The following is a 113,426-nucleotide window of genomic DNA, read 5'->3' as shown; positions in this document are numbered from 1 at the left end:
AGCGGATGAATAGACCCTAACAAAAGCAATGACCCCGCAAGCGAGGCCAAGGCGAACACAATCGCGCTGATGGTTTCGGACACCACCTGCGTCATTGCATTTGAGGTTTGCATCTGTTTTTGGGCAATCCGCCCGGCGAAATCATCGTCGAAATAGGTCACCGATTGACCCAGCGTCCACCGGTTCAGCTTGGCCAATACCAGCGGCGTGATGTTGGGCATGACGATGTAGTTGTTCGCGATTGATGACAGCCCAAACAGCGCGGGACGCAGCAGCATGAAGAATGCGACAGCGCCCAAAATGATCGCAAGATTGCCGCCGGTCAGAAACGCGTCGGGCCCGCTGGCGGAAATCAGATCGATAACGCGCCCCAGGACCCACGCAGTGCCCGCTTCCATCGCGCCCGCGATTGCCGAGAACGCAGCGGCGACGAATAGCATCGGCCAGGCGCCGGACAGGCTCCAGCGAATGAACGCCCCCAGTGTTTGCGGCGGGGGCGTTTCGAAGTCTTTGAACGGTTGGATGAGGTCGGCAATCTTCATTCAGCGGCCTCCGGGTTCAGGAAGCCCCCAGATTGCCGCGCCCAGAACTGGGCGTAAAGCCCTCCTTGCGCTAGCAGGTCGGAATGACCGCCCTGTTCGACGATGCGGCCGCCATCCATCACCAGAATGCGATCCATCTGAGCAATCGTGCTGAGCCGGTGCGCGATGGCGATCACGGTCTTGCCTTGCATCATGCCGTAGAGTGTTTCCTGTATCGAGGCTTCGACTTCGGAATCTAGGGCAGATGTCGCCTCGTCCAATAGCAAAATCGGCGCGTCTTTCAGGATCACCCGCGCCAGCGTTACACGCTGCCGCTGACCGCCCGACAGTTTCACGCCCCGCTCGCCCACATGCGCATCATAGCCAGTGCGGCCCTCCGGGTCTTGCAGATCGAGGATGAACTCATGCGCTTCGGCCTGTTTGGCAGCGGCCACCATCTGCTCTTCGGTTGCATCAGGTCGGCCATACAGGATGTTGGCACGAACAGAGCGGTGCAACAGAGCGCTGTCTTGCTGGACCATCCCGATATGGCTGCGCAGGCTGTCCTGCGTAACCTTCGAGATGTCTTGACCATCGATCAGGATCGCGCCTTTCTCGACGTCGTAAAACCGCAGAAGTAGCTTTACTAGAGTCGATTTTCCGGCCCCCGACCGCCCGATCAGGCCAATCTTTTCGCCTGGCCGGATGGTCAGATTGACGTGATCTAAACCACCAGTTTCGCGCCCATAATGATGCGACAGGTCGCGGATTTCGATCTGGCCATTGCCCAGCCGCAAGGATTTCGCATCAGGCTCATCCAACAAGTCGATGGGCTGTGCAATGGTCTGCATCCCTTCGGCAACGATGCCCAGTTCCCGGAAGAAGCTGGTCAACGCCCACATGATCCATCCGGTCATGGCATTCAGCCGCAGCGTCAACGCAGTGGCGGCGGCCACCACACCAACCGTAGCGCTACCTTGCGCCCAAAGCAGGATCGCCCAACCGACGACTCCCACGATCAGCACACCGTTCAACGCAACCAGTGCGGCATCCATGATGGTGAAAATCCGCATCTCGATCTGGAATGTGCGGCGGGTTTCTGCAATCGCCTCGCGCGCATAATCCTGTTCCTGCATGTCATGGGCAAACATCTTGATGGAGTGAATGTTGGTATAGCTGTCCACCACGCGCCCTGTTACGGTCGAACGCGCATCGGACGCGGCTTGCGACGCGGGTCCGACCCGCTTGACGGTCCACCGCACCAAGGCCCCATAGAACACCAGCCAAATCAGCAGCGGAAGCAACAGGCGCGGATCAGCCGCCATCAGCAGAATGGCCGCGCCGATCATGTAGGCAATCGAGAAAGAGATCGCGTCAAAGACCTGAAACACAACCTCGCCCGCAGCGGGCGGGGTCTGAACAACCCGGTTGGCGATGCGGCCGGCAAAGTCATTCTCGAACCAACCCACCGATTGTCGCAGAACATGTTTGTGCGCCCGCCAACGGATCAGCGTGCCAAAGTTCGGCAGGATCGTGTTGTTGAGCAACAAGACGTCAACCAGCTGCAGAATGGGACGAATGAATAGAATCAGCGCGGCGACCACGATCAGCTCTGTCCCATGCGCCTGCCAAAATTCAGCGGGTGAACTTCCCAGCAGATCCACAACGCGGCCCATATAAAAGATCAGTCCGACCTCGACCGCAGCAACCATCACGGACATCAGTGCGGCCAGCACGAAAACGCGTTTGAAAGGCTGCGAATAGCCCAACATGAAAGGCCACAGCCGCGTAGGTGGGGTATCTACCTGTTCATAGGCGACAAAAGGGTCAATGAGGTTTTCGAAGTAGCGAAACATAGAGAGTGCTCCGATTGAGCAAAAAATAGGTCATGCGAAGAAAGATGGCGCCAGAACACCACCCCTACGGGTCAAAGTGTTCCGGGCTTTAGCCGAACCAGATCCCGTAATACATTCGCATTCCTCCCTCCATATGAGTCAGGCGCAACCTGCCAAATCAAATCGGGTTTGTCATCCCCTTTTGAGACTTCATTTTATTCCGCCAGCAATTCTTCGCGGCTGAGCGTAAAATCCGACGCGATCCACCGCGCCTCAAGCTCGGCCAGTTTTTTGCCCAGCGCGGGACCCGAGAAGGCTGGGATCAAATCCGACGCCTTAATCGGGAAACTGGCTGCGGCCCCATGTTGCAATGCTTGGCTCAGGTCTTCTGACCAAGGTTGTTCAAGAAATGCGTGGCGTAAAAGCGTTTCGTGCAAACCGCCTTCCGAGCCATAGCGATAACCCAGTTCCGCCACGCTGGTCGTCGCCATCGCTTCGTCGCGAATCCGGGTCAGGCGCTGCAATTGCGTCCGGCTGAGGCGCAGGGTTTTGGCCACTTCAGGCGGCGCGATCGCGGCCAACCGACGAATCGCTTCGGGCGCGGCTAACGCGTCTTGTTCCAGCTGGATCAGAATTGCCAGCGCCCGGTCGTCCGCGCCGGGCAAAAGCTGCGTCAGAACACCGGTGCTGCGCATGGCGGCAACCGACGGCGCGGGATCGGGCGCAGCGAGAAGTTTCAGCATCTCGGCCCCGACCCTTTCACGCGAAAGTGTCTCTAACCCGCCAAGATTCGTGGAAATCGCATCCAGCGCATCGGGGTCGAAGCCCTGGTCTGCATCACCATACCAAGCGTGAAAGCGGAAGTATCTGAGCGATCGCAGGTAGTCTTCGCGGATGCGATCACTGGCCTCCCCGATGAACCGCACGCGACGCGCCTGTAGATCCGGCAAACCGTTCAGCGGATCAAGGATCGTGCCGTCGGGTTTGGCGTAAAGCGCGTTCATGGTGAAATCACGACGCGCGGCGTCTTCTTCGACCTTGTCGGAAAAGGCCACAACCGCACGTCGGCCATCCGTTTCGACATCACGGCGGAACGTCGTGACCTCATGCGGAATTCCCTTGCTGACGACGGTTACCGTTCCGTGTTCGATCCCCGTCGGGATCGGCTTCAACCCAGCTTTCTGCGCCAGTTCCACAACCCGTTCCGGCCTTGCATCTGTGGCAACGTCAATATCCGAGACCGGAGCCTGCAGCAGAGCATTGCGCACACAACCACCGACGAAAAGCGCCTGAACCCCGCCGTTAGTCAGTGCGGCGCACACATCTTGCGTAGCTTGTTCGGTTAACCAGTCTTCCGTGATCCGCTTCATTCACTCATCCGCGCTGCCAGTCCCCGCAGCATCCTCGCCGTCGCACCCCAGATGTAATAGGGGCCATAGGGCACGGCATAGTAATAACGTCTTTGACCACGCCAACGGCGCGACTCGACGACATAATTCTCCGGGTTCAGGACATGCGCAAGCGGAACCGAGAAGACCTCATCAACTTCACCGGGTTCGGCGACGGTCTTGAAGCAGGTTTCAAGGATCGCAACAACGGGCGTGACCGAAAAGGACGTCACGGTTTCATGGGTCGGCAGATGGCCCAAAATGCGCGGCAATTCGGGTGGAAGGCCGATTTCTTCCCGCGCTTCACGTAGGGCGGTGGCGGTGACATCCGCGTCACCTTCATCCTGCTTTCCACCCGGAAAGGCAATCTGGCCCGGGTGGTGTTTCAAGGCCGAAGAACGCTTGGTCAGGATCAACTGCGGTGCATCGCCGAATATGGAAACAGGCACTAACACACCCGCAGGGCGCAATTTGCGCCCCGCAGGCAGCACGGTTTCCGGGTTCAGATCAAAGTCACTGGAGCCCGCGCCATCGCGGCCAAGCGCCGCCGTCAGGCCTGTGATCAGATCACGCGCCATCCGGGCCTTCGGCTTCGAACCCGACGGTCGTTGGGTCCAGCACGTAATGCGCACCGCAGAATTGACAATCTGCTGTGACGGTGCCTTCGTCCGTGGTCATTGTCGCAATATCCTGCGCCGAATAGATGGACAGGCTTTGGCGCACGCGATCTTCGGAACAGGTGCAGCCGAATTTTACCTGCTGCGCATCATAGACGCGAGGCTGTTCCTCGTGAAACAGACGCACCAGAAGGTCGGTTGGCGCAACTGAAGGCCCGATCATCTCCAGATCATCCACGGTGTCGAGCAGGATGTTAACGCGATCCCAATTCTCGCCCTCTTCACCATCCACCAGATCCGAGGCGGTCAGAATCTCTCCGCTGCCTTCCCCGGATGCGGCAAAGGGCGAGGCCTTGGGCATGTGCTGCAACATGATCCCGCCCGCGCGCCAGTGTTCGCCGACGCCGGGCTCGGTCGATTTGCCGAAGCTCAGCGAAAACCGGGTCGGCAGCTGTTCGGACTGGGCAAAGTAAGCCTCGGCACAGGCGCTGAGCGATCCTCCGGCCAATGGCGTGATGCCTTGGTAAGGCTGCGTGCCTTCGCCCTGATCGATCATGATGGCGAAATAGCCCTCACCCACCTGATCGAACGGCGCGGCGTCAGTCAGCCGGTCGCGGTCAAAGCTGGCATAGGCACGGATTTGCGCGGGCTCACCTTCGACCTGCGGCGCGTAGTAATCGGTCGCGATCATCCGCACGGCGCCCTTGGACTGCACCTGCAAGGACAACTTCCAGCGCAGCGATACCGTCTGCCCGATCAATGCGGTCAGCAGGGCCATCTCGGCCACCAGCGCCTCGACCACTTCGGGGTAGGCGTGCTGTTTCAGGATGCCGCCCAGGACGCCGTCCAGCCGGGCCACGCGGCCGCGCATGTCGGGTATATCGAGTTGAAAGGGCAGGACCGTGTCGTCCCACGCGATTTTGGTTCCAATAGACATGGGGTTTCCTTAAGCGCCACAGGTTGGCATACCGCCACCATATAGGTTGAACAGTTTTGGTTGAAAGGGGCCTTACATGATCAGACGGTTCGGTGAAAGCCCCGAGGCAGGTCGTAAATACACCCGGCGCGTCGGCGTTTATGCTCTGCTGCCTCAGGGCAACCGCTTGTTGCTGACTTGTCAGCTGGAACCCGGCCCCGATCTTCAGCTGCCGGGCGGCGGCATCGATCCGGGGGAATCACCCATTACGGCGCTTCACCGTGAGGTTTACGAAGAAACCGGTTGGCTGATCGCCGCGCCACGGCGTGTGGGTGCGTTTCGTCGATACACCTACATGCCGGAATACGACCTGTGGGCCGAGAAGGTCTGTCTGATCTACCGCGCCCAGCCAGTCCGACGCCTGGGCCCTCCGACCGAAGACATTCACGAGGCCATTTGGATGGAGACCGCAGATGCCGTGCATCTGTTGGGCAACGAGGGCGACGCCCATTTCGCCCAACGCCACCAGCATGGGCTTTAAGGTCCGTAATACTCAAAAAACACGGCAGAGACGTCATCGGTCACGCCGCTGTCTGGCGACATCACCTGACTGAGTCGCCAGAACATATCCTCGAGGAATTCCGGCCCTCCGTTATCTTCAGCGCACTCGACAGCCATTGACCTAAGACCGTCTTCGTCCAGCAAACTGCGATCGGCGAGCTGACATTCTGTAAACCCGTCCGAGTACAACAGCAGCTTGTCGCCCGGCTGCATATAGGTTTCGGTTTGCTGAAACTGTGCTTCCGGCAGCAGACCAATTGGCAACCCACCTTCGCCCAAAAACTCAGTTTTGCCATCATGGCGCATCAGCAGCGGATGCGGGTGACCTGCCTGCACCATTTTCAGATGTCCGTTGCGAAGATCAACAATGGCATAAACCATTGTAAAATACTCTTCGATCCCGGTGTCGGCGATCAGACGGGAGTTGAGCAGAGACGCGACCTTTTCGGGCGGTAGCAAGGCGTAGAATTTGCTGAACCGACGTTCCATCGCGATGTTCTGGTCGAAATGCGTACTCGACAGATACCCGCCCAGACGAGCCGTCATCATCGCGGAAGTGATGCCATGGCCTGAGACATCGATACTATAGAACCCCAGCCGATTAACACCGGGTGAGAACATTCCAACAAGATCGCCGCCGATATGCCCACAGGGTTTCAAAAGCAGACTAACCTGAGATTTACCGAAGGTTCCCTTCAACTCTGGCACCAGCGATTCCTGAATCTTTCGCGCCTGCATCAGATCTTTGTCGATCGCGTCGTGCGCAAGCTTGAGTTCATTCAACGCCGTTTCGATCAGTTGGTTTTTTCGCGACAATTCCCGTTGCATGTCGAGAATGCGTGCGCCCGCCGAGATGCGTGCCCGCAGCTCATCCGCCTCGAGCGGTTTGATCAGGAAATCATCCGCCCCGGCATCCAGCCCCCGCGCGACCTCCTGCTTTTCGCTTTTTGAGGTCAGAAGTATGAAATAGCTATATTGCTCGCTATCCAGGTTTCGGAACGCGCTGCAGAACTCTAGCCCGCCCATACCCGGCATGACCCAGTCGCTGAGAACCAGATCGGGTGTATCGATTGCGCAATGCTCAATCGCAGCCTCGCCGCTATCGGCCTCAAGAACTTCGAACCCCCACTTCTTCAGCGAGGCCACCAGAATGCGCCGCTGCAGTCGGCTATCGTCTACAACAAGAACCTTACGGATCGCGCCAAAATCCAGCTCGACCCGGGTCTCAACATGACTGGCATCCGGCACCATGAAGTCCCTGTATTTGCTCAACTCTCCAGTTATCGCAACGCTAAAGGCGTCAGCTTAACATCCGATGAAAGATCGAGCAGCCAAAGTTTAACTCCACATTTACCCGCAGCAGGATACCAATATGCAACCGCAAGAGGGTGGCATGATTCAGTGGTCCAGAGTCAGACAGTTACGTGATGAGGTCGGCGCAGAAGAGTTCGATGAGGTTGTCGATATCTTTCTGGACGAGGTTCAGGAGGTCATCAAGAAGCTGCGCGATGATACGGCCCGGATTGAGATCGAGCAGAACCTGCATTTCCTGAAAGGCAGCGCGTTAAGTCTTGGGTTCGACAGCTTCTCGAAGCTATGTCAGGACGGCGAGCGCCTGGCCGCTGCGGGCGACGGCGCTGCAGTCGATCTGGGTGAAATCTGTGCGGCTTATGACGCATCGAAAGCCTTGTTTCAGGCGGGTCTCGCCGAAAACCTGCTCTAAATTACAAACTGCGCCAGGGTCTCGTCCTCGGTGATATCTGTATACGTGAACCCTGCGTCATCCAGATGCGCGAACAGACGCATAAAGTTCTCGGGTTTGCGGGTCTCTATTCCGATCAGAACAGAACCAAAGTTGCGCGCCGATTTTTTCATGTATTCAAATCGTGCAATATCGTCCTCTGGGCCAAGGATACCCAAGAACTCTTTTAACGCACCTGGGCGCTGCGGTAGTCGTAGGATGAAGTATTTCTTCACGCCTGAATAGCGCTGCGCGCGCTCTTTCACTTCAGGCAGGCGCTCGAAATCAAAATTACCTCCAGAAGTCACGCAGACCACTGTCTTGCCACGGATAAAGCTCTGGACATCGGCAACCGCCTCAATCGCCAAGGCACCAGCTGGCTCCAAAACGATGCCTTCGACATTCAGCATCTCGATCATGGTGGTACAAATCCGATCCTCGGACAGGACCAAAACATCTGACAGGTGACGATCCTTCAGCAGCTCAAAGGGTTTCGCACCAATTTTTCCGACCGCCGCGCCGTCGACAAAATTGTCCACGTGGTCCAACGCCACCGGATGACCCGCTGCCATTGCCGCATGCAAGCACGCACCGCCTTTTGGCTCCACAAATAAACAATGCGTCCGGCCCCCAAACCACGTCGCGACCCCCGAAGACATTCCGCCACCGCCAACAGGCAGGATCACGTGATCAGGCACGCCGCTCAATTGCGCTTCGATCTCTACCGCCAGAGAGGCCTGTCCCTCGATCACATCAGCATCGTCGAACGGAGACAAGAAATGCCCACCCTGCTCTGCACACCAGGATTGAGCGGCGGACAGAGTATCGTCGAAATAGTCACCGGTCAGATGTATCTCGATATTGTCACCACCAAAGATACGGGTTTTCTGTATCTTCTGCTGCGGCGTTGTCACCGGCATGAAGATCACGCCCTTCACGCCCAGATGCTTGCACATATAGGCCACGCCCTGCGCGTGATTGCCTGCGCTGGCACAAACGAATAGCTCCTGCCCCTGCTGCTTGCGCATCGCATTGAATGCGCCGCGGATCTTGTAGGACCGCACCGGGCTGAGGTCTTCGCGCTTGAGCCAGATATCCGCGCCATAACGGTCGGACAGATGGGCATTCCGCTGTAGAGGCGTTGCTGGAAAAACAGAGCGCATCGCCTGTTCGGCAGCACGGGCACGGGTCATGAAATTGGTCATGTCGATTTCCCTGCCCGATCACCGCTGAAAGGGCAAGGAATACATATGTGTACGGGCTCAGGACAACTCGCGTTTCTCGATGAACACACCATAGATCGTCGTCAGGATGCTAACATTGATCAATGGGACGATCAGCATGCTCGCAAACAAGACAATGAAGATACCGATGATCGGGACGAACAGCAGCAGTGACGCTAGTAGCTGAAGCAACAATTGGAAGAGGATGGACAAGACGACCAGAAGTGCGATTGCTCCGCTTGCGCCAGAGGTCGCCTGCCAAGCCTCAGACAGCTTTAGGGGTTTTCCGATCGCTGCGGCGGGCAAAATCGGGGAGGCCCGATAGAATCCGATGGTGAGAAAGATAATCAAACCCAGCCAAACCAGAATTCCCAGCACTGCAGAGGCTTGCGCCATCATACTCATGATCAACGTCCCCGGTATCATGATGATAATAGCGATTAGGCCGAGCATCAGGAGACGCCCGAAATAGGCGAGCACACGGTCGAACCTGAAAGGCGGAACCAAACCGCTTGGATATTCCTCAAGAAGAACAAAGCGGTGCCACGACACGACAATCCAAAGCATGACCCCAAAGATAACGGCCATAAAGCAAAGCAGAAATCCGGTGAAGGATGCCGCCGTTACACCGTCAGGGAAGCCAGTGGTTTCACTGTTAAATTCTTCAAACGGGATGCCGAACAGAAAGAACAAGCCAATGGCTAAGAAGCCGCCAATCAACGCTGGTACCACAGAAATCTGCAATGCCTGTGTCAGATTCCTAAGAACCATTCTCACCGAATGCACGAATATCTCTAATCCCAGCATAAAAAACCGCCCTCTCAACTATTCCTTGTTCTCTAACGGACCGTTTCACCTCAATTCCCGCCCTGCGTCAATCCACACAGCTTGCCCCCGCGTCCAAAACCCGCTAGGGGCCAGTCGTTCTACGCATAAAGGGAAGTCAGATGTCCGCGCCCAAGAAAGTTGTTCTGGCCTATTCCGGTGGCCTTGATACCTCGATCATTCTGAAATGGCTGCAGACCGAGTATGGCTGTGAGGTCGTGACCTTTACCGCCGATCTGGGTCAGGGCGAGGAGCTTGAGCCTGCCCGCAAAAAGGCCGAGCTGCTGGGGATCAAGCCCGAGAACATCTATATCGAGGACATCCGAGAAGAGTTCGTGCGCGACTTCGTCTTCCCCATGTTCCGCGCCAACGCGGTTTATGAAGGTTTATACCTGCTGGGTACGTCCATCGCGCGACCTCTGATCTCGAAACGTCTGGTTGAGATTGCTGAGGCGACCGGTGCTGATGCCGTCGCCCATGGCGCGACCGGCAAGGGCAACGATCAGGTGCGGTTCGAACTGGCGGCTTACGCGCTGAACCCCGACATCAAGGTTATTGCTCCATGGCGCGAGTGGGACCTGACCAGCCGCACCCGTCTGCTGGAATTTGCCGAAGCGAACCAAATTCCGATTGCCAAGGACAAACGCGGTGAGGCACCCTTCTCGGTCGACGCCAACCTGCTGCACACCTCGTCTGAAGGCAAGGTTCTGGAAGACCCCGCCGACATGGCACCCGACTATGTCTACCAGCGCACCGTCCACCCCGAAGACGCACCGAATGAGTCCGAGTTTATCGAGATCGGCTTTGAAAAAGGTGACGCGGTCAGCATCAATGGTGAGGCGATGAGCCCCGCAACCATCCTGACCAAGCTGAACGAATATGGCGGCAAGCACGGCATTGGCCGTCTCGACCTGGTCGAAGGCCGCTTCGTGGGTATGAAATCGCGCGGTATCTACGAAACACCGGGCGGCACGATATTGCTGGAAGCGCATCGTGGCATCGAATCCATCACCATGGACAGGGGCGCGATGCACCTGAAGGACCAGCTGATGCCGCAATATGCCGAGCTGATCTATAACGGCTTCTGGTACAGCCCTGAGCGTGAGATGCTGCAGGCCGCCATCGACAAGTCGCAAGAACATGTCACCGGCACTGTGCGCGTAAAGCTGTACAAAGGTTTGGCCTCGACCGTGGGCCGCTGGTCGGATCACTCGCTCTATTCCGAAGCACACGTGACCTTTGAGGAAGACGCCGGCGCATACGATCAGAAAGACGCAGCAGGTTTCATCCAGCTGAACGCACTGCGCCTGAAACTCTTGGCGGCGCGTGATAAACGACTGAACAAGTAAGCAATCAGAATCCGAAAAACGGCCCCGGTGTCCGATAAGGCGCCGGGGTTTTTCTTTGCGCGGTTCCCGTCAGGTCAGGCTTGCGCGGATCAGGTGTTTTTCTTTACGCACACGTCAGCCAAAGAAGGACGGATCATGCTGCAAGACATCGCCGACGGAATTCAGAAAGGTCTGAATGGCAAGGGCTTTGACGGATCACTGAAATTCGATTGCGGCGAGGATGGCGTGATTGTTCTGGCCGACAACACTGCCTCAACCAAAGATCGCGAGACCGATTGCACCATCCGTATCTCGCCCGAAAACCTGACCAAACTGCTGACCGGTAAGCTGAACCCGATGACCGGGTTTGCGCTGGGCAAGCTGAAGATCTCGGGCAATATGAGTGTGGCGATGAAACTGGGGCAATTGATGGGCTGATAAACTCGTCTCACCAGCGCGTGACAAATCATGTCAGCGCATTGCGCAAGCGCGATCCAGCGGGCAGCTTGGTTTCGGAAGGAGACCTGCCATGACCCGGACCACTTACCTTGATTGCCTGAAACCTTCGCTTCTGTTTGTGCTGATCCTGTTGGTCGCAATGCTGCGCGCCTTGCCAGCCCCGGCGGCGGGGACAGAAACGCTGACGGTAGCCGGGGGCTGTTTTTGGTGTGTCGAATCCGATTTCGAATCAGTGCCCGGGGTAATAGGTGCAGTTTCGGGTTATACGGGCGGTGCGACCGAGAACCCAACCTATGATCAGGTCTCAAAAGGCGGAAGCGGGCATTACGAGGCGGTGCAGATCACCTTCGATCCCGCGCGCGTTTCCCGTGAAACCTTGCTGAACATGTTCTTCCGTTCGGTCGATCCAACCGATGCGGGCGGCCAATTCTGTGATCGAGGTGAGAGCTATCGTACCGCCATTTTCGTCTCTAACACAGGGGAAAAGGCGTTGGCGCAGCAGGCCAAGACCAGCGCGCAAAACGCGTTGGGTCAAACGGTGGTCACACCGATCCTGCAGGCCGGAACGTTTTATCCGGCGGAAGCCTACCATCAGGATTACTACAAGGGCGACAAGCTGGTCCTGACCCGGTTTGGTCCCAAGCGCCAGAAAAACGCGTACAAAGCTTATCGCAAAGCCTGCGGTCGCGATGCGCGCGTCAAGCAATTGTGGGGAAGCGAAGCGCCCTTTGCCGGATCTTAATCGAACTGCGCCTCGTGCACTTCTTTCAGGTCAGGAATAACATCAGCTGTTCCGTGCCGCGTGACCATCAGGGCCGCGGCACGGTTTGCTTGTGCAATTGCCTGCTCCATTGGCATGCCCCGATCCATGCCCGCCAGCACATAGCCGGTAAAAGTGTCACCAGCACCCGTGGTATCCACGGCGTTGACCTTATGCGCCCGAAACGCTTGTGGTTTATGACCCCGCTGATAATACCGCGCACCTTTTGAGCCAAAGGTGACGATAACATGCTCGACCTGCAGGTCTGACGGGGCCAGGCCCGTTGCATCCTGCAATTGCTCAGCTTCGACTTCGTTGAGGATCAAAAAGTCCAGATACGGCAGAACCGCCTGTACCGCCTCGGCTTGAAATGGAGCGGCCGCATAGCACACGGTCAGCCCCAGTTCGCAACCCAGTTTGGCGGCCTCAATTTGAGCATTGGTTTCGTTCTGCATTACCAGCAGGTCACCCGAAACGGCCGAGGACAACGCCTGTCCTAGTTGGTCATTCGAAATAGCATGGTTGGCACCCTGAAACAGCACAATCAGGTTTTCGCCCTGCGCGTCCACCGCGATGATCGCGTGACCCGTGGGTACATCCACCTCAGCAATATGCCGCGTGTCCACGCCATATTCGGTCAGCCTGTCCCGCGCCCAAAGGCCATCTGACCCGACCGCGCCGATATGCGAAACCCGTGACCCTGCACGGGCCGCAGCCACCGACATGTTGGCGCCCTTGCCGCCCAGAAACCTTTGCAACCCGCTGGCCGCCAGTGTCTCACCCGCTGCGGGCAAATGCGGCAGGGCATAGACCATATCCGCGTTGATAGAGCCTAGGTTCCATATCGTCATGATTTACCCAATATCGCAGGAGGCCAGAATGGCCATGTTCAGAATGTCATTCGCGGTCGAAACCGTCGAACAGATCTGGATCGGCTTATCAACGCCGGACAGGATCGGACCGATTACGGTGGCTCCACCCATTTCCTGCATCAGCTTGGTCGAGATCGAAGCCGAGTGTCGTGCGGGAACAATCAGGATATTGGCTGGTCCGGTCAGGCGTTGGAACGGGTAAGCTTCCTGCTGATCCACATTCAGGGCCACATCAACCGTCATCTCCCCTTCGTACTCGAAATCGACGCCGCGCTCGTCCAGCACTACCGGAGCACGGTGCATCTTCTCAGCACGTTCAGACACCGGGTAACCGAAGGTCGAGAAACTGACAAAGGCCGCCCGGGGCTCAAGCCCCATATGGCGCGCCACCGCAGCAGCGCGTTCGGCGATATTGGCCAGATCATTCTCATCCGGCCACTCATGCACCAACGTGTCGCCAATCAGGACGATCCGCCCCTTGTGCAGCAAGGCGGTAACCCCCGCCGCGCCATGGGCGGCATCGGCGTCAAACACATGGTTGATGCGGTCCAGAACATGCGCCGACTTGCGCGTTGCCCCGGTCACCAGACCATCCGCATGACCATGCGCCAGCATTAGAGACGAAAACACATGCCGATCCCGTGCCGCGAGGCGGTGAATATCTTTGTGATCAAAGCCCTTACGCTGCAGGCGCTGATACAGAAAATTCTTATAGGTCTCCAGATGCGTGGTATTGGCGGCGTTCACCACATCAATCTCACGCACCGCATCCCCAAGACCTGCGGCTTCAAGCTTTTCCTTCACGTCGTCTGGCCGGCCCACGACCAGCGCCTTGCCGAAGCCAGAACGCTGATACATGACCGCAGCACGCAAGACGCGCGGATCGTCGCCCTCGGCAAAGATCATCCGGCTTTGCGCCTGACGCGCACGCGCGTTCAGGCCACGCAGAATGCTGGCCGTCGGGTCCATGCGGGATTTCAGGCTCAGCTCATAGGCATCCATATCGATGATCGGACGACGGGCTGCGCCGGTATCCATACCGGCCTTCGCAACCGCAGGCGGGATACGGTGAATCAGGCGCGGATCAAACGGCGTTGGGATGATATAGTCGCGCCCGAAGGTCAGCGATTTGCCATAGGCCATAGCGACCTCATCCGGAACATCTTCACGCGCCAGTCGGGCCAGCGCATGGGCACAAGCGATTTTCATTTCGTCATTGATGGCGCGCGCGTGGATATCCAGCGCGCCCCTGAAGAGATACGGGAAGCCCAGAACGTTATTCACCTGGTTCGGATAATCGCTACGGCCCGTCGCGACGATCGCATCAACGCGGACCTCGTGCGCCTCTTCCGGTGTGATTTCGGGATCGGGGTTCGCCATCGCAAAGATGACCGGATTGTCGGCCATGCTGGCCACCATATCCTGCGTCACAGCCCCTTTGACCGACACGCCAAGGAACACATCCGCACCCTTCATAGCATCTTCCAGAGTGCGCAGATCGGTCGAGATCGCGTGGGCTGATTTCCACTGGTTCATGCCCTCGGTCCGGCCCTGATAGATCACGCCCTTGGTATCGCAGACAATGCAGTTCTCATGCCGCGCGCCCATTGCCTTAAGCAGTTCGATACAGGCGATCCCAGCAGCACCCGCCCCGTTCAGTACAATTTTCACATCTTCAATCTTTTTGCCTGAGATGTGCAGTGCGTTCAGCAAGCCCGCAGCACAGATCACCGCTGTTCCGTGCTGGTCATCGTGGAAGACTGGGATATCCATTTCTTCCTTCAGGCGCTGTTCGATGATGAAACACTCGGGCGCCTTGATGTCTTCCAGATTTATCCCGCCAAATGTCGGACCCATCAGACGCACCGCACGGCAGAACTCATCCGGGTCTTCGGTATCCAGCTCGATATCGATCGAGTTCACATCGGCGAACCGCTTGAACAGGACCGATTTCCCCTCCATCACCGGTTTTGAGCCCAGCGCGCCAAGATTCCCAAGGCCCAGAACGGCGGTGCCATTCGAGATCACAGCAACCAAATTACCCTTGTTTGTATAATCATAGGCGGTCTCGGGCGCTTCAGCGATGGCTTCACATGGCACCGCAACGCCAGGGCTGTAGGCCAGCGACAGATCGCGCTGCGTGGTCATGGGAACAGTGGCCTGCACCTCCCACTTGCCGGGGGTCGGGTCGAGGTGAAAGGCCAACGCCTCTTCTTTGGTGATCTTCGCTTTGGGCATCTTACAGGTCGTTTCCATGACTTAAGGGCTTTTGCCTCATAGCGCAGGCAGAGCCGCGCCTCAACGGGAATGAGTTTTCGGCTTTTACAGAAGATGCGGGATTTGTAAGGTCGCGCCGGAACACGCCATATGGGGGCCGCCTTTGTCCACAGTCACGCCGATGATGGCGCAATACCTTGAGATCAAAGAGGCTCATCCAGACGCCCTGTTGTTTTATCGCATGGGCGACTTCTATGAGATGTTCTTTGAAGATGCCGTCAACGCGGCCGAAGCGCTGGACATCGCGTTAACCAAGCGCGGAAAGCATAACGGAACCGATATTCCGATGTGTGGCGTGCCCGTGCATTCTGCCGAAGGGTATCTGCTGACCTTGATCCGCAAGGGCTTTCGTGTTGCGGTATGTGAGCAGATGGAAAGCCCGGCGGAGGCGAAGAAAAGAGGCTCTAAATCGGTTGTAAAGCGCGATGTTGTGCGCTTGGTAACTCCGGGAACACTGACCGAAGACGCCCTTCTGGAAGCTCGCCGCCACAACTTTCTGGCCGCCTATTCCCAGGTACGGGATGAGGCCGCGCTGGCGTGGGCTGATATTTCCACGGGTGCGTTTCATGTAATGCCATTGACCTCCGTACGCCTCAGCCCCGAATTGGCGCGGCTTGCCCCGTCCGAGTTAATCGTGGCCGACGGGACGGAACAGATGTTGCAGGAACCGGTGCGCGATCTGGGCATTTCGTTAACCCCGGTGGGACGTGCCAGTTTTGACAGCACTGCTGCTGAAAAGCGCATCTGCGGCTTGTTTCACGTCGGCGCGCTGGATGCATTCGGGAATTTTGGGCGCGCCGAGATTTCGGCTATGGGCGCGCTGATCGACTATTTGGAGATCACGCAGAAAGGAAAACTACCCCTTCTGCAAACTCCACTGAAAGAGTCCGAGGACCGGGTAGTGCAAATAGATGCGGCCACACGTCGTAATCTTGAACTGACCCGATCCTTGTCCGGTGGTCGCGCGGGCTCTTTGCTTTCGGTGGTTGATCGTACAGTTACACCAGGTGGCGCGCGATTGCTGGAACAGCGCCTATCCAGTCCTTCGCGCAATCTGGACGTCATTTATTCCCGGCTGGACGCCGTGAGTTTCGCAGCCGAAGACAGTCTAATTGCTTCAGAACTACGCGAAGCCCTACGTAAAACACCAGATCTGGACCGCGCCCTTTCTCGTCTGTCACTGGAACGCGGTGGTCCCCGTGACCTGGCTGCCCTTCGTAACGGGTTGACTCAGGCTGCTGCGATTTCCGGAATTTGCGAGGGCCAGGATCTGCCAATCCTGCTGGCAACTGCTCTGCAGAACCTCGTAGGTTTCGATGACCTACTGAACCTACTCGATGAGGCATTGATTGCTGAACCACCCCTCCTGGTGCGCGACGGTGGATTTATCGCTCCGGGTTTTGATGCCGAGCTGGACGAGGCCCGGACGCTGCGCGACGAAGGCCGTTCTGTTATTGCCGGGTTTCAGCAGAAATATGCGGAACACACTGGCATCACCTCGTTGAAGATCAAGCACAACAACGTGCTGGGCTATTTCATTGAAACCACCGCAACCCATGCCGAGAAGATGCTGAGCCTGCCATTCTCTGAGACTTATATCCACCGCCAGACCACCGCCAATCAGGTGCGATTCACAACCGTGGAACTGTCCGAGATCGAAACCCGTATCCTGAATGCAGGAAATCTGGCGTTGGAGATTGAAAAGCGGCTCTATCAAAGGCTTTCTGACGAAATTCTGGACCGTGCCGCCCGACTGAACCAGGCGGCTCGAGGTCTGGCAGAACTGGATTTGACCACTTCTTTGGCTGATCTAGCGCGTGGGGAAAGCTGGTGTCGTCCGCAGGTCGACAGCTCGCGCAGCTTTGAGGTGGACGGTGGACGTCATCCGGTTGTTGAACACGCGTTGCGCCAGCAAGGCGGCGATGCTTTCATTGCGAATGACTGCGATCTTTGCGCTGTAGATGGCGCCGCCATCTGGTTGCTGACCGGGCCGAACATGGCCGGTAAGTCGACCTTCTTGAGGCAGAACGCGCTGATTGCCTTGCTTGCTCAGATGGGCAGTTATGTCCCTGCTGAGCAAGCGCATATCGGAGTGGTCAGCCAACTCTTCAGCCGCGTCGGGGCCTCAGATGATCTTGCGCGCGGTCGATCAACTTTCATGGTCGAAATGGTTGAAACCGCAGCCATCCTCAACCAGGCCGACGACCGCGCGCTGGTCATTCTTGATGAAATCGGCCGTGGCACTGCCACCTATGACGGGCTTTCGATCGCCTGGGCCACGCTGGAACACCTGCACGCCGCCAATCAATGCCGCGCTCTCTTTGCAACGCATTACCATGAATTGACGGCTCTAGCAGGAAGTCTGGAGGGCGTAGACAACGCCACAGTAGCCGTCAAGGAATGGGAGGGAGAGGTGATCTTCCTGCACGAGGTCCATAAAGGTGCCGCCGACCGATCCTATGGTGTCCAGGTTGCTCAACTTGCTGGCCTGCCCGCCTCAGTTGTCGAACGCGCGCGTGTTGTTCTGGACCAGTTGGAAAAAACTGAGCGCGAAGGAGGCAAGCAAAAAGCCTTGATCGACGATCTGCCCTTGTTTTCAGCCGCTCCACCGCCGCCACCTCCCGCCCCCAAGGCAACACCCGTTACGGATATGCTCGACGAAATCCTGCCGGACGAATTGACCCCGCGAGAAGCCCTTGACCTGATATACAAACTAAAAGAGGCGGCCAAATCCTGACCCCCCCTTCATCTTTTCAAAAATACTCTCGCCGAAGGCTTGGCTTCTTTGAAGCCAATCAGCCCGCAGGCATAGACGAAACACCTACCTGCGCCGGGCGCAACAGACGGTCGTGTAGCATGAAACCTTCTGCAGAAACCTGAATGATGTCGCCTGCTTTGGTGCCAGGAACCGGTGCCTCAAACATCGCTTCATGAACGTTCGGATCAAACCGGTCGCCCACCTCAGGTGTAATTACTTCGATACCGTGCTTCTGGAACACGTCCTTCAGCGCACGCATGGTGAGTTCGACGCCTTCCAACAAGCCGGCAGCAAGCTCTTTTTGCTCATCGGTTGCGGCCTCGAGCGCCCGCTTCATGTTGTCATAGACCGGCAACATGTCACGCGCCAGCTTGGATCCACCGTACTGCTCGGCATCCCGACGTGCCTTATCACCACGCTTACGGGCGTTTTCAGCGTCGGCAAGCGCACGCATGAATTTGTCTTTGTAGTCGTCGCGCTCTGCGCGCAATTCATCCAACTCCAGAGCTTCATCGCTGATCTCAGCAAATTCCTCGGCCAGCTCTTCTGCTTCTGCGGACATGATGTCGTCCAGAAAATCTTCGTTCTTGGGCTCTGCCATCTCTTACCCTCTAGCTCCGGTCGGAAATCAACTTCCCAACCAGTTGCGCCGTATAATCCACGATCGGCACGATCCGTCCGTAATTCAGACGTGTGGGCCCGATGACCCCAACCGCACCGATTATCTTACGATCAGCGTTCATATATGGAGACACCACCAAAGAGGAACCCGAAAGTGAGAAAAGTTTGTTCTCAGAGCCAATAAAAATGCGCACACCCTCACCTTCCTCGGTCAATTCAAGGAATTCAGCGATGTCACGTTTGCGCTCAAGGTCATCAAACAGGGTGCGGATTCGATCCAACTCCTCGGCCTGACCCGGTTCGTTCAGAAGATTCGCGCGTCCGCGTACGATCAATCGAGCCGAGTCGCTGCCATCCCCGTCCCATGCAGCAATGCCGCTTTCGACCATCTCACGCGCCAAAATATCGATTTCCTGCCTCCGCGCATCTATCTGCGACAGCATCTGGCGACGCACTTCGCTAAGCGTACGTCCTTCGATCAGCGCATTCAGGAAATTCGCAGCCTCACGCATCGAGCTTGGTGTCTGACCGGGTGGAGGCGTAAACAGCCGGTTTTCCACCTGCCCGTCAGAGAACACCAGAACCACCAAAGCGCGATCATGACCAAGCGAGACGAACTCGATATGTTTGATCTCAGCCTCATGTTTGGGTGTCAGAACCAGCGAAGCGCCTTGTGTCACGTGTGACAATGCCGATCCCACACGATCTAACATTCCGCCAACATCGCCTGCGTTAGAGCCTAATGTTTCGTCCAGCTTCTGCCGATCATCCGCGCCCAGATCGCCCATTTCAAGCAATCCGTCGACGAACATCCGCAGCCCCCGCTGCGTCGGAATCCGACCAGCACTGACATGCGGGCTGTCCAGCAGGCCCAGGAATTCCAAATCCTGCATCACGTTACGCACGGTCGCCGCGCTGACTTTTTCCGAAAGCGTGCGTGTCAGAGTGCGGCTGCCGACCGGCTCACCGCTGTCCAGATAGCTTTCGACGATCAGCCGGAACACCTCACGTGACCGGTCGTTCATCTCGCTCAGAATTTTGCTCGCTTCGCTCATCGGCAATCCTCTGCTGGATCGTCATTAAATAGCAGGCACAAGAAAGGTCAATCGGGGTTGCATCGTAACGCTGCAGAGCGGTATCCCCAACCCAGCAAACAAAGGATTTTCCATGCGACCCTCAGGACGTGATCTAAACGAAATGCGCGCCGTTTCAATTGAAACCGGCTTTACCAAACATGCCGAAGGTTCCTGCCTGATCAAGATGGGTGACACCCATGTACTGTGCACCGCCACGATCGAGGACCGCGTTCCACCATTTATAAAAAGCTCGGGCCTGGGCTGGGTCACCGCCGAATACGGCATGCTGCCCCGCGCGACGAATACGCGGATGCGGCGTGAAGCGGCAAGCGGCAAGCAAGGTGGCCGCACCGTAGAGATTCAACGCCTGATCGGCCGTGCTCTGCGTGCCGGTGTAGACCGAGTTGCATTGGGTGAACGCCAGATCACTGTCGACTGCGATGTAATTCAGGCCGATGGCGGCACACGTTGTGCATCGATCACTGGCGGTTGGGTGGCGTTGCGTCTGGCAGTGAATAAGCTGATGAAAACAGGCGATGTTATTTCGGACCCTTTGGTTGATCCCGTCGCCGCCGTGTCCTGCGGAATCTACGCGGGTCAGCCAGTTTTGGACCTCGACTATCCCGAGGACAGCGAGGCCGGCGTCGATGGCAACTTCATCATGACCGGCTCTAGCAAACTAATCGAAGTGCAAATGAGTGCCGAGGGATCCGTCTTTAGCCGCGCACAGATGGACCAACTGATGGATCTGGCGGAAAAGGGCGTGGCTGAACTGGCTGCCGCACAGAAAGCTGCCACCGCATGACTCGTAAGTTCAACGGGGACAAGCTGCTTGTCGCCACGCACAACAAAGGCAAGCTTGAGGAGATGGCACATCTCCTCGAACCCTTTGGTGTTGCCGTCGTGGGTGCTGGTGAATTGGCCCTGCCTGAACCAGAAGAGACAGAGGATACCTTCGTCGGCAACGCCCGGATTAAGGCCCACGCCGCCGCGCAAGCCACCGGCCTGCCCGCCCTGTCGGACGATTCCGGAATCACCATCGACGCGCTGGATGGCGCGCCAGGCGTCTACACCGCCGATTGGGCAGAAACCGGCAATGGCCGTGATTTTCTGATGGCGATGACCCGCGCACATAACGAGCTGGAAGCGAAGAGCGCTGCCCACCCTCGCACAGCGCAATTCCGCTGTACTCTGGTTCTGGCCTGGCCCGACGGGCATGACGAGGTGTTCGAGGGCGTGGCCCCTGGACATTTAACATGGCCAATTCGTGGCAAGGATGGCTTTGGCTATGACCCAATGTTTGTCCCCGAAGGGCACGACATTACCTTTGCCGAGATGGACCGTTGGGAAAAGAACAAGATCAGCCATCGCGGCCGCGCGGTGGAGATGTTCGTGAAAGGCTGCTTTGGCGGATGATTGGCGCAACGGGGGCTTTGGCCTGTATGTGCATTGGCCCTTTTGCGAGGCCAAGTGTCCTTATTGTGACTTCAACAGTCACGTTTCAAGAAATATTGTTCAAAAACAATGGCTTAATAGCTATCTGAATGAGCTTAAACGCGCAGCCAATGAAACGCAAGGTCGGGTACTTAACACGATCTTTTTTGGAGGTGGCACGCCATCGCTGATGGCGCCGGACACCATCTCTGCCATCATCGACGAGGCCCGCGCCCTTTGGCGCCCCGCCAACGATATGGAGATCACGCTTGAAGCCAACCCCGGCTCAGTCGAGGCCGGTCGCTTTGCAGCCTATCGCGATGCAGGTGTGAACCGTATTTCAATGGGTGTGCAGGCCCTCAACGACGATGACCTGCGCCGCCTGGGTCGTATTCACACTGTGGCTGAAGCCCGCGCCGCTTTTGATATTGCCCGTAGCTGCTTTGACCGTGTCAGTTTTGATCTGATCTATGCCCGACAACATCAAACTCTGGGCGCGTGGCGCGCTGAGTTGGCTGAGGCCCTGTCGATGGCGATCGATCACCTGTCGCTTTATCAACTCACCATCGAAGAGGGTACGGCGTTCGGAGATCGCTATGCAGTTGGTAAGCTCCGCGGTCTGCCCGAGGATGACAGCGCGGCGGATATGTATCTGACCACGCAAGAGATATGCGAGGCCCATGGTTTACCCGCCTATGAGGTCTCAAACCACGCCCGATCCGGAGCGGAGTCTCAGCACAACCTGATCTATTGGCGCTATGGTGATTACGTGGGTATCGGGCCAGGTGCACACGGGCGGATCACCCTTGATGGCCTCAAATTTGCGACCGAGACCTTTCTTTCGCCAACCAAATGGCTGGCCGCCGTTGAAAATGGAAGTGGAGAAAGCAACCGGTTCCAACTAACACAGCGTGAACAAGCGTTTGAATACCTTATGATGTGCCTTAGGATTGCAGAGGGCCTAAATATAGATAGATACAAGCAACTCTCGGGCGAAGACCTGCCGCAGGAAAAACTTGATACGCTGGCCGATCTGGGCATGTTGATCCTGGAAGACGGCCAGCTACGCGCCACATCTCAGGGCCGCGCCGTTCTCAATGCCGTTATCCGAGAGCTATTGGAGTAACAAATGCAATATCTCTGGGCTGGTCTGGGGTTGGTCTGCGTCGCGCTCGCCATGGTTGGAGTGGTCTTACCCTTGCTTCCAACAGTGCCGTTTCTTCTGCTCGCGGCATTTTTCTTTGCGCGCTCTTCATCAAGGCTACATAATTGGCTGCTAACCCATCAAACCTTTGGTCCGCTAATTGTCGACTGGCAGAGCTCGGGCGTAATTAGGCCTGGCGCAAAAAAGGCGGCCACCCTGTCGGTTGCCGCCGTATTTGGTCTGTCGGTGTTGCTGTCCATGCCTTCACACGTCCTGATCATTCAGGCCGTTGTGCTAAGCGGCGTCATGCTTTTTATCTGGACCCGCCCTAGCGGCTAAGCTTTGCGCAAAGATCATCCAGCTGATCAAGGTTTTCATAAGACAAAACCACCTGCCCCGTTTCTGATCCGGGTTTGTGGTTGATGGTAACCTTCATTGCCAGAATAGCTGACAAATCCTTTTCTAGGGCGCGCGTATCTGCATCTTTCCCAGCATTCAGATTTCTGGATTTCAGCGCTGGCTTATCCGGACCACCTTGTTGTTTTTTGACCAGCGCTTCAGTAGCCCGCACGGAAAGACCGTCACGCACAACTTGTTTGGCCAATTCCGAAGGATCTTCTGCTGTGATCAAGGCCCTTGCATGACCGGCAGACAATTTCCCCTCAATCACAAGTGTTTGCACATCCATCGGCAAAGACAGCAGACGCAACAGGTTGGCAATATGGCTTCGGCTTTTACCCAAAGCTTCGGCAAGTTTTTCCTGCGTGTGACCAAAGCGATCCATCAACTGCTTGAAACCTGCGGCTTCCTCCACGGCATTCAGATCAGCACGCTGAATATTCTCGATAATCGCGACTTCGAGCACCTCGGTATCATCAAATTCGCGAATAATTACTGGAATATCATGGAGTTGCGCCATCTGAGCGGCGCGCCACCGGCGCTCACCGGCGACAATCTCATATTGGCCACCTGCTATACTGCGCACAATCAAAGGTTGAATAATGCCTTTTTCTTTGACTGATGCGGCAAGTTCATCCAGCTGCTCTTGCGCAAATCGACGTCTCGGCTGATCCGGGTTTGCCTGCAGCTTCTCAATGGGCACTGTAAGGTCGGGGCGGCGAGGTTCCGACGAGATACGACCATCTGCTTCTGGTGCCACATCAGCCATTAATGCCGACAATCCGCGACCTAGTCCTCGGGGTTTTCCTTTCCTGGCATTCATGTTGCCCTCCTGACGGCCACTTAGATGGCTACTTTGTTGTTCTTATGCATGACTTCTCGCGCCAAATGCCGATATGCCATCGCCCCGAGTGAGCCCGAATCATATTGCAGTACTGGAAGCGCATATGATGGCGCCTCGCTGACCCGCACATTTCTTGGTATCCTGGTCTTAAATACCATCTGACCAAGATTGTCACGAGCGTCCTTTTCGACCTGACGGGACAAGTTGTTGCGGTTGTCATACATGGTCAACACAACACCTTCGATCCTGAGGTCAGGATTCGCGGTCTGACGTACTTCGCGGATAGTCAGCATCAACTGCGACAAGCCTTCGAGCGCAAAGAACTCGCTTTGCAAGGGCACAAGGACAGAATGAGCTGCTACCATGGCGTTTACAGTGAGCAAATTCAAAGATGGCGGACAATCGATCAGAACAAAATCCAGATCAAACGAGTCAATCGCCGTCTGGCGCAGCGCATCATGCAATAAATAGCTGCGTTTCTCATTCGAGATCAGCTCAATATCTGCTGAACTTAGGTCAACGGTGGCCGGAATTACAAAAAGATCTTTAATTTCTGTTTCCTGTACCACTGCTTCCAACGATGCGTCGTCCAATATTAGGTCATAGGTTGTCCAATCGCGATCTTCGACCCCCAATCCCGTTGAGGCATTGCCCTGGGGGTCCAGATCTACGACCAAAACCTTGCAACCTGCCTCGGCCAACCCAGCTGCCAGATTGATTGCAGTCGTGGTTTTCCCCACCCCGCCTTTTTGATTGGCAACCGCGATTATCCGAGGTCCGGCAGGACGAGACAGATCAACCACGCGCAACTCCTTTGATTTTCAGGATAACAGACTGAGGTTCTGTAAGACTTTTAATAGGTTCGGCGTCGAAATTCCATTCCTTGCGTGCGTCTGAAAGTTCTTTTTTCCAGGTTGCGCCTTTTGGCAACAAAGCTACACCATTTTTACCTAAATGCCTGTCGCAAAAAGATAATAAGTTGGTCAAATCCGCTAATGCCCGAGCCGACAAGATATCCGCACCCAAGGGATCAATTGCTTCAATTCTTCGTGCTAAGACCGTGCATTTCGCCCCGCATTCCCGGGCCACATTTCGAAGAAATGCTGATTTTCTCTGATCACTTTCAACCAGCGTAAATCGGGTTTCTGGTGTGGACTCTATTGCCATAATAGCACAGACCATTCCGGGAAACCCGCCGCCGCTGCCTAAATCAACCCAATGATCCACAGGCTTTGATGTTCTGAATACTTGAACTGAATCTTGAATATGACGAACCCAGATATCCTTTAGGCTGTTCCTTGAAATTAGATTGATTCTCGGATTCCAACGCTCAAGCAATGCAACATAGATCGCGAGACGTTCGAATGTTTCACGTGAAACATTCAGTTTCTCAGCGATGGCAACGTCTTGACCTTTCATGCGTTGCGAGCCTTCACGTCGCGCCGGAGCTTAGCCAGGACTAAAGTTAATGCAGCCGGTGTCACACCTTCAACGCGACCAGCTTGAGCAATATTGGCCGGTTTGGCTTGTGACAGCTTTTGCTTCATTTCCGACGACAATCCGTCCAGCCCAAAATAGTTAAAATCCCGAGGTATTTCATGAGCCTCGTCTCGCTTCATTGCTTCAACATCACGTTGCTGGCGCGCTATGTAGTTTGCATACAAGGCATCGCGTTCAACCTGACGGCGGATTTCCCTCTCTGTCCCTTCCAATTCAGGTTCAAGCAGGACAATATTTTCAAAGGACACGTCAGGAAAGGCGAGTACAGCCATCCCGTCGCGGCGATTTCCATCCTGATTGACATTAATCCCTGCAGCCAAAATTTCTTTGGGAGTATACGTTCGCGCAGTTAGGCTGGCCTTGGTAGCCGCTAGCTTTTCGAGCTTAGTCGCGAATAGGCCCCGGCGCTGCGCCCCAACACAGCCCAGTTCCTCCCCTATCGGGGTCAGTCTTTGATCTGCATTATCAGCACGGAGGGATAGCCGAAACTCAGCCCGTGACGTGAACATCCTATAAGGTTCAGCAACCCCGCGGGTGGTAAGATCATCAATCATCACCCCGATGTAGCTGTCTGAACGGGTAAAATAGAAAGGCGCTCGAGACTGCACCTCTAACGCAGCATTCAACCCGGCGACCAAGCCTTGTGCAGCCGCCTCCTCATATCCTGTAGTACCGTTGATCTGACCCGCAAGATATAGACCAGGCACATCAGGAACGGACAAAGACGCCGACAGGATACGCGGGTCAACATAATCGTATTCGATCGCATATCCTGGTTGCAGGATTTTTGCATGTTCTAGTCCAACAATCGATTGAACGTAGGCAGCCTGAACATCTTCCGGCAACGAGGTAGAAATACCATTTGGGTATACTGTATTATCCTGAACCCCTTCCGGTTCCAAGAATATCTGATGGGACTCCTTGTCCGCAAATCGAACGATCTTATCTTCAATGGACGGGCAATACCTTGGGCCGACACCATCGATATGCCCGCCATACATGGCAGAACGCGATAGATTTTTTTCTATAATCTCATGCGTTTGTGCGTTCGTGTGAGTTATACCACATGCAATTTGTGGGGCTGTCACCGACCTAGACATGAATGAAAAAAGGGTTGGCTCCGCGTCGCCATCCTGACGTTCCAATATATCCCAATTTATGGTCCGGCCATCCAATCGGGGAGGCGTACCAGTCTTCAGTCTTGCCATGGGCAAGGCAAACGCATCTAAGCGCTCTGCCAGCCGAATTGATGGGCGATCGCCCATACGACCTCCGGGCCGAGACTCGTCCCCGATATGGATTACTCCGCGTAAGAATGTTCCAGACGTCAAAATAACTGCCTGCGCCGGAACCTCGGATTCGTCTGCTAGCTTGACTCCGACAACACGATGACCGTCCATCAGGAAGTCAATTACTTCCCCTGTGATAACTGATAAGTTGTCTTGTTTCTCAGTTTCTTCTGCCATGGCAGCCCGGTAAAGGGCCCGGTCCGCTTGCGCCCTGGGACCCTGAACAGCCGGGCCTTTGCGCCGGTTCAACAAACGAAACTGAATACCTGCACGATCCGCGACGCGCCCCATTACTCCGTCAAGAGCGTCGATCTCTCGAACCAGATGTCCTTTACCTAGCCCACCAATCGCAGGATTACACGACATGACGCCAATGTCCTGTTCGGACAGAGTTACCAATGCAGTTTTTGCGCCCATGCGCGCTGCTGCATGTGCGGCTTCGGTACCTGCGTGCCCAGCACCGATAACAACAACATCAAATTTCGAATGTTTCACGTGAAACACTCCTTACTTACCTAAGCAGAAACTAGCAAAGATCTCATCCAAAAGGGTTTCGACATCTATTCGTCCAACCAGAGATTCAAGAGCGCGAATGGCTGTTCGCAGTTCCTCAGCTGCTATATCATACATATCTGGTCCCGATTCCAGAACTGTCTGTCCCGCAGCCAACGCTTCCGCTGCCTTTGTCATCGCAACGCGATGGCGCTCGCGAGTCGCAATACCATGGCTAGTAACCCGATCACTTAAGATACACGATATATTGTCGATAAGGTGGTCAATTCCCTGCCCGGTTTTACCGGATATTCCACACCCATCAGCTGCTCGTAAGTCAGATTTTGGCAAAACGTGAATGTCATCTTCCTGCATCTGAATACCTAAATCGTCAGGTGTATCCGTTAGGAATACACGCAAGTCAGCAGCATAGGCCCGTTTGCGGGCCAGCTCGATCCCTAGATTTTCGACATGATCTTCGGTTTCTCTCAAACCGGCTGTATCAAGCAGAGTAACTGGTAATCCTGCAAGATCCATACGAACTTCGATCACATCACGCGTTGTCCCGGCATATTCAGACGTAATAGCCGCCTCGCGTCCAGCTAAGGCATTCAACAAAGTCGATTTCCCCGCATTTGGAAGACCAACAATGGCAACTTCAAAGCCAGAGCGGATCCGCTCAGCGATGCGAACACCTTTCGCCTCTCGGGTCAGTTCGCCCATGACATCTGAAATCAATGTGCGGACTTCGGGCGTTACATCTGTGGGCACCTCTTCATCGGCAAAATCAATCACAGCCTCAAGCAAGGATGCCGCACGGATCAGATCGCGCCGCCACCCTTCAGCCAAGCTGCCCAAAGCACCTGCCAAAATTATTTGCGCCTGTTTCCGCTGCGCTTCGGTTTCTGCGTCAATCAGATCTGCAAGGCCTTCGACTTGCGCCAAATCCATCTTACTGTTTTCCAAAGCGCGCCGGGTAAACTCACCCGGCTCTGCCAGACGGAGATCATCCATATCCGACAAAGATGCCAATACGGCGTTAACCGAAGCCATGCTACCATGAATCTGAAGTTCGGCCACGTCCTCTCCCGTAAAGCTGGAGGGAGCCTTGAAGGTCAGGACCAAACCCTCATCCAACCGCGTCCCATCGGCGGCGCTAAGCGTCCGAACCGTCATCCCGCGTGATGGCAGGCCTCCACCGGCCAAAATGTTGGCCGCAGAATGCGCATGCGGGCCAGAGAGGCGGATGACCGCCACCCCTGCTTTGCCTTGCGCGCTGGCCAAGGCGAATATCGTATCCATTCGAAGGCCTCGCGTTGGTTAAGACCTGTGTCAGGTGTTCATCGAATCGAAGAACTCGCCGTTCGTCTTCGTTTGTTTCAACTTCGACAACAGGAACTCGATCGCATCGGTCGTACCCATCGGGTTAAGGATGCGGCGCAGAACGAAGGTCTTGGCCAAATCACCCTTATCGACCAGCAGGTCCTCTTTCCTTGTGCCGGACTTGAGGATGTCTATGGCCGGGAACACACGCTTGTCCGCGATCTTGCGATCCAGAACGATTTCCGAGTTACCGGTGCCTTTAAATTCTTCGAAGATCACCTCGTCCATCCGGCTGCCGGTATCGATCAGCGCAGTGGCGATGATAGTCAGCGAACCACCCTCTTCAATGTTCCGCGCAGCACCAAAGAAGCGCTTGGGCCGTTGAAGGGCATTTGCGTCTACACCACCGGTTAGAACTTTACCCGAGGAAGGCACCACGGTGTTAAACGCTCTACCAAGTCTTGTGATCGAGTCGAGAAGAATAACAACATCTCGTTTATGTTCGACAAGACGCTTCGCTTTTTCGATCACCATCTCGGATACGGCCACGTGGCGCGTTGCAGGTTCATCGAAGGTCGAAGACACAACTTCCCCCCTCACCGAGCGCTGCATGTCGGTCACCTCTTCCGGGCGTTCGTCGATCAGCAGGACGATCAGATAACACTCCGGGTGGTTCTGTTCTATGGAATGCGCGATGTTCTGCAGGATCACCGTCTTACCGGTCCGCGGCGGCGCTACGATCAGCGAACGCTGACCCTTACCGATCGGAGAAACCAGATCAATTACGCGGGCCGACTTATCCTTGATGGTTGGATCTTCGATTTCCATTTTCAGACGCTCATCTGGGTACAGAGGCGTCAGGTTGTCGAACAGGATCTTGTGCTTGGCTTTTTCCGGATTCTCAAAGTTGATCTTGGTGACGTTGGTCAGCGCAAAGTAACGCTCGTTTTCGTCAGGCGCTTTGATCTCACCTTCAACCGTATCTCCGGTGCGCAGCGAATGCTTACGGATCATGTCAGGCGAAACATAGATGTCATCTGGGCCCGGCAGGTAGTTCGCTTCAGGCGAGCGCAGGAAACCGAACCCGTCCTGCAGCACTTCCAACACGCCATCGCCGCCAACGGTCCAACCCTCATCCGCACGTTCGCGCAGAATCTGGAACATCATCTCGCCTTTGCGCATGGTTGAGGCGTTTTCGACCTCAAGCTCTTCGGCCATCGCCAGAAGGTCTTTTGGGCTTTTGGCCTTAAGATCGGCCAGATTCAGAGTTTCAGTTGTCATGATGATACGGACCTTGGCCGCTTGGATCGCGGCACCAGAGTGGAATTTCAGAACGGAAGATACCTCGCCCGGACGGGCGCGTTACGCGATAGATAAGCGCTTACTTAAGAAGAGTCAAACAGGCCCTTAGAACTTCAGTACGACCGCCAGAACGATCACAACCATCAGAATGGTCGGAACCTCATTCATCATGCGATACTGCCGCCCAGTCAGCTTATTTCGCCCCTCAGCAAGGTCCTTGCGCCGGGCCATCAACCAATGATGAAACCAGGTCATCCCGATCACAGCTGCACCTTTGACCCAAGGCCAGCTCCAATCCCATCCGACGATACCGGGCGTGAACACCATGATCAGCCCGCAGATCCAGGCCACGATCATTGCTGGACGCATGATCACGCGCATCAGCTTTTCTTCCATTTCGAAGAAAATTTCCTGCGCACCATTCACGGCCTGCGCTTTTTCGACGTGATACACAAACAGTCTGGGCAAATAGAACAACCCGGCCATCCAAGAAATCACCGCCATGATGTGCAGTGATTTCACCCAAGGGTATATTGCGAAAAGAATGTCGGTCATCGGGCTTCCCGGATCTGCCTTGAACCCTCCTAATAAAAAAATAAAGAAAGAAAAAGGAAGATGGTTTTGTAGGGAGATCAAAATCGGTGGATTACTTTTTTGTCCTGCATTTTTCCCCAGGTGGACAAAACAATTAGCTGAGCTGTAGGATCTATTGATATTTCTAAAAACAACATAATTACAGATACTTACTGTGATCACTTATAATATTATCTGTGGATAACCAATAGGGTATCTTGGGATAGCCTGCTTATCCGATCTTTTCGACTTATCCTTGTCCCATCTGGACAGGATCCGGGCGACTCGGGGAAGTCTTGCTCCAAATTCCCGGGGTTGCGTGTCAACCGGAAAGCCATACAAACCGTTCAAGACTACTCAATGATTTGCACACGGGGTTTTCCACATGACTGTCCCCATAGTCCTTGCCTCGGGGTCCGAGATCCGCGCGCAGCTGCTAAAAAACGCAGGCGTCCCGTTTTCAGTTCAGATCGCGCGTGTGGATGAAGATACGGCCAAGCGTTCGCTATTGGCCGAGCGGGCATCGCCCCGCGATATCGCTGATGCACTGGCCGAGATGAAGGCGCGTAAAATTAGTGACAAGGTTCCGGGTGCCATGGTCGTGGGCTGTGATCAGGTTCTGGACTTCGATGGTCAGCTTCTGTCGAAACCGGAAACGCCGGAAGAAGCACTGGCGCAGCTAAAAGCAATGCGCGGCAAGCGGCATATGTTGCTGTCCGCCGCGGTGATCTATCAGGATGGTGAACCGATCTGGCGGCATGTCGGTCAGGTGCGCTTGCGGATGCGGGCCAGCTCGGATGCCTATCTGCGCGATTATGTGGCGCGCAACTGGGAAAGCATTCGTCATGCGGTGGGGGCCTATAAGCTGGAAGAAGAAGGTGCACGTCTGTTCGCTACCATTGACGGCGACTATTTTAACGTCTTGGGTATGCCCCTGTTGGAGCTGCTTAATTTGCTGGCCGTGAAGGGAGTGATCGATCAATGACGGACCATCGAATTCCTCTGGCCGGAGTGATTGGGCATCCGGTTGCGCATTCCCGGTCACCAAAGCTGCACGGTCATTGGCTGAAAACCTATGGGTTGGCAGGGCATTATATCCCGATGGATGTCGCGCCGGCCGATCTGGAAACTGTTCTGCACACGCTGCCCAAAGCCGGGTTTGTTGGGGCCAATGTGACTGTGCCGCACAAGGAAGCGGCTTTGCGTTTGGCAGATCACGTCTCGGACCGGGCCTCGGTCATCGGGGCGGCAAATACACTTGTATTTCGCGAGGATGGCTCGATTCATGCGGACAATACGGATGGGTACGGCTTCATGGCAAATCTGCGCGCGGGTGCGCCGGATTGGAACCCGGCGGATGGTCCGGCGGTTGTATTTGGTGCAGGTGGTGCCGCCCGTGCTGTTTTGCAGGCTTTGGCAGAGGCTGGCGTGCCAGAAATCTTGCTGACAAACCGCACGCGCACGCGCGCCGATCATTTGAAAGAAGAATTCGGCCAGCGGATCACAGTCGTGGATTGGGTGCAGGCAGGAAACGTGATCGAGAATGCCGAACTGGTCGTCAATACGACTTCGTTGGGTATGCAGGGGCAGCCGGAACTGCGCGTTCCGCTGGACGGATTGCAACCCGGCGCTGTTGTCACCGACCTGGTTTATGCACCGCTTCAAACGCGTCTCTTGCAACAGGCGGAAGAGGCGGGATGTACCACTGTCGACGGGTTGGGAATGCTGCTGCATCAGGCTGTTCCCGGATTTGAACGCTGGTTCGGTGTCCGTCCTGAAGTTGATCCCGAAACGCGCGCGGCGGCCTTGGCATGAGTTTTGCACTCGGGCTCACCGGATCAATCGGGATGGGCAAAAGCACGACCGCTCAGATGTTCGCAGATGAAGGGTGCGCTCTTTGGGATGCGGATGCGGCGGTCCATCGGCTTTATGCAAAGGGTGGTTCTGCAGTTGAGCCCATGCGCAACGCGTTTCCATCTGCGATTGTGAAGGAAGCCGTTAGCCGCGAAGCTCTAAAAAAGATCATTTCGAATGATTCTAATGCATTGAAAATAATTGAGAATATCGTACACCCTTTGGTTGCCGAGGATCGCGCGGCGTTTCGTGCAGCGACCTCAGCCGATATCCTGGTGTTTGACATTCCATTGTTGTTTGAAACCGGCGGTGAAACTGTAATGGACGCCGTGGTCTGTGTCCGGGTTCCGGCTGATGAACAAAAACGACGCGTCATGGCGCGTGGTACGATGACTGAGGAACAGTTTGAGCAGATCCGTGCCAAACAGATGACTAATGACGAGAAATGTGCCCGGTCTGATTTTGTGATTGAAACGGATAGTCTGGACCATGCCCGCGTGCGGGTGCAGGATGTGATCAGGCAGATACGGGCGGGGATGGCAGATGCGTGAGATTGTACTCGATACCGAGACCACCGGGTTTGATCCTGAAAGCGGTGACCGGATTGTCGAGATCGGCGCAGTGGAGCTGTGGAACCACGTGGCCACGGGAGAGACCTATCATGTCTATATCAACCCGGAACGCTCAATGCCTGATGAGGCGTTCGGTATTCACGGAATCGGCCCCGACTTGCTGGAGAATCCACGCCCGCCGGAAAAAGGCGAAGTGACGCTTAAGGACAAGCCTGTCTTTGCCAAAGTTGGGCAAGGATTTCGCGATTTTGTGGGCGACGCCAAGCTGGTGATCCACAACGCCTCGTTCGACATGAAGTTTCTGAATGCCGAGTTGAGGTGGATGGGCGCGTCACTGATTCCCATGGATCAGGCAATCGACACACTGGCCATAGCGCGTAAACGGTTCCCGGGCTCGCCCGCCTCGCTGGATGCGTTGTGTCGTCGGTTTGGTATCGATAATTCGAACCGGGTGTTACACGGGGCGCTTCTGGACTCGGAGATCCTTGCCGAAGTGTATCTGGAGCTGATCGGAGGACGTCAGCCTGATTTCGGCCTGTCGGCAACTACAACCGCGATGGCCGGAGGCGGAGAAGAATGGCGCCCAACGGCACGACCCAATGCATTGCCACCCCGGATTACCGAGGATGAACGCGCAGCACATCAGGAATTTGTGGAAAAACTGGGCGACAATGCCCTGTGGACCCGCGCCTGACCATAGCCAGCCGCGGGTCAATGTCTTAAGCGTCGGTTTTTTGCGCTTGTGCGGCCTGACGGCGTGCCAGTTCGTTGCGATAAAGTGCCACGAAATCAATGTTATCCAGATTGACCGGCGGGAACCCACCGTCGCGGGTGATGTCGCTGACGATGCGACGCAGGAAGGGGAACAGCATGCGTGGGCATTCGATCATAAGGAACGGATGCACTTGATCCTCGGGCACGCCCTCCACGTGGAACAACCCGCAATAGTCGATCTCACACAGGAACAATACGTCTTCCAGGCCTTTGGCTTTAGAAGTCAGCTTCAGCTTGATCGAAACTTCGAATTGATGCTCGGTCGGGCGCTTCTTGGCATCCAGATTCACCTGAACCGAAATCTCTGGCTGTACATCGCCTGAGACGCCTTTCTGCGCCATCACGTTCTCAAAAGACATATCACGAATGAATTGCCCCAGGACGCGCATTTGAACCTGTGGTGCGGCTTGTGCCGCTGTGTTTTCTTTGGCGTCTTCTTCGGCCATTTACTTACTCCGGAATTGAAATTCGACACTGCTTATCAATTTGGGCGCGGTACCTCAATGCTGGTGCGGACCTTCCACCCATTTAGAGGGCTTTCCGGGTTCGTTACGCGGCCGGACTTCAGTGAATTCACCATCAATCACGTCGTCCTGATTGAACGGGTCTGGACCTGATCGAAACTGTGCGCCGGTGCCCATTTGGAATTGGGTGATGGTCGTCTTGGATTTCAGATAGCGGAACACAGCAACGCGGATGCCCGGAACCAGCAATGCAAAACCAACCGCATCGGTGAAAAATCCGGGGGTCAACAGCAATACACCCGACAAAAGGATCATAGCCCCATGTGCAAGCGGTTCAGTCGGGTCGTCCAATTCGGCAAAGGATCGTTGTAGATTGGCCAATGCCGTGCGACCTTGTGTCCGGACCAATACAGTGCCCAGAACGGCGGTCAGGACTACGATTGCAAGCGTTGGCCATAGTCCGATCAGCCCGCCAACTTGTATGAACAGGGCGATCTCAATGATCGGAACTAATAAAAAAGCCAAGAACAGGTACATTTGCGGTATCCTTTAGCATGTGCCGGGCTGTGGACTTGCGCCCAACTGTCACCTACATAGTGGCTTGAGGCCGGGTTCACAAAGTCCTGGCGCTGAAAAGAGTATGAAATGAGCGACAACCCTATGATCCAGTTGCTGGTCCTGGCCGGAATTGCCGTTTTCCTGATCCTGCGTCTGAAAAGCGTATTGGGCACACGCGAAGGGTTTGAAAAACCACCCCTTCAACAACAGCCAGATACCAATGGTACGCGCCGTGATTTCGAGGTAATCGATGGCGGGCCGGATCACGATATTACCGACCATGTCGCCGAAGACAGTGAGCAAGCGCAAACTCTGGCCGCGATGAAGCGGGTTGAGCCCAGTTTTTCCGTTAGTGAATTTGTTCAGGGTGCGCGCGGTGCCTATGAAATGATCGTGATGGGGTTCGAAAAAGGCAACCTGGACGAGATTCAACCTTTCTTGTCCGAAGAGGTTTTTGACAGTTTTGTCTCTGTGGTCGCTGATCGTGAAGACAAGGGCCTGACCATCGAAGCCGAATTTGTCGGCGTACGTGAAACTACTCTGGCAGATGTTTCGTTCGACAAGGACAGCAATCAGGCCGAGATCACCATGCGCTTTATCGGTGAGCTGACCTCGGTCGTACGTGATCGCGGGGGGGATATCATCGAAGGCAACCCCAATACGGTTAAACGCCAAAAGGACAGCTGGACCTTTGCTCGTGTAATGGGCGCGGACGATCCGAACTGGCTACTTGTTGCCACGGACGCATGATTGCAGCGATTCGGTCGCTTCTACTGGGGGTCGTCATGACCACTGCCAGCGCCGCCGGAGCCGAGGCGACGCGATCCATCCTGTCATTTGATAACCTTGATGGCTGGGCTGCCGACGATCACGGGGCAGCCCTTTCAGTTTTTCTGAACACCTGCGGCGATCTGAAGGATCCGGATTGGCAGGCGCTGTGTGGCGTTGCCAGGACCTATGAACCTCAGGCCGCACGGTCGTTTTTTGAGCTGTTTTTCCGACCGGTTCTGGTTGAAGACGGCGATGACGCGTTGTTCACAGGGTATTTTGAACCCGAACTGGACGGCTCTAAATATCCAACCAGCAAATACCGCTATCCGCTCTACCGGATGCCTCCCGAGGCGCGAGGCGCTGATCGGTGGCTTAATCGCCGCGAATTGCTGACCGGAGACGCGATGACGGGCCGCGGGCTTGAGATCGCATGGGTCGATGACCCGGTCGAGTTGTTCTTTCTGCAAATTCAGGGTTCCGGTCGTATTCGCTTGCCCGATGGCAGCGCGCTACGCGTGGGATATGGCGGAGCGAACGGGCACCCTTATCGTTCAATCGGAGCCGAGTTGATCCGTCGCGGGGCGCTGGGCGCGCACGAGGTCAGTGCGCAGATGATCCGGGCCTGGGTGCGCAAAAACCCCGAAGCCGGTGCCGAGTTGTTGTTTCACAACCCCTCTTATGTGTTCTTTCGTGAAGTGAACCGGGTTGCCCCAGAACTCGGACCTCTGGGGGCCATGAATCGCTCGGTCACCACGATGCGCAGCATCGCGGCGGATCCGGCATATACGCCCCTCGGGGCGCCGGTTTGGGTTGAGAAGGATGGCAAGGCCCCGTTACGGCGATTAATGATCGCGCAGGATACCGGTTCGGCCATTAAGGGCGCCCAGCGGGCGGACATTTTCTTTGGTACTGGGGATGAGGCGGGGCAAGCCGCTGGCCGTCTGAAAGACCCCGGTCGTATGGTCGTGCTTTTGCCGATCCAGCGAGCCTATGCCCTGTTACCGGATGAATTCTGATGACACGGCGCAAACTGACGTCAGAAGAGATCGAGCTGTGGCGCAAGGTCACCAAACAAGCTGAACGATTGCACCCCGAAATACCGCAGACCGTCCATCCCACGACATTGCCAAAACCCAAACCGACCAAGACCCCAAGGGCGCGCATCGAAGCGTTTGAGTTGGGCCAGACAGCGCAATCCAAACCCACGCGTAATAATCTCAAACCCTCGATCACCGAAGGATTGCGGGCAAATCCTGTGCGAATGGATACCAAGGCATTTGCGCGCATGAAACGTGGCAAGCTAAAGCCTGAGGGCAAGCTGGACCTGCATGGGATGCGTATGAGCGCAGCCCATCCCGCTTTGGTGCGTTTTATCCTGACCGCGCAAGCGCAAGGCAAGCGGTTGGTGCTGGTTATTACTGGCAAGGGAAAGGATCGCGACGAGCCCGGGCCAATTCCGACCCCGCGCGGTGTTTTGCGCAATCAAGTGCCACACTGGCTTTCTATTCCACCCTTAACGCAGGCGGTGATGCAGGTGACGCCCGCACATATCAGCCACGGTGGCGATGGGGCTTACTACGTGTACCTCAGGCGGGTTCGCTAACCCGATTGAAGTGCGCGTGCTATGCCGATCCAAACCAAGCCGCAAACGCACAAGAAGAATGCTGCGATCCAGAAGAATTGAGTGTTCAGTGAAACGCCTTTGTCGATCAACATACCGGTCAACGCCGGTCCGATTGCTGAACCCAGAACCATCACTGCAGCGGCCATGGCCTTGATTGCTCCTATGTGGCGCGTGCCATAGAACTCGGCCCAAAAGGCGCTGGGCAATGGATTTTGCGCGCCAGCTGTAAGGGCCAGGAAAACCATTCCGATCAATGCCCCGCCAATCGAAGTTGAGACCGACAGGATCGCAAATCCGATGGCCATCGGTAATTGATAATAGGGCATCATCCGGGTCGTGCCCCATTTGTCCAACGCCCAGCCCGCCGCAAACATCGACAGGATCGAAACCCCTGTGAAGACCGGGAACAGAGCGACCAGTTGTATGTGGGGCCAGCCTTTGATTTCGGCGAGATGCACCTGATGAAAAAAGAAGGCGGTGATAAACGCCGAAGGCGCAAGGATTGCGGGTGTCATAAACCAGAACAACGGGTTCAACAGTGCCTCGCGACGCGTCCATTGGCGACCCTGCATGCCGAAAGACGAGGCATTGGTCGCCAAGCTTTGCGGTGTTCGTTCCTGACGCAGCAACCGGATCAGTACGGGAATACCCAAAAGGGTTATGCAAGCTGCAAGCCCCCATAACCAGCGCCAATCCAGAAACGCCAGAGCAGCAACGAATGTCAGGGGCAATAGTGCCTCTCCGATTGCATACCCCAATGTTGCGATCGACAAAGCCTTGCCTCGTGTCGCTGTAAACCAGCGCGCCATCGCGACGGCCGCAAGATGGCTGCTCATCCCCTGACCGAGAAGTCTGAGAAAGAAGACCACAACGGGCAACAGAATAAGCCAAACATTCAGTGCCATTGCCAACGCGGCCAATGCCAGGCCGGTCAAAACCGCAGGGCCCAGCACACGTACGCGAAAGATATCAGTAAGACCTCCGGCCCAGATCATCACCAAAGCGGAAACGGTTGTGCCAAGCGAATAGAGCCCACCCCAGGCTCCGTGGCTTAGCTCAAATTCCGCCCGAATTTCTCCTGCGAAGATCGAGATGAAAAAGGTCTGTCCAAAGCTAGAGAGAAAGGTCAGCAGAACTCCCGCACCCAGCCAGTTTGCATTCTGGATCAGAAAGCGACGAAGGCCGGATCGCGTCACGGGGTGCTGACCTGCGCCTGCCCGGTTTCGGTCAGAATGATTTCTGTCGCGCCATCCGTATTGCGTTCGCTGGGAGGTACGAGCACATCTATGCCGGGCCGGTCAGGACCGAATGTATTGCTGACCCTGCGGACCGAGCTGAGAATCGCCAGAAGTGCGGGCGAGGTTGCAGCCACGAAATGGGACGACCCTGCATCGCTGTTGAATGCGGTCGTGTCGATCACGTTTATCGGGTATTCGGCCAATGCGTCGGCCGAACTGATATTGCCCAGCCTCTTACTGTCCGCAGTACCGCGCAACCGCGCCGACAGGTTTAGGATCTTATCTTTCCTAGATACCATCACCACAAACGGATCTGGCGGGTTTTTGATACTGTTCATCTGTGACCTAAACAGATCGACATCCAGATCGGGCGAGATCAGGATAACCCCCTCCAGATTGCGGTTTGACCAGCCGGGTTCACGCAGTTCGGCTTGCCGCATCATTTCCATCGACAATGCACTGCCCATCGAATGCGCGATTAGGATAACCCGATTGACGCCCATTGATTTGAGCAGCCGGATCGTCTGCTCCAACCCATCGCGGGCAAACAGCATACTGTCCAGATCATAGGCATATCCTGTTCCGCGCGCCTGGCTGGGCCAGGAATAGATCAGAGTGGTTCCGGGGATACCGATATCATGGCTTAGCTGGGCTGCACGAAAGGCAGTTTCGGTTTGCGTTGCGTTATAGCCGTGGACAAAGATCACCACGTCATCCACGCCACGCAACCGGGCCGTTAGATCTTGCGGACCTGAAAACTCGGTAACATCCGCTACAACAAACTGTTTGTTCGGATTCGGGTTCGCGTAGGAAAAATTTAGGTCACCCGGCGTGTGCGACGGCGGGATCGAGACGGTCATCTCAAGATACCGCAAAGCCTCGGCGCGTTTTGCGCCATAGCTACCATCCATGTCGCGCGCGCGGGTTGTTGCTGCAAAGACCGTTGCAGGGGTACCGACCTTCAGCGCTTCGGGCGTGATCTCGGTTATCGAACGGTCCGCGCAGGCGGTCAGTAACGACATGGTTATAAAGATGATCAGATAGCGCAGCACGGTATGTCCCTACACGGTTACAGCACTACGCTATCGCATTCCCATCGCGCGTCTAGACCGAGGGCACGAGCAACAGGCAAAAACCGGCTTGCTGCTGTTACAAAACGTAACGGCTGAGGTCAGTCGATTTTGTCAATTCACCCAGATTGTCGTTTACGAAACCCGCATCAACGGTGATCTCGGCGCCCGCTTGATCCGGCGCGGTGAATGAAAGCTCTTCGAATACGCGCTCCATCACTGTGTACAGCCGCCTCGCACCGATATTTTCAATGCTCTGATTCACATCAGCGGCGATACGGGCCAAGGCTGCGATTCCGTCTTCAGTGAAGCTGACCGTGACCTCTTCGGTACCCATCAGGGCGGTGTACTGGAGGGTCAGCGCATTATCGGTTTCGGTCAGAATTCGCACGAAGTCTTCTTCGGTCAGCGCTCGCAGTTCCACGCGGATCGGCAATCGACCCTGAAGTTCCGGCAACAGGTCGGACGGCTTGGCGATATGGAACGCGCCGGATGCAATGAACAGGATATGGTCGGTTTTCACCGGGCCATGTTTGGTGCTGACTGTGGTTCCTTCAATCAGCGGCAGCAGGTCGCGCTGAACCCCTTCCCGGCTGACATCGCCACCGCGCGCGTCCGAGCGGGCGCAGACCTTGTCGATCTCATCCAGAAACACGATGCCGTTCTGCTCAACAGACTCCAACGCAACGCGGGTGACGGTTTCGTCGTCCAGCAGCTTGTCGGCTTCTTCCCCGATCAGGGCATCGTAGCTTTCGGCGACAGTCATGCGCTTCTTGACCGTGCGACCACCGAAGGCTTTGCCGAATATATCGCCCAGATTCATCATCCCCATCTGACTGCCGGGTTGGCCCGGAACGTCGAACATCGGCATCGGGTTTGAGGTATCGGACAGCTCCAATTCGATCTCGGTATCGTCAAGCTCGCCGGCCTTAAGCTTCTTGCGGAACATCTCACGCGTGGCTTCGCGGGCGTCGGTGCCTGCAATCGCCTCGATCACGCGATCCTCGGCGGCTTGATGGGCGCGGGCTTTGACATCTTCCCGCATGAATTCGCGGGTTTGCAGGATCGCAGCATCGGCCAGATCGCGCACGATCTGTTCAACATCACGGCCGACATAGCCAACCTCGGTGAATTTGGTGGCTTCAACCTTAATAAACGGCGCGCGGGCCAGCTTGGCCAAACGGCGGCTGATTTCTGTTTTGCCAACGCCGGTGGGACCGATCATCAGGATGTTTTTCGGATAGACCTCGTCGCGGATATCATCCGGCAACTGTTTGCGCCGCCAGCGGTTGCGCAGCGCCACGGCGACGGCGCGTTTTGCATCTTTCTGCCCGATGATAAAGCGGTCCAGTTCCGAGACAATCTCGCGCGGGGTCAGGTCGGTCATAAGTGTTCTATCCGTATGTTTCGCTGCGAAACCTAATCATACGGCGCGAAAACACAAGCCGATCACGGAAAGATCACGGCAACTCACAGACAGCACACGGAAATTCGTGGCGATGTGAATCGTCAATCACGCGGCAACTGCTGCATAACCCTTTGCGACGGACACCCCAGTTCGCATCATTTTACGGAGATACCTCATCATGATGACTCGTCGTTCGCTTTTTATGAAAGCTGCAGCTACAGGCGCGGCCCTGACCCTGGCCGGCACGACCTCTGCCCTGGCCGGCGGCGCCAAAAAGAAAGGCACGTTCGAAGGTCGCTCGAACCACATCACCACTGGTTCGGTGAAGCTGGTCAAAGACGGCGAACGTTACATCGTTGAACTGGGTCAGGATTTTTCGCTGGATGGCGGCCCGGACCCACGCGTTGCGTTTGGCAAGGACGGCACATACGCCTCCGATAGCAAGCTAGGCGCGCTGCTGCACCTGACCGGTAAGCAATCCTATGCCGTTCCGCCAACCATGGATGTCTCGGCCTATAACGAAGTCTACATCTGGTGCGAGGTTGCTGGTGTCCCGCTGGGCGTCGCTTCGCTGAAGTAATCACGACTGTCAGAGGTCGGAGTTTCCGGCCTCTGACACGCCGTTAGGTAACAGCGCAACTGTCTGTTACACTCGCCCCAAGATATTGGAACTGGGGGCGTTTTTATGACCAAGATTGCCAAGATTACCTTGCTGTTCGTGGTTTTTGTCGACCTGATCGGGCAAGGTCTGGTGTTTCCCATAATCAACTCTCTGATCATGGAAACAAAGTCGGGCTTTCTGCCAGAAAGCACGGCCATGGGCACCCGGCATTTCTATTATGGTCTGGTGATCGGCTGCTTCTTTCTGTCTTGGTTTCTGGGGGTGGTCTATGTCTCGAAAGTCTCGGACTCCATCGGGCGCAAGAATGCCCTTCTGGTTTGCCTGACCGGAGCGCTGGTCGGCTACGCCCTGACCATTGCTGCGCTTTATATGAACAGCTTGCTTTTACTGATCATTGGCCGGTCGATCACCGGATTTACCGCTGGCAATCAGCCGATTGCGCAGGCTGCAATGATTGACGGCAGCACGGATGCAGCCGACCGAGATCGCAACATGGGCTACATCGTGACTGGCGTCAGCTTTGGCCTTGTGGGCGGCCCGATTATCGGCGCGGTCCTGTCAGATGCCGCCTTGCTGGGCAGTGCAGCGACGTTAAAGACACCTTTCTACGGGGCGTTTGTTCTGGTCCTGATCGCGATCTTCCTCGTGACCACATTCTTCAAGGATACCAGGACCGAGCGCGAACCCTTTGTCTTCCGTCCCCGTGACATCACCGATAGTCTCATAGCTGTCCGTGAGCACCCTTTGGTTCTCAAAATCATGCCCGTCTATGCGCTGTTCATGGTTGCCAACGTCACTTTCTATGTGTTCGTCGACAACTTCCTGACCAGCGCGTGGGGCTATGGCGTGATCGGAGGTAGCATGGCGATGGTGGTGATCGGCGTTGCGCTAGCCTTCTCCAGCACCTTCCTCGTGAAGCCTGCACAGGAACGATTCAGCAAGCACCAGATCATCTATACGTCATTGGTGGTTATGGTGATCTGCGGCTTTGGCTTTGCCTTCAGCCCAAGCGGTGTGCTGAGCTTTATCCCGGTCTTCTTCTTCTATTTCTTCTTCGGCGTATCTTATCCGACGCTGCTGGGCTTGTTCTCATCCAGCGTTTCCGAAACGGATCAAGGCTGGGTTATGGGCGTAACCACAGCCGTGTTCTGCCTGGCAGGCGGTATCATGTCCCTGATCGGAGGCGGATTGATGAGCATCGACATCCGCGTGCCCTACTACATCGTAATCGTGACCGCGCTGATGGGTCTGATCGGGATGCACATGCGCTGGAAAGGGAAAGAGATTAAAGCGCTATTGGCCTAAAGAACATCCGCTGGAGCGGAAGGGGTTACCTACTCCTGCTCTTCCTCGATTATTTCTTCGTCAAGTTTGCGCTGGCTTTCCTGTAGTGGCGCGCGCTCAATCAGTGCCCAGATTTCCTTTTTAGTCTTCTTAGAAACAGCGCCTCGGGCTTCCAGCTCGATCAACAGCGAGCGTGTTTGATCTTCGGTACAGCCTATTGTTCTGCTGAGCCGTTCCAGAGTTTTGAACTTGTATTTCGTATCCCTCAACATGGACTCTAGGAGCTTCTTGCGCGGCTCTTTCCATGTCTTGGCGTGCTTCCGGCTTCGATATTCCTCAAGCACAATCGGCCCAACAATGCCGCCAATCAGCCCACCAAATATCGCTGCCAGAACTGCACTCATGATCCGATCGTCTCAACCGTCAGATTGCCATTGGTATAGACGCAGATATCCGCAGCAATTGCCATGGCTTCACGCGCCACATCCTCGGCCGGTTTATCGCTATCCATCATCGCGCGGGCCGCCGCCAAGGCAAAGTTGCCACCCGATCCGATTGCAGCGACGTTGTGTTCCGGCTCAAGCACGTCCCCTGCCCCTGTGATCACGAGCAGATCCTTACCATCGGTAACGATCAGCATCGCCTCAAGCTTTTGCAGGTATTTGTCGGTGCGCCAGTCCTTGGCCAGCTCGACCGAAGCGCGCGCCAGTTGGCCGGGTGTTGCCTCAAGCTTGGCTTCCAGCCGTTCCAAAAGAGTGAACGCATCCGCCGTAGATCCGGCAAACCCGGCGACCACTTCGAATCCGCCCGGTGTCAGGCGACGTACTTTTCGCGCGGTGCCCTTGATCACGGTTTGGCCCAGGCTGACCTGCCCGTCCCCGGCGATGACAACCTGCCCGCCCTTCTTGACGCCGATGATGGTCGTGCCGTGCCATCCGGGAAAATCGCTGTCTGCCATGAATGCCTCCGTTATCTGTGCTGCCATATATGGGCCGGGTACGGGTTCTGCGCAACCGGTTCTAAAACCGCCCAAAAGATATGCAGAAAATGCAAACCGGGACTGTTGAGTCAGCATTTGTGAGACTCAGCCGGTGACGTTACATGAGGCTCACAACCGACAACAGGTCGGCTGTTTCTGTTGAAAAGGACTACGCACATGGCAAACGCTGTCGCAAAAACCCATGCGCCGCTCGGAGCAGTCACCATCCTGCACGCAGTGGACGTATTCTCCCACTCATTCGAAAATGTTGTTGAATGGTATCAATCTCGCAAGACCCGCAATGAACTGGCGCGTCTGAGCGATGAGCAACTGGATGATATAGGCCTGAACCGTGCCGACATCGCCAAGTTCTGATCTAAGATCAGAATTAGACGTAAGATGAGCCGCTCAGACGAGCGGCTTTTTCTTTTTCAGCTCTTGACGAATTTACCCACCAGATCAGGCAGATATGCCTCAACCGCAGCGGTGGCGACAACATGAAGCGTGCCTGCCACGGCGTCCTCGACATCCAGCCCGCCTTTAACGGCACGGACCGAAGCGCGCCCCCGCGGAAGATCAGATGCGACAAGATCACAATCAACCGCATCGGGCCGCTGCACTCCAATCGTGACCTCAACGCGCATCTCTTCGTGGCCGATGCCCAGCTTAGAGAACAATGTGATTGACGAGTGGTGCAGTGCGTCCTGAACAGCGCGGCGCGCGGCCTTGGTATAGTCTTGACCATAGAGGTCATTGCCGGTCCCCATCTCCAGAATGATGCGTTTCTCGGTCATTGCGCGGGCTCCATGTCAAAAGACACAATGATCGCCGCATTGGCGATCACCGTGCGGCCTTCGATGTGGGGCTTTTCAATATCCAAGCCGCCTTGCGTTACCGTGATTCTCGGTTGGCCGTATAGAAATACAGCTTTCAGCGCTTCGGTATCTACTTGGTCTGGTTGTTGGACGCCAATCTCGGCATCAATAATCATAGCTTCTTTCGGAAACCCGAACAGCTCTGCCATGTTCACCGAATTATGCCAGAGTGCATCTTTGACGGCGCGCAACGCCGCCTCGGTATAGTCCTCACGCCGCAACGACGTGCCCATTCCGAATTCTACCAGAACTCGTGTTTTTGCCATTTCTTGTTCCCGTCAGATCAGCACATCCGTGCGGTCAAACAAAAAAGGCGTCCCGCATGAGACGCCTTTGATGAAATTGGTTCACACCGGCTCAGATCGACTCGTCGATCCAGCTTTGCAGTGCCGCTTTGGGTGCAGCGCCCGCACGGTTTGAAACGACCTGCCCATCTTTGAAGATGAACAGCGCCGGGATGCCGCGTACGCCCATGGCAGCCGCCGCGTTCGGGTTGCTGTCAACGTCCACTTTGGCAATCTTCACCTTGCCGCCATATTCACTGGCTAGCTCTTCCAGAGCGGGGCCGATCTGCTTGCAGGGGCCGCACCACTCGGCCCAGAAATCCACCACAACGGGGATATCGGAATTCTTGACTTCGGCGTCAAAGGTATCGTCGGTTACGGCAACGGTCGACATGTCTGTCTCCTGAATGGGAATGCTTGGGCTGAGAACGTAGGTGCCGTTCGGGAGGAGGTCAAGATATAGCGCTACGCCTCAGGGCTTCTGTCACTATATCGTGTGGCAGCCACATGAGATGTGCAGTGCGGGTCCATAGTATTGCGGTGTGGATCTGGTGCTTGGGAAATATTTGCGACAGGGCATTTGCATAGGCCCCCATCTGGCGCAACAACCCCTCGGGGCAGGTTTCAGGGCTGTTCGGAACAGTCGCATTTGATTTGAAATCAATCACTTGAACTTCTGTATCGGTAACGATCAATCGGTCGATCACCCCATGCATTCGGGCGCCGTTCAAATCGGCGGTGACCGGGACCTCGGCCAGTGCATCCGGTGCAAATACCGGATTCAGATGATCGGCGGTCAGGACGGCCTCGGCTTCGTTTAGCAACTCCTGGCGTTCCACATCCTGCATATCGGCCAACAGTCGTGTGCAAAGATGCGACCATTGCTCCTGAACAACAGCGGGTAGATGTTCCAGCAATAGGTGCAGCCGCGTTCCACGGAGTTTCGCCGCCTCTTCATCCTTCCCGGCATCTCCGGGCAAAGCCTTGGGACCCCCCAGATCGGAAGGGCTTAATGTTTCTACCGGCGTTGGTGCTGGCGGTGCTGACTGATCGAAAAATTCCGGCAGGTTTTGTTCGATATTCTGGACGCTGTCATTTTCAACAACAGGCAATGCGTCCCAGTCTCCATGCGCCAGCCGGAGTGTCTGGGAACCAGGTATCAGAGTGGCCCCTGCACGCGCCATCGCGGCCTCGACCATTTGATACCAGCTGCTGCCATCTTTACCCACATCTCCGGCTGCGGCGACTATCAACCACTTTTCTGCTCGTGTTAGAGCCACATAAAGAAGGCGCAGCCGTTCATTCTCCTCGCGTCTTCGAGCTTCTTCACGCGCCGTAGCAATCAGTGCGGGTGAGGTATCAGAGGGTACTTTCCACGAGGGAGTATCCCCTGCCATCATGATCTCGGCATCGCGCGGTGGCTGCCGTTTGCCAGTGTCCGGCAAAATCACGATCGGTGCTTCCAGCCCTTTCGAGCCATGAACGGTCATCACTCGGATCATGTTGCCGACGCCGCTCATCTGGCGCTTGATCTCAAGGTCATCGGTTTGCATCCAGACCAGAAAGCCGGTGAGGCTGGGAATATCCGTCCGTTCATAGGCCAGCGCCTGTGACAGTAGTGCGTTGATACCGTCCTCAGCCTCGGCCCCTAGCCGACCCAGCAGTTTGCGACGCCCGTCATGACGCGTCAGAATACGCTCGATCAGGTCGTAGGGGCGCAGAAAGTCGGTCTGCCCACGCAGATCGTTCAGAACGGCCAGCGTATCCTGGAATTCTTCGGCCCGATTGCGCAGCGCGGCCCAAAGATAGGGTTCTTCCCTGCGATGGGCCAGATCGAACAATTGCTGTTCGGACCAGCCGAACAAAGGGGACTTAAGGACCGTGGCCAGAGACAAGCTGTCCTCGGGTGTGGCCAGAAAACTTAGCAACGCGGCGAGATCCTTGACCGCCAGCTCAGCGCCCACTTTTAAGCGGTCAGCGCCCGCAATGGGCAGATCAGCAGCTTTGCAGGCACGAATGATCTCGGCAAATAGGTCCGAACGGCGCTGGACTAGAATCAGAAAGTCGCCGGGCTGGACCTTGCGGCGAATATAGGTGCCTTGAGTTTCTCCATCGTCGGGAATTGTCGCGCCGCCATCGATCATGTTCCGGATCGACCGGGCCACCTGCTCTGCCAGAATAACCGTATGATGCCGTGCGCCAGGTCGGTCGACCGGGTCGGTCCAATCGGTATCCTCCTCCTCCTCGACCTTTTCGACCACAGGCCACAGGTCAACACGACCGGGTAGATCGGCCTTGAAGGCACGGTGCAGCGAGTCTTTTTGGAACCCGGCCTCGGCACGGTTTTCGAACAGGATATCGACCAGTCCTAGGATCGCACTGGATGAACGGAACGAATATTCTAGCGTAGAATCCCACAGTTTAGAGCCTGATTCTTGCAGCTTTCGCCCAAACTCGGCCTGCATCCGGTCAAAGGCCTGCGGGTCGGCGCCCTGAAAGGAATAGATCGATTGCTTCTTGTCTCCGACAACAAAGATCGTGCGCTCAACCCCGGATCGGGCCCCTTCCCCGCTGGTGAATTCCTGCGCCAGTTTCTCGATCACATCCCACTGATCTGGACTGGTGTCCTGCGCCTCGTCCACCAGAATGTGATCGATGCCGCCATCAAGCCGGTACAGCACCCATTCCGCCACCGCCGGGTCATTTAACACCTGCCGAGCGCGCAGGATCAGATCATCAAAATCCAGCCAGCCCCGCAGCTGCTTGCGCCGCTCGTATTCAGGCAGGAAAGCTGCAGCAAGGCGATGTAAAACATGGGTTTTCTGAGCAGCAATCAACGCCAGCCTCTGTTCCCGCGCGGCCTCTACCCGCAACATGAGGGCCTCAAGCTGGGGCATCCGGTCGGCCAACGCCCCTTCGCGTAACGACTTGGTGGGGAAACTGTTGATCTTAGCTGTAAACGGTTCTTTTGCGGCCTTACCTGTAAGCAATACGCTTTCTAGCACCGAGAGGTCGCTCAGCCGCGCATCGACAAAGCCCATTAGCTTGTCGGCAGCTTTGGCGTTGTTTCCGCCGCTCTCTTTCAGGGCAGGTAAGATGGACTGGATCAGGTCAACTTCTCCACCCAGAAATACGCTTTGCAGCAAGGCTTGTTCATCAAATCCTTGTGGCAGATCATAACGTTGCAATAAGTCCGGCCAGTGCAGTACTTCCTCAAACTGGTTCCGCCTTTGCGCCACGGCGGCAGTTAGTTTGTCAAAGCCGGTATCTGTGACAAAGCGGGCAACATCCTCGATCAGTGCGGCCTGATGACCTTCGGCAAAATCCTCAATGATCTCTTCGCGCAGCAGGGCGGCAGCCCGATCTTCCATTTCGGCGAATTGCGGGCTGACCCCAGCCTCAAGCGGGAAGCGTCGAAGCAAAGAGGCGCAGAAGGAGTGGATCGTTTGGATCTTCAAGCCGCCAGGTGTTTCGATGGCGCGGGCAAACAAGGTGCGCGCCTGTGCCAAACGGTTGGGATCGATCACACCCGGGACACCGAGTTCAACCAGTTCTTCCTGAAGGGCGCTGTTGCCCAGCATCGCCCATTTGCCAAGACGCTTGAACAACCGGTTCTGCATCTCACTTGCAGCGGCCTTGGTATAGGTCAGGCACAGGATATGCTGCGGCTGCACGCCATCCAGCAACAGCCGCGCCACCCGGTCGGTCAGCACCCGGGTCTTGCCCGAGCCCGCATTGGCCGCCAGCCAGGTTGAGGCGTCCGGGCGCGCGGCCTGAACTTGCCGTTCGGTGGCATCATTGCGGGCGCTCATGTCAGGTCCTCCGGTGCGGTTTCTGCCGACCGATCCCACTCTCCGAAACGGGCGAGATGATCATAATCCCCGACATCCGTATCCTTGTGTAGCATCCGGCGTGACGAGAACCCCTGATCAGGCTCTAAATAGGCAGATATGAGCTCTTTCAGTTCGGCCAGTACCTTGTCGGTTGGCTCGTTCTGCAAGGGCGCGGGTATCTCTTTGTAGGTGCCGCCCATACCGATGAAAATCGCATGCGCAACGGGAAGCGGGTCGAATCCTTCGATACCGCCTTGCTCGGCCATCGCGGCTTCGATCAGTAGTTGTTTGTCGAATTTTGCCTGCTGGCTTTCCGTTGGCGGGGTGCCGGTTTTGTAGTCGATGATCCGCAAAGCTCCCTGCCCGCTTCGATCGATCCGGTCAGCGCGTCCGGCAATGGTGAAGTCCAACGGGGCCAGCGCTAGACGCATTCCAACTTCAAAGGCCACCGGCCCACCATCGGTGCGGCGGTGAATCTCGGCGGATAGAAAACTGTCGGTGATCCGCTCTAGCCGTGCCAACCACAGCTTTCGCGCTGTTGGCCATGCAACGTGTTGCAGCAGCAGGGCTTCGGCCCGTTTCAGGAAGTTTTCACGGCTCAGCAACGCCGGATCCAGAACACTGTCGCGCACGAACTGTTCCAGTACCTCGTGGATGACGATGCCACGTAACAGCGCGTCCGGAGCCTGTACTAACGGGTCCAGAGGCTTCAGGCGCAAAACGTGTCGGGCGTAGATGGCGTAAGGATCGCGGATCAGACGCTTGATCTCGGTTACCGATAGCCGTCGCGGACGTGCTGCGACGGGCGGACGTGGTGACGGTCGGTGAGCCGCTGCAATTTGGGGCGCATGTTCCAGTGTTTCTGCCCAATCCAACCATTTTTGGCCACGCGCGCGCATTGCCGCCAAAGCATCGGTTCCACCTTGTTCAGGCAAGCCCTGCAAAAGGTTGGTCATGCGGTTTAGCCAGCGAGAGGGTACGGTTTCCGCGTCATCCGAGCGGATCGCGCGGGTCAGAACCACCTCCGGTGCACCTGCAGCTTGTTGGAAGTCATGCGCGGATAAGCCGATCCGGCGCTCGGGCAGCAAAAGCCCCGCTTCGTTGCGCATCTGTCGGTTTAACCAGGGATCGGGTGCCGCAGACTCAGGCCAGCTGCCTTCGTTCAGGCCGCCCAGTATCAAAAGATCTGCGCCCTGTACGCGCGCTTCCAGCGTGCCCCAAATCATCAAATGCGGGTGGGGCGCATCGCGGTCGCGAACCTCCTCACCCGCCAATAACGCGCCCAGAAGATCCGCAAAATCATGGGCGGTCATCGCGCCACCGTGGTGTGCCTCGCCCTCCAGTGCCGCCATTACCGCAAGCGCCTTTTGGCCGGCATTCTTGTCCCACAATGTGCCCGGTTCACCAGTGGCACCCGCCGAGATTGTTTCCGCCAATGTGCGAAGTCGCGCGACCCAGTCTGACAGCGGTTGCTCATCTGGCCGGTATTGATCGCAGAATGCATTATTCACCCAGCGAACCCAGTCCTCGAGCGCTTCGTTGCGAATGGCAAAGGCTGTCAGGCTCACACTGTCGGGAAAGGGCGGGCCGTGGCGGCGCAGGTCGAGTTCCAGATCGCGGGTGTGTAGCAGATGGGCGCCCCGGTCGCCGCCATCATGGCAAAGTGGATGCTTGAGCAGTGTCAGCAATGCCTCACCATCCAAACGGCGCGCGAACAACCCAGCGACATGGCGCAAAAACCGACCGGGTGGAGACAATTGTAGCGGTAAGCCCGCGCTGTCATCGGGCAGAATATTCCACCGGTCCAACGCGGCGCTGACCTGACGTGTCAACATCCGGTCAGGCGTTATGAGCGCGGCGGTTTGCCCGGTTTCGGCGGCCTGACGAAGGCGCAGCGCAATGGCTAATGCCTCAGCCCGAGGAGAAGACGCTTCGATCAGTGTGACATCCTTGGTTGCACCATTCAGATCAGCTAGGTGAGGACCCTCGGTCATCCAGGCGTCAGTCACCGGGGCAGGGCGCAAGGCAAGTGAGATCAGCTTGTTACGCGCAGGTGAGGGCGCCTGTTCCGGGGTCCAAGGCTGAATCTGATCGGGAACAAGCCCAAGCCCGAGCATTAGTTTGCGGAATCGATATTGCGGATGATCCTCGGAGGTCAGGGCGTCATCCAGATTGCTCCAGACATGCTCGGGCTGGTCGAAATCATAGCCTGGCAACACCAGCGCCCCTTGCGGCAGGCGCGCGACGGCCTGCATCAGCATTAAGGTGGTTCCGCGTGACCCTGTAGAACCCGCCAATATGACCGGATGTGCAGGCGGCGAGATCTGCCAGCGCGCGATCAGGTTTTCGACCACGCGGCGTTGCCGGGCCTGCGCGTCAAGCGTATCTGCGCCAGACTCCATGAACTGATCTGTGATGCCGATAAATGCTTGTGCCCGGGCCCAATGACCGGACATGTCGCTGACATCCAGTTGCCTGATCGCCTCGGGTGAGACGCCTTCGCCCTGCATCTCGTCAATCAGCGCGGCAAGGCTGTCGGACAGATCAAAAAGTGAGGACCGCGCGGCCAGATCGGGTTGTTGATCCAGCAATTTGGCAATCAGCTGCGTCAATTCCAGCCTGCGACGTAAGGGTGGAATTGCGGGCGGGATCTGCGCGAGATCCGCGCTTTCGCCCAGGTCGGTGACCAAAGACAACCGCGGGAGTAAGCAGGGCGGTCCTTGATCAAACAGATCACGTACCCTGCGTGCCATGCGGCGGGTGTTGATCACCAGTTGAACCCGCGCCAGAGCATCCGGCGGCCGACCATCAAACCGTTGACGCAAGCCGTCTACCAACACCTTCGGGAAATCCGCGCCCGGAGGCACGGCGAACACCCGGGGCAGGACGCTGGGCTCAAACATCGGCAATCAGCCCCTCGGCCAGATCAATACCTTCGGGATGCCCCACATCGCACCATCGACCGGGGTAGGACAGCGCAAATAGGCGATTATGCTGCAGCATCTGATCCCACAACACGTTCAAGGAAAACACGTCCTCATCGAAGTCATGCAGCCCGTTGGTTTTGATTATCTGAGCCCCGCCATATATCAGACCTGCGCCTCGAGTGATCCGCCCGGTGCTGTCCTGAGTAAAATCACCCGGACCGGCATGACCAAAAGCCTGTCCGATCGGAATGCACATTAGAAGCGCATCCATTTCATCTGGATCCCAGTGGTCCCTGAGTAATTTCAGCGGGTTTGGTCCGGCCCAGATCGCATCGCTATTCAGGGTGAAGACCGGCTCGGGACCAAGCAGCGGCAACGCTGCGCGCAACCCGCCACCGGTGTCCAGAATGCGCGGCTCTTCGAGAGACAGCGCCACGTCGTGGCCCGCCAGATGATCGGCAATCTGGTCGGCGCGATAATGCAGGTTGGCGACAACACGTAATGGTCTCAGCGCATCGACCAAATCCAACGCATGGTCGATCAAAGGTCGCCCGGAGACCTTGATCAATGGCTTTGGTCGGTCTTTGGTCAAGGCCCCCATACGGGTGCCGAAACCGGCAGCAAAAAGCATTGCAGCTTGGGGCGTAGCGGTCATTGCGACCTCAGCTTTGCAAGGTTCTCCGGGCTTGGTTCGGGCAGGGCGCTGCGCAAAAGACCCGCCACGGGAACCAGCGCCGGATGCTCCAGATCGCGCATCAAATGGGCCCAGGCAGCGGGGATCAGGTCTACGTAATGTGGTTTACCATAATCTATTGCCAGCCGCGCAAATCCACCCAGAATACGCAGGTTGCGCTGTGCGCCCAGAACCGCATAAGCGGTACGGAAATCGTGCCCGTCAACACCGGTTGCAGTGATATAACGGTCGATCATCCGCATCTCGATGCCAACAGGTACAGTCCGGCGCACATCCTGCAGCAGCGACATCAAATCATAGGCCGGGTGCCCTAACATCGCGCTTTGGAAATCCAGCAGTCCTACGCGCGCCAGGCCGTCTCGATCAGGCAGCCAGATCAGATTCTCTGCGTGATAATCGCGTTGTACAACAACCCGTGTCCCGCCGGTTTCGCGGTGCAGGATATCGGCAAAGCGAAGCTCGAACCGCGCGCGCGCCTCTTCATCATGTGACCCTTGAATGCCTTGAGCGTATTTGGTGAAAGAAAGCGCCGCAAGCTCAGTCATCAGAGCAGGATCATAGCTGTCGAGCGAAAGAGTGTGGGCCGCGTGAAGATGGACCAGAACATCGGTTGCCACGTCATACAGGGTGCGTTCAAGCGTTGGATCGTCTCGCAAGACGCGGGCAAACAGAGCGTCGCCCAAATCTTCGAGCAGCAGAAATCCGAATTCACTGTCCTCTGCATAAATTTCTGGAGCACTCAGCCCGATTGAACGCAAATACTCCGACATGCGCACGAAAGGTTCGACCGACTCACCTTTGTCGGGTGGGGCGTCCATTAGAACCGCTGTGCGGCCAGTGGCGGGATCGGTCAAGCGCTCGTACCGGCGGTTCGAGGCATCGCCGGCCAAGGGTGCATGTTGCGCACCGCTCCATGGGGTCTGCGCGATCAATGCTTCTGCCAAAATGGCCCGGTTTGTCATTGGATCATCTCCAGCCTGGTGCTCCATTTCGGGTCCGACCATGTAAGTGAAACTTGCCGGGTGTCCTGATCGTCGGGGTCGGTTGCGAAATGAACAAGCAAGGCCGATTGTGGGGACAACGGACCCAGTTTTTCGGGCCACTCGATCAGGCAGATGCTGGTGTCAAATGCGTCGACCAACCCCAACTCTTCAATCTCTTCCACGGATGCAAGCCGATAGAGATCAGAGTGCCAAATTTCCCCGATCCGCGTCTCATAGACCTGAACCAGTGTGTAAGTTGGTGACGGTACATCCTCAGGCTTCATCAGCGTCGACTGGATCAGAGCGCGCGCGAAATGGGTTTTGCCGCTGCCGATCGAACCTTCAAGCAGGACGGTGTCGCCCGGTTGCAATGCACCCCCCAATCGGGTGGCGATTTCCGCAGTGTCCTGAGGGGATTTGAGAGTCATTTTCAGCGGCGCATTCATGGCGCCACAATGAACCTACGTCGGGTTGGCTGCAACCGGTTCAGGCGCTGATTTTTTGCTGCTGCGCGATGTTTTCAACGGCACTGTCTGAGGTGAAGCGAACGATGGTTGCCCCGTTTTGCATGGGACTGACTGTGCAGGTCATTGTACTGCCCGACTTTAGGGTCAGTTCGCCTGACCATTCGGCCCGGTTCTCGCGCGTGGTTACAAATTCCCGGATCTCGCCAAGGATTGGAGTGGCGGCGCAATGTTCCTGCCACTGGCGGGTGATTTCAAGAACAGTAGTAGGCTCAAACCCGACCTCGCCGCTGTCACCCCACATCAACTGGTAGGCATAGTTCGTCGTTGCCAGCGTCCCGTCATCCGAAAAGACAGCGATCGCATCAGCAAGCTTGTCCAGAATGGACTGCATCAAATCCATCTCAGCGCGGAACCTGCGCGTCAACGTAATTTCGGCGGTGATATCTTCGAACAAAAAGGCCACAGCGCCATCCGGGTGTGGGCGTCCGCTGACGGAATAGACTGAGCCTGAATGTAATGACCAAGTTTCCTGATAGTTCCCATCCTGGGCCGCTTCCAGTAGATCATTCATCTGACGCCGCCAGCTGCGGTAGTTTTTGGGCTCTGGCATCATATGCAGATCGCGCAACCGGTCAAAAAAGCTGGACAGGCTTGGGCGAAGGCTCAGAAAATCCGGCGGCAGTGAGGTCAGATCAATCAGTGCAGGATTAAACAAAGCCAACTGGCTGTTACGGTCAAAAATGGCCAGACCAATTGAGAGTTGGGCAAAGGTTTTGGTCATTGTCTGAACGAATTTGCGCTGTGCGGTTTCCGCCTCAACAATCGCGTTGATATCGACGGCATAACACAACTGACCCTGGTCTTGGGCAACACGGGTCAGATCAAACCACAATCTGGATTCACTGTCTTTGATCTGAACCGAGACACGGGATTTCCGGCCCAGTTGTGCCTCGTCTGAAAGCAGTGGAAAAACCGGTTTGGTCAAATCCGCATCCGGCCCCGAGATTTTCCGAGCCAGAGAAACATAGGCCGCGTTACACCAACGCACCGTGTTGCATTCGACCGACAGCCATACCGGGTAAGGTGCTTGATCCATCGCTAAACGGGTCGGGTCATTCGGGTCGGCGCGCTTTGCCGATACAGTGTCCTTCAGATCGCGCAACTGGACGCGGATCACCCCATCTATCCATTCACATGAGACTTCGCGGTCAACTGTGCAATCAATTGCGGATACAACCAGATGGCCCCGAGCCCGAACGAGTTCGGGTGTTTCCGGGAAAGAGGGATAGTCACGCTGAAGCAGCCTGTGCAGATCGGACCAGCTGGTGACGGACTCATATCCGGCCAATGCGATATCAGAGTGGCTGATCAACCTGTCCCCATCGAAAAGGAAGACCACATCAAATAGCGATCCGGGCGACGACAGCCCGTAATCTACAAGCGATTTCTGGTGCCGAGGCAACAACCACAATATGGCAAAACAGGCCGATACCATGCTGATAGCGGCCAGAATGATCCAGTCGGCCATTATTCAACGCCCCTGTCAAAACAACCCGAGCCTGTATGAAGGGCAATAGTTAACGGGATCTTAACTTAGATCTGGAAGGGTTGGTTTGCGCCCGAGGGGACTGGCGTGTCGCCTGTTTGCGCATCAATCAGTTTGCGCGGCCAGATTACCTTGACGATTGCCCCTTTGCGTTCCTGCTGATCTGTCAAAGTTTGATACGGGTCTGCGCCATTAGCAAAGTAAAGCTCGGCGCCACTGCGCTCGAGCAGGGTTTTGGCAATGAACAATCCAAGCCCCATGCCTTCATATTCGGGCCGGCTGCTGCGGTCGGCCCGGCGGCGGCGCATGAACGGATCGCCAATTCGTCCGATAATGTGTGAGGGGTATCCGCGACCGTCATCCATTATCGAAACACTGATCTGATCCGAGGTCCATTCAGCCTCGATCCAGACATTTGCCCGCGCGAAATCCACAGCATTCTGGATTAAATTGCGCAATCCGTGAATGATCTCGGGCTTGCGCAGAATTGAGGGTTGCTGAACATCGCCGTCGGCAACCGGCTTCTCTTCGAAATGCACTTGCTTGCCCCGGTTGATATGCGGTTCTGCAGATTCGTGGATCACCGTCGACAAAGGTGCCTGTCGGAGGTGAAGGTCATCTTTTCCGGCCCGTCCCATGTCACGCAATATATCGCGACAACGGTCGGCCTGCTCACGGATCAAAGCCGCGTCTTCTTTCAGTTCGGGGCGATCGTCCAGCTCTTCGATCAACTCTGAACTGGCCAGCTTGATCGTGGCCAAAGGTGTCCCCAACTCATGCGCAGCGGCCGCGACGACGCCGCCAAGATCGGTGAGCTTTTGTTCGCGCGCCAGTGCCATATGCGTGGCCGACAGCGCCTCGGACATCGACTGCACTTCTGAGCTGATACGATGGGAATAGGCGCCGATGAATATAATGGCGATGATGATTGCGGCCCAATTTCCGAACAACAATATGTCAGGGATATCCAAAACAAGGCCCAGATTGGTACGCAGCGGCAGGTGAAACTGTGCCAGCAATGTTGTCAGGATCACCGCAACGCTGCCGATGATCAGGGTTGAACGCGTGCTCATCACATTGGCTGAAATCGTCACCGGCCCGATCAATAGTAGCGCAAAAGGATTGTTAAGCCCGCCAGTCAGATAGAGCAGTATCGACAGTTGCAGTAGATCGAACAGCACCATCAGAAAGTTCTCGAACTCGGACAGGCGCTTGTTTTCGGGGAACAACAGGATTGCTGTTAGATTGCCCATGACGGAAACGCCAATGGCAAAGTAACACAGGCCAAGCTCGAGCTGCACATTATAGTATTGTTGCGCGACTGTGATTGCCGTGAACTGTCCAATGATTGCCACCCATCGCAACAGGATCAGTGTCCGCAACCTGATCCAGGTGCTACGTTCTTGCCCGCGCCAAAGGCTGGTGTTGGAATCCGTCATCTGTCGATTATGTCCTATTGCGTCGGCCCACAACGTTGATAGGAGTGCCGACCGAACCGATCAACAACCTTCGTCTCAGGATAGCCGTCATGCTCCGTCTTTATGCCATACTCGCAACTGTTGTTCTGGCCGTTGGTCTGGGTGCAATGTGGCTGCTGACACGCGGTGGTTCGGCTGACAAGTTTGCCCAGTGCCGTTCAAGCCAGATCGCGGGCGGCAGCGCCGCTATTGGTGGACCATTCGAGCTGGTCGACAGCAAGGGAGCGACGGTGACAGACTCGGATGTGATCACCGAACCAACGTTGATCTATTTCGGATATACGTTCTGCCCCGATGTCTGCCCTTTCGACATGTCCCGCAATGCCGAAGCGATTGACCTGCTTGCCGAACGCGGACAGTCGGTGACGCCCTTGTTTATTTCAATTGACCCTGACCGTGATACGCCCGAAGTATTGGATGATTACGCGTTCAACCTGCATGAACGTATGATCGCCCTGACTGGCTCACCCGAACAAGTCAAAGCCGCGAGCAAGGCCTACAAAACCTACTACAAAGCGCATGACAAAAGCGATGAGTACTACTTGGTCGATCACTCAACGTTCACGTACCTGGTCACGCCAGAGGACGGTTTCCTTGAATTCTTCAAGCGTGATGATACCGCCGAGCAGATGGCGGACAAGGTTGGTTGTTTCCTTGACAAGATCTGACGCGCAACAGTCGGTTTGACCTTTGGAATGGCGCTGCTATTACTCATGATAAAGCCAAACAGCGTGAAATAGCGGAAAGACCCACATATGGCAGACAGTCCCCAGCTTGAAATCGGCCCCGATAAATCGCTGCTTCTGGTAGATGATGACGAGCCGTTTCTGAGACGTCTGGCCAAGGCCATGGAAAAGCGTGGATTCGAGGTTGAGACAGCAGGTTCTGTCGCAGCGGGCCGCGCCATATCGACCGCACGACCACCCGCATATGCTGTGGTTGATCTGCGGCTTGAGGATGGCAACGGGCTTGATGTGGTCGAAGTTCTGCGTGAAAAGCGCCCGGACAGCCGGGTTGTGGTTCTGACCGGGTACGGAGCCATCGCCACTGCAGTCGCAGCGGTCAAGATTGGCGCAACCGATTATCTGTCCAAACCCGCCGACGCGACTGATATCACCAACGCATTGTTGGCAAAGGGTGACGAAATGCCCCCGCCGCCGGAAAACCCCATGAGTGCCGACCGTGTTCGATGGGAACATATCCAGCGTGTGTATGAGCTGTGTGATCGCAATGTCTCGGAAACAGCGCGCCGCCTGAACATGCACCGCAGGACGTTGCAGCGGATTTTGGCGAAGCGCAGCCCACGATAGGTCATCTCATAGGTAAATTTGCAAATCCTGAGGTATATCGCAGAGCAACTGCGTTTCTCGGAAGCTCCAGGTATCTTTAAGTGGTTGAAACTAACTAGGTCGAAAACTCGGGGTAAGGGAATATCTTGATGGAATCGAACACGCCCAGTGCCTCAGATATTCTCAAAATCTACCACTATAAAAGGCATTTTTTGCAAACCGTTCATATGCAGGCGTTTGATCCGCCGGCGCGTACATTTCTGTATATGAAAAATCATTAATGCGCCTGTTCAACGGTTATTGCTACTTTGCTGCACAGGTTGAATGCGCAGGCCGGTGGTTCAATGCAGATTGATATGAAAAGCATACACAACCCGCCGAAATCGCTGATCAAGACTGGAAGGAAGGCGTTGGATGTCCCGTCAGCAATTGAAGCGCTAGAAGAAAGAACGCGGTTTTGCTTCTCGGTCGTTCGTCACCCGACTGCGCGCACGCTCAGTGCTTTTTTGGGTATCTGTTAAAAACCCCAGGTCAAAAAGAAAAGTTTCTGCGGCATGTTGGTAGAGAACCAGATGGCGATCTCGGATTGTCAGACTTTCTCGACATCATTGCGCATGACGAAACTGCACGTGACTTGAACCGTCACTGGCGTCCGCAACGCAAAGAAATCAGTTTTGATTTCATCGATTTCGATTTTATTGGTCGCGTTGACGATCTGAATACGGCGCTGGAGCATATCTCTTATGAGATTTTTGGAAACCAAACTGAGATGCAGGATACCCGCAGTTCATTAGGACACTCTTCTTCCAAAGACGCCATACAGAGCTTGACGAGAACTGATCACATGAACCTTGAATCTGCGTTCTCAATGGATTTTGAGATGTTCGAAAACGTAAAAACACGGTTTAGCTGACGCTAAGCGATATTGGCCGTTTGATCCAAATTCGCTGTGATAAGTAAACTTCACTAAGCTCTAAGTTGCCTTGGAGACCAAGAGTTGTTTTTTGTTCGAACGATACTCAGGGTGTGTGTATCGGATGTGGGCACATATGTTTCGGAAGGGGTCCGCTACCTGAACATGCATCGTAGGACATTGAAGCGATATTTGACAAACACAGCCCGTAGAAAAATATGAAAATAATTCAATCGTTTACTCTGGATTAAGCCGCATGCACCTCGTGGCAACAATATTGTTGATCTATAGTGAACAATGTTAATGCAGTATGAACAATGTGTTCAAATCGTGTTTAGATTCTCTGTGACATCATCGCGGTGTTGTAGTTGCAACAATGCCGTCAAGTAAGAGGCAGGTCAGGCAAACCGTTCAGAGGATCAAGCGATATGAAACCGGACATGAGACCAAACCCTTCGCAGAAAGCAATCGAGAAGCTCTTCGAATTAGGTATCGATTTTCCCGAAGTGGGACCACCTGAAGATGCCGGTATGCCCGAGCTTCCTGAGCATGTGTTCCCCATTGAAGCGCCGGATTTGCCGGATCTTACTCTTCCTGAGGAAGCAATGGCTGATATTGAGATTCCTGCAGCCATTTTGCCAACAGATATCTTCGACTTAGGCTAAGTGGTCGATCGAGGCTGCAGACTTTGGTAAAGGGTGTATGTTTGTCCGCCGAAGGTGATGTCATCCGGCGGGCAATAGAGTGATTCTAGATCTGTAACGATAATTACCAATGCCTTCGGAATGATCGTTGCGTAATTGAGCCAGCGGTCAAAACCGGCCCCAAATCCCCAACCGACGCATTACTGGATCGCCCACCGAGAACTATGGTTTCAAATTCGGAAACCTTGTAGTCTTCGGTGCCTCAATTCGAGAACTGATTTTTTTCGAGTAAGTTACCCGATCACTCAGGCCATATTGGAAATTTCCGATCTTGATGCCGCTTTGCAAATCAAGGCGCGGGATGTTGTGATCGCTCCGGAATACGCTGCGCATAAACCTTGAGGCAATGTGAGTATGCGTGGGAGACATTGGGAATTGCCAATAACGCGTCCATTTTCGCTTGCAGCTTGTAACCCATCGCCAGCATTCTGTCATCCACGATACTGTTTTGATTGTATTTCTTCCAATACTGTTCGCGAAACCGGCTGTACCGGTCAGGTGCATCAATTGGTTTAGTGCCCTGACCCCGTAGGCGCTTTAGCTCGAAACTGTCACGTGTTTTCACCGGGTAGTGAAAAACGGCCGCCCAATCGTGCGAGATTAGATTTTTGGGCGCGGCCCCAAATGCGTGTCGCCGACGCACGCCAGAGCGATAAATATCGTCATGCATGGGATGCCCGGATGCATTGACGAATTGCCCCCCGTCTTGCTGAAACCCTTTAAATAAATGGGGTCGATGAATACCGAACCCGCGTATCTTTTCGGAGGTTTGAAAGAGCGTCTTATAGCGTTGATGCAGGCGATGGTCATTCTCGGCGCGTCTCAGAAAGCGCTGGGTGATCAGTCCGGGCTCCCAGGTCGCATGATGCCCGTCTCCGAAGATCAGCCAGTTCACCGCGATACCTTCCGCTTTTCCATGACAGCGATTGATCAGATCTGAGACTTGATTGTTAGGACCTGAACAGTAGAGGAATTCGTCACTATCGAGCCACATCAACCAATCGGCATAAATGAGCGATGGATGCAAATAGGCCTTCTCAGCGGCCTCATGTTGGGGGATATCGCCCGGTTTCAGATCTTGTAAAACATGAGAAATAACTCCGTTTTTATCAAGTAAATCAAGCAGTTCGGTTGTACCGTCGGTTGAATCATTGCTGTAGATCAGGATCGGATCAAACCCGATCAGCAGATGATAAGCGACCCACTCAAGAATGAATGGCCCTTCATTCTTTGCACAGGAAAACAACCCAACATTCATGCCGGTTCGACCCTAGGCTTGTTTATGGTCGGTGATCCTTGATGCACAGCTTACCTTCTGAAGATGATATTGCGCTGGGTTTGAAAGGAATTTTCATATCCACGAGCTGCCAGAGCAGCAAACAGGCTTTTCGCACCTGTACCGAGATTGACAGTTTCCAGTTGTAAATAGCACGGGAGCGCGTCGTCGTCGGCAGCCGCAAGGAAGGGCGTGAGGATGCGCGGCTCGTGCCCTTCAACATCCAGCTTGATAAAGTCCGCTCCGTATAGATGTTTTAGCTCTAACAGTGTTCGGGTTTGCACTTGAATGAGTTGGTATTTTGAATTGTCCACGCGTGCCATGTCATTCGTCAATCGCCCTTCACCCAGATTGGTGGCCGTATCGCCGCGAAGCTCTATCGAAAGCGCAGCGTCGACAGATTCGTCCGAGATGGCGAACGTGTTCAGATCGACGTTGCCGAAACCGTTCAACGCACAGTTTCTAGACAAGCGATCCGCCAGCACCGGGTTTGGCTCGAACGCAGAAATTTGGGATTCTGGGCCGAGGATTGACGCAAAGAACAACGAGTAAAGACCAAAATTAGCGCCAATATCCAAGACCTTGAGCGTTTTCCCTTCAAAGGTCTCTTTCAGCCAATTCAACTCAAGCTCTTCCGGAGATCGCCCTTTTCGCCAGAGTACAAACTCACTGAAATTGTCATAGGGATGCAGATGGATGTTCAGGTTTCGGTAGGTGACCATCTGCGGCAGTAGTGATTTTCGGATCAGATTGCGCACCCGACCGCGGCCTGTGAGGTTGTAGGCCTCACGTAAGCAGGCGTTGGCGTAATCCAATCTCGCCTTCGGTACCGATACCTGACTGTCTGCATCGCTCATTAGAACCTGTGCCCGGCTATAGTCTTGTTTTGATGGCAAATTAGCACAGGCCGCAACTCCGATCTATCGGTGACTTAGAGGCTGTCCAGCAACTCCTGATGCCGTTTGGTATATGCTTCTCTTACCTCGATGGGAGGGCGCAGCTTGATCTGCAGCCCCTCCAGAATTGGCTTGTCGGGGCGGCCGAAGAATTTTGTCGCCTCAGTATCTGAAAAGCCCGCGATTTGTGTCGCTTCCATCCAGGCGCTGATCTTGTCGGCTTTTTTGATCTGGCGCTTCACCCTTTGCGGCACCGCGGCAGGCAACCCGAAACGGATATGGATTGCAGCTGCCAACCGGTCGTCCAGCGCGCCATAATCCGGGCCGACCGCAGATTTGACCGGGGAAATCATGTCTCCGATCACATATTCGGGCGCGTCGTGTAACAGTGCGGCTAATCGCCATATTGTTGGTGCATTTGGTGCGATGCGGCCAAAAAGCTGTTCCACCAGCAAGGAATGTTCGGCCACGGAATAGGCGAAATCCCCGTTGGTCTGACCGTTCCAACGTGCTACAAAGGCGAGCCCGTGGGCGATATCTTCGATTTCGATATCCACCGGTGTCGGGTCCAGCAAATCCAGCCGCCGTCCCGACAGCATTCTTTGCCACGCTCTGGGTTGTGTTGCCATTTTGCCATGCCTTGTGAACTAGGACACGTTTAATCCGTGTTCTTATGCTATGATGTACCTGTCTGGATCACATGCTGCCAACAGTTTCTTGAGCATTCGTGCTTTGAACCGGTGCGATACGATCCCGACATTAAGGACTGAGGGGGGTGCAGACTCCTCCCAGTTGCGCCCCTCTCGAAGCGAAACTCGTATCGAAAGGAGCTTGTTATGTTCAAGCGTTTATTTGCTACCGCCCTCGCCTTTGGAATGGCTGCAACTGCACCGCCTGCGTTTGCACAAAATTGTGCAGAACGCGAGCACGTGATTACCAAACTGCAAGACAGTTATGCCGAAGAATTAGCCTTTGGTGGTCTTCAGAAGTCGCGTGGCGCACAGTCGGTCATGGAGGTTTGGACCTCGAAGGAAACAGGAAGCTATACCGTCCTGGTGACCCAAGCAAACGGCATCAGTTGCATTGTCGCCGTTGGCACGGATTTTTTTGAAGCGATCCCAAAGATCAAAGTTGAGGGTACGCCAAGCTGATATTTTCAGTGTCAGGAATTAACCCCGGCCACCTGCGTTGCCACCTGCCCCAATGAATGCTAGGGCAGCCCGGATCAAGATTTACCGGAGTGGAGCACCTAATGGCCGGGGACTATATCGTCAAAGACATTTCGTTGGCCGGGTTTGGCCGCAAAGAGCTGGATATCGCCGAAACGGAGATGCCAGGCCTGATGGCCCTGCGCGCAGAATATGGTGAAAGCAAACCGCTGAGTGGTGCCCGGATCGTGGGTTCGCTGCACATGACCATTCAGACCGCAGTTCTGATCGAAACGCTAGTTGCGCTTGGCGCCGATGTGCGCTGGGCATCGTGCAATATCTTTTCAACGCAGGATCACGCGGCCGCTGCAATTGCAGAGGCCGGCATCCCGGTCTTCGCGATCAAAGGCCAGACGCTGGAAGAGCATTGGGATTACCTGGACAAATCCTTCCTGTTCGAAGATGGCCCGAACATGATCCTCGACGATGGTGGCGACGCCACGCTGTATATCCTGCTGGGCGCACGCGCCGAGGCAGGTGAGGACATCATCCCAGTTCCGGGTTCGGAAGAGGAAGAAGTGATTAAGAAGCAGATCGCCAAGCGCATGGCCGCTTCTCCTGGCTGGTTCACCAAAATGCGCGACCAAATCCAAGGCGTGTCCGAGGAAACCACCACCGGTGTGAACCGCCTGTATCAGCTGGTAAAAGATGGCCACCTGCCATTCCCGGCGATCAACGTGAACGACTCGGTCACCAAGTCGAAATTCGACAACAAATATGGCTGTAAAGAGTCGCTGGTCGACGGTATCCGCCGCGCCACCGATACCATGATGGCCGGTAAGGTTGCTGTCGTCTGTGGCTATGGCGACGTGGGCAAAGGCTCGGCGGCTTCGCTGCGTGGCGCAGGCGCCCGTGTGAAGGTCACCGAAGTCGACCCGATCTGTGCCCTGCAGGCTGCAATGGACGGGTTTGAAGTTACCCTGCTGGAAGACGAAGTCGCCAGCGCGGATATCTTCATCACCACCACCGGCAACAAAGACGTGATCCGCATCGAGCATATGCGCGCGATGAAGGACATGGCGATCGTTGGCAACATCGGTCACTTCGACAACGAAATTCAGGTCGCCAGCCTGAAGAACCACAAATGGACCAACATCAAGGAACAGGTGGACATGATCGAGATGCCCTCGGGCAACCGCATCATCCTGTTGTCCGAAGGCCGCCTGCTGAACCTCGGCAACGCCACAGGGCACCCCTCGTTCGTGATGTCGGCCTCATTCACCAACCAGGTTCTGGCGCAGATTGAGCTGTTCACCAAAGGCGACCAGTACAAAAACGAGGTTTACATCCTGCCCAAACATCTGGACGAAAAGGTTGCCCGTCTTCATCTGGACCGGATCGGCGTGAAGCTGACCCAGATGGATAGCGATCAGGCGGCCTATATCGGGGTGAAACCCGAAGGCCCCTACAAGCCGGAACACTACCGCTACTAAGTGCGAAAGACGCATGACCAAGCCTTCCAGACGCCGCCGAATCCTGCTTTCGGCGGCGTCTTTTCTTTTTGGCCTCTTAACGCTGTTGATCGTGTTGGTCGGAGGCGTTTGGTGGCTGCTTGCCCATCCCAACACCCCTGTGTCCCCGTACTGGAACCCGCTGCGTGAGCTGACCGTGACTGCGCTGGTGACTCCAGTTACAGCCTATCAACTGAACCGAGCGCTGGCGGATGACGTCATGTGCCGCGCCGCTCTGGCTGAGGCTGGGGTACAGTTTGAACCGATGGAAGATCTGGTCGTGGACGAGAACTGTGGGATTGCGGGGCGGGGCCGATTGACCAACTTGGTGAAAGCACGGATCGCGGCGATTGAGACCCGGTGCGCCACCACCTTACGGCTTGCCATGTGGGAACATCATGTGGTGCAGCCTGCTGCAGAGAAGGTGTTAGGTACCGCAGTCAGCCGATTGCGCCAGATTGGCAGCTATAATTGCCGCCGGATGCGCACCGCGCAAGGACAAGACAATGGTTGGAGCAGCCACGCCACTGCGGACGCGATCGATATCGTCGGGCTGGACCTCTCGGACGGGCGCAGCTTGAACCTGCTGTCTGACTGGGGCACCGACGGCCCTGAGGCCGATTTCCTGCGTCAGATCGGGCGCGGGGCTTGCGATTGGTTCCGCGTGGTCCTTGGCCCTGACTACAACCGCTTGCATGCCGATCACTTTCACCTGCAGGGGCCTGGCTGGGGCTACTGCCGATAGTACCTCAGCGCAATGAAGGAATGAAATCTCCGCGGCCCTGTGGTGTGAAATCCAGTACATTCCACAAAGGCCAAGCTGCATCCACATGCCGGGGATGCCAGTCGCTGGGTTCAAAGAACAGCTCGGAACTCCAGAAGTGATGAACGCCATCCGGGAGGCGCTGAAAGACATTCAGGATAGGAAGCTGATCGCCCCCTTCGGTCTGGGCCAGATAGTCGCTCTGGTAATTCGTCCCCAGTGCAGAATAGAGCGGCAGCGCATTCCAACTCATCTCATCCTTGAGCGCCGAGAGTTTTTCAGGCGTGTTCTGCGCCACCACGGCAACCGAGGCTTTCTGTATCAGATGGTGGATCTGAGAGTTCAGTCCATCCAGAAACGCTGAACACATTGGGCAGGGGCGTTCCGCATTAGGTCCGTACATCAGCGAATAGATGATCAGCGTGTCCTTATCACCAAACAGCGAAGACAACGGCGCATCCTCGCCTGCCAGATCTCGGAACGCATAATCACCGGGGATTTTGCCCCCGGTTGGAAGAGAGCGGCGCAAGGCCGCGACCTCTTCAACCTTGGCTCTCAGGTCTCGCTCGGCAGAAAGGAGTGCGTTACGTGCGGATCGGTATTCAGTGGTTTCATTGGGCAGGGAAACGGGCATGAGGACCTCCGGGAATCATAATTAACAAAAATGTTAAATAATAAACCTGGAAAAATCAAATCGCGCAACCCCGCAAAGTTCAGCCTAGGGGGAAACCTTGTGATTTTTCCCTTTTGGGAATTTCGCCGACAAGGCTAGTCTCTTGCGCATCGGTAAAAACTTCCGTGACAATGGATTAAGGAGACTGGGACATGGGCAAACGCGACGAATTGATCGCCAAATACGCTGAAGATCTGAAAGGCAAATGCGGGATGGACCCCGATATGGACCTGCTGACCAAGGTCACCATCGGTTGCGGCCCGGCGATCTATGACGCGGATGCGTCGACAGTGGCAGCCAGCCAGGAAGGTGAGCTTGAGACCGTCAAGAACAACTTCCTGATCAAAAAGCTGGGCCTGTCTGACGGCCCTGAACTGATGGAGGGGATCAACAAGGCCATGGAAACCTATGGCATGTCCGAGCGCAACAAATATCGCGCCGTGGTCTATTACATGCTGACCAAGCATTTCGGCAAGGAATCGGTCTATAGCTGATCTAGCCTAAAGCCAGCTTAGCACCCGTCGGTCCTGCCGGCGGGTGTTCTGTATTTGAATGAAACTCTAAATACTTGGCGTTTGAAGCGAGGTTCTGAAATCGGCTAAGGTCAGGTCATGACCAGGACGGTCAGAACCAACAGATTTCCGTATGCGTGTGGTGAGTTTGGGAGCACGCGGGGTAGGGAAGGTTCTGCATCCGTCAGGGCCTTCCCTTTTTATTCAATCTGCTTCGGTCTGACCTAGTCCGCAGATCACCTGCCATTCTGCATCGCTGACCGGCTGTACAGACAGGCGCGAGTTCTTGACCAGAACCATTTCAGCCAGACGTTCATCTGCCTTGATCTGATCCAGCGTAACAGGGGTGGAGAATGGCCGGACGGCCTTGATATCCACGCATTCCCAGCGCTCATCATCGGTGGTGCTGTCGGGATGGGCCTCGGCGCAGACCTCGACAATGCCAACAATCGCCTTGTCCTTCTGCGAGTGGTAGAAGAACCCCCGATCACCGATCTGCATCTGACGCATGAAATTACGGGCCTGATAATTGCGGACCCCGTCCCATTCCTCGCCTGCATCCCCTTTGGCGACTTGCTGATCCCAGCTCCAGGTCGAGGGTTCGGATTTGAACAGCCAATACGCCATCAGCCGATCACCTTTTTCCACGGGATCAACTCGACCGAGTCGAACAGCCCGGCCAGCGCATAGGGATCATTTGCGGCCCAGGCCTCAGCTGCGGCCAGGTCATCGACATCCAGAATGACCAGCGATCCGATCATCGTATCGCCTTCCAGCAACGGCCCGGCCTGCGCCACCACACCAGTGTCATCGATATAGGCCAAATGTGCCGCGCGGTTGTCCAGCCGGGTTTGCAGGGCTCCGGCTTTGTCACGGGCGATCAGGGCGATGAGCATATTATTCCTCCTTGAGTGGGCGACCCAGCAGCGCCTGAATCGCGTCGGTGACACTGTATGCACCGCTGCTGAGTTTCGCCACCGTTGCACTGATCGGCATATCCAGCCCTTCACTTGCGGCGATCTCAGACATGGCCAGCGCGGTGGCGACGCCTTCGACGGTTGTTGTGCTGTCAAACGGCCTGTTTTGACCCAAACACAGCCCAAAACGATAATTTCGCGACAGTTCGGACGAGCAGGTCAATACCAGATCGCCCAACCCTGACAGCCCCATAAGCGTATCCGATTGGGCCCCGCGCAACGCGGCAAAGCGCTGCATCTCGGCAAATCCGCGCGTGATCAACGCAGCGCGGGCGCTATCGCCAAGGCCTGCACCAATGGCCGCGCCGCAACCGATAGCCATCACATTCTTTAGCGCGCCACCCAACTCGGCCCCGATGGTATCGGCGGTTCGATAAAGGCGCAGATTGGCAGTTGTCAGCTCTTGCTGAAGCGCCTCGCCCAGTTCGGCATCAGCACAAGCCAGCGTTAGCGCCGTGGGCAGACCGCGCGCGATGTCGTCGGCAAAGCTAGGACCGGTTAGCAGGGCCGGTTGTGCGTCCGGCACAATTTGACGGATGACGGCGACAGGACCCAGACCCGTTGACAGTTCGATCCCCTTACAACAGGCAACCAGAACCTTCCCGCTCAGTCGCGCTGCGTGAAGGTTCAGGGCATCACGCAGTTTTTGCATTGGCACGGCAAGCAGCAGTACGTCGGACCGCACCGCCTGTTCAATCTCGGCGGTCACCGTGATGTTGGCAGGCAGCGTGACGCCCGGCAGGCGATCGACATTCTCGCGTGATTGCTGCATTTGCTTTGCCTGATCGGGATTCCGCGACCAAAGCGTAACGGGACCATTTCCCGCCAATGATATGGCCAAAGCGGATCCAAAGGCGCCTGATCCAAGAACTGAAACGCTCATGCCTTGGCTCCTTTCTTGCCGCTGCCAAGCATCGCTGGGCTGGTTTGATCCAAGGGCCAGCGGGGTCGGGCCGTCAGGTCTAAGCCATCCCGCGCACCGGTGCGAAATCGCTCAATTCCTGCATAGGCAATCATGGCGGCATTGTCGGTGCACAAAGCCATGGGCGGGGCGATAAATCGGGCGCCCATTTCCGCAGAAACAGTCTCTAACGCAGCCCGAATGGCGGTATTTGCAGCGACCCCACCGGCAACGGCAATAACCGGTTCCGACGGAGAAGCCTCAAGATACAGCGCAATCGCGCGGCGGGTTTTCTCGGCCAGAGTATCGACGATAGCCTGCTGAAATCCGGCACACAGATCGGCGCGATCCTGTCGGGTCAGCCCCCCCTTCTCGGCTACGATCTGATCCCGCATCCGCATCAGCGCGGTTTTGAGCCCCGAAAAAGACAGGTCACATCCGGGCCGATCCAGCAGCGGCCGGGGAAAGCGGAAACGTTTGGGATCGCCCGTACGGGCTTCGACCTCGACCGAGGGGCCGCCGGGCTGCGGCAGGCCCAGCAGACGGGCGGTCTTGTCGAAGGCTTCTCCGGGGGCATCATCGATTGTGCCACCCAACCGGGTGAATTGCTCGGGACCATGCGCGATCAGATATTGGCAGTGACCACCCGACACCAGCAGCATCAGGTAGGGAAAGGCAATCCCGTCGGTCAGGCGTGGCGTCAGCGCGTGCCCGGCCAGATGGTTCACCCCGATCAGCGGCAGCCCGGTCGCCGCACTCAGACCCTTTGCGCACATCACACCGGACATCACGCCGCCAATCAGACCTGGCCCGGCGGTAACGGCGATTGCATCCAGAACATCTAAGCCCATATCGGCCTGTTTTAGAGCCTGTTTAATGCAAATATCCAGCTTCTCGGCATGCGCGCGCGCTGCGATCTCGGGCACAACACCGCCATAGGCGCTGTGCAACTCGGTCTGGCCATGTACCACGGATGACAGGATCTCGGCCCGCGCGCCTGCGCCCTGCCGCACCACGGCGGCGGCGGTATCGTCGCAGCTGCTTTCCAGTCCGAGGACGGTAAGTGTTTGCACCATAGGCCTGATCCGTTGCATCATGATTGCCAAGCGGGGTATCACCCCGCGCGGATGCAAACAATCCCAAGGCCGAAGGCGCCGACCGTTGTATTTGTTGATGACCCGCCCTCGCGCCGCCTCGGACAGGTTCGTTGCGCAACTGCCGAATTACATTCGGTCGCAAATTGCGGTTATCCATTCACCCTTGTTAAAGATCGAACCGCTGACGGTCGCGGTTCAGGCCGCTGAGTCCGCTGGGCTGATCTTTTCCTCGGCAAATGGCGTGAACGCTGCCGACTTGTTGAATGTAGATCGCAGACCGCCCGCCTATTGCGTAGGTCCGGCGACCACGCAGGCCGCGCAGGACGCGGGTTGGGACGCGCAGATGCTGGGTGCAACGGCCGAAGAACTGGTGGCCAATCTGCTGAAACTCAAGCCACGCAGCCCACTGCTTCATCTGCGCGGAGAACACAGCCGTGGCAACGTGGCCGAGCGCTTGACTGAATCTGGACTGACCACCCGAGAGCAGCCGATCTATCGGCAACAGCTTTTGCCGCTGAGTGATGAGGCGTCACAGGCCGCAGAGGGCAACCAGCCCATCATCGCCCCGCTATTTTCGCCCCGCACAGCGCGACAATTTGCCGACGATTGGAACGGATCTGCACCTTTGTGGCTGGCCGCGATCAGCGAGGCCACTGCGGAACCCCTTAAAACACTGCGCTTTGAACGGCTGAAGATCGCGGATGAACCGACCCCGGACAAAATGCAGAAAGCCGTGAAAAAACTCGTGAAACACGTGATGCGGGTTGAGGGCGCGCCGGGTGCAGATTAACTTGGGTTAGTCTGTTGTTCATGTGTTTTGGGAATCGATAAGGGGATTAACGCGGTGGCTGATAAGAAGAAACCCGATCAGGAACCGGTCGAAGACCCCAGCGTCGAAGAGGTGGCAGAGGCCACCGAGACCAAAAGTGATGCCGTCTCGGATGAGAAATCCATTGACGCGAAGGATGCTGCGGACGAGATGACTTCCGAAGCCGAAGCCGAAGCCGAAGCCGAAGCCGAAGCCGAAGCCGAAGCCGAAGCCGAAGCCGAAGCCGAAGCCGAAGCCGAAGCCGAAGCCGAAGCCGAAGCCGAAGCCGAAGCCGCTTCTGAGCTTGTCGAAGAAGTTGCACCAGCAGAAGAGAAAGTAATCGAACGCACCGTCGAAAAGCGTGGCGGTTTCGTTCCAGCGCTGCTGGGTGGCGTTGTTGCCGCTGGAATTGGGTTTGCCGTGGGTAGTGGAGGGTTTTTGTCCAGTGGGGCAGATAGCTCGGATGCAATTGCCGCGCTCGAATCGAAGTTGGCGGAACAATCCGATCAGATTGCGCAACTGACCAAATCTCTGGCTGACGGGCCGGATGTGTCGGGCCTGTCGGATCAGATCAAGGCTTTGTCAGACAAGCTATCGCCGGTTGAAAGTGATCTGAACTCAATAAAGACCAGTGTCGAAGGCCTGACTGGCAAGGTCGATCCGCTAGGGGAACGCCTGACCGCGCTTGAGAAACAACCGCTTGAGGCAAATGTTTCGCCCGAGGCCACAGCCGCATTCGAAGCAGAGTTGAAAAAACTGCAGGATTCCCTGGCCGCGCAGCGCAGCGAAGTGGAAAAGATGGTCTCAGACGCGCAGGCGCTTGAGGCGAAGGCCTCAGCCGAGGCACGCGCCGCGACCAATGCTGCAATCCTGTCGCGTCTGCATGGCCAGTTGGATGCCGGTCAGCCATATGAAGAACTGGTTGCTGAGCTGAAAGCCGGGGGTGTCGACGTGCCGGATGCCTTGGCTGCGTCAGCGACGGACGGGGTTGAGACGCTCTCAGCCTTGCGCTCGTCGTTTGCCCCTGCGGCGCGCACGGCGCTTGCCGATGCGCGCGACGCGAACAAAGGCACCGGGCTGGTTGCCTTCCTGCAGCGCCAAACCGGCGCGCGGTCGGTGACGCCGCAAGAAGGGGACGACCCGGACGCAGTCCTGTCGCGCGCTCAGGCGGCGTTGGCGGATGGTGATGTCTCAAAGGCGCTGACCGAACTGAAATCACTGCCCGAAGCGGCGCAGACCGCATTGGCGGACTGGGAGCAGGCGGCGCAGACGCGGGTCTCAGCCGTCGAGGCCGCAAATACGCTTGCTTCAAGCCTGAACTCGAACTGAAGGACCTGCCATGCTGTGGTCATTGTTAAAGATCCTTGTTTTTGTTGCGATTATCGGCCTGCTGGCCATGGGTGCAGGGTTCCTGATGGAATCATCCGGCGGGGTGCAGATCACCGTCGCGGGCACGGAATACACGCTTGGTCCGCTGCAATCGGTGATCGCGCTGGGCGTGCTGGTGTTTGCAGTCTGGTTGTTCTTCAAACTGCTGACGCTGCTGATCGCGACGTTGAAATTCCTCAACGGTGATGAAACCGCCCTGTCGCGGTATTTCGACCGCAGTCGGGAAAAGCGCGGATATAAGGCACTGGCGGATGGGTTGATGGCGCTGGCCTCGGGTGAAGGGCGCGTGGCGATGACCAAGGCCAACAAGGCCGAGAAGCTGCTGAACAAGCCGGAATTGACCAATCTTCTAGTGGCGCAGGCCGCTGAGATGACTGGCGATACCAAGAAGGCGTCAGAGACCTACAAGAAGCTGGTCACCAACAACGCCACACGATTTGTCGGCGTGCGCGGGATCATGAAGCAGAAACTGGCTGAAGGTGACGATGAAACCGCACGCAAGCTGGCCGAGAAGGCTCTGGCCTTGAAGCCCCGGCACGAAGAGACGCAGGATGTGCTGTTGAACCTGCAGACCAAGGCGCAGGATTGGGCTGGGGCGCGGTCCACGCTGACGTCAAAGCTGAAGGCCGGGTATCTGCCGCGCGATGTGTTCAAGCGGCGCGACGCGGTCTTGGCCTTGTCCGAGGCCAAGGTGCTGCTGGATGATACGGCAACCGTCGAACAGCAAGAACACGCGATTGAGGCGAACCGCCTGTCGCCCGATCTGGTTCCGGCAGCTGCTATGGCCGCGCGGGCCTATATCAAAAAGGGCAAACCGCGCGCGGCTACCAAAATTATCAAAAAGGCATGGGAGGTTCAGCCTCATCCCGATCTGGCCCATGCCTTTGCCGAGATTGCGCCGGATGAAACGCCCGATCAACGCGTCAAGCGGTTCACGGCGCTGACCCGGATTCACCCGGAGAACATGGAGACCCGCCTGATCCTGGCCGAGCTCAACATCGTTGCCGAAGACTTCCCCGAAGCGCGCCGCGCGCTGGGCGATGTGGTTGAAAAGCAGGGGGATGCCAGGGCCTATACGCTGATGGCTGCGATTGAACGGGGAGAGGGTGCCTCGGACGCAGTGGTTCAGGGTTGGCTGGCCAAGGCGTTGAACGCACCGCGCGGGCCGCAATGGGTCTGCGACAATTGCCACGATATTCAGCCTGAATGGGGTCCAGTCTGCCAGAACTGCGGCAGCTTCGACACGCTCAGTTGGCAGACACCGCAGACGCCTGAAATCGCCAGTGCGACGGGTGTGCACATGTTGCCGCTGATCGTCGGAGCGCTTGAGGATCAATCGGAAGCCGAGGAAGAACCAGAAGTCGACGAGCCAGAGTCGGAAGAGGTGATTGAAGTAAACGCCGAGCCCGTTGAAATCGAGCAAGAGAAACGGGCCTAATGGTTCGATACTTCGTTAGGGCTGTTCATTAGCATGGTTTGAGCTGTAATCAGGCGTGGTGGGTTCTTTGCTATCACGTACCATCAGTCATTTCTGCGACGCCAACAGCCCCAACCAGGCTTTCAATCGTTTGGCAACTCAGCCGATCGGCACGGGTTCCATAGTAATACAGGCCGTCTACCCCAATCGGTCACGTCATTCATATGATCCCTTCTTGTTTTAGTGCGTCGATCTCTGCGTCAGATAAGCCAAGCTCGGACCAGATCGCAGCGTTATCGGCACCAAGGGTAGGCGGGGCAGCTTGGGGAGTTCTCCGCTCACCGTCCATGACTATCGGACTGCCTGCGAGGCGCATGTTTTCACCGTGAGCTGACAGGCTCGCTATCAATCCCCTCCCATCCAGTTGTTTGTCTGACAAAGTCTCAGGCACTGTAAAAACTTGCCCCGTCGGTACACCGAGCGCATTCAATTCGCGAACCCAATCTGCGGCCGGACGGGCGGTCAACACACTTTCGAGTTCTTGCCGAAGGGCATGCCGGTTTTGTTTGCGGTCCTCACGGGTCTGATAGTTGGGATGGGTCAGCAAATCGTCTCGGTTTAGATGCTTTGCCAGGGCCTGCCATTGCTCATCCCGATTGGCCGCGATGTTGATCGGACCGTCGGACGTGGCGAAGGTACCGGACGGGGCCGAGGTGGTGTTTTCGTTGCCATGGGCACCCGGCAGCACGCCCCCCAAGAGATAGTTCGACACGACCCAACCCATTGTCGAGACAACGGCCTCGGTCATCGCGACGTCCAGAAATGTGCCGCGTGGATTGGCGTTCAAGGCCGCGCTGATGGCAAAGGCTGCGGTCAATCCGCCCACAGTATCTGCCAGAGGATAGCCGACCCGGTAAGGTGCCGTATCTGGGGCGCCCGTGATCGACATGACACCGCTGATACCCTGAACAATCTGGTCATAGGCGGGATCGTCACGCCTCGGTCCATCCTGACCGAATCCGCTGATCGCGCAATAGATCAGGTTGGGATTTTCGTTGCGCAGAACTTCATAACCCAACCCCAGTCGATCCATGACACCTGGGCGAAAATTCTCAACCAGAACGTCGGCGGTCTGAACCAGCCTTTTGAGTAGCGCCTTCCCCTGCTCGGCCTTCATGTCCAGCGTAACAGACTTTTTATCGGCGTTTTGAGCTAGAAAGCTAATGCCCATTCCGGCCTTGTTGCGTTCAGGATCCGCGCCCAGCACTCGGGCCAGGTCCCCGCTGCCGGGGCGTTCAACTTTGATGACTTCGGCGCCCATCAGGGCAAGTTGATAGCAACAATAGGGGCCCGCAAGAACATTGGTCAGGTCAAGGACGCGGACCCCTGAGAGTGGCTCAGTCGCCATCGGCGATCCCGGCTGCCCGTGCCCGTGCTCTGCGGGCGCGGTAGCTGGGCAGTAGCACCAACAGCACAGCGACGACCAGTAGCGCCAGCGTCATCGGGCGCTCCCAGATAAATCCGATACCATCGTAAAGCTGCATGGAGCGTGCGAAATTGTCCTCCATCATTCCACCAAGGATAAAGCCAATCAGCAGGGGAGCGAGTGGATAATCCGCGAACTTAAGAGCCGTCGCGCAGACCCCGAAACCGACCAGTATCAACAGTTCTGTGGCGTTGTTCTGGCCGATATATGCACCCATCAAGGTGAAGAACAGAATGAACGGGATCAGATAGTTGCGCGGAACGGCCAGCACTTTGGCGATGTAGGGGATCAGTGGCAGGTTCAGGATCAGCAGGACGAGGTTACCGATGAACATCGACATTATTACCGCCCAGAAGATCTGCGGCTCGTCGATCATCAAACGCGGGCCGGGTGTGACGTTCAGCGCGATTAGCGCGCCTAGCAGAATCGCGGTGGTGCCCGATCCGGGAATGCCCAATGTCAGCAGCGGCACAAACGAACCGGTACAGGCCGCGTTGTTTGCCGCCTCAGGTGCCGCAAGCCCTTTAATAGAGCCTTTTCCAAACTCTTCCTGCTCATTTTTTGGCGCGATGTTGCGCTCGACCGCATAGCCAAGGAAGCTCGCAATAGTCGCGCCCGCGCCCGGCAGGACCCCGATGAAAAAGCCCTGAGTCGATTGGCGTCCAATAACCGGCGCGATGGCTTTTGCCTCGTCTTTGGTGATGCGCAGATCTTTGATTTCACCATCATCGCCTTGCAGATTCTTGGGCTTGAGGACGAGGAAAAGCGCCTCGGGCAAGGCAAACATTGCCATGGCCAGCGTGATGAAGCCAAAGCCGGATTGCAGGTCCATGATGCCCATAGTGAAGCGCGGCAGGTTGAACAGCGCACCCTCGCCAACGGTGGCCATGATCAGGCCGAGAATGGTCATGATCAGCGCCTTTGCCACCTGACCCGAACCGGCAAATGCCGCAATGGCTGACAAGCCAACGACCATCAGCGCAAAATATTCGGCGGAATGAAACAACAGCGCGACGGAAGACAGCGCCGGGGCGAATACCATCAATAAGATTGCCCCGATCGTACCTCCTGCGAAACTTGCGATCGCAGCAATGGTCAGCGCTTTACCGGCTTTGCCTTGTCGCGCCATAGGATAGCCATCAAAGCTTGACGCCACTGTGCCCGCGACCCCCGGCGCGTTCAGCAGGATGGATGAAGTTGAGCCACCGAAAATCGCGCCATAGTAGACGCCCGCGAGAAGGATCAGAGCAGCGGATGGATCTCCCATCGAAATTGCGACCGGGATCATGATCGCGATGATCGACATTGGCCCTAGCCCGGGCAACATGCCGATGAATGTACCGATCAGGCACCCCGCGATGACCATCAATAGGTTTTGAAGCGAAAAGGCCGTTTGCAGACCGATCAGAAGTCCTTCAAGCATGTCAGCCTCCGAAAACGCCGGGCAGTGGGCGCATGTAAATTCCAAGAACTTCCTGAACCAGATACCAGACCGATCCGGTTGCGATCAGGGCCACAGGCACCATGATATGCCACTTACGTTCACCCAGAATGTACGAGCCGATAATCAAAAAGCCCGATGTCGCGATCAGAAATCCGACGGGGCGCAGACACAGGGCGTAGACGACCATCAGAACCAGCAGTGAAATCGCTTGCCCAAGGTGGTATTCGCCAAGGCGGCGGTAGTCGATATCCGCCTCTTTTATTTCACTTTTCTCAAAGCCCAGAAGGATGATTGTGCAAGCGATTATCCCCAGTATGGACAGGACCTTGGGGAAGGTGCTGGGCCATATCGGGTTCCTTTGCATGAAAGGGGGCAGGCTGCCGTCCATCGTGAACCAGGCTGCATAGCCATAGGTTAGACAAATCCCCAGCAGAACAAGCGCGATCCAGCGATCCAGCGCCATGGTGTCCCCTCCCGTATTATTGTTGTGAGTTTGGGGGCAGAGCGGAGGACCGCTCTGCCGAAGCCGCCTTTAGAGGAAGCCCAGTTTCTTCATCAGATCGCTGATCTGCTTTTCTTGATCTTCAAGGAAAGCAGAGAAGTCGTCGCCCGAGTTGTGGATGTTCACCCAACCGTTGCGCGCGCGTACTTCTTCCCATTCAGGTGTATCATACATTTTTGTGATGGCGTCCTGATAGGCGGCCAGCTTGTCTTCGGGCAGTCCGGGTGCCGCAAAGAAACCACGCCAGTTGACGAAGGTGGTGTCGATACCCTGTTCCTTCATCGTCTGGGCGTCGGGTGCCGCGTCTACGCGCTCCTCAGAGGTAACGCCGATGATTTTCACCTCACCCTGATTGGCCAGATCGACAGCTTCCGAGAAGCCAGTCGACAAGGCTGCGATTTCGCCAGACAGCAGTGCCGCCATGGCCTTACCGCCTGCATCGTAAGGGATGTATTTGACGCCCAGCGCATCTTTGCCGGCTGCTTCCATCACCATGGCTGCCACCAGATGGTCCATGCCGCCCGGAACCGAGCCGCCGCCAATTGCCGTGGCACCTGGATCGGCGTCATAGGCTGCAAGCAGGTCTGCCATAGAGTTGATCGGGCTGTCCTTGCCAACAACGATTGCCGCATAGTCACCGATGGTGCCCGACACCAAAGTCAGGTCGCGGAAGTTATGCGGGAACACGCCCGTCAGAGACCGGATCACGATAGGCGTCGAATTGACCATCAGCGTTCCGTGGTTGCTTTCGGCATTTTCGATCAAATAGCCGATGGCTTTACCGCCACCGCCGCCTGACATGTTTTCATAGGATGCCGTGCCCACAAGACCTGCATTGGTCAGGGCTTCGCCAGTTCCGCGTGCGGTTCCGTCCCAACCGCCGCCGGCGCCACCGGGGATCAGAAAGTGGATGCTGTCCACGACCTGGTCTTGCGCCAATGCAGGTCCGGTTAGACCAACGGCAGCAACGGCTGCGATCAGGGCACGACGGCCCAGTTTGAATGTTGTCATGATGTCCTCCCATTTGACATCCGGCCGCGGGGCGGCTCAGATTATTCTGAAGTTTAACCACACGAACCTGACATCAACCTGTCACGCGTTAGGAAGCACCCCAGCCCTCATGAAATTCCTTCTGGTCGAAGATAACCTGGATCTTGCAAATGCGATGTGTGCGCGCATGCGCCTGGATGGTCATGTCGTTGATCATGCAGAGAAATTGGACGATGCAACGGCTTATGCTGAGATCGAGGAATATGATCTGATCCTGCTGGATATCATGCTGCCCGATGGAGATGGCCGGGACTTTTTGCAGCGTCATCGGGTCCGTGATCCGGATACGCCAGTTATCGTTTTGACCGCTCGCAGTCAGGTTTCGGATCGAATCGGATCGCTCGATTTGGGGGCGGATGACTATGTGACCAAGCCCTTTGATCACGCCGAGCTAGAAGCCCGTTGCCGGGCAGTTTTGCGGCGCAAATCAGGGATTGCCAAATCAAGGATCGAGGTCGGCGGGATCGTGTTTGACCCTGTCGCAGGCCATTTGAGCGTGCGGGGAGAAACGATATCCTTGCGCAATCGCGAGCTGCGGATGATGGAGCTGTTCATAAACGCGCCAGGTCAGGTTTTTTCGAAACAGAAGCTGGCCGACAGGTTGTTTTCTTACGACGACAACATCTCGGACAACGCGATTGAGGTCTATGTGGGTCGACTGCGCAAGCACCTTGAGAAATCCGAACTGAAAATCACCACGTTGCGCGGGCTGGGCTACAGGCTGGACCATGACGGTTAGTCCGGCTGTCTATGGATCGCTCAGAAACCGGCTTGTGCTGGCGCTGATCAGCGGCGCGGCATTATTGGCCGTTCTACTGTTCTTCGCGGTCCGAAATTATGCAGCGCAAGTGGCCCAGCAGGGGCAGGACAACATCCTCGGCGCGTCGGCGGCCTCGATCCTGGATGCAGCTGCGCTGCGTGATGGGCAGCTCGAGATCGATATTCCCTATGCCGCGTTTTCTATGCTGGCGACCCCGTCGGATGACCGAGTGTTCTATGCAATCTATCAGGATGGTGCATTCATATCGGGCTATGACGATCTTCAGCTTGCCCAAGATACGAGGGATGGCAACTGGACCTTCAATGCGGGTGAGCTTCGGGGTGAGCGCGTTCGGCAGGTCAACGCCAGCCGCACATTGGTCGGTCTGGGCCGTCAGACCGAAATCGAGGTCGCGCTTGCGCAGACGCAGGATGCACTGGCCGAAACGTTGGATCAGATCTCGCGCAATGCGGCCTTTCTGGGGATCGGCTTTTTTGTGCTGACCGCGGCATTGTCTTTTTGGGTTACAACAGCAACCATCGGACAGTTAAACAAGCTAACCACCTCGGTGACCCGTCGCGGACCGCAGGACCTGAGCCCGTTCCGAAAACCGGTGCCCAAGGAAATGGCACCTCTGGTGTCTTCGCTGAATTCCCTGATGGGGCGGCTGGATCAGTCTCTCAGCCAATCGGAAGATTTCATCGCAGAGGCGGCGCACCGGGTGCGTACTCCGTTGGCGACTGTCCGGTCCTATGCCGAGGCGACCTTGCAACGCGTCGAACGCAAGGAAAATCGCGAAGCTTTGCGTGCGATGGTGCGGGCTATTGACGAAAGCTCTCGGGCGGCAGGGCAACTTCTGGATCATGCCATGATCACATTCCGGGCCGATCATCTGGAACGCGAAGACCTCGATCTTGTTGCTTTGACCCATGAACTTGTGCAGCGCCTGACGCCCATCGCCGAAATGAAAGACCTTTCGTTGTCTCTGACGGGTGATGCTTCGGTTCAGTATTCAGGTGATCCGATCCTGTTGCAGAACGCCGTGCGTAACATGGTCGACAACGCTCTGAAATACGCACCCCCCGACAGCACCGTTGAAATCAACGTGACGGCAACGCCTCAGATCCAGATCAGCGTCAAAGATTCTGGCCCGGGGTTTCCACCTGATGAGATTGACACGTTGACCCGCAGGTTTGAGAGAGGCCAGAACGCCACAGGGACCATTGGTTCGGGCTTGGGGCTGACCATTGTACAGGACGTGGCAACAGCCCACGGCGGCACGCTGGTTCTGACCAATCAATTAGAGGGCGGCGCGTGCGTTATTTTATCGCTCTGATATTTTTGCTGCTTCCGCATGTTGGAACCGCGGACGACTGGGAAGATCGCCGGTTGTTCAACGATGGCGCGGAGGGCACGCCCTTGCGTGTCATATCGAGCACCGACACCGTTCTGTTCGCACCGTTCATCGAAGAGTTTGTTGCAAGAAACCCTCAGATTAGTGTCGAATATTTGGTGTCAGGGACTGCCGATATCTACGAGCGCGTTCGAGCAACACCAGATGCATTTGACGTTGTCATCTCAAGTGCCATGGACCTGCAATTGAAACTCGCCAATGACGGGTTTGCACTGCCTCTGGACGGTATGCCCATTCCTGCTTGGGCGCAGTGGCACGACAGTCTGTTTGCCTTTACCTCCGAGCCCGCCACCATTGTGGTCAACCGCGCAGCTTTCGAAGGCCAAACCATCCCGCAAACGCGTCAGGGCCTGATCGAAGCGCTGCGAGAACGGCCCGAGGTGTTTCGAGGCAAGGTTGGAACTTATGACGTACGACAATCCGGGCTGGGCTATCTGTTCGCCACGCAGGATGCGCGTGCGTCGGAAACCTATTGGCGCCTGATGGAGGTGATGGGCGGTCTGGGCGTCCGGCTATATTGCTGCTCCGGCGATATGATCCGCGATCTGGCCGACGGGAAAGTTCTGGTCGCCTATAACGTGCTGGGCAGCTACGCGGCGGCTCAGACTGAAGGTGAGGGTGCTCTTGAAATCATATTGCCGTCTGATTTCCAGACTACGATGATGAGAACGGTCATGGTTTCTAAGGCGACACTAAAACCTGAGGTTGCCGAAGCATTTGTGCGTTATCTGATTAACGGTACGGCACAAAGTCCTGAGCGTTCGCCTCTGCCGGTCTTGTCTGCATCCGCCGATAGCGAACAGGAGGCAATCGGACTAAACCCTGCGCTGCTGACCTATCTGGACGTATTGAAACGCAGAAAGTTTATCTCGGCCTGGGAAAACGCTGTTATCCAATAGTGATGCAGGGGCCGATTGTACCAATCGGGTCCGTTTGCCAATGTTGCCGTCGCATTGGGCGGGCCGGTATCGAAAATGCCAATATGATCTGCAAGACGCAATTCGCAAGCCAAACAGCATCTGCCTTTCGACTTTTGCCGACCTCGCAGGATAACGCATCTAAGCACAGGCGCTCGATGAGTAATTGCTACACATCCGCAGAGGATGCCTAGGACCAAGGCTCAGTATTACTGCTGCGCCAAATCAAGTTGTGGGCGTGTACGTCGTAACGCTTACGATCAGTGCATCTGCCCAAATAACTCATACAGCTCGATGGTCGTTTTCACACCAACCTTCTGTTGGATGCGTCCCCGATGAATTTCCACCGTGCGAGGGCTTATTCCCAGTGCAGTGGCAATCTCTTTGCTAGATGTCCGCGAGGGGTGGGTCAGAATATGCTGCAGCACCTGTTCCTCGCGCTCGGTCAAAAGTCTGCGCTTATCTGCAAGCATCCGACGCCTTGTTTTATCGGTGCGTAGTTTTGTGCCAAGATCGAAAGCGGCCTGTATTCGTTCAACCAGCACCTGCAGGTCGAAAGGTTTCTCCAGAAAGTCAATTGCGCCTGCCTTTGTGGCGCGGACCGATTCCGGAATGCCCCCATGGCCTGAGATGAATATGACCGGGAGGGTCGAGTCGCGCCGGTTCAGATGATCCTGCAGTTCCAGCCCGTCCATCCCCGGCATTCCGTAATCAAGGATCAGGCATCCTTTTGCATCTTCATGCACTTGGTTCAGAAAGGCCTGTGCATCCGGAAAGTGTTCGACCTGCATCCCACGTTTGCTGAGGGAGCGCGACAGGGCGATACGCACATCTTCGTCGTCATCGACGATGTATACAACCTGCGGATCAAAGATCATTCCTGATTTTCCTCGGATAAGTCACTGCGGCGCAGGGTGAAACAAAAGCATGCGCCTGTTGTTTCGGTGGGTTCATACCAAATCGTTCCGCCATTGGCTTTGACAATGGTTCTGCAAATGGACAGGCCCAGGCCCATTCCGTCGGTCTTTTGCGTGTCGAATGTATTGAACAAAGTGACATCATCACTGACGCCGGGACCGTTGTCCTGCACATGGACTTCGACCATTTCATCTGTGGTTCGGGTCATAATGTTGATCTGGCCTTTCGCGACCGGATCACGCGCCAGAGCATCAATTGCATTGCGCAGCAGATTGACCAGCACCTGCGCGATCTGTGTCCGGTTTCCGATCACCGGGGGAAGGCCGGATTCCTCAAAATGCAACTTGATCTCATGCAGTTTCGCCTCGGCCTCCATCAGACTGACGGTTTGCCGGATCAGCCCGCTCAGCTCAAACGGGGTTTGACGTCCGCGATCCTTTCGCACCACTTCGCGCAGGGCGCGGATGATGTCGCCTGCGCGGCGAGACTGGCGGTCGATATCCGAAAGGATCTCGGTTAGTTCAGGATCGGGATCGCCGATTTCATCCAACGTGATCTTCGCAGCGTCAACGTTATATGAGATCGCGCTAAGTGGCTGGTTCAGCTCATGCGCCAGCCCGGATGCCATCTCACCCATCAAGTTGACCCTCGCCACATGGGACAGATCGCGGCTAAGGCGGCCGGCCTCATCCTCGGCCTGCTTCCGATCACTCACATCATCGATAATGGCAACTGCGTGATCGGGTATGCCACTTTCATCGCGGATCAGGATTGCGTTGACCCGCAGCCAGATCGGTGATCCGTTTTTGCGGATAAACTGGCTCTCTATTATGAACTCGGAATCCTGCAGCAGGGTTTCGCGGAACTTGACCGCAATCTGATGACCGTCTTCGGGCAGAATGTCGGCCAGCGTCATCTTCTCCAGTTCTTCCGGCTTATACCCCATGATGTCGCAAAGCTGTTCGTTGGTCCGTAGAAACCGCCCCGTCTCGGGCGAGATCTGGGCCATCCCCCGCGAGGCCAGATCGAAGGTGCGGCCATAGGCGGTTTCGAATCGTTGACGTTGTTTGACCTCTTGCGTCAGAGCCACGCCGGTATCTTCCAGCTCACGATAAGGGCTGTGCAAACCTTCTTCGGGCGTGATCTCTCCACTGAACAGTTGCTGGCTCTGACTGGCAAAGGTGCGCACCGGGGCATAGATCCGGTCGGCCATGGCAAGCCCGATTGCGCCGGTCAGAATGGCGATGGCCAGCGCGATCCAGACGCCTTGTGTCCGGTTCTTCTTGATCTCGCCAATAAAGTTGTCCTCGGCCGCATAAAGGCCGATTAGCCAACGCAGCCCCGGCTCGGACACCTCGATCAGCATCGCCACATAGTCTTGACCGTTTAGCTGGAAATCCGTGTGGACAGGACCCTCAGTGTCGCTTAGATCGGTTTGCACCACATCTCCGAACGCCATTTGCGCGATGGGGTCCGCGATCTGATCCACCCGGGTCAACTCGGGCGCTTCCATATGGGCTTCCTGCCGGATCAATACGAGCGTTGGGTGTGCCAGAACCGCACCATCTTCGTTCAGAACCAGCGCGGCGCCGCGTCGTTCAGACCAGATATCCAGCAGGAATCCCGACAGGGCGTCGATCTGGATGTCGACACCCAAAATGGCGCGGATGTTTCCATCCTCGTCCAAGATCGGCACGCTATAGGTGATCCCCGGCTGGCGCGTCGTGAAGAAGATATAGGGTTCTGTCCAGATCGGCGCTTTGGTCTCAGAGACCATTCGGTACCAAGGCCTACTGCGCGCCTCATAGGTATCGGTGTCGGTGGCCGCCGTCTCAAGCAGAGTAAACTGATCGTTGCGCCATTTGAAATCGGCGGGATGCTCGGTAGTGCCATCAAGAAATGGCGGAACGTACTTGGTGCGATAGCGCCCGGCCTCTTCTGCGCGCATCACATAGACAAACCTGCCCGTCTCATCGGCCAGATACATCCCAGCAAGCTGTGGTGCGACCTGAAGCTGCTGGAAGAAATGGCTTTCCAAAACCGTGGCATCGCTGATGTCCAGAACGTCATTTTCGGCAAGACGCCTCGTAGCATCTAATGCTTGCCGGGCTGGGTTCAGGAAACTTTTGACCTGCCCGATGACGTTGACGCTAACCTCGTTCAGAGAATTGCGCGATTGCCGCAAAAGCGCGTTTTCCGAGCTGACAAAGGTCGACAGGATGACGGAAAGGATCGCGAGAAACTGCAACCCACCCAGGCACAATGCAAGCGTTGCACGCAGCGACCTGCGCCTGCGCGCGGGTTCGGCATGATCTGGACGAAGTTCTTGATGTCCTGCGTGGTCCAAATTCTGTCCAAACGACCTTATACAAGTATCGGTACCCAAGACGCGACCTGCGGCCGATTACCCTCATTCCCCTATCTTCGAATCCAAGCCTATACGTAATCAACCGTATAGACACCTGCTGTTTGGTTTCGCTTTCCTCTTATTCATCGGGGGGCCTGATTCCAGTGCGATTTTTTTGTGTTGTGTTCTGAAAGGTTTCAGGCACCCCAACAGATTAAAAAAGACTGACAACAGGAGTGTCAAAGTGTTCAAGAAATCCTCAATCACCGCATTTGCCGCGGCGGCCCTGATGGCACCAGCGGCATATGCAGAAGAGTTTATCACGATCGGAACTGGCGGCGTTACGGGTGTATATTACCCGACGGGTGGCGCGATCTGCCGTCTGGTCAACAAGGGCCGGAAAGAGCACGGGGTCCGGTGTTCGGTGGAGTCGACTGGGGGGTCGGTTTACAACATCAACACCATTCGCGAAGGCGAGCTTGAGTTTGGTGTGGCGCAGTCGGACTGGCAGTACCACGCGTATAACGGCAGCTCGAAATTCGAAGAAGCCGGCCCGTTTGAGAACCTGCGTGCCGTGTTCTCGGTACACCCAGAGCCGTTCACGGTTGTGGCGCGTGCCGACGCAGGTATCTCGAATTTCGAAGACCTGAAGGGCAAGCGGGTCAATATCGGCAACCCCGGTTCCGGTCAGCGCGGCACCATGGAAGTTCTGCTGGGTGAGATGGGTTGGACCACCGACGATTTTGAACTGGCGACCGAACTGAAAGCGGCTGAGCAGTCTGCTGCTCTGTGTGATAACCAGATTGACGCGATGGTTTACACCGTGGGTCACCCCTCGGGTTCGATCCAGGAAGCAACCACCGCGTGCGACTCGGTTCTGGTGAATGTCAGTGGCGATGCGGTTGACAAGCTGGTGGGTGACAACTCGTTCTACCGTACCGCTACCATCCCCGGTGGTATGTACCGTGGTTCGGACGGCGACACATCGACCTTTGGTGTAGGCGCGACCTTCGTGACCTCGGCAGACGTTTCCGAAGATGCGGTTTATGCGGTTGTCAGCTCAGTCTTCGAGAACTTCGATGACTTTAAAAAGCTGCACCCGGCATTTGCCAACCTGAAACCGGAAGAGATGATTGCGGATGGCCTGTCCGCACCGCTGCATCCAGGTGCAGAGAAGTACTATAAAGAAAAAGGCTGGATTCAGTAACCAGACCTGACACGGGGCGCCTTTCGGGGCGCCCCGATTCATATCCGGGCTAAACCGGAGACAAGACGGCTGCAAAAACCAAGGCCGAAGGACAGGGAGATACCAACATGAGTTCCGACACACAGGGCAACCGCCCTCTTTCCGAAGAAGAGCTTCAGGAACTGGTTGCCTCATCAGATGCAGGCGCGCGTGATCCGGCGGGAAATGTCGGGCTGTTTCTAGCGATCGTTGCGGTCTTGTGGTCGGTGTTTCAGGTCGTTCTGGCCTCTCCCTTATCGAATTACCTGCTGCCGGGCAGCGTGGTGAATAACTCGCGCCAGATACATCTGGCCTTTGCGATGTTCCTGGCCTTCTCGGCCTATCCGGCGCTTAAATCCAGCCCGCGAAACTATATCCCTGTTCAAGACTGGATTATGGGGGTCGTCGGCGCATTCCTGGCGCTTTACGGCTATTTCTTCTACCAAAAGATCGTTGATGCAGGCGGCCTTGCAGACGACACCGACAAATGGTTCGCCCTTGTCGGCCTACTGCTGCTGTTTGAGGCCGCGCGTCGCGCGCTTGGCCCTGCGATGGCTATCATTGCCACGATCTTTCTCGCCTACGTCTTCTTCGGTTCCTCCGAGTGGGTGCCCGAGGTGATCCGCTGGAAAGGGGCCAGCCTGCAAAAGGCGATGAGCCATATGTGGATCACGTCCGAAGGTGTCTTTGGCATCGCGCTGGGCGTTTCAACCAAGTTCGTCTTCCTGTTCGTGCTGTTCGGCGCACTGCTGGATAAGGCGGGCGCGGGCAACTACTTCATCAAGATGGCCTTTGGCGCACTAGGACACCTGCGCGGTGGCCCGGCCAAAGCGGCTGTGGTGGGTTCGGCAGCGACCGGCCTGATCTCGGGGTCATCCATCGCAAACGTTGTGACGACCGGTACGTTCACCATCCCGCTAATGAAACGTGTAGGCTTTTCTAGCGAACAGGCAGGCTCGGTCGAGGTTGCCTCATCCGTGAACGGTCAGATTATGCCGCCCGTGATGGGCGCTGCGGCCTTCCTGATGGTGGAATATGTAGGCATCTCCTACGTTGAGGTGATCACCCATGCATTCCTGCCTGCTGCAATTTCCTACATCGCGCTGGTCTATATCGTGCATCTTGAAGCGGTGAAGCGGAACATGCCGACATTGGGCGACCGCGTTGTTTCGATGGGTCGTACGATTGGCGGCATGGCGCTGTTCTTCGTGGGCTTTGCTGGGCTGTGCTACGGCATTCAGTACCCGATCAAGGCGATCGTTGCGCTCATGCCCGACGCGTCGGGGCTGGTCCTGTCGGCGCTGATTGTGCTGGCCTATCTGATCCTACTTTGGCTGGCTTCCGGAGTAGAGGACTTGGTGCCTGACGATCCTAATGCCAAAGAGGTCGAACTGCCGGTGATCGCCGAGATCTACAAGGCTGGTCTGCATTACCTTTTGCCGATCATCGTGCTGGTCTATTTCCTGATGATCGAACAGAAGTCTCCCGGCTTGTCAGCCTTCTGGGCAACCTCGCTGCTGTTCGTGATCCTGCTCACGCAGAAGCCGCTCAAGTCCATCTTCCGCGGCGAAAGCGACACAGCGAACGCCTTCATGGCGGGTGTCATTGACCTGTGGAACGGGCTGATCGACGGCGCGCGCAACATGATCGGTATCGCTCTGGCCACCGCCACCGCGGGCGTGATCGTGGGCACGGTGACGCTGACCGGTGTGGGTCAGGTGATGGCCGATCTGGTCGAGTTCCTATCAGGTGGCAATCTGATTGCCATGCTGGCGCTGGTCGGTCTGCTGAGCCTGATCCTCGGCATGGGTCTGCCGACCACCGCGAACTACATCGTTGTCAGCTCGCTGATGGCGGGTGTGGTTGTCGAACTGGGTGCGCAGGACGGGCTGATCGTGCCACTGATCGCGGTGCACTTGTTCGTCTTCTACTTCGGCATCATGGCTGATGTAACACCGCCGGTTGGTCTGGCGAGCTTTGCGGCCGCCGCCGTTTCGGGCGGGGATGCGATCAAGACCGGCTTCACCGCCTTCTTCTACAGCTTGCGCACCGTTGCACTGCCTTTCGTGTTCATCTTCAACACTGACCTGTTGCTGATCGATGTGGGCTGGGTACAGGGCATATTGGTGGCCGTCTCTGCGACCATTGCGATCCTGATTTTCACCGCCGGCACCATGGGCTGGTTCCTGACCAAGAACCGCATCTATGAAAGCGTTGCGCTGATCCTGATCGCCTTTGCGCTGTTCCGTCCGGACTTCTTCATGAACCGTATCGCACCGCCGTTTGCGCAGATCGAACCGGCACAGCTGACGCAGGCCGTGGGTGAGGCCGCGCCAGGTAGCACCATGCGGATCGAGGTCGCGGGCCCGGATTTTGACACCGGCAATATGACCGAAACCACCGTCGTTCTGGACATTCCGGAAGGGGCCGATGGCACAGCACGCGTTGACGCTCTGGGCCTGATGACGCTGGAAGAGGATGGTCTGGTCAAGCTTGACGAGCCGATGTTCGGTACGCCGGTCGCGGATGAGCTGGATATGTTCGACTATTATGCTGACGATGCCGTTCGCATCACCAGCATTCAGGCCCCGCAAAGCCAGCCCGCGAAAGAGCTGATCTTTATCCCGGCGCTGATCCTGTTGGGTCTTGTCGCCTTCCTCCAGCGCGGTCGCGCCGCAAAACAGGGAGAACCCGCATGACCAAAGCTATTCTGTGCGCCGTGGATATCAGCAATGGCGATCTTGATGTTGCTGTCCTAGAACGCGCCGCAGCGCTGGCCGAAATGGATGGCGCGCGGCTGGATGTGGTGACGGTGACGCCCGATTATGGAGAGGGGTTCGTCAGCAGTTTCTTCGAACCCCACCACCATGAAAAGGTGATTGAAGAGGCTCATGAAAAGCTGGTCGCCCTCTGCGCTGCAACGCTGGGTGAGGAACGCAATGCACAGGTTCGCCATGTGGTGGCCACAGGCAGCGCCTATCAGGAAATACTGAAAACGGCCGAAAGCGCGGGATCAGACCTGATCGTGATCGGTGCGCATAAGCCTGATTTTAAGGATTATCTGCTTGGTCCAAACGCGGCCCGGGTCGTCCGTCATTCGCATACCTCGGTATATGTTGTGCGATAAATCGAACGGACCGAAGGGGGCTGGGAACTTGAGATTGGTTGCTTTCGACGGGGCAGCCAATTCGCTCATCGATGGCAAGGCTGCGGGTGAGTTTGTCCTGATTGAAAACGGTTGCCCGACAAGTGAAAAGTTCTGCCCTTTCCTCTTGCTTTAGCCGCGTACCCGTCCGATAGGGCGATATGTTCAAAAGCAGAGCCATAACCTTCATTCTGATCACGCTGATGATCGACGCCATCGGTATCGGCATCGTGTTCCCCATCATGCCCGACCTGATGGATCGCGTTGGTGCTGGGGACACCGGGCAGGGCGCTTTTTGGGGCGGGCTGCTGATGGCGGCCTATGCCGGAGCGCTGTTCCTGTGCGGCCCCATTGTAGGCAGCATTTCGGACGCCATCGGACGCAGGCCGATCCTTATAGCCGCCTTGGTCATGCTCGCGCTGGATTACGTGATCATGGCATTGGCTGACAGCTTCTGGTTGCTTCTTCTCGGGCGCACGCTCGCAGGTTTGGCCGGGGCAACCTACATCACCGCGACGGCTTACATTGCCGACATATCCTCGCCCACTGAAAAGGCTGCAAATTTCGGTCTGATTGGAGCGGCTTTCGGGATCGGGTTTGTGCTTGGGCCAGCCATCGGAGGCATTGCAGCCGAGATCAGTATCACCGCGCCGTTCTGGATCGCTGCGGTTTTATCCGCCGCGAACGCCCTGTTCGGTGTGTTTGTATTGCCCGAAAGCCTGACACCCGAAAAACGCCGCCCTTTTGGCAAGCGCGATCTGAATCCGTTCAAATCGATCTTTGATGCTTTCCGGTTTCCAGGGCTGGCGATACCGCTGCTGTGCATTTTCATCTTTGAATTTGCCAACATGGTCTACCCGACCCTTTGGGCGTTCTGGACGCGTGAAGTTTTCGACTGGCCGACACTCTACATTGGGTTGTCGCTTGCTGCTTACGGCGTGTTGCTGGCGATTGTGCAGGGAGGATTGATGCCCCTTTTCATCAAGTGGATTGGCGATTACCGCACATTGATGCTGGGGATGATATCCGCGCTGATTGGAATGATCGGATTTGGTTTCACAGCGACGATCACCGCCCTTGTGGTCTTTCTTTTGCTGGCCGCCTTGTCTGATCTTGTGCCCGCATTGATGACGGCAATGGCCTCGAACCAGGCCGACGAAGACCGTCAGGGTGTGGTGCAGGGGGTCATCGCGTCGCTATCATCTGTTGCTGCTGTCCTGTCGCCCCTTGTGATGACCGGCCTTTTTCAGGCTTCAGTCGATGCTGAAGGCGTCTACCTTCCGGGCGCACCCTTCTTTTTCTCGGCCGTTTTGGTGTTGGCGATGATGCCTTTGGTGGTTCGTTTGCGCGGGCACGCTTCAGTCTGAAAAAAAACGCACCCGCAGCGACCCGCGAGTGCGTTGGCTTTCGACGACTTGAATGCGCTTACTGGATTTCACCCATACAGAGATACTTCATCTCAAGGAAATCCTCAGTCCCGTATTTCGAACCTTCACGACCCAGACCGGACTGTTTGACGCCACCGAACGGAGCGACCTCGGTCGAGATCAGGCCGGTATTAACGCCCACCATGCCCGATTCCAGCGCCTCGGCCACACGCCAGACGCGTGCCAGATCGCGGCTGTAGAAGTACGAGGCCAGACCGAACTCACTGTCATTGGCCATGGCAACGACGTCGTCTTCCTCTTCGAACTTGAACAGAGGGGCAACGGGGCCGAAGGTTTCATCCTTCGCGACCACCATTTCGCGGGTTACGCCGGTCAGAACGGTGGGTTCAAAGAACGTCCCACCCAGATCCGAGCGTTTGCCACCCATCGTGACCGTCGCGCCTTTGGATACCGCGTCCGAGATGTGCTCTTCGACCTTGGCGACCGCTGCGTCGTTGATCAACGGGCCCGTGGTGATGCCGTCGCCAAAGCCATTGCCCACATTCAGATCTTTTGTTTTCTCGGCCAGCTTGGCGGCGAATTCATCGTAGACACCTGCCTGCACATAGATCCGGTTGGCGCAGACGCAGGTCTGACCGTTGTTGCGGAACTTGGCGATCATCGCGCCGTCCACAGCCGCATCCACATCGGCGTCGTCGAACACGATGAATGGCGCGTTGCCGCCCAGTTCCAGCGACATCTTCTTGATGGTGCCTGCCGCCTGACGCATCAGGATCTGACCTACACGGGTCGAGCCGGTAAAGGTGATCTTGGCAACCTTGTCGTTGGTGCACAGCTCATTGCCCACACCCGAGCTATCGGTACCGGGGATCACGTTCAGCACGCCCGCCGGGATACCCGCACGTTCGCCCAGTACTGCCATCGCCAGCGCTGAAAGCGGTGTAAGCGTTGCAGGACGTGCCACAAACGTACAACCCACGGCCAGCGCCGGGCCGACCTTGCGCGCGATCATCGCGTTGGGGAAGTTCCACGGTGTGATCGATCCCACCACGCCCACGGGCTGCTTTAGCACCACGATGCGCTTGTCACGCTGGTGGCCGGGGATCACGTCGCCGTAGATACGCTTTGCCTCTTCCGCGAACCACTCGATGAAGGACGCGCCATACAGAATTTCTCCGCGCGCTTCAGCCCAGGGTTTTCCCATCTCAGCGGTCAGGATGGTCGCCAGATCATCAGCGTTTTCGACCATCAGATCGAACCACTTGCGCAGGATCGCGCCGCGTTCCTTACCGGTTTGCGCGGCCCATTCCTTTTTCGCAGTATAAGCAACATCAATGGTCTGCCTGGTGCCTTCGATGTCGATATCCGTCACATTGGCGATCAGATCGCCGGTGGCAGGGTTGTGAACCGGAAAGGTTGCCTCACCCTCAACCCATGCGCCGTTGATATAGGCGCGGGTTTCCAGAAGGCTGGGATCCTTCAGCTCCAGTTTCGTCACTTTGGTGTCCAGCATGATCAGGCTCCTTTAGTAGCGTCGACCGAGGCTTCGAGGATTTACATGGCCTTGGCGAAGATTTTGTCCTGTACCGTTAGTGGTGCGAGGAATCGGATTACGTTCCCATATACGCCACATGTCAGCAGGATCAATCCACGCCTCATGGCTTTCGTATACACAATCTCACCATTTCTGTGTTTGGGTCCTGTCTCCGGGCAGAGATCAAGGTCGCCACTATTGTGAGTATCCGCGTATCTGTTCAATGGCTCGGGCAGCGAAACTCCCCGACAAGGATTTGTCAACGCTTGCTTCCAATGCGGGCAACGCAGATGAGGCACTTTCTCCAATTTCTCCCAAAGCAATGGCTGCCTCTTTTCTGACAAAAACCGACGGGCTGTCGAGCAGCTTGATCAACTCAGGAACTGCTGGTGCTGCATTGGCACCAAACAGCGCCAATCTTTGAGCTGCTTCACGCTGTTCCTTGGCATCCCCGCGTGACAAATCGGCTTTGAGGCTTGCTATCGTTGTACTCGGTGCAAGCGCGGCCAATCGAAGGCCTTTTTTCAAGCGATTGTTCAAATACTGCTGCGCGCCAATCCAGCGCACGATAAAGAAGTACTCGCGAACAACTTCGTTCAGAACCCGCTCATGCTTTCCCTTCTGCCATCGATCGATCATTGCCCGCGCAGAGCTCCGATCGCCATTTAAGGCCAAAACCGAGGCCGCAAATGGCATCAATTCAATTGCCTGAGGGTTCCGATCCAGTTCATGCAATATGGCCGCCTCTGCGCCGTTCAGATCATCCATTGCAAAAAGCGCGGCACCTTCAAACAACGCGTAGTGGCTGGGATACGCAGGGTCGAGACGCATTGCAGCCTGTACAAAGGCCAGTCCTTCCTCAGGTTCACCGCCCGCAATCAGGGCCCATCCCATTGTCAAATGCGCCTCTGGGTCGCTGGGTTGCAGGGCAATGGCTTTTGCAGCCTCTTGCCTGGCTTCATCCGTTCCCCGACTTACGCCCTGGGCACTGTCCCAATCAGGAAGGTTGAGACTGACTATCGCCCGGACGACGTGGATCAATGAGGTGTCCTGCTGCGTCAGTTCGCGGAAGTATTTATAGAACAGACCAATATGCATCTGTTCGTCAGCGCCTGCGAAGCCTGTCCAATGGTGGAAAATGTGCGGTCGTAAATGTGCCAGAGCAAGAGCCGCCCAGGCACGCCCATAATCAGGGTCCAACTCGACTGCGCGTTCGAAATGCGGAATTGCAGCCAGATTGTCGCGTTCATTGAAACGCGAATAAAGTTCCCAACCGCGCTGGAATGCTTCGCGTGCTTCGATGGTTTCCGTTTCTACGTTTTCGATTGCGATTCGACTTTGAGAATCGAGAGGAACATCAAGCTCCTGCGCAATCGCCAGCACAATGTTGTTTTGCAGGTCAAAAATCTCGTCAATTTCACCATCGAAACGTTCGGCCCAAATCAATCTACCGTTTACCGTGTCGGTCAGGCGGATATTGACCCGAAAACCTTCGTCGGTGCGTCTAAGACTTCCATCGACGACGTATCGAACACCCAGTTTTTCGGCAAAGCCTGGAACATCAATGTCGCGGTCCTGAAAAGCGAAAGAGGTATTTCCCGCGATGACAAATAAACCGGAAATGCGGGATAAATCCGTAATCAGGTCCTCGGAAACGCCGTCGATCAGCATTTTGTTGGACGGGTCGCTGGTAAAATTTGTCAACGGAAGCACGGCAATTGATGGCAAGTCTGGTAGCGGGTAGGCCAATTGCGCTTCTGAAGCGCGCAGTTGCCCCTTTTTCCAGGTCATTGCCCCGAAATACCCCATGAATATCAGCACAGCCATAGCCGTAGCCAACTTAAGAAACCGTGGCGCATTCGTCGCTTTCGGCTTTGAAAGAAATGGTGCCGCATCAGTTTCTATTCGGAAAGCCTCAACAGGTTCTGCGATGTTCTTGACTGATTGCGGACCAATTGACTCAAACCTGAAAGGAACCTTGTTGCGGGCATACTCAACGATCGACTGCGACGCGATAATTCCACCCGGTTCCGCCAATGCCTCAAGCCGCGCGGCCACGTTGACGCCGTCGCCCAATATGTCATTCGCGTTCGAGACGACATCACCGACATTCAATCCGATCCGAAAAACGATGGCGCGGTCAGGTTCGATATCTGAGTTTCTTTTCAAAAGTTCCGATTGTATCTCGACCGCCGCACGCACCGCATCGACCGCGCTATGGAATTCGATCAGAAAGCTGTCACCTGCCGTGTTCGCAATGCGCCCCGAATGCCCTGAGACCAATGGCTCGATGACTTCGACACGGATCAAACGCAGTTTGTCTATGGTGCCTTCTTCATCCAAACCGACCAGTCTTGAATAGCCTGCGATATCGGCGGCTAAAATAGCTGCTAATCGACGATTTGGTCGGCTTTCCATAATTTCTCAGCCTATCATTTGGGCATTTTTCTGGGAAATGGTTTTCACGGCAGAGCATTTTGCGCTGACATTTGAATGCTGCGCGCCAGCTATTTGGATTGAGATGAAGGTCTCAGGCCGTTGAATTTGGGCAATAGATGCCGTCCAAGAAGTGATAAACTGAACGTCAACTCTGCCCGCCTATCGATCGATGGTCGTTGCGGGTTTTTATCAGCAACGGGCGTCGGCAGTCCTGCGGGCTGACGCCCCATTTGTCCTCAAAAAAGAAAAACCCCGCTGACGGCGCAGCGGGGTTTAATCGACTTTCGAAATTGTGCAGCCTCAGCCCTTTTTCAGAACCTCACGGCCCAGCAATTCTGCAATCTGAACTGCGTTCAACGCTGCGCCTTTGCGCAGATTGTCGGACACGCACCACAGGTTCAGACCGTTCTCGATGGTCGAGTCCTGGCGGATACGGCTGATGAAGGTGGCGAAGTCACCCGCGCATTCGATGGGCGAGACGTAGCCGCCCGCTTCACGCTTGTCGATCACCATGATGCCCGGCGCTTCGCGCAGAATGTCGCGGGCTTCGTCTTCGTCCAGGAATTCCTCGAACTCGATATTTACGGCCTCAGAGTGGCCAACAAAGACCGGAACGCGGACGCAGGTGGCTGTGACCTTGATCGACAGGTCGACGATCTTTTTGGTCTCGACAACCATCTTCCACTCTTCCTTGGTTGAACCGTCTTCCATGAAGACGTCGATCTGCGGAATCACGTTGAAAGCGATCTGCTTCTGGAACTTCTTCGGCTCAACTTCGGTCGTCGGGTTGTAGATGGCCTTGGTCTGATCCCAAAGCTCATCCATGCCTTCCTTACCGGCACCCGACACTGATTGATATGTCGAGACAACCACGCGCTTAATGCGTGCACGGTCATGCAGCGGCTTCAGCGCGACGACCATCTGCGCGGTCGAGCAGTTGGGGTTGGCAATGATGTTCTTGTTCTTATAGTCGTGGATCGCCTGCGGGTTACATTCCGGCACGATCAGCGGAATGTCCGGGTCATAGCGATAGAGCGACGAGTTATCGATCACCACGCAGCCAGCTGCCGCCGCCTTGGGGGCGTAGACTTTGGTCGCCTCGGAACCCACGGCAAACAGCGCCATGTCCCATCCGGTGAAATCGAAAGTATCCAGGTCCTTGGTCGTGAGTGTCGTGTCGCCAAAGCTAACCTCGGTACCCAGTGAACGACGGCTTGCCAGTGCGGCAAGTTCATCGACGGGGAACTGGCGTTCCGCCAGGATGTTCAGCATTTCGCGGCCCACATTTCCTGTGGCGCCGACGACTACGACGCGATAGCCCATTTCATGTCTCCAAAGTTAAGGACGCGCGTTCATAGCCGCGTTGCGGCAAAGAAAAAAGAGGCGTTTCGGCTTATTTCACCCCGTCACACCGATATGACACAGTTCAGTACCGTTCAGGGTTGTTTCAGCAAGGATCGATAAACCTCGACAATTGCCTGCGCTTCGCCTTCGATTCGAAAATTCTGTTCGACATGGGCGCGGGCGACTTGCCCGGCGTCGGCCAGCGCGGCGCGGTCGCGCAACATATCCTCCAGCGCGTCGGCCAGTGCTTGGGCGTTATCTTTTTCGACCAGTCGTCCAGTCTCGCCATCCTTGATTTGCGCGCTGAACGCGCCGACATCGTGGCAGGCTATGGCTGGAACGCCCGAGGCCATCGCCTCAAGCGGGGTCAGGCCGAAACCTTCGTGTCGTGCGGGGGCCACGAACAGATCAAGCGCCCGATAAGTCTCGACAATCTCATCCCAAGGGCGCTCACCCAGAAAATGAACGCGGTCGCCCAGCCCGGTGTTCTGCAGCTTTTGCTCCTGCTCGGCTTGAAAATCTTCGAACTCTTTTGTGGCGCGCCCGGTGAAGATGATATGCGCATCGGGGTGATCGGGCAGCACTTGCAGGGCGGCCTCGACCAGCAAGTCGACCCCTTTCTGAGGACGGATACGGCCAAAACAGCCGATCAACAGGCCGTCTGGCAGGCCAAGCTTCTGGCGCAGAGCGTGTTTGTCATCGGTGGGATGGAACAGTTCGGTGTTCACACCGTGCATGATGACGGTCGCGGGATGCTCCAGAAATGAAGCGGCCTGAGGCGTAGTGGCGATCAACGCATCCATTTTAGAGATCAGCCGTTTCGTAAATCCGGAGTGATCGCGCTGCGCGGCCGAAGTGAACAGAAGTTTGTAGTTGCGCCGAAAAACCGAACGCAGGATCAGACCCATCAGCATCTCAGTGTTTCGCCGCGCATGCCAGACCCGCTTGCGATTGGGCAGAAAAAGCAGTTTCCAGAGTCTAATGTGGGGCAAATCATCAGGCAGGCCCGGGCCGGTGGCGCGGATGCCGATCATTTTCTCTTGAATCGGCAGCAGCCGGATCACCGTAGTCGTCACGCCCGATAGGGAATGCTTCAGATTGGGTGCAATCACCTCAATATCTTGCACAGGCGGTCTCCGGTTTCAGTCTACGCTGTCCCGACTGAATAGATAGATCACACAACCAATGGCAAGGGTGACAGCAAAAAAGCCGAAAATCGCAGTATACGGCGCGGCGGGGCTGATCCCGGCGTTGGCGGCATGGATACGTCCGGTGGCAAATTGCGCCAGACCAACGCCGCCGACGCCGAATAGGTTCAGCAGGGTGACGCCCCGCCCGACCAGATGCGGGGGTACAAAAGCGCGGCCATGGGCCATGATCACCGGAAAACTGGCGCCCAGAAAACCGATGACCGCAAGCAGAAAGACCGAGAGCCAGACGCCCCCGTCAATCCAAAGGCACAGCAGTCCTAAAGTTGCTGCGCCCAGGGCGTTGCCACCGAAGATCACCCATTTGCGGGTCTTAAGGATGCGGTCCAAAGGCCCATATACAAAGGTGCCCGCAATCATCGCGGCACCCATGATCAGCGTTGCCTGCCCGATCTGAGTAGTGCTGAGGTCAAATACATCGCGCAGATAAGGCCCTGCCCAGAGACCGCGCAACGCCGCAGAGGGCGCATAGGCCACCAGCATAAGTGGCAGGATGGTCCAGAGGGCGGGCTCTTTCAGCAGGTCCAGAACCGATCCTTTGTGTTCGGTCTCGACCTTATTGGGATCATGCACCGTCAGCCAGATCCCTGCAGCCACCACGCCTGAAATGATCGCCAAACCACCCAAAGTCGCTCGCCACCCCATAAGCTCAACCGCCAGAGCCGTTGGGTAAGAGGCCACCAGATTGCCGACTGACCCAACGCCCAGCATTACTGCGGCGAGGGTGGCGAACTTGGTAGGTGGAAACTCTCTGGCAAAGATATAATAAGACGCCATCAGGACAGGTGAACAGCCAACCCCGATCAGCGCCATGGCCAGCGCAACATGAAACGGAGTGGTTGCGATGGCGAACAGGCCAGCCCCGCCTGCGCCGCCAATCAGCAACAGCATCGCAGAGCTGCGCCTTGGGCCGACACGATCCAGAGCCCAGCCCACCGGGATTTGCATTGCGGCAAAAACCAAAAACCAAAGCCCCGACGCAAATGCCAGGTCTTCGGGCGTGGCCCCGATGTCTCTGCCCAGATCGGTAGTCAGCACGGCCAGGAAGGCGCGAAAAAACTGGCTGAGGACGTAAGCCAGACATAAAACTATCAAGCCTGTCTGCATCTGCCGCCTCTATTGCCCGTATGCCCTGCCGAGATGCTTTGCACGTTGTGCAGGTCTGCACAAGCGCTCGGGGTGGTGCGAAAGGGGCAGACATCCTTCACATTTGGGCTATCTTGAAAGCAGTTTTGGGAATTTCAGAGAGTGTTATGCCCCCTTCCGACTCTTTATTTTATGACTCAGTCCCTATTTCAGACAGCTTCCTGCGACTGAGCGATCCGGTGCAGTTTACACCTTTGCCTGATACGTGGGTTTTGGGAGTCGCGGATATCGTGGACTCGACCGGAGAGATCGCGCGTGGCCGTTACAAAACCATCAACATGGTTGGTGCTGCGGTTATTTCAGGCATGATCAACGCGCTGGGAGGTCGTGTATTTCCTTATGTCTTTGGCGGCGATGGGGCCGGGTTTGCAGTGCCGGGCGAAGATGCCAAGATAGCGCGCGAAACGTTGGCGGCTTTGCAGAGTTGGGCCGAAACAGAATTTGCGATCACTTTGCGCGCAGGGCTGGTTTCGGTAGCTGACATCCGCGCAGTTGGACGCGATCTGCGCGTTGCCCGCTATGCGCCCTCTACTGGTGTTGACTATGCGATGTTTACAGGCGGTGGATTGGCCTGGGCCGAGGCGCAGATGAAATCCGGGAACCTCACCATTCCACCGGCTGGACCTGACGCGCAGCCCGACTTGACGGGCCTGTCTTGCCGCTGGTCCAACAGTCCGGCCCGCCACGGTCAGATCGTATCTCTGGTCATTCAGCCAACATTAGAGTCTAGCGAGGCCGATTTCGCGGCTTTGAGCCAATCCGTTTTATCGATCGCCGAAGGGTTGGACCGGGCCGGTCATCCGGTTCCCCAAAACGGACCGCCGATGAGCTTTCCTCCGCCAGGTATTGATATCGATGCCCATGTCTCACGCGCTGGGCGCAATCTGCTGGTTCAGAAGATACGGCTGATGATCGAAAATATGCTGATCGGTCTTCTGTTCAAAACCGGTATGAGATTGGGCCAGTTCGAACCCAATCACTATAAAGAAATGGTCAGCCGCAACGCGGATTTTCGCAAATTTGATGACGGATTGAAAATGACATTGGATTGTGACCCATCCACGTTGGAGCAGATCACCTGGATGCTGGAAGACGCTCAGGCACGCGGTAAGATCCGATACGGCCTGCATTCTCAGCAAGAGGCGATGATGACCTGCTTTGTGCCCTCTGCAATGAGCGATGACCATGTGCACTTCGTTGACGGTGCCTCAGGCGGCTACGCGCAGGCCGCAGCTGTGATGCGGGCCTAAAGACTGCGTGCGATTTCTGTAATCACGTCATATGCCATCAATACATCGCTCTCAGTGGTTTCGAACTGCCCGGCCTGAAAGCGGATGACCAAATCACCGTCCACACGGGTCTGGGTCAGATAAATCCGCCCGTCATCATTAATCGCGTTCACCAGTCGCAAGTTCAGGTCGTCCAGGTCGGTGGCGCCCTGCGGCTCATATCGGAAGGTCCACAGCGACCACATTGGCGGTGTGACGATCTGAAAGTCCGGCTCAGCTGCCAGTTGATCATGCAGCGCGACCGACCAGTTGACATGATTGCGCAGCCGTTCACGCAGCCCCACTAGCCCGTAGGTTCGGATGACAAACCACAGCTTCAATGCCCTGAACCGACGGCCCAGTGGCACCGACCATTCCGAGTAGTTGATGATTCCGTCTTTCCCATGGGTTTTTAGGTACTCTGGGCTGATCGCTAACGTGCGGACCAAATCATCGGGGTTCTTCAAGAAATGTGCGCAGCAATCGAACTGGACACCTAGCCATTTATGCGGATTGAAGACGATGCTGTCAGCCTGTTCGATGCCCGGCCAGTAATTGCGATATTCGGGACAGATCATTGCAGAGCCGGCCCAGGCCGCGTCGACATGCGAATAGAGCCCGTATTTACGTGCGATCTCAAGGCAGCGATCCACCGGATCAGTCGCCCCGGTTCCTGTTCCACCAACGCAAAGGATCACACCAGCCGGCTGTAAATCAGAGTCTAAATCAGACTGAATCGCTGCTTCAAGCGCGTTTGGATCCATCCCACGCCAATCACCTTGAACAGGAATGCGCACAAGATTGTCTTGTCCGACCCCCGAAACCCAAATGGCGCGGTCGATTGAGGTATGTACTTCGGACGAGCAATAAACACGCAGTGGCTTTTGGCCAAAAAGACCCTGGCTGTTTCCCTGCCAGTTCATTGCCTTTTCGCGCATGGTCAACACAGCCGCTAGCGTCGCCGAAGAGGCGGAATCCTGTATGACCCCGGCAAATCCTTCAGGCAGGTCCAGCGCCTCGCGCAGCCAATCCATCATCCGCGTTTCCATTTCGGTCGCGGCGGGGGAGGTCTGCCACAGCATACATTGCGGCGCGATGGCACTGGCCAGGAATTCAGCCAGCACCGACGGCGCAGACGCGTTCGAGTTGAAATAGGCGAAGAATCGGGGGTGCTGCCAATGGGTGATACCGGGCATCACGATCTGTTCAAAATCGCGAAAAATACTCTCGATTGCTTCACCATGCTCGGGCGGATGGGCGGGTAGGGCGTTCAGAATATCGCCAGGCTCAGTTCTTGCACGAACGGGCTTGTCGCCAACGGTCAGGTGATAATCTTGTGTCCAATCAGCGATTTTTTTGCCCCATACGGAAAATTCGTCCCAATTCATTGCGGTCTCCTTGCGGCTAATCTGATCTGCCTGCTGAATAATCACTTCGACTCACCATTAATGAACAAGTTAATTAAAATCCAGCCCTGCAAGTTTGCGTGAACTTAGCAATCTATTGCGAAACAAAGGGAGTCGCGTCAAAATTAACCATGACGAATAGTTTGCCGTTGACGTCTCGATCACTGCCGATTGCCTTGTTGCGTGCGCGCGAAAAGGTGATGGGGCCGATACGTGGTGTTTTAGCTGACGCAGGGGTAACTGAGCAACAATGGCGCGTTCTGCGCGTCTTGCAAGAAGAAGGTCCGCAAGAACCCACGCAGATCTCAGAACGCGCTTGTTTGTTGCTTCCCAGCCTGACTCGGATTCTGAAAAAGCTGGAAGATAAAAAGTTGATCAAACGGCAGGCCGTCGAAAAAGATCGTCGTCGCCAGATCGTCGAAATCACCAAAGAAGGAATGCAGATCATTCACGCCAACTTGCCGGAAATGTTGCGGTTGGCGGCACAAACGCGCGAATTGATGGGGGCTGAGCAACACGAAACACTGCTGAATCTTTTGAGCGAACTACACGAATTGAAAAGCTAATTACTCAGGCTGGATAGACTCTAAACAATGGTTGTTTGTTTGTTTTTGGGGCAGCAACTCCTGCATCGGTTCCTGAGCTTGTACAATATCGATTGCCCGCGTCGTTCTAGCGTCGTAGCTTGAGGGTCACTTGGAACAAACGGTCTGACAAAGATGGATGGGCCCAAGCCGCAAAAACCGGCACAGCCTAAAGAATTCGCCACGCAGGATTTGAGCGAGCGCGTTGGAGCGCGTGTGCGGAAGGCCAGGCAAATGCGCGGCATTCCGCGCCGGGTTTTATCGGAAAGCTCGGGTGTTTCGCCCCGGTATCTGGCACAACTCGAAGCTGGGGAGGGCAATATCTCGATCGGAGTACTGCATCGGATTGCGCAGGCTCTGGATTACAAAGCCGAATGGCTGATCGGCGAAGAAGATCCCTGGGATTCGGATGATTTGCAGATGCTCGAACTGTTCCGGCAGGCCAGCGATGACGTCAAAGACAACGTCATGAGGGCACTGTGTCCCGATCCTGCTGAGAATGCTCGGGCACAGCGGGTTTGTCTTATCGGTTTACGTGGCGCGGGAAAATCAACGCTGGGTGCTTTGCTTGGCGCTGCGCTTAAGCTGCCCTTTGTGGAACTGACGGCTCAGATCGAAGAAATGTCGGGGATGCCATTGGCTGAAGTCATGGCCTTCTACGGGCAAGAGGGATATCGCAACCTCGAAGCGCAAGCGTTGGACCGGGTCATTGCCGCCGATGATCGAATGGTTCTTGCCGTCGCTGGTGGGATCGTTTCAGAGCCTTCGACCTATACGACATTGCTGAGCCGGTTTCACACCGTCTGGCTTCGGGCCACACCCACCGAGCATATGGAAAGGGTGCGCGCGCAAGGCGACGAACGTCCCATGGCAGGAAATCCAAAAGCAATGGAGCAGCTCAAGTGCATACTCGCCAGTCGCGAGGCATTGTACGGGCGTGCGAACGCTCAGCTGGATACATCCGGGCGGACCGAGAATGAGTCGATCAGAGATCTGATGGAGCTTGTCGAAGAACATGGGTTCTTGAGGTAAAACAGGCTCTATTTAGGGTCTTTCAGCCAGTTTCTAGCGAATTCTATGGTGTCTAGATCAGCGAATCGTCGAACCCGGTCAAGTTCTGCTTCCAGCCGTCGGGTTCTTGCATCGGACCAGCGGACGGATTGCTCGGGCCACATTGCCCGAACATGCAGATTGCCGTAATTACGGTGTGCCTTCATGTCGATACGGCCGATCATACGGTTTCCCTCCATCAAGGGGAAGACGTAGTATCCGTAAATGCGCTTGGGCTCGGGAACGAACACTTCGATGCGATAATGAAACCCAAATAGGCGTTCCGCGCGTTTACGATCGCGCAGCATGGGATCAAAAGGACTAAGAACCCTGATCCGACCGGGCGCTTCTGGCAGCGCTGCCACCTGTTCGCATATTTCGGGCCGTGCAAAGACTTTGCGGTCATTCCCATCCGCACACTCTACGAATATTTCTGCGATTATTCCCTTTGTCAGAGCCTGATCACACCACGCCTTTGCCTCGCTGGCGCTGACGGTATCCCAAAATGCCGCCAGCTCTCCTGACGTGGCAAAGCCCAGCCGGTCGAGTGCCGCGTTACAAAGCCAATCCACGGTTGCATCTACGTCGCACGCTATGCTGCCGGGGCAAAGTTGGGTGTCGATAACCCGCTCCGTCAGATCATAGCGTTTCTGAAACCCCTCACGACCGATTACAGTCAGCGCCCCGGATCGCCAAAGGTATTCCAGCGCAGTTTTTGACGGATGCCAATCCCACCAACCACCAGACCCCTTCTTTTCATCTTTGCCCACATCGGATGATCCCACGGGACCATGATCGCGAATGTGCTGAAGAACAGATTCGAATCTCTGTTCAAAGCCATCACGTCGCCAGTTCTTCCATCGGGCTTTCAGCATGTCGGCATCGCGAAGGAACCGCAGGTGCCAATGGCGATAGAAATCCATCGGGATAACGGCAGCGTCATGGGTCCAGTGTTCGAACAGCGCCCGATCACGCTCGTAAAGTCGCTTGAGGTTGCGCGGCCGATAGCTTGGTCGGCGCGCATACAGGATCATATCATGGGCGCGTGCGACTGTGCTGATGCTGTCGAGCTGCACAAAACCCAGGCGGTGGATCAATCGCAACAGATCCTCACCTTTAGAACCGCCTGCCGGTTGCTCCAGCAACGCGTGGCGATCCATGAACATTGTCCGCGCTTGGCGGTTGTTCAGGCGTTGCAGGGTCATGGGATTCTAGCGTCGTTTTAGCGTGTCACCAAAGCTGATCTTAGGGGTCAAGGTGACACGGGTATCAACCTCTGACTCTGGATCGGCCAGCTTTGCCGCGATGATTTCTGCAGCGGTGCGCCCGATCTCGGTTCGGCAGGCATCCATCGTCGCCAGCTTACGCGGTAATCCTTGCAACAGCTCGACGTTGTTGAACCCGGCGAGGCCAATCTGACCCGGCACGTCTATCCCCTGATCCAGCAAATAAAGCAGCCCACCCGCGCCAATCATGTCGTTGGAATAATAAAGAAAATCTAACTCAGGCGAACGTTCCAGCATGGCATGCGTCATCTCTCGGCCCTTGGCCAGCGCTGAGCCGCCCGAATAAAACTCGCGATCTTCGATCTCGATCCCGTGCTTGCCCAGCACCTCGGTAAAGCCTTCGAACCGTTTGCGGGCCCGATGGTCCAACGGCATCTTGGTTCCCATAAAGCCGATATGTTCATAACCCGCCTTCAGAATAGCCTGGGCCATCTCGCGCCCGGCGCGGCGGTGGGAAATGCCCACCATGGCATCGACCGGCTTGCCATCGGTATCCATGATCTCGACCACCGGAATGCCCGCCGAATCCAGCATGGCGCGGGCGGCTTCAGTATGTTCCAGTCCGGCAATGATCACGCCCGAAGGCCGCCACGAGAGCATCTCGTACAGCACTTTTTCTTCCTTTTCAGGCAGATAGTCCGTGACACCGACCACCGGCTGCAGTTCAGTATCTTCCAGTACCTGATTGATGCCTGTCAGAACCTCGGGGAAAACCATGTTCGACAGCGATGGAATGATCACTGCCACAAGGTTCACCCGGCTTGATGCCAAGGCACCGGCGATCTTGTTGGGCACATATCCCAATTCCTTCGCAGCAGCCAGAACTCGGGTACGGGTGGCGTCCGATACATCCCCTCGATTGCGTAGCACCCGGCTGACTGTCATCTCCGACACTCCGGACGCTTCCGAAACATCACGAAGGGTAAGCGGGCGTTTTGTTTCTATTGTCACCGGGGATACCTGCATTGTTTGTTTCCGGGATGGTAGCGTGAACAGGGTGATCTGTTCAACTGTTGTGCAAAGCCGATGACAATCCGAATAAACCCGGTTACAGAAAGCGAAACGCGGCCCCGTGGCTCAACTGGATAGAGCAGCCCCCTCCTAAGGGGCAGGTTGCAGGTTCGAATCCTGCCGGGGTCGCCAAAACCACCTGAAAAATATGGCTTATTTACAGGACGTTGTGCGGAAGACTGCAAAAAGTCCCGTCAGCTTTCGGGCCGTAATCGACTGAAACGACCGATTTCTCGTACAAAACCTGTACAAAATTCGCACGTTTGTGCGTATTTCGGGGGCCAATCATGAGCCGCCATAGCTTTGATCCCGAAATCGCGGGACGTGTTGGCCTGAACGCGGCGGTGATTTTCCAGAACATCACCTTCTGGATCGAGAAGAACCAAGCCAATCGCCGCAACCATCGAGACGGGCGGTATTGGACTTACAATTCGATCTCGGCCTTTAGTGAGTTGTTCCCCTATCTGAGCGAAAAGCAGATCCGAACAGCGCTCGAAAAGCTGGTCAGTGCAGAGCTGATCATCAAGGGCAATTTCAGCGATGATCGCTATGACCGGACCTGTTGGTATGCCCTGGGCAACTCCATTTGCCCAAATGGGCAAATCGATCCGACCGAAAGGGAAAATGATGCATTTGCCCCTGAGGGCAAGCCATCTGCCCCAGAGGGCAAATCCTATAAGAACAGATATAAACCATATCAAAAACCAAATCCTTCGCACGCGAAGGTAGCGGTGGAGGATGAGGTTTCAGAAAAGATTTTGTCCGCCTATCCCGAGGATCGCGTTCGCGGCAAAGCGGTTTGTAACTCGCAGATCCGCCAAGCGCTGGCCGACGGAGTGGACGCCAAAGACCTCGAGGACGCCGTGCGGACCTATGCGACCGAGAGCGAAGGCTTCACCCGCTCCAAGGTGTGCTTCTCCGACAATTGGTTCTCCTCTGGCCGTTGGTTGAAATACCTTCAGGAGGTTGAGGAGGCGCGAGAAGCGGGCAAAGCCAAAGAGGTGGAATTGCTGAAAGGTTTGGCCGACTGGGTCACGGACAAGCATCCCCTTTGCCGCCACATAACACCCGGCCAAGTGACCGCTTTGCTAGCCGCGAACCTAGTCAGCTCAGCTGAAATCGAAGCGGCGGGGCTCAGAGCATGAGTGCGACAGACCCCCACAAAGAGCAGAGAGCAAGGTTACCCACCGATTACATCGGCGGGTCTTGTGAGGGGCGGCAAGCCTCCCCTTCAAACCCCAACCAGACGCACGCAAGCGGCGTCAAAGAGGGCCTTTCCGAGAGCGTGATCTTTCGATGCACACCGTCGGAAAAGGCAGCGCTTGTGGCCAAGGCGCGCGCGGCTGGCCTGCCCAATGCCACGCTGATGCGTGAGGCCTTGGGGCTAACCGAGGCACGTCGGCGCAAGCCCGTCCCGCGAGTTGACCCGAAGCTGACTTTTGCGATTGCCCGCGTCGGCGGCAACCTCAATCAGCTCTCCCGCTGGATCAACGGCGCGGTCAAATCCGGCCGCGCGAGCCAGATCGACGCGCTCAAGGTCGCGGTGCAGCTAGTGGCCATCGAACGGCAGATGGCGCAGATCGTGGCGGCACACACGGGCGGTGGCGAATGATCATCTCGTTCTTTTCCACCGGCACAGGCGGCGGAGCCGCACCCGTCGACTACCTGACAGCGCGTGAAGTTCTTGCCTATGACGAGAACCGCCACCTCATCCGCGACGACACCAGTAAACCGCAAACCAAGATCCGCGACCCGTTGCCTGAGGTGCTGCACGGTAACCCCGACCAAACCCGCGACCTTATCGATGCGAGCTCCAACAAATGGAGCTACACGGCAGGTGTGATCAGCTTTGCCGACAGCGACGATCCCAGTCCCGCCGCCCAGCAAGAGGCCATTGAGCTATTTGAGGCTCTGGCCTTTGCTGGGCTGGACAGGGATCAATACGATTGTCTCTGGGTGCGCCACTCGCATGAAGGCAATGTCGAGCTGCACTTCTGCACGCCACGCCTTGAGCTGAGCACGGGCAAGGCGTTGAACATCGCACCGCCAGGCCATGAAAACGCCTTTTCCAGCCTGCGTGATTTGATGAACAAGACGCACGGTTGGGCAGACCCTTTGGAGCCAGATCGCACTCGCGAAGTGAGGGCGACGATTGAAGCGCCGACGCGCGCGCAAGGTCGCGAAGCGCTGCACGATTGGATCCTCGATCAGATCAGCGTCGGCACCATCACCGACCGCGCCAGCATGATCGATGCTTTGGCCGATGCAGGCTTTGATATCCCCCGTGCCAGCAAGAATTACATCACCGCCAAAGACCCTGACACCGGCGAGCGCTGGCGTTTGAAAGGAGAGATTTTCCATGACGACTGGCAAGCCGAACCGCCTCGCCGAGAAATTGAACGCGGACCTGGAGACAGTACGCAGCGACCACGCCGCCTTGATGGCATCTCAACTGGAGAGCTTCAGGAGCGATTTCAGCAGCATTGCGACCAGCGCGCTGCATACAATCGAGACCGATATCAGGTTCTTTCTGAGCGACAGCAGGAGCGAGTTGGAGAGGCGGAGCGAGACGATCAGGCGCTGGTTGACGATCTCACCCTGGGTGATCGTGGTGATGGTCTCATCCTGGATCGCGACAGTGCTGATCGCGAGTTGGTTTTGGACGGGTTTGATCACGCGCTCGGAGATGACGAGGCTTGGCCTGACACGGATCGAACAGGCTGGGCAGACATGGGTGACGCTGGACCCCGACCGGACCGAATTGAAGACCTGCACCATGGCCGGGACGCCGGTCATCTGTATCGAGATCAAGGAACCCTAGATGACACAGACCCTGACAGCATTGGAACGCGAATTGCTCGCATCCGTCGAGCGGTTGGTGACGGCCTGCGAGAGTTCAGCCAAGGAATTGCACGCCTTGGAGAAGCGCTCGACCAGCAGGATCGAAAGCAAGGTGAATGGCTTGGCGCATTGCGTGGCGCTATTGATGAAATCACATCTCACGTCCGTCACCACATTGGCCGACTTGCTGCGCGAGGAGCAGAATTACGCGACGCTGCAGGCGGGGTTAGAGACCAGCTGGAAACTAGCGAAAGACGCCGAGAAGCGGTTGACCGAGAGCTAGACGCGAGAGATAGCCACCGCAGCGCCGGACATTCGCTTTGATCTAACTGCAAATGTTGGCGTGGTTCGAGGGTCTGCAGTGGGAATCTTAGATTCGTTCTGCAGCAATTCACCACACGTCTGCGATTTCTTTGCTGGGTGCGTATGCGGATAAACCGGAACTTCATGTAGAATGCAGCGAAGAGCTCGAAAGAGCCTAGTACGACAGATGCTGCAATTTGCACAAATGGCAGGAATTGCTGAATAGCCGGCTTCGGGCAGCATGTCTGGCAGTGGTTAGATAGAGCTGATGAAACGACCCGCGAACATCCTTTTGCGCTTTATAGCTGAGAAGAAATGAACAGATTTTTCTTCTCTAAGCTGGCTCAGTTTCCCTTGACCCTCGAATACTGACTCGGCGTGATGCCGGTTTGATTTTTGAAAGCACGGGAAAAATTCTGAGGGTTTTCGTACCCGAGCTCAAAGGCGGCTTCTTGAACGGTGAACTGTTTGGTAGCCAGTATTTCTTTCGCTCGGTCAACTTTGGCTCGGTTCACCACCGACCGAAAGCTCTCCCCCTCGGCAAGCAGCCGGCGTTGTAGAGTGCGAGGTCCTATGTCGAGCGCCAGTGCCGTGCGGTCCAGCGACACTTTTTGGGAATCGAGATGCTGCCTCAAAACGGCAATGACAACGTCCGCGTAGCTTTTAGGCGCAATTGGTGCGATTTCGCGATGTAGATCGTAAACTGTGATCGGTTTCCCCGGACACGGCCCTGAAGATGTCGCCATGTCAACTTTTGGGAAGCAGATTTCCAGACGTCCTGTGTTCCAGCTCACCTGGCAGCCGAATGTGATTTCTGCATCATCGGCAACTCTCGGTTTCGGAAAATCGCATTTGATTGCACTCGGAGTCCACTTACGCCCAAGATAGTGGCGAAAGATGCTGAGCATGGAACCAAGTGCTGAATAAGCAATCTCTGGATACACGTGATGCTGGCGCAGACCAAACCTGTACCCATAGCAAGCAAGGTTTCCATTATACCGAAGTGTGGTTCGGTCGGCAGAAGAGTGCAGCGGCATTATCGAACCTGCCCGTTGTAATGCTTGTCCTAAAGTCGGTGCCGAGAGGACGTATTCGCCCCATAAGCCATAGTCCCGAACGGTTAGGTTGGGTGCCCACATCAGACCAACATTCTTGCCGCCAACTTCCTGACAGATCCTGGCAACAAAGTTCGCGAAGGACATTTCCGGCAGATAGCCCTTCTTGTGATCAATTAACTCTTGGGTAAGGGCAGAGGCAGCAAGGGCCTTTCCAAGAGTGCGCGCGCCAAATTGCTCCAGAACAAAGTCTGGCATGGGGCCAAGAGCTTTGGCGGCGATCATGGGCGGCAGTGACAAATCGAGCTCCTGCGAAACCTGTCGTGAAATGACACTCGCATTCAGCATGAATGCGCTATCAACTACAAGGTGGGCGAACTTTAACTGCGCAACGTAGCGCGCGTGAACCATCAGGAGGAAAAGTCATGTTGCGGTTCTGGTTAATAACTCTTTCGATGACCATTACGGCACCTGCTCTTGCACAGGAGGCGCCCAAGCTCATACTTCAGCTTACGGTTGACCAGCTTCGCGGTGATCTGATTCAACGCTACAGCAAGGGTATGGGCGAAGATGGCTTCTTTCGGCTGATTAACGAGGGCGTTCACTATGCAGATGCCCATCATCGCCACGCGAACACGGAAACCATCGTCGGCCACACGACACTCGCAACCGGGGCGGACCCCTCGGTGCATGGTATGGTGGCCAATCTTTGGTTTGATCGGGTGACCGGGCAGCAATTCTATAACGTGCAGGATGCCGATTACCCGCTTGTTGGTGCCAGTGGCGTTGACAAGGACAGCGAGATCGACCCGACGCAACGTGCAGCCACCACCGATGGCCGGTCGCCGCGCTCGATTATTACCTCGACCATCAGCGACGAAATCGCGCTGCATTACGGGCCAGAGGCCAAGATCTTTGGTGTGTCGGTCAAGGACCGCGGCGCGATTTCGATGGCAGGGCATGCGGGGCAGGCCTATTGGTTTTCGAAATCTGACTATGGCTTTGTAACCTCCACCTACTACCGGGAAGATTATCCTGATTGGGTCGAAGAGTGGAACGATTCCGGGAAGGTCCGCTCTTATGAGTTCCGCGACTGGAACCTGCTGTTGCCAGAAGAAAACTATCTCTTTGCGAACCGGGACAATCAGGAATGGGAAACCATCATGGGCGAGTTCGGCCGTGTTTTCCCCCATTCGTTTGGACCGGCTGACGGAGATTATTACACAACATTGCTGACAATCAGCCCAGCGGGGGACGCGCTGACGTTGGACTTTGCCAAGGCCCTGATCGAAGCGGAAGACATCGGTCAGGATGATGTGCCCGACTATCTGGCAGTCAGCCTGTCTTCGACGGATTACGTGGGCCATATCTTTGGCCCCTCCAGCCTTGAATCCGAGGACAATCTGAAACATCTCGACAAGGAACTGGGCGCTTTCCTGACCTATGTTGATGAGACGATTGGTCTGGATAATGTGCTGATCGTTTTGTCTGCGGATCACGGCGCGTCGGAAACTCCGGGTTCCTTGGCCGAAATCGGGATTGAAGCGGAGTATTTCGATTTTAACGCAATTGATAGAGAACCGGGCTTTAACCGGCTGAAGGAACAATTTGGTGTTTCCAAGGAACTGATCGCAAACTTCTCACAGCCTTATCTGTACCTGAACAAGGAACTGATCAGAGAGCGCGGGTTGAATGAGCTGGAAGTTGAGCGTGCTGTTGCCGAAGAGCTGGTAAAGATCCGAGGGATTGCCTTTGCTGTCGGCGCAACCGAACTGCGCAACGGACTGGTCGGCGATACACTTGTAAACCGGGCGGTCGAGGCGAATTTCCACCCTGATCGGTCCGGCGATATCTATATCGTTTTTGAACCGCACTGGTTCGTTGCCGATCTGGATGGACTGATTGTCGCCGGCTCGCACGGTGCGCCCTGGCCGTATGACTCTTATGTGCCCATCATCGTTTCTGGCCCAAACATCGAAGCTCAGCGTGTGGTTCGCCGCGTCGAAACCGTCGATCTTGCCCCTACCATTGCTGCATATCTGGGGATCAAGGCCCCGACGGGGGCTGGTGGTAAGATTTTGCTCGAGGTGTTCGAAAACTAATTCGACAATATGAGAATCCACCTGGCAATCCCTATCGGAAAGGAATGCCGGTGATACCCAATTCTTTTGGGGTTCTGCGCCCCCTAATCTGAGGAGACACAACCGTGTTCAAGCCAATAAAAACCTTTGTACGTTCTGCGGCCCTTGCCGGTCTACTGGGCTCTGGCGCCGTGGTCCCGAGTGTCAACGCTCAACAGACATTTGATGATACAGGTGATATTCTTGCGAGATCTGCACAGGTCGAAGATATCGAATATCAGATCATGGTTCAGCGTGCGACGCAGACTGCCCTTTGGGGAATGCCAGCGGCGGGTATGATTGACTTCCTGAAAGGGATCAGGCGCGACCTCGGCGGCGATTACAATGATGTTGTCTATTTGAACAAACCATTTGATTCCAGACATGGTTTCTTAACCGCCAACGACGTGACGGCCTATTCATGGGCTTCAATGACGTCCGCGCCCGGTCCGCTGGTGATCGAGGTTCCTGCAGCCAACGACAAGGTCGACTATTTCGGGTCTATCGTAAATGCATGGGATCAGCCTATTGCTGATGTTGGGCCAGATGGGTTCGACAAGGGTAAGGGCGGCAAATACTTGCTGCTGCCCCCGGGATATAACGAGAAGTCCTTGGAAGAGCTGGAAGCTGCTGGCTACTTCCCGTTTGAGACGGACACCTTTGAATCCGGCTTCTCCTTTCGTCCACGCCTTTACAACGGGGCCACGGATCTTGATGCGGCGGAATATGCCCAGACCATCAAAATCTACTACCTGTCCGAGGCCGACAACCCGCCTCCGACTACTTATCACGAGGCATCTGAAGTGCCTTATGACTCACTGCCCTATTACAACGAGACCTACTTTCAGGATCTGAACGACTATGTTCAGAACAACCCGATCCGTCCGCAGGACAAGATCATGATCAATTTCCTGAAGGATCTGGGCATCGAAAAGGGCAAGCCGTTCGAGCCGACGGAGCGTCAGATGAAGGCGATGAACGAAGGTTTGGTTCTGGCCTATGCCTCTATGCAGCGGTATTTTGTCGAGCCTGGCCTTGCAACTATCCCGTTGTGGAAGAACGAGGATGGCTCGCTCAAGAACCAGTGGTTGGTCTGGGATTTTGCAGAAGGGCAACCACAGGCAGGTTTCCCGTATGAGACAGACACCGAGGTTTTGGTCGATGACCGGGCTGGTGGTACCTATTTCTGGATCACATACCTGCCCAAACAACTGGGTGGCGGAACCTTCTACCTTACGGGTCTGCGCGACAGCGACGGCGAGATGTACGACCATAACAAGACCTACAAGCTGAACGTTCCTGCGGATACGCCTGCGGACAACCTGTGGTCAGTCATTGTTTACTCAATGGAGACGAAGAGCTTTATCCGCAATGTTGATCCTGTCGGTTTGTCGTCGCGAAATGAAGACACGATGCAGGTCAATGATGATGGTTCTTATGACATCTATTTCGGCCCCGAAGCGCCGGAGGGCAAAGAAAGCAACTGGATCCCGACGACAGAAAGCTACTTCCTGCTCTTCCGTCTTTACAGCCCGACGCCGGGCTGGATGGAAACTGGCTGGATGCTTGGAGATGTGGAGAATATTTCCGACTGATAATTTGGCTTGGGCGCCGGGCGAAATGGGCATCTGGCGTCATTTTTTTCTGTGTTAGCAAAAAAGTGTTTTCAATGAAGTCTCTGAGAGCAGCCATGCACCAAAACTGTACGTAGGTCAGCTTTGTCCGGAGGCTGTGTGAAAACTCCCGCTGTTGCCGGAGAGATGGTATGCTTTCGGCATTGGATGTGGAGGCATTCCATGGGGCAGTTTATCGAAGGCGTGGATCGACATCAGGCGATGTTGTTGCCCGAATGTCTGGACGATTATGTTGACGAAGACAGCGCCGTCCGAGCGATTGATGCATTCATCGATATGCTCAGCTTGGCGGATTTGGGTTTCCAAACCTCACCAGCCGCGACCGGTCGGCCTGGTTATCATCCTGGACTTATGCTGCGGGTCTATCTCTACGGATACTTGAACCAAATTCAGTCTTCGCGGCGGCTAGAGCGGGAGTGCGGCCGCAACCTGGAACTCATTTGGCTGACGGGCCGATTGAAGCCCGACTTCAAGACGATTGCCGACTTCCGCAAGGATAACGGTCCGGCGATCCGCAAGGTATGCCAACAGTTCGTCGCTCTATGCCGTGACATCAATCTGCTGGATGGAAACCTGGTCGCCATCGATGGCAGCCGGTTCAAGGCGGTGAATGCCAAGGCCAAGAACTACACGCGCGGCAAGCTGCGCCAGAAGCTGGGTGAGATCGACAAGGCCATTGAGCGCTATCTGGGTGAACTGGATCGCGCGGACGAGGTGTTTGAACAGACCGGCACCGTGTTGCCCGCGGCACGAATGGAACGCACGCTGAGAAAGCTGGAACATCTGCAAAAGGAAGCGGCGCGCTACAGATCAATCGAGAGACGCATGGATGAAACCGGCGAAACGCAGGTGTCTCTGAGCGATCCTGACGCGCGATCCATGGCCACAACGCCCCGCATGCCCCGCGTCGTTGGCTACAACGTACAGACGGCGGTTGAAGCCGAGAACCACCTGATCGTCGCGCATGAAGTCACCATGCATGGATATGACAGGGATGCCTTGTCGATGATGGCGGCGGCTGCGCGCGATGCGATGGCCTTGGATCGGATCGAGGCCATAGCCGACAAGGGGTATTACAAGAGCGAGGAAATCCTTGCTTGCGAAGAAGCCGGTATCTCTGTCGTCGTTCCCAAGCCTCAAACCTCGAATGCCGGAGCCCGGGGCCAGTTCGACAAAGCCGACTTTGCCTATGATGCGGAGAACGACGTTTATATCTGCCCCGCTGGCGAGCAACTGAGCTACCGGTTCACGGGGCCACAGGACGGCAAAGCTATCAGGGTCTACTGGTCGAGCAATTGCGAAAGCTGTGTCATCAAGGACAAGTGCACCACTAGCAAACAGCGCCGCATTCGCAGGTGGGAACATGAAGACGTGCTGGAACGCGTACAGCATCGGCTGGACCAGGACCCCACCCAACTGGCTGTTCGCAGCATGACCGTCGAGCACCCCTACGGCACGATAAAATCGTGGATGGGAGCTACACACTTCAAGATGAGACGGTTGAAAAACGTTGCCACGGAGATGGCCCTGCACGTTCTTGCCTACAACTTGACCCGTGTCATGAAGATCATCGGCATCCCGGCTTTGGTTGCCGCGATGAAAGCCTAAAAGGCGCCTCCTTGGCCAAAAAACAGCATCCCGAAGAAGCTAAATCGTCCCGATGGCCTCAGAAACGGCACTCTGGCCAAATCTGAAAGATCAAAGAGGACAAATCGAAAAAATACGCTCCAACACCCAACCCCGGGGAAAGCTGCACGAACCTAGCCCGTTTCCACACAGCCTCTCCGCTCAGCGGACCTTCGCCGCACGCCACATCAAGGTCTGCAATGCGGAGATAGTGTTGAAAAAGTCGGTTGATTGGTTGGTCTGGCGCTGATTCACTCGTTTTGAGAGTGGAGGACTTAGCAATGATGGGACCGAGGCAGGTGGCGCAGGGTGCGCTGT

General features: G+C 56.1%; 106 protein-coding genes and 1 tRNA gene (1 of these 107 running past the window's edge). 48 read left to right on the top strand and 59 right to left on the bottom strand.

Annotation, left to right across the window (positions count from 1 at the left end; all coding sequences use genetic code 11):
- From ACR0IU_RS16700 to hslO, 5 genes are all read right to left on the bottom strand, one after another.
- On the bottom strand, positions 1-542 hold the beginning of the coding sequence (locus tag ACR0IU_RS16700) for an ABC transporter ATP-binding protein (RefSeq protein ID WP_480717041.1). Its footprint begins 1,291 nt before the window's first position; the window shows 542 of its 1,833 coding nt (coding positions 1-542); the start codon lies at positions 540-542; its stop codon lies beyond the left edge, outside the window.
- Entirely contained in the window at positions 539-2,377 is a 1,839-nt protein-coding gene (locus ACR0IU_RS16695) for an ABC transporter ATP-binding protein (RefSeq protein WP_480717040.1), read from the bottom strand. The genes ACR0IU_RS16700 and ACR0IU_RS16695 overlap by 4 nt, the downstream gene beginning before the upstream one ends.
- Before the next feature lie 194 nt (positions 2,378-2,571).
- Complete coding sequence (locus tag ACR0IU_RS16690; RefSeq protein WP_480717039.1) at positions 2,572-3,726, bottom strand: CCA tRNA nucleotidyltransferase; 1,155 nt, start codon at positions 3,724-3,726, stop codon at positions 2,572-2,574.
- On the bottom strand, positions 3,723-4,322 hold the full coding sequence (locus ACR0IU_RS16685; protein ID WP_480717038.1) for a CoA pyrophosphatase: 600 nt from the start codon (positions 4,320-4,322) through the stop codon (positions 3,723-3,725). Before ACR0IU_RS16685 ends, ACR0IU_RS16690 begins: the two co-directional genes overlap by 4 nt.
- Entirely contained in the window at positions 4,312-5,298 is a 987-nt protein-coding gene (gene hslO, locus ACR0IU_RS16680) for an Hsp33 family molecular chaperone HslO (protein ID WP_170591104.1), read from the bottom strand. Before hslO ends, ACR0IU_RS16685 begins: the two co-directional genes overlap by 11 nt.
- Before the next feature lie 76 nt (positions 5,299-5,374).
- On the opposite strand from hslO, the gene ACR0IU_RS16675 reads away from it, so the two are divergent.
- Positions 5,375-5,818: an NUDIX hydrolase gene (locus ACR0IU_RS16675; protein ID WP_480717037.1), complete on the top strand. Its 444-nt coding sequence runs from the start codon at positions 5,375-5,377 to the stop codon at positions 5,816-5,818.
- Here the strand turns inward: ACR0IU_RS16675 and ACR0IU_RS16670 are convergent.
- Positions 5,815-7,089 (bottom strand): PP2C family protein-serine/threonine phosphatase, encoded by a 1,275-nt coding sequence (locus tag ACR0IU_RS16670; protein ID WP_480717081.1) that lies wholly within the window; start codon positions 7,087-7,089, stop codon positions 5,815-5,817. The two genes, ACR0IU_RS16675 and ACR0IU_RS16670, sit on opposite strands and share 4 nt — an antisense overlap.
- Before the next feature lie 121 nt (positions 7,090-7,210).
- Between ACR0IU_RS16670 and ACR0IU_RS16665 the strand changes: the two genes are divergently transcribed.
- The gene (locus ACR0IU_RS16665; protein WP_480717036.1) at positions 7,211-7,561 is read left to right on the top strand and encodes an Hpt domain-containing protein; all 351 of its coding nucleotides are present in this window, start codon (positions 7,211-7,213) and stop codon (positions 7,559-7,561) included.
- Here the strand turns inward: ACR0IU_RS16665 and ilvA are convergent.
- Together ilvA and ACR0IU_RS16655 are read right to left on the bottom strand one after the other, a co-directional pair.
- A complete protein-coding gene (gene ilvA / locus ACR0IU_RS16660; RefSeq protein ID WP_480717035.1) occupies positions 7,558-8,784 on the bottom strand; it encodes a threonine ammonia-lyase IlvA in 1,227 nt (408 codons plus the stop codon). The two genes, ACR0IU_RS16665 and ilvA, sit on opposite strands and share 4 nt — an antisense overlap.
- Positions 8,785-8,841: 57 nt before the next feature.
- Positions 8,842-9,609, bottom strand: a complete 768-nt coding sequence (locus ACR0IU_RS16655) for a hypothetical protein (protein ID WP_480456974.1) — start codon at positions 9,607-9,609, stop codon at positions 8,842-8,844.
- A 140-nt stretch (positions 9,610-9,749) separates the two neighbouring features.
- Here ACR0IU_RS16655 and ACR0IU_RS16650 point away from each other — a divergent pair, with 140 nt between their 5' ends.
- The 3 genes from ACR0IU_RS16650 (at position 9,750) to msrA (ending at position 12,156) form a co-directional block, all read left to right on the top strand.
- Positions 9,750-10,976: an argininosuccinate synthase gene (locus tag ACR0IU_RS16650; RefSeq protein ID WP_480717034.1), complete on the top strand. Its 1,227-nt coding sequence runs from the start codon at positions 9,750-9,752 to the stop codon at positions 10,974-10,976.
- Between the two features lie 135 nt (positions 10,977-11,111).
- Positions 11,112-11,393 carry an SCP2 sterol-binding domain-containing protein gene (locus tag ACR0IU_RS16645; RefSeq protein ID WP_480717080.1) on the top strand — a complete coding sequence of 94 codons (282 nt, stop codon included), beginning with the start codon at positions 11,112-11,114 and terminating at the stop codon, positions 11,391-11,393.
- A gap of 91 nt (positions 11,394-11,484) precedes the next feature.
- A complete protein-coding gene (gene msrA, locus ACR0IU_RS16640; protein WP_480717033.1) occupies positions 11,485-12,156 on the top strand; it encodes a peptide-methionine (S)-S-oxide reductase MsrA in 672 nt (223 codons plus the stop codon).
- On the opposite strand, the gene ACR0IU_RS16635 is transcribed toward msrA, so the two are convergent.
- Together ACR0IU_RS16635 and ACR0IU_RS16630 are read right to left on the bottom strand one after the other, a co-directional pair.
- The gene (locus ACR0IU_RS16635; protein ID WP_480717032.1) at positions 12,153-13,025 is read right to left on the bottom strand and encodes a ribokinase; all 873 of its coding nucleotides are present in this window, start codon (positions 13,023-13,025) and stop codon (positions 12,153-12,155) included. The two genes, msrA and ACR0IU_RS16635, sit on opposite strands and share 4 nt — an antisense overlap.
- Positions 13,026-13,028: 3 nt before the next feature.
- A complete protein-coding gene (locus ACR0IU_RS16630) occupies positions 13,029-15,284 on the bottom strand; it encodes an NADP-dependent malic enzyme (protein ID WP_480717031.1) in 2,256 nt (751 codons plus the stop codon).
- A 160-nt stretch (positions 15,285-15,444) separates the two neighbouring features.
- On the opposite strand from ACR0IU_RS16630, the gene mutS reads away from it, so the two are divergent.
- Positions 15,445-18,060, top strand: a complete 2,616-nt coding sequence (gene mutS / locus ACR0IU_RS16625; RefSeq protein WP_480717079.1) for a DNA mismatch repair protein MutS — start codon at positions 15,445-15,447, stop codon at positions 18,058-18,060.
- Positions 18,061-18,118: 58 nt separating this feature from the next.
- On the opposite strand, the gene ACR0IU_RS16620 is transcribed toward mutS, so the two are convergent.
- Both ACR0IU_RS16620 and hrcA read right to left on the bottom strand, forming a co-directional pair.
- Positions 18,119-18,682: a nucleotide exchange factor GrpE gene (locus ACR0IU_RS16620; RefSeq protein WP_010442968.1), complete on the bottom strand. Its 564-nt coding sequence runs from the start codon at positions 18,680-18,682 to the stop codon at positions 18,119-18,121.
- Positions 18,683-18,692: 10 nt separating this feature from the next.
- Positions 18,693-19,757 carry a heat-inducible transcriptional repressor HrcA gene (gene hrcA / locus ACR0IU_RS16615; RefSeq protein ID WP_480717030.1) on the bottom strand — a complete coding sequence of 355 codons (1,065 nt, stop codon included), beginning with the start codon at positions 19,755-19,757 and terminating at the stop codon, positions 18,693-18,695.
- 112 nt (positions 19,758-19,869) lie between these two features.
- On the opposite strand from hrcA, the gene rph reads away from it, so the two are divergent.
- The 4 genes from rph to ACR0IU_RS16595 are packed head-to-tail and all read left to right on the top strand — an operon-like array spanning position 19,870 to position 22,695.
- Positions 19,870-20,583 carry a ribonuclease PH gene (gene rph / locus ACR0IU_RS16610; RefSeq protein WP_480717029.1) on the top strand — a complete coding sequence of 238 codons (714 nt, stop codon included), beginning with the start codon at positions 19,870-19,872 and terminating at the stop codon, positions 20,581-20,583.
- Positions 20,580-21,194 (top strand): RdgB/HAM1 family non-canonical purine NTP pyrophosphatase, encoded by a 615-nt coding sequence (gene rdgB / locus ACR0IU_RS16605; RefSeq protein WP_170471090.1) that lies wholly within the window; start codon positions 20,580-20,582, stop codon positions 21,192-21,194. The genes rph and rdgB overlap by 4 nt, the downstream gene beginning before the upstream one ends.
- Positions 21,184-22,338, top strand: coding sequence for a radical SAM family heme chaperone HemW (gene hemW, locus ACR0IU_RS16600; protein ID WP_480717028.1), 1,155 nt, complete (start codon positions 21,184-21,186; stop codon positions 22,336-22,338). The genes rdgB and hemW overlap by 11 nt, the downstream gene beginning before the upstream one ends.
- A gap of 3 nt (positions 22,339-22,341) precedes the next feature.
- The gene (locus ACR0IU_RS16595; RefSeq protein WP_170542541.1) at positions 22,342-22,695 is read left to right on the top strand and encodes a YbaN family protein; all 354 of its coding nucleotides are present in this window, start codon (positions 22,342-22,344) and stop codon (positions 22,693-22,695) included.
- On the opposite strand, the gene ACR0IU_RS16590 is transcribed toward ACR0IU_RS16595, so the two are convergent.
- The 7 genes from ACR0IU_RS16590 to ACR0IU_RS16560 all read right to left on the bottom strand — a co-directional run bounded on the left by ACR0IU_RS16590 (position 22,685) and on the right by ACR0IU_RS16560 (position 30,060).
- Positions 22,685-23,578, bottom strand: a complete 894-nt coding sequence (locus tag ACR0IU_RS16590) for a ParB/RepB/Spo0J family partition protein (RefSeq protein ID WP_480717027.1) — start codon at positions 23,576-23,578, stop codon at positions 22,685-22,687. The genes ACR0IU_RS16595 and ACR0IU_RS16590 overlap by 11 nt on opposite strands.
- Before the next feature lie 20 nt (positions 23,579-23,598).
- Positions 23,599-24,402 carry a ParA family protein gene (locus ACR0IU_RS16585; RefSeq protein ID WP_480717026.1) on the bottom strand — a complete coding sequence of 268 codons (804 nt, stop codon included), beginning with the start codon at positions 24,400-24,402 and terminating at the stop codon, positions 23,599-23,601.
- Positions 24,395-25,018, bottom strand: a complete 624-nt coding sequence (gene rsmG, locus ACR0IU_RS16580; RefSeq protein ID WP_480717025.1) for a 16S rRNA (guanine(527)-N(7))-methyltransferase RsmG — start codon at positions 25,016-25,018, stop codon at positions 24,395-24,397. Before rsmG ends, ACR0IU_RS16585 begins: the two co-directional genes overlap by 8 nt.
- Positions 25,015-26,883 (bottom strand): tRNA uridine-5-carboxymethylaminomethyl(34) synthesis enzyme MnmG, encoded by a 1,869-nt coding sequence (gene mnmG, locus ACR0IU_RS16575; protein ID WP_480717024.1) that lies wholly within the window; start codon positions 26,881-26,883, stop codon positions 25,015-25,017. The genes rsmG and mnmG overlap by 4 nt, the downstream gene beginning before the upstream one ends.
- Before the next feature lie 12 nt (positions 26,884-26,895).
- Entirely contained in the window at positions 26,896-28,182 is a 1,287-nt protein-coding gene (gene mnmE / locus ACR0IU_RS16570; protein ID WP_480717023.1) for a tRNA uridine-5-carboxymethylaminomethyl(34) synthesis GTPase MnmE, read from the bottom strand.
- A gap of 30 nt (positions 28,183-28,212) precedes the next feature.
- Positions 28,213-29,484, bottom strand: coding sequence for a transcription termination factor Rho (gene rho / locus ACR0IU_RS16565; protein WP_480717022.1), 1,272 nt, complete (start codon positions 29,482-29,484; stop codon positions 28,213-28,215).
- Between the two features lie 126 nt (positions 29,485-29,610).
- Positions 29,611-30,060, bottom strand: coding sequence for a CopD family protein (locus ACR0IU_RS16560; RefSeq protein WP_480717021.1), 450 nt, complete (start codon positions 30,058-30,060; stop codon positions 29,611-29,613).
- A gap of 403 nt (positions 30,061-30,463) precedes the next feature.
- Between ACR0IU_RS16560 and ACR0IU_RS16555 the strand changes: the two genes are divergently transcribed.
- Genes ACR0IU_RS16555 through dnaQ form a run of 4 tightly spaced genes read left to right on the top strand, consistent with a single transcriptional unit; the run spans position 30,464 to position 33,198 of the window.
- A complete protein-coding gene (locus tag ACR0IU_RS16555) occupies positions 30,464-31,063 on the top strand; it encodes a Maf family protein (RefSeq protein ID WP_480456960.1) in 600 nt (199 codons plus the stop codon).
- Positions 31,060-31,893, top strand: coding sequence for a shikimate dehydrogenase (locus ACR0IU_RS16550; protein WP_170773574.1), 834 nt, complete (start codon positions 31,060-31,062; stop codon positions 31,891-31,893). The genes ACR0IU_RS16555 and ACR0IU_RS16550 overlap by 4 nt, the downstream gene beginning before the upstream one ends.
- The gene (coaE, locus tag ACR0IU_RS16545) at positions 31,890-32,483 is read left to right on the top strand and encodes a dephospho-CoA kinase (RefSeq protein ID WP_480717020.1); all 594 of its coding nucleotides are present in this window, start codon (positions 31,890-31,892) and stop codon (positions 32,481-32,483) included. Before ACR0IU_RS16550 ends, coaE begins: the two co-directional genes overlap by 4 nt.
- On the top strand, positions 32,476-33,198 hold the full coding sequence (gene dnaQ, locus ACR0IU_RS16540; RefSeq protein ID WP_480717019.1) for a DNA polymerase III subunit epsilon: 723 nt from the start codon (positions 32,476-32,478) through the stop codon (positions 33,196-33,198). The genes coaE and dnaQ overlap by 8 nt, the downstream gene beginning before the upstream one ends.
- Positions 33,199-33,223: 25 nt before the next feature.
- Here the strand turns inward: dnaQ and secB are convergent, their stop codons facing one another.
- Together secB and ACR0IU_RS16530 are read right to left on the bottom strand one after the other, a co-directional pair.
- A complete protein-coding gene (gene secB / locus ACR0IU_RS16535; protein ID WP_010442985.1) occupies positions 33,224-33,724 on the bottom strand; it encodes a protein-export chaperone SecB in 501 nt (166 codons plus the stop codon).
- Between the two features lie 54 nt (positions 33,725-33,778).
- Positions 33,779-34,279 (bottom strand): FxsA family protein, encoded by a 501-nt coding sequence (locus tag ACR0IU_RS16530; RefSeq protein WP_480717018.1) that lies wholly within the window; start codon positions 34,277-34,279, stop codon positions 33,779-33,781.
- Positions 34,280-34,387: 108 nt separating this feature from the next.
- On the opposite strand from ACR0IU_RS16530, the gene ACR0IU_RS16525 reads away from it, so the two are divergent.
- The 3 genes from ACR0IU_RS16525 to ACR0IU_RS16515 are packed head-to-tail and all read left to right on the top strand — an operon-like array spanning position 34,388 to position 36,674.
- Positions 34,388-35,050 (top strand): Tim44/TimA family putative adaptor protein, encoded by a 663-nt coding sequence (locus tag ACR0IU_RS16525; RefSeq protein WP_010442987.1) that lies wholly within the window; start codon positions 34,388-34,390, stop codon positions 35,048-35,050.
- Positions 35,047-36,087, top strand: coding sequence for a murein transglycosylase A (gene mltA, locus ACR0IU_RS16520; protein WP_480717017.1), 1,041 nt, complete (start codon positions 35,047-35,049; stop codon positions 36,085-36,087). The genes ACR0IU_RS16525 and mltA overlap by 4 nt, the downstream gene beginning before the upstream one ends.
- Positions 36,087-36,674: a Smr/MutS family protein gene (locus ACR0IU_RS16515; protein ID WP_480717016.1), complete on the top strand. Its 588-nt coding sequence runs from the start codon at positions 36,087-36,089 to the stop codon at positions 36,672-36,674. The genes mltA and ACR0IU_RS16515 overlap by 1 nt, the downstream gene beginning before the upstream one ends.
- Here ACR0IU_RS16515 and ACR0IU_RS16510 read toward each other — a convergent pair.
- The 3 genes from ACR0IU_RS16510 to hslU form a co-directional block, all read right to left on the bottom strand.
- Complete coding sequence (locus ACR0IU_RS16510) at positions 36,671-37,891, bottom strand: MFS transporter (protein WP_480717015.1); 1,221 nt, start codon at positions 37,889-37,891, stop codon at positions 36,671-36,673. The genes ACR0IU_RS16515 and ACR0IU_RS16510 overlap by 4 nt on opposite strands.
- Entirely contained in the window at positions 37,888-38,985 is a 1,098-nt protein-coding gene (locus ACR0IU_RS16505; protein WP_480717014.1) for an alpha/beta hydrolase, read from the bottom strand. Before ACR0IU_RS16505 ends, ACR0IU_RS16510 begins: the two co-directional genes overlap by 4 nt.
- 97 nt (positions 38,986-39,082) lie before the next feature.
- A complete protein-coding gene (gene hslU, locus ACR0IU_RS16500; protein WP_480717013.1) occupies positions 39,083-40,390 on the bottom strand; it encodes an ATP-dependent protease ATPase subunit HslU in 1,308 nt (435 codons plus the stop codon).
- Positions 40,391-40,589: 199 nt separating this feature from the next.
- Between hslU and ACR0IU_RS16495 the strand changes: the two genes are divergently transcribed.
- Both ACR0IU_RS16495 and ACR0IU_RS16490 read left to right on the top strand, forming a co-directional pair.
- On the top strand, positions 40,590-40,991 hold the full coding sequence (locus ACR0IU_RS16495) for a DM13 domain-containing protein (protein ID WP_170780088.1): 402 nt from the start codon (positions 40,590-40,592) through the stop codon (positions 40,989-40,991).
- 105 nt (positions 40,992-41,096) lie between these two features.
- A complete protein-coding gene (locus tag ACR0IU_RS16490) occupies positions 41,097-42,338 on the top strand; it encodes an MFS transporter (RefSeq protein ID WP_010442994.1) in 1,242 nt (413 codons plus the stop codon).
- Positions 42,339-42,367: 29 nt separating this feature from the next.
- On the opposite strand, the gene ACR0IU_RS16485 is transcribed toward ACR0IU_RS16490, so the two are convergent.
- Both ACR0IU_RS16485 and hslV read right to left on the bottom strand, forming a co-directional pair.
- Positions 42,368-42,721 carry a hypothetical protein gene (locus tag ACR0IU_RS16485; RefSeq protein WP_480717012.1) on the bottom strand — a complete coding sequence of 118 codons (354 nt, stop codon included), beginning with the start codon at positions 42,719-42,721 and terminating at the stop codon, positions 42,368-42,370.
- Positions 42,718-43,275, bottom strand: coding sequence for an ATP-dependent protease subunit HslV (hslV, locus tag ACR0IU_RS16480; protein WP_170397812.1), 558 nt, complete (start codon positions 43,273-43,275; stop codon positions 42,718-42,720). The genes ACR0IU_RS16485 and hslV overlap by 4 nt, the downstream gene beginning before the upstream one ends.
- Positions 43,276-43,473: 198 nt before the next feature.
- Here hslV and ACR0IU_RS16475 point away from each other — a divergent pair, with 198 nt between their 5' ends.
- The gene (locus ACR0IU_RS16475) at positions 43,474-43,671 is read left to right on the top strand and encodes a DUF1127 domain-containing protein (RefSeq protein WP_170542499.1); all 198 of its coding nucleotides are present in this window, start codon (positions 43,474-43,476) and stop codon (positions 43,669-43,671) included.
- Between the two features lie 56 nt (positions 43,672-43,727).
- Here ACR0IU_RS16475 and ACR0IU_RS16470 read toward each other — a convergent pair whose 3' ends face one another.
- From ACR0IU_RS16470 to regB, 10 genes are all read right to left on the bottom strand, one after another.
- Positions 43,728-44,090, bottom strand: a complete 363-nt coding sequence (locus tag ACR0IU_RS16470) for a Lin0512 family protein (RefSeq protein ID WP_480717011.1) — start codon at positions 44,088-44,090, stop codon at positions 43,728-43,730.
- On the bottom strand, positions 44,087-44,437 hold the full coding sequence (locus ACR0IU_RS16465) for a Lin0512 family protein (protein WP_480717010.1): 351 nt from the start codon (positions 44,435-44,437) through the stop codon (positions 44,087-44,089). Before ACR0IU_RS16465 ends, ACR0IU_RS16470 begins: the two co-directional genes overlap by 4 nt.
- Positions 44,438-44,528: 91 nt before the next feature.
- Positions 44,529-44,849 carry a thioredoxin gene (gene trxA, locus ACR0IU_RS16460; protein ID WP_010442999.1) on the bottom strand — a complete coding sequence of 107 codons (321 nt, stop codon included), beginning with the start codon at positions 44,847-44,849 and terminating at the stop codon, positions 44,529-44,531.
- A 58-nt stretch (positions 44,850-44,907) separates the two neighbouring features.
- Positions 44,908-48,267 carry a double-strand break repair helicase AddA gene (gene addA, locus ACR0IU_RS16455; RefSeq protein WP_480717009.1) on the bottom strand — a complete coding sequence of 1,120 codons (3,360 nt, stop codon included), beginning with the start codon at positions 48,265-48,267 and terminating at the stop codon, positions 44,908-44,910.
- Entirely contained in the window at positions 48,264-51,191 is a 2,928-nt protein-coding gene (addB, locus tag ACR0IU_RS16450) for a double-strand break repair protein AddB (RefSeq protein WP_480717008.1), read from the bottom strand. The genes addA and addB overlap by 4 nt, the downstream gene beginning before the upstream one ends.
- Positions 51,184-51,870, bottom strand: a complete 687-nt coding sequence (locus ACR0IU_RS16445; RefSeq protein WP_480717007.1) for a nucleotidyltransferase family protein — start codon at positions 51,868-51,870, stop codon at positions 51,184-51,186. The genes addB and ACR0IU_RS16445 overlap by 8 nt, the downstream gene beginning before the upstream one ends.
- Complete coding sequence (locus ACR0IU_RS16440; protein ID WP_170773544.1) at positions 51,867-52,871, bottom strand: phosphotransferase; 1,005 nt, start codon at positions 52,869-52,871, stop codon at positions 51,867-51,869. Before ACR0IU_RS16440 ends, ACR0IU_RS16445 begins: the two co-directional genes overlap by 4 nt.
- Positions 52,868-53,338: a tRNA (adenosine(37)-N6)-threonylcarbamoyltransferase complex ATPase subunit type 1 TsaE gene (gene tsaE, locus ACR0IU_RS16435; protein ID WP_480717006.1), complete on the bottom strand. Its 471-nt coding sequence runs from the start codon at positions 53,336-53,338 to the stop codon at positions 52,868-52,870. The genes ACR0IU_RS16440 and tsaE overlap by 4 nt, the downstream gene beginning before the upstream one ends.
- 40 nt (positions 53,339-53,378) lie before the next feature.
- Positions 53,379-54,887: a PAS-domain containing protein gene (locus tag ACR0IU_RS16430; RefSeq protein WP_480717005.1), complete on the bottom strand. Its 1,509-nt coding sequence runs from the start codon at positions 54,885-54,887 to the stop codon at positions 53,379-53,381.
- A 65-nt stretch (positions 54,888-54,952) separates the two neighbouring features.
- Complete coding sequence (gene regB, locus ACR0IU_RS16425; RefSeq protein WP_170471155.1) at positions 54,953-56,344, bottom strand: sensor histidine kinase RegB; 1,392 nt, start codon at positions 56,342-56,344, stop codon at positions 54,953-54,955.
- Positions 56,345-56,433: 89 nt separating this feature from the next.
- Between regB and ACR0IU_RS16420 the strand changes: the two genes are divergently transcribed.
- The 4 genes from ACR0IU_RS16420 (at position 56,434) to ACR0IU_RS16405 (ending at position 59,250) form a co-directional block, all read left to right on the top strand.
- Positions 56,434-57,051 (top strand): SCO family protein, encoded by a 618-nt coding sequence (locus tag ACR0IU_RS16420; protein WP_480717004.1) that lies wholly within the window; start codon positions 56,434-56,436, stop codon positions 57,049-57,051.
- 87 nt (positions 57,052-57,138) lie between these two features.
- Positions 57,139-57,693 (top strand): ActR/PrrA/RegA family redox response regulator transcription factor, encoded by a 555-nt coding sequence (locus ACR0IU_RS16415; RefSeq protein WP_170780100.1) that lies wholly within the window; start codon positions 57,139-57,141, stop codon positions 57,691-57,693.
- Between the two features lie 436 nt (positions 57,694-58,129).
- Positions 58,130-58,585, top strand: a complete 456-nt coding sequence (locus ACR0IU_RS16410; protein ID WP_480717003.1) for a sulfotransferase family 2 domain-containing protein — start codon at positions 58,130-58,132, stop codon at positions 58,583-58,585.
- Between the two features lie 428 nt (positions 58,586-59,013).
- Positions 59,014-59,250 (top strand): hypothetical protein, encoded by a 237-nt coding sequence (locus ACR0IU_RS16405; RefSeq protein ID WP_170471162.1) that lies wholly within the window; start codon positions 59,014-59,016, stop codon positions 59,248-59,250.
- 328 nt (positions 59,251-59,578) lie between these two features.
- Here the strand turns inward: ACR0IU_RS16405 and ACR0IU_RS16400 are convergent, their stop codons facing one another.
- The 3 genes from ACR0IU_RS16400 to ACR0IU_RS16390 form a co-directional block, all read right to left on the bottom strand.
- Positions 59,579-60,547, bottom strand: coding sequence for a glycosyltransferase family 2 protein (locus tag ACR0IU_RS16400; protein WP_480717002.1), 969 nt, complete (start codon positions 60,545-60,547; stop codon positions 59,579-59,581).
- A 50-nt stretch (positions 60,548-60,597) separates the two neighbouring features.
- A complete protein-coding gene (locus ACR0IU_RS16395; protein WP_480717001.1) occupies positions 60,598-61,422 on the bottom strand; it encodes an FkbM family methyltransferase in 825 nt (274 codons plus the stop codon).
- Between the two features lie 74 nt (positions 61,423-61,496).
- A complete protein-coding gene (locus ACR0IU_RS16390; RefSeq protein ID WP_480717000.1) occupies positions 61,497-62,090 on the bottom strand; it encodes an HD domain-containing protein in 594 nt (197 codons plus the stop codon).
- Between the two features lie 207 nt (positions 62,091-62,297).
- On the opposite strand from ACR0IU_RS16390, the gene ACR0IU_RS16385 reads away from it, so the two are divergent.
- The 3 genes from ACR0IU_RS16385 (at position 62,298) to ACR0IU_RS16375 (ending at position 64,865) form a co-directional block, all read left to right on the top strand.
- The gene (locus tag ACR0IU_RS16385) at positions 62,298-62,612 is read left to right on the top strand and encodes a hypothetical protein (RefSeq protein WP_010443015.1); all 315 of its coding nucleotides are present in this window, start codon (positions 62,298-62,300) and stop codon (positions 62,610-62,612) included.
- Between the two features lie 101 nt (positions 62,613-62,713).
- A complete protein-coding gene (gene ahcY / locus ACR0IU_RS16380) occupies positions 62,714-64,102 on the top strand; it encodes an adenosylhomocysteinase (RefSeq protein ID WP_480716999.1) in 1,389 nt (462 codons plus the stop codon).
- Between the two features lie 13 nt (positions 64,103-64,115).
- Entirely contained in the window at positions 64,116-64,865 is a 750-nt protein-coding gene (locus tag ACR0IU_RS16375; RefSeq protein WP_480716998.1) for an extensin-like domain-containing protein, read from the top strand.
- A 4-nt stretch (positions 64,866-64,869) separates the two neighbouring features.
- Here ACR0IU_RS16375 and ACR0IU_RS16370 read toward each other — a convergent pair whose 3' ends face one another.
- The gene (locus ACR0IU_RS16370) at positions 64,870-65,517 is read right to left on the bottom strand and encodes a DUF899 family protein (protein WP_480716997.1); all 648 of its coding nucleotides are present in this window, start codon (positions 65,515-65,517) and stop codon (positions 64,870-64,872) included.
- Positions 65,518-65,708: 191 nt separating this feature from the next.
- Here ACR0IU_RS16370 and ACR0IU_RS16365 point away from each other — a divergent pair, with 191 nt between their 5' ends.
- On the top strand, positions 65,709-66,050 hold the full coding sequence (locus ACR0IU_RS16365; RefSeq protein ID WP_170397892.1) for a DUF2853 family protein: 342 nt from the start codon (positions 65,709-65,711) through the stop codon (positions 66,048-66,050).
- Positions 66,051-66,272: 222 nt separating this feature from the next.
- Here ACR0IU_RS16365 and ACR0IU_RS16360 read toward each other — a convergent pair whose 3' ends face one another.
- The 4 genes from ACR0IU_RS16360 to tsaD are packed head-to-tail and all read right to left on the bottom strand — an operon-like array spanning position 66,273 to position 69,022.
- Complete coding sequence (locus ACR0IU_RS16360) at positions 66,273-66,695, bottom strand: EVE domain-containing protein (protein WP_480716996.1); 423 nt, start codon at positions 66,693-66,695, stop codon at positions 66,273-66,275.
- Positions 66,695-66,964 (bottom strand): YciI family protein, encoded by a 270-nt coding sequence (locus ACR0IU_RS16355; protein ID WP_480716995.1) that lies wholly within the window; start codon positions 66,962-66,964, stop codon positions 66,695-66,697. The genes ACR0IU_RS16360 and ACR0IU_RS16355 overlap by 1 nt, the downstream gene beginning before the upstream one ends.
- Before the next feature lies 1 nt (position 66,965).
- A complete protein-coding gene (locus tag ACR0IU_RS16350) occupies positions 66,966-67,928 on the bottom strand; it encodes an NAD(P)H-dependent glycerol-3-phosphate dehydrogenase (protein WP_480716994.1) in 963 nt (320 codons plus the stop codon).
- On the bottom strand, positions 67,925-69,022 hold the full coding sequence (gene tsaD / locus ACR0IU_RS16345) for a tRNA (adenosine(37)-N6)-threonylcarbamoyltransferase complex transferase subunit TsaD (protein WP_480716993.1): 1,098 nt from the start codon (positions 69,020-69,022) through the stop codon (positions 67,925-67,927). Before tsaD ends, ACR0IU_RS16350 begins: the two co-directional genes overlap by 4 nt.
- Positions 69,023-69,119: 97 nt before the next feature.
- On the opposite strand from tsaD, the gene ACR0IU_RS16340 reads away from it, so the two are divergent.
- From ACR0IU_RS16340 to ACR0IU_RS16330, 3 genes are read left to right on the top strand one after another with little or no spacing between them, the layout of a single operon-like run.
- Entirely contained in the window at positions 69,120-69,833 is a 714-nt protein-coding gene (locus tag ACR0IU_RS16340) for a uroporphyrinogen-III synthase (RefSeq protein ID WP_480716992.1), read from the top strand.
- A gap of 54 nt (positions 69,834-69,887) precedes the next feature.
- Entirely contained in the window at positions 69,888-71,180 is a 1,293-nt protein-coding gene (locus ACR0IU_RS16335) for a COG4223 family protein (RefSeq protein ID WP_480716991.1), read from the top strand.
- Positions 71,181-71,190: 10 nt separating this feature from the next.
- Positions 71,191-72,678, top strand: a complete 1,488-nt coding sequence (locus ACR0IU_RS16330; RefSeq protein ID WP_480716990.1) for a heme biosynthesis HemY N-terminal domain-containing protein — start codon at positions 71,191-71,193, stop codon at positions 72,676-72,678.
- A gap of 199 nt (positions 72,679-72,877) precedes the next feature.
- Here ACR0IU_RS16330 and ACR0IU_RS16325 read toward each other — a convergent pair whose 3' ends face one another.
- The 4 genes from ACR0IU_RS16325 to ACR0IU_RS16310 all read right to left on the bottom strand — a co-directional run bounded on the left by ACR0IU_RS16325 (position 72,878) and on the right by ACR0IU_RS16310 (position 77,100).
- A complete protein-coding gene (locus ACR0IU_RS16325; RefSeq protein ID WP_480716989.1) occupies positions 72,878-74,065 on the bottom strand; it encodes a CaiB/BaiF CoA transferase family protein in 1,188 nt (395 codons plus the stop codon).
- The gene (locus ACR0IU_RS16320; RefSeq protein WP_170471192.1) at positions 74,055-75,566 is read right to left on the bottom strand and encodes a tripartite tricarboxylate transporter permease; all 1,512 of its coding nucleotides are present in this window, start codon (positions 75,564-75,566) and stop codon (positions 74,055-74,057) included. The genes ACR0IU_RS16325 and ACR0IU_RS16320 overlap by 11 nt, the downstream gene beginning before the upstream one ends.
- A 1-nt stretch (position 75,567) precedes the next feature.
- On the bottom strand, positions 75,568-76,050 hold the full coding sequence (locus ACR0IU_RS16315) for a tripartite tricarboxylate transporter TctB family protein (RefSeq protein WP_170471194.1): 483 nt from the start codon (positions 76,048-76,050) through the stop codon (positions 75,568-75,570).
- Positions 76,051-76,119: 69 nt separating this feature from the next.
- Positions 76,120-77,100, bottom strand: coding sequence for a Bug family tripartite tricarboxylate transporter substrate binding protein (locus ACR0IU_RS16310; protein ID WP_170542439.1), 981 nt, complete (start codon positions 77,098-77,100; stop codon positions 76,120-76,122).
- Between the two features lie 109 nt (positions 77,101-77,209).
- On the opposite strand from ACR0IU_RS16310, the gene ACR0IU_RS16305 reads away from it, so the two are divergent.
- Genes ACR0IU_RS16305 through ACR0IU_RS16295 form a run of 3 tightly spaced genes read left to right on the top strand, consistent with a single transcriptional unit; the run spans position 77,210 to position 80,212 of the window.
- A complete protein-coding gene (locus ACR0IU_RS16305; RefSeq protein WP_480716988.1) occupies positions 77,210-77,878 on the top strand; it encodes a response regulator transcription factor in 669 nt (222 codons plus the stop codon).
- A complete protein-coding gene (locus ACR0IU_RS16300) occupies positions 77,868-79,235 on the top strand; it encodes a sensor histidine kinase (RefSeq protein ID WP_480716987.1) in 1,368 nt (455 codons plus the stop codon). The genes ACR0IU_RS16305 and ACR0IU_RS16300 overlap by 11 nt, the downstream gene beginning before the upstream one ends.
- Positions 79,214-80,212: an ABC transporter substrate-binding protein gene (locus tag ACR0IU_RS16295; RefSeq protein WP_480716986.1), complete on the top strand. Its 999-nt coding sequence runs from the start codon at positions 79,214-79,216 to the stop codon at positions 80,210-80,212. The genes ACR0IU_RS16300 and ACR0IU_RS16295 overlap by 22 nt, the downstream gene beginning before the upstream one ends.
- A 278-nt stretch (positions 80,213-80,490) precedes the next feature.
- Here the strand turns inward: ACR0IU_RS16295 and ACR0IU_RS16290 are convergent, their stop codons facing one another.
- Together ACR0IU_RS16290 and ACR0IU_RS16285 are read right to left on the bottom strand one after the other, a co-directional pair.
- Complete coding sequence (locus ACR0IU_RS16290) at positions 80,491-81,108, bottom strand: response regulator transcription factor (protein ID WP_480716985.1); 618 nt, start codon at positions 81,106-81,108, stop codon at positions 80,491-80,493.
- Positions 81,105-83,495 (bottom strand): ATP-binding protein, encoded by a 2,391-nt coding sequence (locus ACR0IU_RS16285; protein ID WP_480716984.1) that lies wholly within the window; start codon positions 83,493-83,495, stop codon positions 81,105-81,107. Before ACR0IU_RS16285 ends, ACR0IU_RS16290 begins: the two co-directional genes overlap by 4 nt.
- Positions 83,496-83,739: 244 nt before the next feature.
- On the opposite strand from ACR0IU_RS16285, the gene ACR0IU_RS16280 reads away from it, so the two are divergent.
- The 4 genes from ACR0IU_RS16280 to ACR0IU_RS16265 all read left to right on the top strand — a co-directional run bounded on the left by ACR0IU_RS16280 (position 83,740) and on the right by ACR0IU_RS16265 (position 89,232).
- The gene (locus ACR0IU_RS16280; RefSeq protein ID WP_010443036.1) at positions 83,740-84,702 is read left to right on the top strand and encodes a TAXI family TRAP transporter solute-binding subunit; all 963 of its coding nucleotides are present in this window, start codon (positions 83,740-83,742) and stop codon (positions 84,700-84,702) included.
- Between the two features lie 107 nt (positions 84,703-84,809).
- On the top strand, positions 84,810-87,419 hold the full coding sequence (locus tag ACR0IU_RS16275; protein WP_480716983.1) for a TRAP transporter permease: 2,610 nt from the start codon (positions 84,810-84,812) through the stop codon (positions 87,417-87,419).
- Complete coding sequence (locus ACR0IU_RS16270) at positions 87,416-87,847, top strand: universal stress protein (RefSeq protein ID WP_010443038.1); 432 nt, start codon at positions 87,416-87,418, stop codon at positions 87,845-87,847. Before ACR0IU_RS16275 ends, ACR0IU_RS16270 begins: the two co-directional genes overlap by 4 nt.
- Before the next feature lie 179 nt (positions 87,848-88,026).
- A complete protein-coding gene (locus ACR0IU_RS16265) occupies positions 88,027-89,232 on the top strand; it encodes an MFS transporter (protein ID WP_170471213.1) in 1,206 nt (401 codons plus the stop codon).
- A 58-nt stretch (positions 89,233-89,290) separates the two neighbouring features.
- Here ACR0IU_RS16265 and ACR0IU_RS16260 read toward each other — a convergent pair whose 3' ends face one another.
- The 5 genes from ACR0IU_RS16260 to ACR0IU_RS16240 form a co-directional block, all read right to left on the bottom strand.
- The gene (locus ACR0IU_RS16260) at positions 89,291-90,766 is read right to left on the bottom strand and encodes an NAD-dependent succinate-semialdehyde dehydrogenase (protein ID WP_480716982.1); all 1,476 of its coding nucleotides are present in this window, start codon (positions 90,764-90,766) and stop codon (positions 89,291-89,293) included.
- A 216-nt stretch (positions 90,767-90,982) separates the two neighbouring features.
- Positions 90,983-93,205 (bottom strand): HEAT repeat domain-containing protein, encoded by a 2,223-nt coding sequence (locus ACR0IU_RS16255; RefSeq protein ID WP_480716981.1) that lies wholly within the window; start codon positions 93,203-93,205, stop codon positions 90,983-90,985.
- A gap of 321 nt (positions 93,206-93,526) precedes the next feature.
- Positions 93,527-94,549: an aspartate-semialdehyde dehydrogenase gene (locus tag ACR0IU_RS16250; RefSeq protein ID WP_480716980.1), complete on the bottom strand. Its 1,023-nt coding sequence runs from the start codon at positions 94,547-94,549 to the stop codon at positions 93,527-93,529.
- A gap of 113 nt (positions 94,550-94,662) precedes the next feature.
- Positions 94,663-95,697: a glycosyltransferase family 4 protein gene (locus ACR0IU_RS16245; RefSeq protein ID WP_480716979.1), complete on the bottom strand. Its 1,035-nt coding sequence runs from the start codon at positions 95,695-95,697 to the stop codon at positions 94,663-94,665.
- Between the two features lie 15 nt (positions 95,698-95,712).
- Entirely contained in the window at positions 95,713-96,885 is a 1,173-nt protein-coding gene (locus ACR0IU_RS16240) for an MFS transporter (RefSeq protein WP_480716978.1), read from the bottom strand.
- A gap of 146 nt (positions 96,886-97,031) precedes the next feature.
- Here ACR0IU_RS16240 and ACR0IU_RS16235 point away from each other — a divergent pair, with 146 nt between their 5' ends.
- Positions 97,032-98,174: a DUF3095 domain-containing protein gene (locus ACR0IU_RS16235; RefSeq protein WP_480716977.1), complete on the top strand. Its 1,143-nt coding sequence runs from the start codon at positions 97,032-97,034 to the stop codon at positions 98,172-98,174.
- Here the strand turns inward: ACR0IU_RS16235 and ACR0IU_RS16230 are convergent.
- On the bottom strand, positions 98,171-99,580 hold the full coding sequence (locus tag ACR0IU_RS16230) for a pyridoxal phosphate-dependent decarboxylase family protein (RefSeq protein ID WP_480716976.1): 1,410 nt from the start codon (positions 99,578-99,580) through the stop codon (positions 98,171-98,173). The genes ACR0IU_RS16235 and ACR0IU_RS16230 overlap by 4 nt on opposite strands.
- A 149-nt stretch (positions 99,581-99,729) precedes the next feature.
- On the opposite strand from ACR0IU_RS16230, the gene hpaR reads away from it, so the two are divergent.
- Together hpaR and ACR0IU_RS16220 are read left to right on the top strand one after the other, a co-directional pair.
- Positions 99,730-100,164 carry a homoprotocatechuate degradation operon regulator HpaR gene (gene hpaR / locus ACR0IU_RS16225; protein WP_480716975.1) on the top strand — a complete coding sequence of 145 codons (435 nt, stop codon included), beginning with the start codon at positions 99,730-99,732 and terminating at the stop codon, positions 100,162-100,164.
- 153 nt (positions 100,165-100,317) lie between these two features.
- Positions 100,318-101,214: a helix-turn-helix transcriptional regulator gene (locus ACR0IU_RS16220; protein ID WP_170542412.1), complete on the top strand. Its 897-nt coding sequence runs from the start codon at positions 100,318-100,320 to the stop codon at positions 101,212-101,214.
- Between the two features lie 8 nt (positions 101,215-101,222).
- On the opposite strand, the gene ACR0IU_RS16215 is transcribed toward ACR0IU_RS16220, so the two are convergent.
- Both ACR0IU_RS16215 and ACR0IU_RS16210 read right to left on the bottom strand, forming a co-directional pair.
- Positions 101,223-102,437, bottom strand: a complete 1,215-nt coding sequence (locus ACR0IU_RS16215) for a winged helix-turn-helix domain-containing protein (protein ID WP_480716974.1) — start codon at positions 102,435-102,437, stop codon at positions 101,223-101,225.
- 6 nt (positions 102,438-102,443) lie between these two features.
- The gene (locus ACR0IU_RS16210) at positions 102,444-103,469 is read right to left on the bottom strand and encodes a LacI family DNA-binding transcriptional regulator (RefSeq protein WP_311201791.1); all 1,026 of its coding nucleotides are present in this window, start codon (positions 103,467-103,469) and stop codon (positions 102,444-102,446) included.
- Positions 103,470-103,584: 115 nt separating this feature from the next.
- On the opposite strand from ACR0IU_RS16210, the gene ACR0IU_RS16205 reads away from it, so the two are divergent.
- The 4 genes from ACR0IU_RS16205 (at position 103,585) to ACR0IU_RS16190 (ending at position 106,694) form a co-directional block, all read left to right on the top strand.
- A tRNA-Arg gene (locus tag ACR0IU_RS16205) sits at positions 103,585-103,661 on the top strand.
- A gap of 155 nt (positions 103,662-103,816) precedes the next feature.
- A complete protein-coding gene (locus ACR0IU_RS16200; RefSeq protein WP_170361218.1) occupies positions 103,817-104,674 on the top strand; it encodes a hypothetical protein in 858 nt (285 codons plus the stop codon).
- The gene (locus ACR0IU_RS16195) at positions 104,671-105,141 is read left to right on the top strand and encodes a plasmid mobilization protein (protein ID WP_226689051.1); all 471 of its coding nucleotides are present in this window, start codon (positions 104,671-104,673) and stop codon (positions 105,139-105,141) included. Before ACR0IU_RS16200 ends, ACR0IU_RS16195 begins: the two co-directional genes overlap by 4 nt.
- A complete protein-coding gene (locus tag ACR0IU_RS16190; protein WP_170361220.1) occupies positions 105,138-106,694 on the top strand; it encodes a relaxase family protein in 1,557 nt (518 codons plus the stop codon). The genes ACR0IU_RS16195 and ACR0IU_RS16190 overlap by 4 nt, the downstream gene beginning before the upstream one ends.
- 323 nt (positions 106,695-107,017) lie before the next feature.
- On the opposite strand, the gene ACR0IU_RS16185 is transcribed toward ACR0IU_RS16190, so the two are convergent.
- Complete coding sequence (locus tag ACR0IU_RS16185; protein WP_170361222.1) at positions 107,018-108,139, bottom strand: helix-turn-helix transcriptional regulator; 1,122 nt, start codon at positions 108,137-108,139, stop codon at positions 107,018-107,020.
- A gap of 14 nt (positions 108,140-108,153) precedes the next feature.
- On the opposite strand from ACR0IU_RS16185, the gene ACR0IU_RS16180 reads away from it, so the two are divergent.
- From ACR0IU_RS16180 to ACR0IU_RS16170, 3 genes are all read left to right on the top strand, one after another.
- Positions 108,154-109,830, top strand: coding sequence for an alkaline phosphatase family protein (locus ACR0IU_RS16180; protein ID WP_170361224.1), 1,677 nt, complete (start codon positions 108,154-108,156; stop codon positions 109,828-109,830).
- A 104-nt stretch (positions 109,831-109,934) separates the two neighbouring features.
- On the top strand, positions 109,935-111,443 hold the full coding sequence (locus ACR0IU_RS16175; RefSeq protein WP_216602361.1) for a DUF1214 domain-containing protein: 1,509 nt from the start codon (positions 109,935-109,937) through the stop codon (positions 111,441-111,443).
- Positions 111,444-111,644: 201 nt separating this feature from the next.
- A complete protein-coding gene (locus ACR0IU_RS16170; protein ID WP_170361226.1) occupies positions 111,645-113,090 on the top strand; it encodes an IS1182 family transposase in 1,446 nt (481 codons plus the stop codon).
- Positions 113,091-113,426 lie beyond the last annotated feature (336 nt).

The organism is Ruegeria sp. CL5, from assembly GCF_056536485.1.
Note: the sequence above shows the minus strand (reverse complement) of the source record. Positions and strands in the feature narration are given on the sequence as shown.

Excerpts from the sequence above, each read along its gene's own strand:
- ACR0IU_RS16695 (WP_480717040.1), bottom strand. The coding sequence starts at position 2,377 with ATGTTTCGCTACTTCGAAAACCTCATTGACCCTTTTGTCGCCTATGAA.
- ACR0IU_RS16690 (WP_480717039.1), bottom strand. The coding sequence starts at position 3,726 with ATGAAGCGGATCACGGAAGACTGGTTAACCGAACAAGCTACGCAAGAT.
- ACR0IU_RS16685 (WP_480717038.1), bottom strand. The coding sequence starts at position 4,322 with ATGGCGCGTGATCTGATCACAGGCCTGACGGCGGCGCTTGGCCGCGAT.
- hslO (WP_170591104.1), bottom strand. The coding sequence starts at position 5,298 with ATGTCTATTGGAACCAAAATCGCGTGGGACGACACGGTCCTGCCCTTT.
- ACR0IU_RS16675 (WP_480717037.1), top strand. The coding sequence starts at position 5,375 with ATGATCAGACGGTTCGGTGAAAGCCCCGAGGCAGGTCGTAAATACACC.
- ACR0IU_RS16670 (WP_480717081.1), bottom strand. The coding sequence starts at position 7,089 with ATGGTGCCGGATGCCAGTCATGTTGAGACCCGGGTCGAGCTGGATTTT.
- ACR0IU_RS16665 (WP_480717036.1), top strand. The coding sequence starts at position 7,211 with ATGCAACCGCAAGAGGGTGGCATGATTCAGTGGTCCAGAGTCAGACAG.
- ilvA (WP_480717035.1), bottom strand. The coding sequence starts at position 8,784 with ATGACCAATTTCATGACCCGTGCCCGTGCTGCCGAACAGGCGATGCGC.
- ACR0IU_RS16655 (WP_480456974.1), bottom strand. The coding sequence starts at position 9,609 with ATGCTGGGATTAGAGATATTCGTGCATTCGGTGAGAATGGTTCTTAGG.
- ACR0IU_RS16650 (WP_480717034.1), top strand. The coding sequence starts at position 9,750 with ATGTCCGCGCCCAAGAAAGTTGTTCTGGCCTATTCCGGTGGCCTTGAT.
- ACR0IU_RS16645 (WP_480717080.1), top strand. The coding sequence starts at position 11,112 with ATGCTGCAAGACATCGCCGACGGAATTCAGAAAGGTCTGAATGGCAAG.
- msrA (WP_480717033.1), top strand. The coding sequence starts at position 11,485 with ATGACCCGGACCACTTACCTTGATTGCCTGAAACCTTCGCTTCTGTTT.
- ACR0IU_RS16635 (WP_480717032.1), bottom strand. The coding sequence starts at position 13,025 with ATGACGATATGGAACCTAGGCTCTATCAACGCGGATATGGTCTATGCC.
- ACR0IU_RS16630 (WP_480717031.1), bottom strand. The coding sequence starts at position 15,284 with ATGCCCAAAGCGAAGATCACCAAAGAAGAGGCGTTGGCCTTTCACCTC.
- mutS (WP_480717079.1), top strand. The coding sequence starts at position 15,445 with ATGATGGCGCAATACCTTGAGATCAAAGAGGCTCATCCAGACGCCCTG.
- ACR0IU_RS16620 (WP_010442968.1), bottom strand. The coding sequence starts at position 18,682 with ATGGCAGAGCCCAAGAACGAAGATTTTCTGGACGACATCATGTCCGCA.
- hrcA (WP_480717030.1), bottom strand. The coding sequence starts at position 19,757 with ATGAGCGAAGCGAGCAAAATTCTGAGCGAGATGAACGACCGGTCACGT.
- rph (WP_480717029.1), top strand. The coding sequence starts at position 19,870 with ATGCGACCCTCAGGACGTGATCTAAACGAAATGCGCGCCGTTTCAATT.
- rdgB (WP_170471090.1), top strand. The coding sequence starts at position 20,580 with ATGACTCGTAAGTTCAACGGGGACAAGCTGCTTGTCGCCACGCACAAC.
- ACR0IU_RS16595 (WP_170542541.1), top strand. The coding sequence starts at position 22,342 with ATGCAATATCTCTGGGCTGGTCTGGGGTTGGTCTGCGTCGCGCTCGCC.
- ACR0IU_RS16590 (WP_480717027.1), bottom strand. The coding sequence starts at position 23,578 with ATGAATGCCAGGAAAGGAAAACCCCGAGGACTAGGTCGCGGATTGTCG.
- rsmG (WP_480717025.1), bottom strand. The coding sequence starts at position 25,018 with ATGAAAGGTCAAGACGTTGCCATCGCTGAGAAACTGAATGTTTCACGT.
- mnmE (WP_480717023.1), bottom strand. The coding sequence starts at position 28,182 with ATGGATACGATATTCGCCTTGGCCAGCGCGCAAGGCAAAGCAGGGGTG.
- rho (WP_480717022.1), bottom strand. The coding sequence starts at position 29,484 with ATGACAACTGAAACTCTGAATCTGGCCGATCTTAAGGCCAAAAGCCCA.
- ACR0IU_RS16560 (WP_480717021.1), bottom strand. The coding sequence starts at position 30,060 with ATGACCGACATTCTTTTCGCAATATACCCTTGGGTGAAATCACTGCAC.
- ACR0IU_RS16555 (WP_480456960.1), top strand. The coding sequence starts at position 30,464 with ATGACTGTCCCCATAGTCCTTGCCTCGGGGTCCGAGATCCGCGCGCAG.
- ACR0IU_RS16550 (WP_170773574.1), top strand. The coding sequence starts at position 31,060 with ATGACGGACCATCGAATTCCTCTGGCCGGAGTGATTGGGCATCCGGTT.
- coaE (WP_480717020.1), top strand. The coding sequence starts at position 31,890 with ATGAGTTTTGCACTCGGGCTCACCGGATCAATCGGGATGGGCAAAAGC.
- dnaQ (WP_480717019.1), top strand. The coding sequence starts at position 32,476 with ATGCGTGAGATTGTACTCGATACCGAGACCACCGGGTTTGATCCTGAA.
- secB (WP_010442985.1), bottom strand. The coding sequence starts at position 33,724 with ATGGCCGAAGAAGACGCCAAAGAAAACACAGCGGCACAAGCCGCACCA.
- ACR0IU_RS16530 (WP_480717018.1), bottom strand. The coding sequence starts at position 34,279 with ATGTACCTGTTCTTGGCTTTTTTATTAGTTCCGATCATTGAGATCGCC.
- ACR0IU_RS16525 (WP_010442987.1), top strand. The coding sequence starts at position 34,388 with ATGAGCGACAACCCTATGATCCAGTTGCTGGTCCTGGCCGGAATTGCC.
- mltA (WP_480717017.1), top strand. The coding sequence starts at position 35,047 with ATGATTGCAGCGATTCGGTCGCTTCTACTGGGGGTCGTCATGACCACT.
- ACR0IU_RS16515 (WP_480717016.1), top strand. The coding sequence starts at position 36,087 with ATGACACGGCGCAAACTGACGTCAGAAGAGATCGAGCTGTGGCGCAAG.
- hslU (WP_480717013.1), bottom strand. The coding sequence starts at position 40,390 with ATGACCGACCTGACCCCGCGCGAGATTGTCTCGGAACTGGACCGCTTT.
- ACR0IU_RS16495 (WP_170780088.1), top strand. The coding sequence starts at position 40,590 with ATGATGACTCGTCGTTCGCTTTTTATGAAAGCTGCAGCTACAGGCGCG.
- ACR0IU_RS16490 (WP_010442994.1), top strand. The coding sequence starts at position 41,097 with ATGACCAAGATTGCCAAGATTACCTTGCTGTTCGTGGTTTTTGTCGAC.
- ACR0IU_RS16485 (WP_480717012.1), bottom strand. The coding sequence starts at position 42,721 with ATGAGTGCAGTTCTGGCAGCGATATTTGGTGGGCTGATTGGCGGCATT.
- hslV (WP_170397812.1), bottom strand. The coding sequence starts at position 43,275 with ATGGCAGACAGCGATTTTCCCGGATGGCACGGCACGACCATCATCGGC.
- ACR0IU_RS16475 (WP_170542499.1), top strand. The coding sequence starts at position 43,474 with ATGGCAAACGCTGTCGCAAAAACCCATGCGCCGCTCGGAGCAGTCACC.
- ACR0IU_RS16470 (WP_480717011.1), bottom strand. The coding sequence starts at position 44,090 with ATGACCGAGAAACGCATCATTCTGGAGATGGGGACCGGCAATGACCTC.
- ACR0IU_RS16465 (WP_480717010.1), bottom strand. The coding sequence starts at position 44,437 with ATGGCAAAAACACGAGTTCTGGTAGAATTCGGAATGGGCACGTCGTTG.
- trxA (WP_010442999.1), bottom strand. The coding sequence starts at position 44,849 with ATGTCGACCGTTGCCGTAACCGACGATACCTTTGACGCCGAAGTCAAG.
- addA (WP_480717009.1), bottom strand. The coding sequence starts at position 48,267 with ATGAGCGCCCGCAATGATGCCACCGAACGGCAAGTTCAGGCCGCGCGC.
- addB (WP_480717008.1), bottom strand. The coding sequence starts at position 51,191 with ATGTTTGAGCCCAGCGTCCTGCCCCGGGTGTTCGCCGTGCCTCCGGGC.
- ACR0IU_RS16445 (WP_480717007.1), bottom strand. The coding sequence starts at position 51,870 with ATGACCGCTACGCCCCAAGCTGCAATGCTTTTTGCTGCCGGTTTCGGC.
- ACR0IU_RS16440 (WP_170773544.1), bottom strand. The coding sequence starts at position 52,871 with ATGACAAACCGGGCCATTTTGGCAGAAGCATTGATCGCGCAGACCCCA.
- tsaE (WP_480717006.1), bottom strand. The coding sequence starts at position 53,338 with ATGAATGCGCCGCTGAAAATGACTCTCAAATCCCCTCAGGACACTGCG.
- ACR0IU_RS16430 (WP_480717005.1), bottom strand. The coding sequence starts at position 54,887 with ATGGCCGACTGGATCATTCTGGCCGCTATCAGCATGGTATCGGCCTGT.
- regB (WP_170471155.1), bottom strand. The coding sequence starts at position 56,344 with ATGACGGATTCCAACACCAGCCTTTGGCGCGGGCAAGAACGTAGCACC.
- ACR0IU_RS16420 (WP_480717004.1), top strand. The coding sequence starts at position 56,434 with ATGCTCCGTCTTTATGCCATACTCGCAACTGTTGTTCTGGCCGTTGGT.
- ACR0IU_RS16415 (WP_170780100.1), top strand. The coding sequence starts at position 57,139 with ATGGCAGACAGTCCCCAGCTTGAAATCGGCCCCGATAAATCGCTGCTT.
- ACR0IU_RS16405 (WP_170471162.1), top strand. The coding sequence starts at position 59,014 with ATGAAACCGGACATGAGACCAAACCCTTCGCAGAAAGCAATCGAGAAG.
- ACR0IU_RS16400 (WP_480717002.1), bottom strand. The coding sequence starts at position 60,547 with ATGAATGTTGGGTTGTTTTCCTGTGCAAAGAATGAAGGGCCATTCATT.
- ACR0IU_RS16395 (WP_480717001.1), bottom strand. The coding sequence starts at position 61,422 with ATGAGCGATGCAGACAGTCAGGTATCGGTACCGAAGGCGAGATTGGAT.
- ACR0IU_RS16390 (WP_480717000.1), bottom strand. The coding sequence starts at position 62,090 with ATGGCAACACAACCCAGAGCGTGGCAAAGAATGCTGTCGGGACGGCGG.
- ACR0IU_RS16385 (WP_010443015.1), top strand. The coding sequence starts at position 62,298 with ATGTTCAAGCGTTTATTTGCTACCGCCCTCGCCTTTGGAATGGCTGCA.
- ahcY (WP_480716999.1), top strand. The coding sequence starts at position 62,714 with ATGGCCGGGGACTATATCGTCAAAGACATTTCGTTGGCCGGGTTTGGC.
- ACR0IU_RS16375 (WP_480716998.1), top strand. The coding sequence starts at position 64,116 with ATGACCAAGCCTTCCAGACGCCGCCGAATCCTGCTTTCGGCGGCGTCT.
- ACR0IU_RS16370 (WP_480716997.1), bottom strand. The coding sequence starts at position 65,517 with ATGCCCGTTTCCCTGCCCAATGAAACCACTGAATACCGATCCGCACGT.
- ACR0IU_RS16365 (WP_170397892.1), top strand. The coding sequence starts at position 65,709 with ATGGGCAAACGCGACGAATTGATCGCCAAATACGCTGAAGATCTGAAA.
- ACR0IU_RS16360 (WP_480716996.1), bottom strand. The coding sequence starts at position 66,695 with ATGGCGTATTGGCTGTTCAAATCCGAACCCTCGACCTGGAGCTGGGAT.
- ACR0IU_RS16355 (WP_480716995.1), bottom strand. The coding sequence starts at position 66,964 with ATGCTCATCGCCCTGATCGCCCGTGACAAAGCCGGAGCCCTGCAAACC.
- ACR0IU_RS16350 (WP_480716994.1), bottom strand. The coding sequence starts at position 67,928 with ATGAGCGTTTCAGTTCTTGGATCAGGCGCCTTTGGATCCGCTTTGGCC.
- tsaD (WP_480716993.1), bottom strand. The coding sequence starts at position 69,022 with ATGGTGCAAACACTTACCGTCCTCGGACTGGAAAGCAGCTGCGACGAT.
- ACR0IU_RS16340 (WP_480716992.1), top strand. The coding sequence starts at position 69,120 with ATGACCCGCCCTCGCGCCGCCTCGGACAGGTTCGTTGCGCAACTGCCG.
- ACR0IU_RS16330 (WP_480716990.1), top strand. The coding sequence starts at position 71,191 with ATGCTGTGGTCATTGTTAAAGATCCTTGTTTTTGTTGCGATTATCGGC.
- ACR0IU_RS16325 (WP_480716989.1), bottom strand. The coding sequence starts at position 74,065 with ATGGCGACTGAGCCACTCTCAGGGGTCCGCGTCCTTGACCTGACCAAT.
- ACR0IU_RS16320 (WP_170471192.1), bottom strand. The coding sequence starts at position 75,566 with ATGCTTGAAGGACTTCTGATCGGTCTGCAAACGGCCTTTTCGCTTCAA.
- ACR0IU_RS16315 (WP_170471194.1), bottom strand. The coding sequence starts at position 76,050 with ATGGCGCTGGATCGCTGGATCGCGCTTGTTCTGCTGGGGATTTGTCTA.
- ACR0IU_RS16310 (WP_170542439.1), bottom strand. The coding sequence starts at position 77,100 with ATGACAACATTCAAACTGGGCCGTCGTGCCCTGATCGCAGCCGTTGCT.
- ACR0IU_RS16305 (WP_480716988.1), top strand. The coding sequence starts at position 77,210 with ATGAAATTCCTTCTGGTCGAAGATAACCTGGATCTTGCAAATGCGATG.
- ACR0IU_RS16300 (WP_480716987.1), top strand. The coding sequence starts at position 77,868 with ATGACGGTTAGTCCGGCTGTCTATGGATCGCTCAGAAACCGGCTTGTG.
- ACR0IU_RS16290 (WP_480716985.1), bottom strand. The coding sequence starts at position 81,108 with ATGATCTTTGATCCGCAGGTTGTATACATCGTCGATGACGACGAAGAT.
- ACR0IU_RS16275 (WP_480716983.1), top strand. The coding sequence starts at position 84,810 with ATGAGTTCCGACACACAGGGCAACCGCCCTCTTTCCGAAGAAGAGCTT.
- ACR0IU_RS16270 (WP_010443038.1), top strand. The coding sequence starts at position 87,416 with ATGACCAAAGCTATTCTGTGCGCCGTGGATATCAGCAATGGCGATCTT.
- ACR0IU_RS16265 (WP_170471213.1), top strand. The coding sequence starts at position 88,027 with ATGTTCAAAAGCAGAGCCATAACCTTCATTCTGATCACGCTGATGATC.
- ACR0IU_RS16260 (WP_480716982.1), bottom strand. The coding sequence starts at position 90,766 with ATGCTGGACACCAAAGTGACGAAACTGGAGCTGAAGGATCCCAGCCTT.
- ACR0IU_RS16255 (WP_480716981.1), bottom strand. The coding sequence starts at position 93,205 with ATGGAAAGCCGACCAAATCGTCGATTAGCAGCTATTTTAGCCGCCGAT.
- ACR0IU_RS16250 (WP_480716980.1), bottom strand. The coding sequence starts at position 94,549 with ATGGGCTATCGCGTCGTAGTCGTCGGCGCCACAGGAAATGTGGGCCGC.
- ACR0IU_RS16240 (WP_480716978.1), bottom strand. The coding sequence starts at position 96,885 with ATGCAGACAGGCTTGATAGTTTTATGTCTGGCTTACGTCCTCAGCCAG.
- ACR0IU_RS16235 (WP_480716977.1), top strand. The coding sequence starts at position 97,032 with ATGCCCCCTTCCGACTCTTTATTTTATGACTCAGTCCCTATTTCAGAC.
- ACR0IU_RS16230 (WP_480716976.1), bottom strand. The coding sequence starts at position 99,580 with ATGAATTGGGACGAATTTTCCGTATGGGGCAAAAAAATCGCTGATTGG.
- hpaR (WP_480716975.1), top strand. The coding sequence starts at position 99,730 with ATGACGAATAGTTTGCCGTTGACGTCTCGATCACTGCCGATTGCCTTG.
- ACR0IU_RS16220 (WP_170542412.1), top strand. The coding sequence starts at position 100,318 with ATGGATGGGCCCAAGCCGCAAAAACCGGCACAGCCTAAAGAATTCGCC.
- ACR0IU_RS16215 (WP_480716974.1), bottom strand. The coding sequence starts at position 102,437 with ATGACCCTGCAACGCCTGAACAACCGCCAAGCGCGGACAATGTTCATG.
- ACR0IU_RS16200 (WP_170361218.1), top strand. The coding sequence starts at position 103,817 with ATGAGCCGCCATAGCTTTGATCCCGAAATCGCGGGACGTGTTGGCCTG.
- ACR0IU_RS16195 (WP_226689051.1), top strand. The coding sequence starts at position 104,671 with ATGAGTGCGACAGACCCCCACAAAGAGCAGAGAGCAAGGTTACCCACC.
- ACR0IU_RS16190 (WP_170361220.1), top strand. The coding sequence starts at position 105,138 with ATGATCATCTCGTTCTTTTCCACCGGCACAGGCGGCGGAGCCGCACCC.
- ACR0IU_RS16185 (WP_170361222.1), bottom strand. The coding sequence starts at position 108,139 with ATGGTTCACGCGCGCTACGTTGCGCAGTTAAAGTTCGCCCACCTTGTA.
- ACR0IU_RS16180 (WP_170361224.1), top strand. The coding sequence starts at position 108,154 with ATGTTGCGGTTCTGGTTAATAACTCTTTCGATGACCATTACGGCACCT.
- ACR0IU_RS16170 (WP_170361226.1), top strand. The coding sequence starts at position 111,645 with ATGGGGCAGTTTATCGAAGGCGTGGATCGACATCAGGCGATGTTGTTG.